Genomic DNA, 115,343 nt, shown 5'->3' on the forward strand with positions numbered 1-115,343 from the left:
GCGGCTCCATGCTGGCGGCCCGGTCGTCCTTGGCAAAACGCACGTCGATGCCGAGTTTCGGCAGCATGTGCGCAAACAGCGTGTATGTGCCGCCGTACAGCATCGGCACGCTGACGATGTTATTGCCGACTTCGGCAATGTTGATGATCGAATAATGAATCGCTGCCTGCCCGGAACTCAGGGCCAGCCCTGCTACCCCGCCTTCAAGCGCGGCCACCCGCTGTTCCAGCACATCGTTGGTCGGATTCATGATACGGGTATAAATATTGCCCGGCACCGCCAGATTGAATAAATCCGCGCCATGCTGAGCGTTATCGAATTCGTATGCGACGGTTTGGTAAATCGGAACGGCAACGGCTTTGGTCGTGGGGTCGGTCTGATAACCGGTGTGGATCGCGATGGTTTCGTCTTTCATTGATTCATCCTCTCAGAAAAAACAGTCGTGGTAATGACTTTGCGGCTAGCTCGCAGGTGTGCCATTCACCGGCCGTATTCCACCTGCTGGATTCGAACCTTTTACCGCGTTGCACCAGTCTCGTCAATCGGCAAGCAGGAAACAAAATATCCCGATAGTCCTACAAGCTGAGAACAAACCACCAAAATGATCAATGTATCGCACTATCACCGGTTCGGATTCCGGCTCAGCTTGTAACTGATTTGATACTCCGCACCTTCCGCTTCGATGATGAGCGACGATTCCCGGCTGTTTTCGCCTTTCTTCAATGCGGGAATCGTGGCGGTGAACGGGCCGTCGTCGTCATCGCCGCTGTCGAGTTCGAACACGGTGATGTTGAGCCGGTCGCTAAATGCAGTATTTTTCGGGTAATAAGCATTGAGCATGCGCCGTTCGTCGTCGTCGAAGTCTTCATCGGTGAAGTCGAGGAAGTTGGTGGCCATGTCGTCGGCGGTCATGGTGAGGTGAATCTCGTCCGCGCCGAGGCCGCTTTGGTCTTCAATGCTGTAGATTTCCAGGTGATTCAGGTAGGAAATGCTGTAGCGATAACCCGCCAGGAATTCATAGTCCGTTATCTGGCTGCGTTCCAGCAGCATGTAGATATCCTGGATGTCGGCGGCGCGGTCATAGCCGATCAGCGTGAGCGCGTCTTCGTTCGATACTTGCTCAAAAGGCGCTGGGGCGGCGATGCCTTCGAACAAACTGAGGCGGATTTTCCGGTTGAAATCGTTTTGGATGTAAAACTCCACCCAGTAAGGATTGCCGCTCAACAATTGCTCGGCCAGCGGCGCGCGGAACCAGCATTCGTCGTTGGCGCCGTTTTTCTGGCCCACGGGTAAGCGAGGGTCTTTGGGATCGTCGTTCGGCAATAAGCCGATGGCGAGGAAACGGTTCTCGCCAGTGTGCTTGATGAAGGAAAAAGCGATGTTGCCGGTGAATTGATCCTCTCTTTCAGTGGCTTTCAGGCGGATGAACATCGGTTTATGCACATCGACCTGATCGCCCGTTTCGGCAAGCTGGAATTCGTGTTGCAGACCGTTTAACCAATCGAGGTCGAGTCCTAATTCCGCCCATTTGACTTGATTGAACGGGTCCACTTTTGTGGACATAGCGTTTTCATAATAAAACGCGACTTCCAGATTGGGCGAGTATGTGAAGGTATAGGTGCCCGGCTCACGGATATAAACCCACTGGAACACGCCGGGGGAGGGGATCTTCAGGTCGTTGGCAATATTGACTTTGACCAATGAATCCGGCGCTTGAAAATGCGCAAAGTCGCTTTGCAGTTTGGCTTGATTCAGCGTGTTGTACGGAAACTGCCAATGCACTTGCGCCAGAATACCTTTGTGGTCGCTTTGGATTCGTTCGAATGCCATATCCAGCGCGGAGAAATTCGACGGCAAAATCCGCATGTGCTGCGCGACCAGATGGCGCGGCGTTTCGCCCATGGCATCGGTGCGTTGCTTCGGAAAGCAGATGTAATCCAGCCGCTCTTTCAATCCCGCCGGCAAATGTTCGCCTTCTTTCAGATTGGTATTGGTCAAGCCCGGATCGGCTTCCATGAAAGCGCCCGGCGGCGTCATGAACGTGCGCCAGCCGTCGATCAGTTGTTCGGTGAAAATCAGTTGGTTTTGCCTGAAGGGAATGCCTTGTGAGGAATTATTGTACGGACCGCCGTTGTTGATGAATACATTGGTCCATTCGCCGTAACCATCGGTGGAGTACGGAGGCGTATCGCCGCGGATGTTCAAATCGCCGAGCACGATGACCTTATCCCAATTGGCGTTGTCTTCCGGCGCGCCGATGAGTTCGATCAGCGCGCCTTCGATGACTTTCAATTGCCGCAAGCGGATGACGTGGTGTTCGCCGACTTCGTCGTAAAACGCCTGCAAGTGCGTCAAGGCGATGGTGACGACTTCAAAGTGTAAGCCGGTGCTGATTTGAACGATGGCCACGCCTTTTTCCGCCAAGCCGTCATCGCTCGCGCTCATTGGGTAAAAAAGACCGCTTTGATAAGGATAAAATCGGCTGCGGTTATTGGAAAAGTTATTATCCGACGGTGGCAATTCGCGAAATTCGAATCTGCTGAATATCGCCAGCCCGCCGTCGTTCAGATCGCCGCTGCCGCCGTTGAACGACACGATGTAATGCGGATACAGATGTTTTAACCCATTTTCCAGAATCTCTTTCGCGTCCTCATTATCCGCCTCATTGAACACCACCACGTCGGGATGCTCGTCAAACGCAAAATTACCGGGATCGAGCGCTTTGACTGCCGCTTTCGCGCGCCATTCGGCATCGCTGTGAGGGCCTGCGGGCCAAGCCTGAGCCTGGATATTCATGGTGAGGATTCTGAAATTTCTCATGATGGAAGTTCTCCCTGCGGTGGAGGTTAATGTTGCTGGTCGGCTGAATATGGTAAACCGTATTTATGGGTTAATTGCAGTGCGGTGCGATACCGCTTCCAGGAAATTGTGCAAATGCGGTAACAGCAGCGACGGTTTTTCTTCTTGCACGGCGTGACCGACATCGCTCATGATGACGAGTTTTGAGTTCGGCAGATTTTCATGTAGGCGTTTGCCGACGGCCAACGGCACGATTTCGTCCTCCCGGCTCCAGATGATCAGGGTGGGAATGGTCAGGCTCGCGTAGTTTTCCGAGAATTGCTGCAAATCAGTCGGCAGCATTTGTCGCACAGACGTCAGTAGCGCGTATTTGGCATTCGGTTTGCCGAGATTGCTGGCATAGTGATCAATGGCTTCTTGCGGAATCAGATCGTCATTGAAATACACTTTCTGCAGAAGATCCTTTACCTGGAAGGTATTGGGTACGACATAAGTGACCAACGGCCCCAATATCGGAGTTGCGAGTATTTTTACGAAACCGGGCAGTTCCTGCGGGTAGGCAACGCTGTCAATGAGCACCAGGCTTTTTTGCAGGCCCGGATTGGAATCCGCTAAATAGATCGATACTGCCAATGCCACGCCGCCGCCATAGGAATGGCCGATGATGTGAAGATTCTGCAAATCGTTATCGAGAATAAAGTTCCGGATCAATCTGGCCTGATCGTACACGGAATAGGCATCATCGCGCGGCTTGGGTGAATCGCCGAAGCCTTTCAAGTCGATGGTGATGACCCGGTTTTTTTGCGCCAGCGGTTCGACGATATGCCGCCAGCTATAACTGCTGGCGCCGAAGCCATGTATCAGCAGTACCGGCTCGCCGACGCCGACGCTTCGGAATGCCAGTTCCAGTCCGCTGGTTTTGTCGGGGACTTGGTATTGCGTCCAGACGGGAATGTTTTTATCCATGACCGCACAGCCGCTGAAGGTTAAAACCGCTAGCAGCAATGCGAGTTTTGGCAGGTGATGGTTTCTCATGTCAAAGCGCGGATCAGCATCGTCAGATCGAAGACAGCACCGCCAAAAAAAGCGATTGCGCCGAAAATGGGCAATACGGCAATGATATTGCACGCTTTTTTCAGCCGATTGGCTTCTTCGTCATTTTCTATCTTCATATGGCGCGGGATGGATACGATCACATAACTGATCAGACAGAGAAAGATGATGTTTCCGACCGCAAGCGGCAGCAGGTTGGTCAGATAGATTTCCACCGGACCGAGCGTTTGCTCCGGGCAACGTCCGCATTTATCGACCAATTCGAACAGCATGTCGCGCCTGGCGTTGATGATTTGAAAGAAGCTGAGCGTGGTATTGACTGCGCCCCATAAAGCCGCCAATAAAACAATGGGAAGTCCCAATTTATCCATAGCGATTGCTCTCCCTAATCATTCCTCCACAAAGGTTATCACGGGGAGGTTTAAAACGAAATGCGTTGTTATCGATATGTATGAGAATAGGATCGAGCTGTTAACGGGCTTGCCCGGTTTTTGCGGGATTCAATCCCATCGCGGCAATCACCATCCCAAGCAGCGCCAGCCCCGCGACCACCGGAAAGGCATGCAGATAGCTGCCGGTGATGTCCTTGATGCTGCCGGACAGCAAAGTCCCCAGAATGGCCCCGGCACCGTAGGCGGTAAACACTACGCCGTAATTCTGCGCGTAAAATTGCTTGCCGAAAAAAATGCCGGTCGCAGTAGGCGCCAACGCCAGCCATCCGCCCAGGCACATCCACAACACGCAGAATACCAACAGGTACAGCATGGCATTGTCTTGCCCGAAAAAGAACAGCAGCAGCGATGCCCCTAGAATCATCGCGAATGAAATCACTGCAGTACGCTTCGGACCGAGCTTATCGGTTAAAGCCCCGAACAGCGGCCGCCCCAATCCGTTAAATAACGCGAACAACGACACAGCCAACGCAGCGGTGGTTGCTTCCAGTTTTGCGATTTCGGTACCCACCGGCGAAGCGATGCCGATGGCCATTAAACCAGCCAGGCAACCGATGGTGTACGTCGCCCACAGCGCGTAGAAATTCGTGGTTTTTAACATGGCTTGCCGGTTTAAATTCAAAGTCGGCGCTACGGCTTCATCTACCCGATGATTTGTTGCCGCAGGGTTCCAACTATTCGGTGGGAAACGTAACAACTGCGCCAGCAACGTAATCACAATCGTAAATACGATGCCTAAGTATAGAAACGTATGCATGAGCCCGATGTCCGGCTGCAGAATCATGGCCTTCATCAGCGGCGCGATGACCAGTGCCGACACGCCGAAACCCATCACCGTCAAACCGATTGCCAAGCCGCTGTAACGAGGAAACCATTTCGCCACGACCGCAATCGGGCAGCCGTACATAATACCGACCCCGGCGCCGCCAATGACGCCGTATAAAATAGTCAAGGTAACAATATCCCCGGAAAAACTCGCTGCGATCCATCCGCTTCCTGCCAATAAGCCGCCGAGCGTCGCCGTATTTCTCGGTCCCCAGCGCGCGATCAGGTTGCCCGCCAGCGGCATCGCAACCGCGAACACCGCCAGAAACACCATGAACGGATACCCGCTCTGGCTCGAAGTGATTCCCCACAAACTCTCCAACGGCTTGCGGAAAATGCTGAAGGCATAAATCGATCCCAGGCAGACATTGATCAGCAACCCGGTTACCACAAACACCCAGCGGCCTTTCGCGGCTTCCATGCCGAATAATCTCAAATCGTGTTGGTTCATTTCAGTTTTTTTATTGTTTATCATGAATTTAAAACCGCCCGCTTTAGCCGGTGGTTGTTGATTACACCGGTTTTTCTGAGCGAAGTGCTGCGATCTCAAAAAAGTCAAGTTATCAAAACATAACGGTTTTTATAGAAAAATTATCTTATGTTAACATTGCCCCGGTTTGCAGCATGCCTTTTCAATTTCAATTCGATTGAGTGATTGAACAAAAGCGATGGAACAACAGAAAAAGAAAGATTTTTTTATTAGTTATACCGCTGTCGATAAAAATAAAGCGGAATGGATAGCATGGCAATTGGAGGCGGCAGGTTATACCACGATCATTCAAGCTTGGGATTTTGGTCCTGGCGATAATTTTGTCATTGAGATGCAAAATGCTGCAACTGAGGCTGTTCGAACCATTGCGGTATTATCGCCCGATTATTTGCAGTCAAAATTTACCGCGCCGGAGTGGGCAGCGGCTTTTGCACAAGACCCGACCGGTGAGAAAAGACTGTTAATCCCCGTTCGAGTGGCTAAGGTTGATTTGACCGGGTTGTTACGTCCAATTGTCTACATAGATCTGGTCAATTGCGGCGTAGAAGAAGCGCGCAAGCGGTTAATTAGGCATGTTGGCGCGAGCATCAACGGAGTCAGGGCAAAACCTGATAAAGAGCCGCCATTTTGGGATGATTCTGGCGATACAACTATTCAACCAAAAGAGAAAATCCCCCATAAACAATTGAATCCTAGCTATAAATTAGCTCAGATCGATCGAGAAGATCATTTTGAGCATTTGGCCAATTATATTCCGCTTGAGTATTGTTTACGAAAAGGTCAAACGATGGGGTTTGTCGTGCATGGGCCTGGACAAGAATGGCCTGAGAGTCTTCGCTACAAATTGGTGCATCTGATATGGGAGCGCACTCAAGCCGCAAAAAAAACTTATCCGGATGATTTTCTTAACCAGTCACAAGAAGTGAATCTCTCACAACCGGAGGCATTTCTTTGGCGGCTTTTGGGAAAAGAGTTGGATATCATGGAGACGGAACGAAAAAGAATCTTATCTAAACTACAAAGCGCCCAAGTCAATTATATCTTCGTACGAAAAATGACACCACGAGAAGTGAAGCAAACCAGCTTCCTCGTGGAATTACTCGTAGCGTGGCAAGCCATCAAACTAAAAACTTCAACACCCAGTCATTTTCTGATGCTGATTTGTGAAACCGACTATCTCGAAGAAAGTGAAGACAATTGGCGGCAACGAATCAGTACGCAACTGGAAGCCAGGTCGCTGGCAAATGCCTTGTTACCGCCGATTTCTGATTCGCCTAATTTGGACGATCACTTTTCAACTTGGATCGATTCACATTTCAAGGAAGACCAACATGAGAAATTAATCGCGAAGCTCAAAAAGAAAGCAGCGGAATTAAAAGGAGAAAACAAGCGGTTCAAGCTTCCATTGCAAGCCTTTCGTGAACATTTTCATCCCTTATTCAACGATTACACTCAGAAATAAGCGCAACCAACATGACAACGATTTTTGATCCTTACTATACCGGCAGCGGAACACAGACCCACGCAAAACTACCTGATTATCATACCGATCAGTTAACCGATCCCAGTGGCTATCTTGCACCGCCCGACTTAGTTTCGGCGGTAAATGTGGCATTAGCGCTGGGTCTGCCATTGTTGTTGACCGGCGAACCGGGTTGCGGCAAATCGCAACTGGCCTATAGCCTCGCTTGGGAATTGGGTCTGCCCGATCCCTTCACATTTACCGTCAAATCGGATACGCAAAGCCGGGACCTGTTCTACAGTTTCGATACTTTGGGGCGTTTTCGTGCGGCGCATATCCATAATGTTCAAGAGAACGACGATGCACACCGGTTCTTGCGCATGGAAGCATTGGGGCGGGCTATTTTTCATGCCTTGGGCAGAACCAAGGTCATCGAGATCGATCCGGGATTCACCGGATATCTGGCCGATATTCCTCCACAGCCGCAACGTTCCGTGGTGCTGATCGACGAAATCGACAAAGCGCCGCGCGAAGTACCGAATGACATTTTGAACGAAATTGACCGGATGGCCTTTGATATTCCGGAAGTGACGAAAGCTAATCAAAACAAATCATCTTTCTTGCTGCAAAATAATTCGTCCAAAACTTCAAATGACACCCAAAGTGCAGAGAACTCTAAAATTCGACCGATCGTGATCATTACCAGCAACCGTGAACGCGAATTGCCGGAGGCTTTTTTACGCCGCTGCGTGTATTTTCATGTTGAATTGCCGCCGTTTCGCAGCGAACTGAACAAAACTGACACAAACAAATCAGGCGACGGCAAGGAAGTCAGCGTCGAACGTATCGTCGAAAGCCGTTTAGACCTGGAAAGCATTGACGCGGAACATCACAAACCCAATATCCAGAAGAGTGTCCTTGCTGGCGGGATTTCCTTCTTTGAATATCTGCGCAGCGACGATGTGCATCTGATCAAAAAGCCCTCCACGGCGGAGTTACTCAACTGGATGTTATTGCTGTACTCCCGCTGTTCGGCAACCGGCACCATTGAACACAATCACCATCTGTTTTTAACCAGCGCGAAAGTCACGCTTTTTAAGCATCTGGACGACCAAAAAGAAGCGTCGGATCTCTTCAACGATTGGTTAGTGCTACAAACCGGGAAGAAATAGTCAAAGCACTGCGATTGTGGAACGTTACGATTCACTGAAAGATTTTTTTGCGCAGCTCGATGCGGTGCTGCGCGCCGAAGATATGATGTACGGGCCGGATGTCTGGTTGCGGGTGCATCAATTGGTTTTACGTTTGGATTACTATCATGCGCCGCCATCGGATTTTCGCCAGCTTCTGCCGATGCTACGCCCTTTGTTTTGCCGTAATCCGGGAGAGCAACAGCGGTTTACATTTTTGTTCGAGCAGTGCCTGACTGCGAATGAAAAACCGCAAACCCTGGCATCGGTTAATCGCATCGATACGCCGCAACAGCGGGCGATCGACGATAGTCTAGAGCAAGCGGCCAGGATCAAGCGTTATTGGCTGTGGAGCGGGGTTTTGTTGTTGATCGTTATGGTTACTGTGATGGCGCTTAACTGGCCTAGGCCGCAGAAAATCGAAGAGCCACCCAAACCGCCGGTAACGATCACGCAGCCCGATAAAAAAACCGGCACAACACCTTCACCCTCCGCATCCGAAACCGTTAACCCGGCGCCGGTTACCCGCATCATTGCTCCGCAACCGTTGCCCGAACCGGAAGCCGATCACGCCGAGAGCCTGCCGTGGTATTGGTATGCTTTGCCCTGGCTTATGGCCGCTTGGTGGCTTGCCGCAAGATTCCATCAAAAACTGAAGTTGTCGCGGGACAAAAATTCGGGCGATGACAAGATCAATAAAATTGCTTTCGATCAACAATTCACCCCGATTTGGGGCGGTGTCGATGCGGAAAAATCATTGCGCGAATTGCGTGCGGCGCGGTTGATTCCGACGCGGCGGTTGGATATCGACGCGACCATCGAGGCCACCGCGCGGAATGGCGATTATTTTCAGCCGGTGTATCGCACCCGCCGTATTGCGCCGGAGCATGTGCTGCTGGTGCGAAGCCTGAGCCGTCACGACCAGCAAGCGGAGCTGGCGGAAGAATTGGCCGATCGTTTCAAAAGTCTTGGCTTGCAAGTGAATATTTACCGCTTTCGCGACGATCCGCGCTGGCTGGCAAACTGGGATGACAATGGCGCTAATACTTACTTCGACTTGGTGCAAATTCAGGCAAAACACGGTAATGCGCGGCTTCTGATTATCAGCGAGAGCGATATTGTGTTTCATCCGTACAGCGGTGAACCGCGCGCCTGGTTGTCGGCATTGTCGCCGTGGCAGGATAAAGCATGGTTGCACCCGTACGATGCCCGCGAAGCGCATGCCGATCTGCTCGCCAAACGCGATTTTGTGGTGCTGCCGCTGTCGCGCGACAGTCTGCCGGAATTGGTCAACCGGTTGACGGCTGCTGAAGCCGCCAAGCCGGCAGCGGCCAAAACCGGTTACATCGAATTGCCCGACATCATCGCGCGCGAACCGGATGGCTGGTTGGGTGAGCAACCGCCTTACGGTACTGACCTCGCCGATCTGGAGTGGGAGTTGGAATATTTTCTCGGTACGCATGGCATGCGTTTGCTACGCGCCATTGCGGTGTACCCGAAACCGCAGTGGAAGCTCACGCTGGCGCTGGATTATTTGCTGTTCGGCAAACTTGGCGAAGCCGATCCGCCCGCACGGCGCGAGCAGCGGTTGTCGCGCCTGAGCCGCCTGCCGTGGCTGATGCACGGTTTTATGCCTAATTGGTTGCGCGAGCATTTGCTGGTCAATTGCGATGCGGACGAACGCCAGCACGTTGTCGCCGTGTGGCAATCGTTGTTCGGTCAATTGAACGAGCACGGCAGAAAATCACTGCAACTGGATTTCAGCACGCCATCGAAACGGCAAATCAAGCTACATTGGAACCAGCTCCGTCTGATGCCGCAATCGGATGCGATCAACGATCCGATTTTTGCGCACATCCTGATGGGCGGACAATTCGGCTGGCTCGACTTCCACCTGCCGCGCGCACTCGCTAAACGGTTGCCGTACGCGCAACGCGCGATGGATTTGCGTCCAATTCTGGGCGCGGTCTTTGGTGCCATACTTGGCATGGCGGCGATCTTCGGCATCGACCGGTATTCTGCCGAACCGCCTTTTGATCCGGCGCAATGGCAAGTCACTCTGCAATACCAAACAAATGCCCAACCGTTAGCCATCGCCTTGCAGCAGCATTTGCAACAGGATCAATTCCAGGTCGCGCAACCGGGCGAAATCGGCGAGGCAGCTATTAAACCTCAGATCCATACCATTCTCTATCCGCCCGGCGGGGACAAAGCTGCGGCTAGGATTAAACAGCGTCTAGCATGGCTGGCGTATGGAACGGACGTCGCTTCATACCAATCACAGGATGCCAAAACGATCCAGGTGCAGTTGGTCAATCTGTACGGCACAGCATTCAACGATGAATTGCGCTTGCCGGAAGAACCGCGCTTGCCTTTCGAACCCGAAATGGTGCGCATCCCACCCGGCAAATTCCTGATGGGTTCGCCGGAAAACGATACAGATGGTTATGATGATGAACGACCGCAACACGAAGTCACCATCAATTACGCCTTTGAAATCGCCAAATACGAAGTGACGTTCGACGAATACGACGCGTTTGCCAAGGATGACAAACGTGAATTGCCGGATGATCGTGGTTGGGGGCGCGGCAAGCGGCCGGTGATCAATGTAACCTGGAACGATGCGCAAGACTATGTGCAATGGCTATCAAAGCAGACCGGCAAGAAATACCGCTTGCCGACCGAAGCGGAATGGGAATACGCGGCGCGTGCCGGAATGCAAACCCGCTACTGGTGGGGCGATGACATCGGCAGGAATAATGCCAATTGCGATGGTTGCGGCAGCCAATGGGATAACAAACAATCTGCTCCAGCCGGTTCGTTTAAAGCCAATGCCTTCGGTTTGCACGATACGGCTGGGAATGTATGGGAATGGACGCAAGACTGCTGGCATGGTAATTACGACAAAGCGCCGAGTGACGGTTCCGCCTGGTTGGACAAAGGCGGCGGCGATTGCAGCCTCCGGGTGGTTCGCGGCGGTTCGTGGGACGACCTACCTCAGGGCGTTCGGTCGGCTGACCGTGGCGGGGGCAACGGCTCCGTTGGGGCCGACGGCGACCAGGGTTTTCGGATCGCCAGGGATTTTTGATCTTTGTTCTTTGTGCTTTTGTCCTTTGCGGGGTGCAGGGGCGTAGCCCCTGCGGTTTTAAGGTTTATAGGTTTATTGGAGGATTGCCATGAAACAACACAACCAAACCATGCCCAAAGCAGTGGAAGATTGTCATGAGTTGTTGGCCTGGATTATTCCGAAACTGGATCAATTTCCGCGCAACCGGCGTTATACCCTGGGAGAACGGATTGAAAACTGCTTGCTGCTGGTGTTGGAGAATCTGATTCAAGCGGCGTACCAGAAATCGCAGGAAAATTATTTGCAGAATGCCAATTTGCAATTGGATGTGGTGCGGCATTTATGGCGTCTGAGCCATACACTGCAATCGATTACGCACCAGCATTATGGTCAGGGCGCTGAAAAATTCACGGAACTCGGCCGCCAGATCGGCGGCTGGCGGAAACAAAAGGAAAGCAATGCAGCGGTGGGCACAACATGATGCCGCTCGAGAATATCTGGGCCTCGGTATTGGATTGGGAAAATTTGTTGCAGGCATACCGTAAGGCGCGGCGCGGCAAACGCGGCCAAGCGGAGATTCAGCAATTCGGATTTGATTTGGAATATGAGTTGAGCGGCATCCGTGAACAGTTGCGGCAAAAATCCTATCAACCCGGCGGATTCCGTCAATTTCAGGTGCATGACCGGAAAATTCGTTTGATTTCCGCCGCGCCGTTCCGCGACCGGGTGGTGCAGCATGCGTTGATGAATCAAATCGAACCGGCGATTGACCGGCAATTTATCGCCGACAGCTACGCCAGCCGGAAAAATAAGGGTGTGCACGAGGCGGTACGGCAATACCGTCTATGGGCGAACCGGTATCCGTACGCGCTGAAAATCGATATCAGCCGCTATTTTGACAGCATGGATCATCAACTGCTGAAGCAAAAAATGGCGCGCTTGATAGCCGATCCCGATGTGCTATGGTTGTTCGGCACGATCATTGATTCCAGTCCGTGGCCTGTGCAGCCCTTTGTAGTCAGATACCCGGACGACGATCTGGTGGATTTGGCGGAACGCGCGGTTGGCTTGCCGTTGGGCAATTTAACCAGTCAATTTTTAGGTAATGTGTACCTGAATGATTTGGATCATTTCATCAAAGAGACATTGCGGGTTCCCGCCTATTTGCGCTATGTCGACGACATGATTTTATTGGCGGATGATAAATCTACGTTGTGGGGATGGTGCGAACAAATCGAGGTTTTTCTGGCCAAGGAGCGGATTGGCATACATCCACGCAAGAAAATGCTGGTGCCGGTTGCAACCGGCCTGGATGTGCTCGGTTACCGGGTATTTCCGGACAAAACGCGGCTGAGCCGGGGCAGCGGCTACCGGTTCCGCCGTAAATTAAAACATTTGGCAGCCGCCTATCGTGAGAATCGTATGACATTATCCGATATCCGGCCGCATGTGGCCGGTTGGCTGGGGCACGCCCGGCAAGCAGACAGCCGTGGCTTATGCAGGGCCATTTTGTCGCAGGTATACTTCCGCAAGGGGGATACCGCCAAACGATCGCCGGGTGGTTCGCGGCGGTTCGTGGAACAACAAACCACAGAACGTACGGTCGGCTAACCGTAACAGGAACAACACCGATGAAGCCAACAACAACCAGGGTTTTCGGATCGCCAGTACGCCCGCAACAGGGCCTGAGCCGGATCGTTCACGGATTATCCGGGTGTGCCGCGGGCGCCCATGCGCGGTATCTCCCGGCTGCGCAGCGATGCCAGCCAAAGAGGGTGCTGTATTCGGCAGGCGGCGGCTTGTTTACAGGCTGCCGCTTTTTCTTGCTGTTGCTGGTGATGGCCGTTTGCCCAACGATTTTTGCGCAAAGCAAATCAGTGGAAGAGCCTGCCGCAACAGCAATCGAGGTCAAACCGCGCGGTAAGTTGACGCCCGAAGATAGAAAACAGAGTCAGGCATTGGCGCAAACCTGCCGCACCGGAGCTGGGCAAGCGCCGACGATGGTGGTGATTAAGCCGGGCCGGTTTCAAATGGAGTCAACCGATGGTGAGGCCGATGAGCAGCCGGTGCATGCGGTGACGATCCCGAAACCGTTTGCGATCAGCCGTTGCGAAATCACTGTGGGGCAATTCCGGCAGTTTGTCGAAGATGCCGGTTATCAGACGACCGCCGAGAAAAGCGGTGAGGGTTGTTATGTTTGGAATAATAAAGATTCCTGGCAGCAACAACCGGATCGGAATTGGAAAAATCCCGGTTTCGAGCAGGGCGGCGATCATCCGGTGGTGTGCGTGTCGTGGGACGACGCGCAAGCATATGTGAAATGGTTGTCACATCGCACCGGCGCGGTTTACCGCTTGCCAACGGAAGCCGAGTGGGAATACGCCGTGCGCGCGGGCACAACCACAGCACGCTATTATCAAGATGACAGGCAGTGCGATTACGCCAATGGTGCCGGGCAGGAAACGAAATCAACGATTGGAAGCGATTGGGTGTTGGCGGCGTGTGCGGATTCCCATGTTTATACCGCGCAGGTAGCAAGTTACGGCGAAAATCAATTCGGTTTATTCGATATGCTGGGTAATGTCTGGGAATGGACGCAGGACTGCTGGCATGGCAATTACAACAACGCGCCGGGTGACGGTTCGGCATGGCTGGAAAAAAGCAGCGGCGAGTGTAATCGCCGGGTGGTTCGCGGCGGTTCGTGGAACGGCAATCCGCGGAACGTACGGTCGGCTGACCGTAACTGGAGCGACACCGATGTTGCCTTCAGCAGCCTGGGTTTTCGGATCGCCAGGGATTTTTGACCTTTGTTCTTTGTGCTTTTGTCCTTTGCGGGGTGCAGGGGCGTAGCCCCTGCAGGTTTTTTGGGGGTGCAGGGTGGCTGATTTGGATTTGATGCCGCGGCAATACTTTGGTAAATGCAGCGCTGATAAACAGCGATGCTGCCCTTGCGTTGGCAGAGCTTAACAACCTGCCCGGTTTTGGGGCGCCACTTCAGTTTTAATCTCTATCGGGTTTAATTCCTCGCCCCTTGGGGCGTAAGCTGGTTGAAAACCAGCAGTTTGAAGAGCGCATTTAATACCTCGCCGCTTGCGGCGGGGTGCTTTATTTAAAGCCTGAATCCTCAGTTTATTTGCTGAATTCAACCAGCCTTGGTTAAATTAAAATTGTCTGATTAAAAATCACAAGGTAAACTTTCATTGATTTCTGCTGTTAAATCATTCTAAACAGAAATTAAATTCTAAAACTGTACAAAGGGGGTTTTTGATGAGAAGCATTGTTAAATTATCTTTGGCGCTTGCAGTATTTTTCCTTTTCTCGTCTCATGCATTTGCACAAGATAGTTATTTCAATAACTCGGGCGAAAGATTTGTAAGTGGAATTGCAAATGTTGCCACTGGTTGGATGGAGTTGCCTAAAAATGTTATGTTGACCGGCCAAAGAGACGGACCAGTCTATGGGATTACAGTTGGTCTGGCGACCGGTCTTATGCATACGGTTGGACGCACCCTGGTTGGCGGGTTGGATACTGCGACATTCTGGCTCCCGCTAAAGCCATCCGTGAATCCGCCTTATATTTGGGAAGATTTTTCCAGAGAAACTTCCTATTAGGCGAAGCTGTAGCAGCGGAAATTATTATTACCGCTGTTTCAGAAAAGGATTATCAAAAAGACCTTCTGATGTATTTCAGAAGGTCTTTTTTTTAGCATGGCGTTAATATTGAAATTGCCTGGATTAGCGCTGAGCTTGCAATGCGGCAATTCTTTCTTCCAGGGGCGGGTGCGACATGAATAATCTCATCAAGCCGTTACTGCCGCCGGAGATTCCAAATGCAGCCAACTGATCGGGTAATGCCGCTTGCTCATGGACCCGTTGCAGGCGCTGTAACGCTGCAATCATTTTTTCTCTACCCGCCAAGCTTGCGCCGCCTGCATCGGCGCGAAATTCGCGTTGGCGGCTGAACCACATGACGATGATGCTGGCCAAAATGCCAAGGACAATTTCAGCAACAATCGTGGTCACCCAAAAAGCCGGTCCATGGCCTTCCTCATTTTTAAATACTACACGGTCAATGGTGTGGCCGACGACGCGTGAGAGGAATATTACGAAGGTATTGACGACACCTTGGATAAGCGCCAATGTCACCATATCGCCATTCGCAATATGGCTGACCTCGTGCGCCAATACGGCTTCCGCTTCATCCTGACTCATGTTGTTCAAGAGACCGGCGCTGACCGCAACCAGGGCGTCATTTTTTGACATACCGGTGGCAAAAGCATTCACATCCGGCGCGGGGTAGATGGCTACTTCCGGCATGCCGATACCGGCCATTTTCGCCTGGCGCTGGACCGTGCTGAGCAGCCAGTGTTCCTGCGCATTTCTGGGTATCTCGATGACTTGCGCACCGGTAAAACGTTTGGCGGTCCACTTGGACATCGCCAGCGACATGAATGAGCCGCCAAATCCGAAAACTGCTGCAAATACGAGCAGTGAATTAATGTCCAGTCCGGTTCCTTGCTCATCCAATATTCTTTCGAAGCCCAATAAGCGGAGTGTAATGCTTAAAACAATAACAATCGCTAAGTTCGTTGCTAAAAAAAGAAGTATTCTTTTCATTGTTTTGCTCCTGAGTATCTAATAAAGCACAAAATGCAAATGGTGCTGATATGCGACCGATCAGCCATTTTTCAAGCATCATTATGAGATCTTTGCACGGTTACTACGCGGCACGATAATTGCGTTAAAGATTCGCGAAGAATGCTCATTTATCCCGACTCCGCTTTTTCGCAAATTTTTGCCTTATTCCCGTACCGCTCATGACACCGTGCAAAGGTCTCATGATATTTAAAATTGCCAGAGCCTGAGCTGCTTGCAAAATGGCCTCAATCATCAATCAACCCGCACGATTAGGTCGTCTAATTTTTGAAGAGTTCAGAGGAAAGCGGTTGTGTGGTGTCTGATTGCGGAGTTTTTGGGTTGTTTCTGACAATATGAAAAAGGATCTCGCCTTCCTTGATCATGCCGAGATCGCTGCGTGCACGTTCTTCAATAGCTTCCAATCCTTGTTTCAAATCATTGACTTCCGCTTCGAGCTTGTTGTTCCGGTCCTGCAGCGCTAAGTTATTTGCATGCGCTGCAGCAACTTCTTGCTCGACTTGCATGACTTTCAACCAACTTGCTTTACCGAACCATAGCGGATATTGCAGTGCAACAATCAATAACAATAAAATGAAACTCAGCAGCTTCATTTGAGTTGATAAAATGCGCTCCGGCCGGCGTATCTGACGCCATCACCCAGTTCCTCTTCGATTCGCAATAACTGATTGTATTTTGCGAGCCGGTCAGAGCGGGATAGTGAGCCGGTTTTGATTTGTAGCGCGTTGGTGGCGACAGCAATATCGGCAATCGTATGATCTTCGGTTTCTCCGGAGCGATGTGAGATGACCGCAGTATAGCCTGCACATTTCGCCATCTCGATGGCAGCCAGTGTTTCAGTCAACGTGCCTATCTGATTGACTTTAATCAGGATCGAATTGGCGATACCCCGTTTGATGCCTTCTTGCAGAATTTTTGCGTTGGTAACAAACACATCGTCGCCAACCAGCTGGATAGTTTTACCTAATTTCTCAGTGAGCAGTTCCCAGCCATTCCAGTCATGCTCGCTCATACCGTCTTCGATGGTGATGATCGGATATTTGTCGACCCAGGATGCGAGATAGTCGGCAAATTGCGCTGAAGTCAGCTGCAATCCATCCGACGCCAAATGGTATTTACCGTCATGATAAAACTCAGAGCTGGCGCAATCGATGCCGATGGCGACTTCTTTTCCGGGTTGATAGCCCGCTTGATCAATGGCTTGCACGATCAATTGCAATGCCGCTTCGTTGTTTTCCAGATTGGGTGCGAAACCGCCTTCATCGCCGACGGTCGTCGGCATATTTTTACTGTTAATCAGTTTCTTCAACGTGCTGAAAACTTCTGCACCGCAACGGACCGCATCGCGGAAATTGGTAATTCCCAGCGGCACCACCATGAATTCCTGCATGTTGATATTGTTATTGGCATGCGCGCCGCCATTGATCAGATTCATCAACGGCACCGGCATCGACATGGAGGCAGCTCCACCCAGGTAGCGATAAAGCGGTAAACCGCAATCATCCGCGGCGGCTTTTGCCACGGCTAACGATACCGCTAAAATCGCATTCGCACCCAGTCTTGATTTGTTTTCAGTGCCATCGAGCCGAATCAGTTCGTGATCGATAAAACTTTGATCGATCACGTCAAATCCCATCAGCGCTTCGGAAATCTCGGTATTGACATTATTGACAGCCTTGAGCACACCTTTACCCGTGTAGCGCTGCGGATCGTCATCGCGTAACTCAACGGCTTCCCGGGTTCCAACCGATGCGCCGGATGGAACGGATGCCCGTCCGATAACACCGGATTCCAGCACTACATCTGCTTCAATGGTTGGATTGCCGCGAGAATCCAAGATTTCACGGCCAATAACTTCTACGATTGCGCTCATGCTACTATTTTCCTGTTCTTTACTGTTATTAGTTGATTAATTGTTGATGATAATCGATCAACGGATTGATGGATCTATCGAATAAAACCTTTTTCCTGAATTATTTAGGGAAATGCTGATTAATTGACGATACGAGCGAATCACTTCGTTGCGCGGTACTCGCTCCCTTGCCTATCTTGGCGATATGTCTCGGTTGCTGTGTTCCGTGCGCCTCGTGCTTCATCTCGTTCGCCGAATTAATCCGCGTTTCCTTAGTTTTAGTTATTTCGTACTACATGAATTTTTTCATCTTCGGTATGCTGGTGTTGATTGGAATAATTAATCGCTGCTTGTACATAAGACTTGAAGAGTGGGTGGCCTAACCGTGGCGTGGAAGTGAATTCAGGGTGAAATTGGCAACCGAGAAACCAGGGGTGCACGGTTTCAGGCAATTCTATCATTTCACACAAGTGCTCTTCTTTGGATAAACCGCTGATAGATAGCCCTGCTTTTTCCAGTTTGGGAATATAAAAGCTATTGACTTCATAACGATGGCGATGACGTTCGATGATATGGTCTGCGCCATAGCTTTCCCAGGCGAGTGAATGTTTTTTCAACAAACATTCTTGACCGCCAAGCCGCATGCTGCCGCCGATATCGGAATTCTCGTCACGGGTTTCAATTTGACCGTCACGCGTACGCCATTCAGTGATCAAGCCGATGACCGGGAAAGGGGTTTCCGGGTTAAATTCGGTGCTATGCGCGCCTTTCATTCCGGTTTCATTGCGCGCGTATTCCACCACGGCCAGTTGCATTCCCAGACAAATACCTAAATAGGGGATGCGGTGGGTGCGGGCAAAATGAATCGCCATGATTTTTCCTTCGACCCCGCGTTTGCCAAAGCCGCCGGGTACCAGAATCGCATCCATATTTTTCAGACTGTCGGTGCCTTCTTTCTCGATCGTTTCGGAATCGATGTATACGATATTGATCCGGCTGTTGGTATGAATGCCCGCATGAATCAATGCTTCAGATAATGATTTGTACGATTCGGTGAGGTCGACATATTTGCCAACAATGGCAATAGTGACGGTGTATTTGGGGTGCTCCAATGCATACACCAGTTTCTTCCACACGCTCAGATCAGCCGGTTTGGCAAGAATATTCAATTTGTGGCAAATAATTTCATCGAGCATTTGCTCGTGCAGCAAAGCAGGGATTTTATAGATGCTGTCAACGTCGATTACGGAAATGACGGCTTCTTCTTGCACGTTGGTAAATAACGCAATTTTCCGCCGCTCTTCTTTGGGAACTTCGCGATCGGAACGGCAGAGCAATACATCCGGTTGAATGCCGATTTCCCGCAATTCCTTAACGGAATGTTGTGTCGGTTTTGTTTTTAATTCTCCGGCGGAACCGATGTAAGGCAGCAATGTGAGGTGAATGAAGCAGGTGTCGGTACGTGGATTTTGCACCGCCATTTGCCGGATCGCCTCCAGAAAAGGAAGCGATTCGATGTCTCCCACCGTGCCGCCGATCTCGATAATTGCGACTTGCGCATCACCAACACCCATTTGAATATAGCGCTTGATTTCGTCGGTAATATGCGGGATCACCTGTACGGTTCCACCGAGATAATCACCGCGGCGTTCTTTGCGGATAACGCTTTCGTAGATCTGTCCCGTCGTGAAGTTATTATGCCGGGTCATGCGCGTGCTGATAAAGCGTTCGTAGTGACCTAAATCAAGATCGGTTTCGGCGCCGTCTTCCGTAACGAATACCTCGCCATGCTGGAACGGACTCATGGTACCAGGATCAACGTTGATATAAGGATCCAGTTTGAGCATGGTGACTTTGAGCCCGCGTGATTCAAGCAATGCAGCCAGGGACGCGGCGGCGATCCCTTTACCAAGCGAAGAGACAACACCGCCGGTCACAAAGACATATTTGGTCATAAGTGATTATCGTACCTGGAAGAGTTCATAGGAACAGAAGCAAAGCAATGTATTTCGAATAAACCAGTAACGTGATCAATGTGTTTAGCGAATTTCTGCAAGTAATCGACTCATCATGTGTTCAGCCTGGTAAAGGTAACTACCGCCGAAAAGATTCAAATGATTGAGAATATGGTATAGGTTATACACATTTTTGCGGATATTATAACCGGAATCCAAAGGATAATTATAGCGGTACGCAGAATAAAAATCGGACGGGAATCCACCGAATAATTCGGTCATGGCAAGATCCGCTTCGCGGTCGCCGTAATAGACGGCTGGATCGAATATGACCGGATTGCCGTGGTCGTCGTAAGCGTAATTGCCACTCCAGAGATCACCGTGCAGTAATGACGGCACTGGTTGCGTCGAAGCAAAAAAAATGTGCAAATTCAATAGCAATTGTTCACCCAGTTGTTGCAGTTTTCCATTAAAGCCGTTTTGTTGAGCCAGCAGCAGTTGATAACCAAGACGGTGCTTTTGCCAAAATTCTATCCAGTCAGTGCAAAATCCATTTATTTGCGGCGTAGTCCCAAGGGTGTTGTCACGATACCAGCCAAACTGCGAAGAAGTGGTGCGGTGCAGGGCGGCAAGTTGTTCTCCTAAATCGGATCCTTTAGCGTTTGCACCGTTGTTGAGATTGAGATACTCCAGTACCAGCCACGCAATTTGCCCATCTTGTCCATGGCAGACAGGATGCGGTACACGAATCGTGCCGGACTGCAGTATTTCCTGAAGTCCCGAAAATTCCGCTTCAAACATGGGGAAGTTCAGGGATGAGTTAAGCTTGATAAAAAAGTGAAGCCTGCCGTCGCTGACTCGATAAGCCTGATTGATGCAACCGCCACCGATTGGATCAGATTCCTGGATGGTATAAGTTTTTCCTAAGACCGTGGAAATCTGTGTGCTGACGCCAAGCCAGTTAGGCATGCGAATCAAGATCCGGTGTCAACCATTCTTTGGCTCGCTGAATCGCGATTCGAACTTGTTCCGGCGCCGTGCCACCCGTGTGATTCCGGCTTTGCATCGATCCTTCGAGTGTTAACACAGCAAAAATATCGTCTTGAATCTGAGCAGAGAATGCTTGCAACTTCGGTAATTCAAGTTTGCTGAGGTCGCATCCCTTTCGTTCCGCATATTGCACCGCTTGGGCGACGATTTCATGCGCATCGCGGAACGGAATGCCTTTTTTCACCAGGTAATCGGCTAAATCCGTTGCAGTGGCGTAGCCGTGAAGTGCCGCCGCGCGCATAACCGTTCGATTGACTTCCACGCCACCGAGCATATCGGCATAAATCCGGAGGGTGTCGATCAGGGTGTCGACGGTGTCGAAGAGCGGCTCTTTGTCTTCCTGATTGTCCTTATTGTAAGCCAACGGTTGCGCTTTCATCAGCGTCAATAATGCGATCAAATGACCGTTGACGCGACCGGTTTTGCCGCGGACCAGCTCGGGTACATCAGGATTCTTTTTCTGCGGCATGATCGAGGAACCGGTGCAGAAGCGATCGGCCAATTGAATAAAACCGAACGATGGGTTCATCCATATAATGAATTCTTCCGACATGCGTGATAAATGCGTCATAACCAGGGCTGCACATGCGCTGAATTCAATAGCGAAATCACGATCGGAGACGGCGTCCAGCGAATTCTGGCAAACGCCATCAAAATTCAGCAATTGCGCTACCCGTTCCCGGTTGATCGGATAACTGGTTCCGGCTAGCGCGGCAGCTCCCAGCGGTAATTGATTGACGCGTTTGCGGCAATCGATCAAACGTTCGATGTCACGTTTCAGCATTTCAAAATACGCCATCAAATGATGACCGAATGAAACGGGCTGTGCGACTTGCAGATGAGTAAAACCAGGCATCACTGTGTGCAAATGCTGTTCCGCCAGATCGACGATAGCCGTCTGCATGATTTTGATGAGTGCTATGATTTCATCGATCGCTGCGCGTAAAAACAAGCGGATATCGGTAGCCACTTGGTCGTTGCGTGAACGGCCGGTGTGCAATCGTTTGCCGGCATCACCGACCAAAGCCGTCAATCGTTTCTCGATATTCAAATGAACATCTTCCAGCTCTAACAGCCATGTGAATTTCTGATTCCGTATGTCTGCAAGAATTTGTTGCAGACCTTGCTGGATGGCGTTGAAATCGTTGTTGCTGATGATTCCTTGTTCGGTGAGCATTCGCGCATGCGCCAGCGATCCCTGGATATCATATTCAGCCAGCCGCTGATCAAAGCTCACTGACGCGGTATAACGTTTTACCAACTCTGATACCGGTTCACTGAAACGTCCTGACCAGGTGTTGTTATGATCTTTCATGTCCGTTTTATCGTTACTCATTACGTTGCTCGATCTCCGTTTGACCGCGCCTTGTATTCATTGACGCTGAATTATAAATCATAAATGCTAGCGTAATTATTAAGCAGGTTTGCGATTTTTAAGAGTTTTATGCAATTTTGATGCATAAATAACAAAACCACCATCGGACCGCGCATCTATTTGGCATGCGCTACTTCTCCTGACTTAAGGATTCATGGATAATCAAGCTTTATTCCTGCTACCAATAACACAAGGAGTTGTCCATGACGGATTACAACAAACAAAACCCGAATCAACAATCTAAGGCTGAAACATTATTTTCGTTACTGAGCGCCAAATTTGAGTGGGTGGCTAAAATCCCGACGATGCAATTATCCGCCAAGCACGCCGCAATCCTGGTTGGCATTATTGTTGTATTGCTGGTGTGGAAAACCATTGCAGTCAGTAAAGTCGAGTCGGATATGGCGAAAAAACTTGAAAGCGAGCGTGTGCTGATTACCCAGCAAGCCCGGGAATATGCCGATCAACAATATGTCAAGGAAGAAGAGCGATTTGGCCAGGTACTGTCTTGGGCGGTGCGTGGCGAGTTGATTCGTAATAATGTCGATCAAATCGATCAATATCTCAGTGAAATCGTTAAAATGAAAGACACTGAACGGGTTGTATTGATTGGTGACGACGGGCAATTGCTGGTATCAACGGATAAGCGTTTAGAAGAGACTAAAGGTGTAGAGATTTATCCTAAAGAGATTCTGAATCTTCAAAAGATTACACTTCGTTCCGACGTCGAAGGCAAGAAGATTCTGGTGGTTCCTGTAATGGGGTTAAACAAAAAAATAGCCACGGTCGTGGTCAGTTATAAACAACCGAAATTTTAAGCGGCATGCGTTGCGTTTAATTTTCCAGTTGAAGTCATATGAAGGGCCTTTGTGTGAACAAAGGCCTTTTTTATTGAGCGCGCCGGATGTATGCGCCTAAAGTGGATAATTTCCCCTCGATATTTTCGTAGCCTCGGTCCAAGTGATAGATTCGATCTATGACTGTCTCACCTTGGGCAACCAAACCGGCAATGACAAGGCTTGCCGAAGCGCGTAAGTCAGTTGCCATGACATGAGCGCCATCCAGTTGCGGGATGCCGCAAATAATCGCAGCGTTACCTTCGACTTCGATATTGGCGTTCATGCGTTTTAATTCTTGCACGTGCATCAACCGGTTTTCAAAAATAGTTTCGGTAATAATGGCCGTGCCATCGGCAATGCAGTTCAATGACATGAATTGCGCTTGCATATCGGTAGGAAAAGCGGGGTAGGGCGCTGTGCGCACATTCACCGATTTCGGCTTGGTTTGCATGCTCAAATGAATCCAGTCTTCTGCGGAATCTATGCGAGCACCGGCTTCGGCTAACTTGTCCAGAACGGCATCCAGCATGTGCGCATCGGTGTTTCTCAATTGAATTTCACCGCCGGTTGCGGTGGCGGCGACCAGGAAAGTCCCGGTTTCAATCCGGTCCGGCATGACCGCATGCTCGGCGCCGTGTAATGAAGATACGCCTTCGATCGTAATAATGTCGGTACCTGCGCCATGAATTTTTGCACCCATCGCTTTCAGACAATTAGCCAGATCGACAATTTCCGGTTCCCGCGCGGCATTTTCCAGAATGGTCGTGCCTACTGCTAACGTGGCTGCCATCATCAGATTTTCGGTGCCCGTGACGGTGACAATATCGAAAACAATACGCGCGCCATGCAGTTTGTTCGCGACTGCATGAATGTAGCCGTGTTTAATCTGAATCTCCGCACCCATTGCCTGCAATCCCTTGATATGCTGATCAACCGGCCGCAAGCCGATAGCACACCCGCCCGGTAATGAAATATTAGCTTCGCCCGCGCGCGCCAGTAGAGGTCCGAGCACTAAAATTGCGGCACGCATGGTTTTAACCATTTCATAGGGTGCAACCAAATGTGTCAAAGTTGCTGCGGAAAGTGAAACTTCAGAGGAAGCCGAGGAAGTTACGGTTGTTCCCATTTGCTTGAGCAATGACAACATCGTGGTAATATCTTGAAGCGCCGGCACATTTTTGACTGTCAGTATTTCTTCGGTCAGAAGCGATGCGCATAGTACTGGAAGTGCAGCGTTTTTCGCGCCTGAGATGGATATTTCACCGTGCAATGGTGTTCCACCCTGAATAATCAGTTTTTGCATTGAAAGAAATTAAATAATGGTTAAATCAATATTCAAGTCCGGTTGAAATGCGCCAAAGTTCGCTGCATCATAATAGAAAGGCGGTATCAATAAGACTGAAATTTTGCTTGAGCCGCCACTATAACAAAAAAAAACGAATACATTCACCAGGAGAAAAAATGACGAAGCAAATCATCCATACGAACGATGCGCCGCAAGCAATCGGTACTTACTCACAAGCGGTCCGGGTCAGTGGCGGGGACACTGTTTATTTGTCTGGCCAGATCGGACTGAATCCGGTCAGCATGCAAATGGCGGAAGAGATTGAAGCACAGATCCAGCAAGTGTTCTCCAATCTGAAAGCAGTGGCGAAAGCAAGCGGTGGCAGCCTGAACGATGTCGTTAAACTGAATATATTTTTAACCGATCTGGATAATTTTGCATTAGTAAACGAAATCATGGCCAGTCATTTTTCACAACCATATCCGGCGCGCGCGGCGGTAGGCGTCAAAGCTTTGCCGCGTGGTGCTTTGGTGGAAATGGACGCGGTGATGGTGTTATCCGACTAAACGATTCGCTCAGTTGCGGTGGCAGTGTTAGTTGGTGACGCAATGCACGTAAGTCCCGGCGTACAGGAGAAATTATTACGTTTAGGCATCCGCACTGAATGGGATTTGATTTTGCATTTGCCGATCCGGTACGAAGACGAAACGCATTTATTTCCGATTGCAGATGCACCAACCGGACAAATCGTGCAAGTCGAAGGGGTGATCATTCATAACGAAGTGGTGATGCGCCCGCGGAGGCAATTGGTTTGTCAAATCGAAGATAGCAGCGGTATCTTGGTCATGCGCTATCTGAATTTCTATGGTAGTCAAATCAAGACTTACGCGGTAGGAAAGCGCGTGCGATTATTGGGTGAGATCCGCCACGGTTATCATGGAATGGAAATGATCCATCCCAAATGCCGCATCGTGTCTGCAGGTGAGCCGCTCGCTGATACCATGACACCGGTTTATCCCGTTACAGCGGGGCTGCCGCAGAAGACGCTGGTAAGGCTCATTGGACAAGCGCTGCAAGATGCCGAACAAACAAAAGTATTGACTGAAACCGTTCCGGATACGGTGATCAAACACTATCGACTGGCCGGTTTTAGCGCGAGTGTGGCCAGTCTGCATAAGCCGCCGCCGGATGTGTCCATTGGATCGTTACAAGCCCGGACGCATCCATCATGGCGGCGTATGAAGTTTGATGAATTACTGGCGCAACAATTATCGATGCGCTGGCATTACCGGCAACGGCGCCACTGCAACGCGCCGGTATTAGCGCCAAAAAATCAATCGGCTGCCAAACTACTTGACCTATTGGGATTTAGGCTGACATCTGCGCAAATCAAAGTGTTTGATGAAATCAGCCGTGACCTGGCGGCACCTTACCCGATGCAACGTTTATTGCAAGGTGATGTCGGCAGCGGCAAAACGATCGTGGCGGCGCTGGCCGCGCTGCAGGCGATTGAGAATGGATTTCAAGCTGTCATGATGGCGCCGACCGAAATTCTTGCCGAACAGCACTTTCATAAGCTGTCAGCATGGTTTGAGCCATTAGGAATAAGAGTTGTCTGGCTATCGGGAAGTCAGAAAAAGAAACAAAAGCAAATAGCGTTGGATGAAATTTCAACCGGCGCGGCGCAATTGGCCGTAGGAACCCATGCGTTGTTTCAGGATCAGGTGGCCTTTCAGCAATTAGGACTAGCCATTATTGACGAGCAGCATCGGTTTGGTGTGCAACAACGCTTGTCGTTGCGGCTGAAAGGTGCGCAAGCGGCGATTATGCCGCACCAGTTAATGATGAGCGCGACGCCGATTCCACGTACGCTGTCGATGAGCTATTTCGCCGATCTGGATGTTTCGATTATCGATGAATTGCCGCCGGGCAGGTCACCGGTGGTGACTAAATTGATTGCGGATAGCCGCCGTGACGAAGTCATCGCGCGGATAGAGCAAGCGTGTTCACAAGGCAAGCAAGTGTATTGGGTATGTCCGTTAATTGAGGAATCGGAAGTGTTGCAGTTGCAAACGGCGGAAACCACCTATGCCAATCTGACCGAAGAATTTCCGCATTTCACCGTCGGGCTGGTGCATGGGCGCTTGTCTCCGCAGGAAAAAACCGAAGTGATGGATTTGTTTAAACGCGGCGTTATTCAGTTGTTGGTCGCGACAACGGTCATCGAAGTGGGTGTCGATGTGCCTAACGCGTCGTTGATGGTGATTGAAAATGCCGAGCGCATGGGGTTGTCGCAATTGCACCAATTGCGCGGACGTGTAGGCCGCGGATCCGATGCCGGTATCTGCATCTTGTTATTCCAACAACCCTTATCGGAAGTGGCCCGTAAACGGTTACGCATCATTTTTGAGCATTCCGACGGCTTCGAGATTGCGCGACAGGATTTACAATTGCGCGGTCCCGGCGAGTTTCTTGGTGCCAAGCAGAGCGGTGTGCCGATGCTGCGCTTCGCCGATCTTGAGCAAGATGCCGATTTACTGGTAGCCGCACAAGTTACAGCGAACGAAATGCTGGATCATTTTCCGGAACTGGCGCAACAGCATATCGACCGCTGGTTGGGTGAAAGATACGAATTTTTGCGCGTGTGAATGATTGCAGTTGCATCATTAGAACGCGTTGATAGAATTACAGTATCCTGGAAACTATTGCGATTTCGCAGTGATTTTTATCACAATCCCATTAGCCAGAAAGCGACTAACATTCCTATTTCTGATAAGCAGGTTAACTGTATTCTTTGATTTAATGTTATTTGGAGGTATTTCAGAATGAATAAACCCATTATTCCAGTGGCTTTTTTTGCTGCAATGAGCTTTGTTGCTGAATCAGCGGTGGCAGCGGTTACTTTTTATGATTCAAAAGCAGCTTTTGATGCAGCCGCCAGTACGACACTGATAGAAGATTTCACTTCATTTACACCGAAAGATACGAATATTTTTTCTTCGATTACGCGAGGCATTGCCACCTATACGCCGTTTGCGCCGATCCATGCGCCCAATTTGGTAGTTACCGGCGTACCGTATAACAACTTTGGCACCAATCTCAATCCAGTGACCGAGCATGTTCTGACTACTTCGGGTGATGAAGATATTCTGGTGACTTTCGCAATCGAACAATCGGCCGTGGGTTTTAACGGCTATCTGAACGGACTTGGTCCCGGTACTGTAAGTGTTTTTAACGGAAGTACATTACTGGACACGCTTAATCTCGACAATCCGGTTGGCGGTGCATTGATTTATGTTGGAATCACCAGTAGCACACCCATTACAGCTTTTCGCTGGACCACAACAGATGGCGGCATTCTCAATACTGCGATCGATAATATATCGGTATCGGCTGTTCCGGAACCGGCAACCTATGCAACGCTTCTCACCGGGTTAGGACTCTTGGGTTTCACGCTGTGGCGCCGCCGCATGGACTGATACTGGCGATTAATTTCCATTAATGGGGGATATTCCGGGTATCCCCCTTTCACCGGATTGTCCGATTCAACGGGAATATTTCCTAAAAAATAGCATCGAAATATAAAATAACATCGAAATATAGCATCGAAGTTTTTATACTCCATCCGGCAAGACTCTTCGCTTGCCAATTTTCTGTTACGCTTCTAGTAATAATGAGCTGATATGCTCGCATATTGGATATTTATCGCCGGCGCTGATATTTAATCCAATCGCCCATCAATTATTAGAGGGAGTAGTTACTGAGTGATTGTTAAAGAGAAAGTGTCATGGTTGCGATTGCTGTTTCAAATTCGCGGCAGTAGTTTAACGGAAACCTGGCCGCGGATTTTGGGCGTGACCATGGTTGCGATGGTAGTGACGTATGTGGAAATGTATTACGGCATCCAGAAATATACCCTCACAACCACACCATTTGCGTTGATAGGCGTAGCGGTCGGTGTTTTCTTAGGGTTTCGCAATAACGCGTCCTACGATAAGTTCTGGGAAGGCCGTAAGCTTTGGGGAACCTTGGTCAATACGACCCGCAGTCTGACGCGACAGGCTTGTCATATGATCGATTCGCAGCGGGATCATGAGGAAGTTAAGCAATTCCGTACGATTTTTGTTAAACGTATCGTTGCTTTTACGCATGCTTTGCGCTGTCATTTGCGTAACGAGGATCCGGCGGAAGACCTGAAGAAATTTTTACCTACGGATGATCTCTCCAAAGCGATTGCGTCAGCGCATCGCCCGTTGGCGATTTTGCAACAACTCAGCAGGGATTTGGCTGCGGCGCGGCAGCGCCAGTGGCTGGGTGAGTTCAATCATCCTTTTATGGAAGCGCAACTCAACGAATTTTCAAATGTTTTGGGCGCCTGCGAACGTATCAAAAACACCCCGATTCCGTTCAGCTATTCGGTATTGATTCATCGCATTGTTGCGGCGTATTGTTTGTTTCTGCCATTCGGTCTGGTTGAAATGACCGGTGTGCTGACACCGGTGGTAGTACTGATGATTTCTTATGCGTTTTTTGAACTGGATGCGATTGGCGATGAAATTGAAAATCCTTTCGGATTGCAACCGAACGATCTGCCATTGACTGCAATTTCCCGGAATATCGAAATTAATCTGCTGGAATTGATCGACGACCCCGATCGGCCGGAGGTTCTGAAGCCGGTGAACGATTTGTTAGTTTGAAGGTGTGCCGGTCGCTGGAAGCTGGTGACTAAACGTCACATACAACGCGATTGCGCCCGAGTTCTTTAGCCTGATACAAGCGGGTATCCGCCACCGACATGAAGCTGTCGATCGTATCCGCCTTGCCGGGGATTTGCGTAATGCAACCGATTGATACGGTCAAATATTGCTGAGTGCTCATGTATTGATTGGGAATATTCAGATCCTCGATTTCTTTTCTAATGATCTCTGCAAATTCCGCAGTACCTTGATGGTCCAGGTTGGCTGCGAGAATGCAGAATTCTTCACCACCGAGGCGAAAAGGGAAATCGCCGGGTCGATGGCAAATTTCTTTTAGCTTCTGACCCACTTGGATCAACACCCGGTCGCCAGCGCTGTGGCCAAGTTGATCGTTGATTTTCTTGAAGTGATCGATGTCCAGCATGATCAAAGCCAGCGAAATTTTGTCGCGTTTGGCTCTTTTCAATTCGCGAGCAAATACATTGTTAAAATGCCGCCGGTTGTAGAGATCGGTGAGTTGATCCGTGATCGCCAGCGATTCCAATCTTAAGTTGGCTTTGAGTAACTGCTTGTTGGTTTTGTGGAGTTCTTTTTCAATCGCAAGCCGCTTGTGGCTTTCACGCATCAATTCCAGTGTTGTGGAAGACAGGCTATCGTACATGCGCATGACCGTTTCAATCACGAGCCGGATCGAACCGCTCATTCTTTTGTCCGATGCGATCTTCGCATCATCGAAAGATAAACCTTTGTCGCGGTACTGTATAAAAAATGCCATGCGCTTGTCGCTATCGAGAATATGAAATGCTAGCCAGCGGATCAGAAAAAGAATAATGCTTTCAATCACCTCGGCATGTGACTGAGTGGCCTCGCTTTCTTTAAGCTCAAGCACTTTAGGAAGAAACGAGGAATGACTAAGCTGATGAGAGGAGAGCCAGGAATCATCCCCTAAATGCTCGGCCCAGATCGCTTCTTCCGTTTCAAAATGAAATTCGGCGTATTCTGTCAGTTTGGTAAAAATATCATTGGTTTCCACCAGATTGCCGCGCGCCAGTGTACCGGCCAGTTGATTAAGCAGCGAAACAAGCTTTTTGTGTTGCGCATCAATAATCGCGATTCCGGTATCAAGATTTTCATTCCAGGGAAAGACTTCTAATTTTTCCAGGGGGTTATTCATTCAATGTGTTCGCAGGTTGCTGAAAGTGGAAAAAAACTGCATAAGTTTTCGGGTATTGGAGTTTAACTTAGTTGTCAGAAATAAATTTAACATGGTTCTAAGTCAGGAAAATTATATAAAGTCTAAATTGTAAAATTTCCTGCGGTATTCGAGCATTTTATGTGATAACGAAAATTTGTTCGAACGATTCTGTATGGCTGGGTTTGCTTTGTAATTCCTTTGCAAAGACTGTTGTATAATCATGTTTCAACTTTTTAGCGACTTTGTTTCCGCTTCCGGACCGTATTTTTATCATGCAACCTTTTGAAGAAATCGCTTTACCCAGATGAATAAAGCGTATCCGTTGGCATGGCATGCGGCATTGACCTCGGTTTCATATCCTCAGCGTATTTGGTTGCAAGATCGCGGTTCTTTGACACGTCGCATTCAGGAACGTTGCTCGCATTTTTTTGTGCAACCGGTGTTTCAGTCGTTACGCAGAGTGTATGGCGATGAACTGGGTATCTTGCAATTACGCCCTTGTGAGTGGGCCATGGTGCGGGAAGTTTACCTTTATTGCGACCAGAAACCGGTGGTGTTTGCGCATTCGGTGGTGGCGCGCAAAAATTTACGTGGTGCTTGGCGAGGTTTAAGCGGCTTGGGCAATAAATCGCTCGGTACCGTTTTGTTTACGAACCCGAAAATTAAACGCACTCCCTTGGTGTATAAAAAAGTCGGACGAGGACATTTTCTGTATGATCGCGCCTGCCGCCGGCTGTCAACCAAGCCACCCCATTTGTGGGCGCGACGTTCGTTGTTTACGTTGCATGGGCAATCGCTTTTAGTAACCGAAGTTTTTTTACCGGGTATTTTGGATTTACCGTTATGAGCATGGCAGAACGAATTCAAACCTATGCGCAATTGATGCGCCTGGATAAACCTATTGGCATCCTGCTGTTGTTATGGCCGATGCTTTGGGGGCTATGGTTTGCTGCTCAAGGATTGCCCGACGGGCATGTTTTCGTCATTTTTGTGCTCGGCACGGTGCTGATGAGATCCGCTGGTTGCGTCATCAATGATTATGCAGACCGTGATTTTGATCCGCATGTCGAACGAACCAAGCATCGGCCGATGGCGGCGGGCCGGATCAGCTCCAGGGAAGCTCTGTTGCTGGCGGGGGGATTGAGCCTGATTGCATTTCTGCTGATTCTGCCGTTGAATCAATTGACCATTATTTTATCCGTTCCGGCGCTTTTTTTAGCCGCTTCGTATCCGTTCACCAAGCGTTTCTTTGCGATGCCGCAGGCTTATTTAGGTATTGCTTTCAGTTTTGGCATACCGATGGCGTTCGCCGCGCAAACCGATAGCTTGCCGGCGATTGTCTGGGTTTTAATGCTGGCCAATTTGTTTTGGGTGATTGCCTACGACACCGCCTATGCGATGGTGGATAAACCCGATGATCTGAAAATCGGCATTAAAACCTCGGCGATTACTTTTGGTCAGTTTGACGTGCTGGGGGTGATGGCATGCCATAGCTGTTTTATCGCGATCATGGCGGTCATCGGACAATTGCAGTCAATGAATTGGGTTTATTACGCCGGGTTGGCAGTTGCGGTGGTTTTGATTGCCTATCAATACTCACTGATTCGCAACCGTGACCGGGCCTTGTGTTTCAAAGCTTTTTTACACAATAACTGGGTGGGTATGACGATATTTTCCGGTATCGCGCTTGATTTTCTGATGTTTCCACGTTAAGGATTTGCGATGCACTATAAAGACTTGCGTGATTTTTTAGCGCAATTGGAAGCGATGGGCGAACTAAAACGAGTCGTCGCGGCTGTTGATCCCGTGTTGGAAATGACGGAAATTTGCGATCGTGTTCTGAAATCGCAAGGACCGGCGCTATTATTTGAACATCCTAAAGGACATTCCATACCAGCACTGGGTAATTTATTCGGCACGCCCAAGCGGGTAGCGTTGGGAATGGGACAGGAATCAGTTGAAGCACTCCGCGACGTTGGAAAATTACTGGCGTATTTAAAAGAGCCTGATCCGCCAAAAGGACTCAAGGACGCCTGGGACAAGTTGCCGGTGTTGAAGCAAGTATTGAATATGGCGCCGAAGGAATTAGGAAGTGCGCCGTGTCAGGAAATTGTGTGGGAAGGCAGTGACGTTGATCTGAACAGGTTGCCGGTGCAAACTTGCTGGCCAGGTGATGTCGCGCCACTGATCACCTGGGGTTTGACGGTGACGCGAGGGCCGAATAAAACCCGGCAGAATTTAGGCATTTACCGGCAGCAAGTCATCGGTGCTAATAAAGTGATTATGCGCTGGCTGGCGCACCGGGGAGGTGCGCTGGATTTCCGTGAATTTTGCTTGCTCAATCCAGGCAAGCCCTACCCGGTGGCAGTCGCGCTGGGCGCCGATCCCGCGACCATTCTGGGCGCGGTGACACCAGTGCCGGATAGTTTGAGCGAATATCAATTTGCCGGTTTATTGCGTGGCGCGAAAACCGAAGTGGTGAAATGCATCGGTAATGATTTGCAAGTTCCTGCCAGCGCCGAAATTGTGCTCGAAGGCGCGATCCATCCCGGAGAGACTGCATTGGAAGGTCCTTATGGTGATCACACCGGTTATTACAACGAGCAGGAAACGTTTCCGGTATTTACCATTGATCGCATCACGATGCGGCGTAACCCGATTTATCATTCCACCTACACCGGTAAACCGCCGGATGAACCGGCCATTCTCGGGGTGGCGTTGAACGAAGTTTTCGTGCCGCTGCTGCAGAAACAATTCCCGGAAATCACCGATTTTTATCTGCCGCCGGAAGGTTGTTCGTACCGTATGGCGGTGGTCAGCATGAAAAAACAGTATGCTGGCCACAGCAAACGTGTGATGTTCGGTATCTGGAGTTTTTTGCGGCAATTCATGTACACCAAATTCATTATCGTCACTGACGACGATATCAATGTGCGCGATTGGAAAGAAGTCATCTGGGCGATTACCACCCGGGTCGATCCGGTACGCGATACCTTGCTGGTGGAAAACACTCCGATCGATTATCTCGATTTCGCCAGCCCGATTTCCGGATTGGGCGGAAAAATGGGGCTGGATGCGACTCATAAATTTCTGGGAGAAACCAATCGGGAATGGGGAACACCGATCGTGATGGAGGAAGCGGTTAAAAAGCGCGTCGATGCGATGTGGCAGGATTTGGGAATATAAAAGTTGCGTGAGATTTGGCAAACGATACTTCTGCTCACCATGAGCAACGTGTTCATGACGTTTGCCTGGTATGCGCATTTAAAGGAGCTCAATCACAAACCATGGGTGATTGCTGCTTTGATCAGTTGGGGCATTGCATTTTTCGAATATATGTTACAGGTTCCCGCCAACCGGATCGGCTTTACGGTTTTATCCGTTGCGCAACTTAAAATCTTGCAGGAAGTAATTACGTTATCGGTGTTTGTGCCCTTCACGCTGTTGTATTTAAAAGAACCGCTGAAATTGGATTATTTATGGGCTGCTTTGTGTATGGTTGGTGCGGTTTACTTTATGTTTCGTGCGAGATAAATCCTTCGAATGCATGATTTATCGCATGCAATGACTGATTTTTGATGGATAGGGTACTGAAATAAATAGTACAATAGCTTGCAAATTAATTAATCAGATCCGCTAAATGTTGATAAGATTCGGGTGAATACATTGGATAATAAGTGGAGCATGCAATTAAACCTATTCAATTGGGATTCCCAGTATTAGTTTCAGAATGAATATACGAATTATTAACAGTATACTCATCTTGGTATTTTTACTGATTTTGCCACTGACCAGTTGGGGTAAGCGACCCTCTCATCCAGTGGAAAATGAAAAAAAATCCATCGTCAAACCTCAAAAGAAGCCTGTATCAATCGAAGCCGATTACATTAAAGGCTATTACAAGCAAGAAATCGAAGCGACCGGTAATGCCGTGCTGCATCATGGTGATAATGTGCTCACTGCCGATCGCATGAAGTACTATGAACAGTCCGAGGACACCGAAGTAGAAGGGAATATCCGTCTGGAAAGACCTAAAGACGTGTTGCAAGGCAAGCACCTGGAATTGAATATGCAAACCGAGGTAGGGCATCTGACCGAGCCGCGCTATTCGATGAAAGAAGGCGAAGGCCGCGGTTCCGGTGATATTTTGCTGTTCGAAGGAAAAGATCATTACCGGGTGAAGAAAACCAGTTACACGACTTGCCCGGAAGGAAATCATGATTGGTATTTGCGTACCAAGGAACTGGAAGTCGACAATAAAAAAGAAGTCGGTACCGCTAAGCATGTGCAGGTGGTATTTAAAGATGTGCCGATTTTGTATTCACCCTGGTTAGATTTTTCCTATAGCGGACAGCGGAAATCGGGATTGCTTGCACCGGTTGCCGGTTATAATGCCAGAACCGGTTTTGATATGGGGCTGCCGGTGTATTTGAACATTGCACCGAACCTGGACGCGACCGTTACTCCCCGTATCATGACCGAACGTGGTTTCTTACTCAGTAATGAAATGCGGTATATCGGCAGCAATAATATGAATGGCCATTTGCTGTTTGATATTTTGCCGCATGATATACATACCAATCAAACCCGCTGGGGTGTTTTGTATACACATACACAAAGCCTTGCCAGTGGTTGGCGCGGTTTTTTGAACTATAATCAAGTATCCGATGATCGCTATTTCCGCGAACTGACTCCGAATCTGGCGCAAACCAGTTTGACCAACCTGTCGCAACAGGGCGGTTTTACATATAACGGGCGGCTGGGAAATGATGGGACAGTTCATTTCACCGGTTTTGCGCAGCGCTTCCAGACATTGCAGGATCCTTTTGCATTGTTTGTTTCTCCCTATGAGCGGCTACCGCATCTAGCCTTAAATGCAAAAAAATATAATATTGGTAAACTGGATTTTGAAATGCAGAGCAGTTGGACGAACTTTTATCATCCAACGCTGGTCGATGGCAACCGGACGATCCTGTATCCCACTGTCAGCGCGCCCTTGCGAAATGAATTTGGATATATAACGCCGAAATTCGGTTTGCATTATACGCACTATAATTTGGCCGCACCGGTTGACGACCGAGGGGAAAACATTAATCGCGCTGTTCCGATCGTAAGCTTGGACAGCGGTATTGCGTTTGACCGTCAAATGCAGATGGGCGGCAGGGATTTTGTGCAAACCTTGGAACCGCGCTTGTTTTATGTTTATGCACCTTACCGGAATCAAAGTTATTTGCCAAATTTTGATTCCGCAATCAATGACTTCAGTTTTGCCCAGATTCTTACCGAGAATCGTTTCAGCGGCGGAGACCGGATTAATGATGCGAACCGGACAGTGCTGGCTTTAACGTCGCGGTTTATTGAAAAAGAAACGGGTATCGAGCACTTGCGCATTGCCGTGGGCCAGCAAATCAATTTTACCGATCCGCGGGTTACCTTGCCTTTTCCACAGGTTACCAGCGGCAGGAATGATTTTGTTGCTGCGGTATCCGGCCGTTTGACACCGACGCTCAGCACCGATTCCAATATTCAGATGGATGAATCCAGAGGCTGGGTTGAAAAAATCCGTAGCGGTATCAGTTATCAGCCGGAGCCAGGGAAAGTACTCAACTTTGGCTATCGTTTTTCCCGCGAGGTATTGGAACAGGTCGATACGTCCTTTCAGTGGCCGCTGTACGGGAACTGGCATGGCGTGACGAGAGTCAATTACTCGCTGAAGGACGACAAGATTCTGGCTGGATTAGCCGGTCTCGAGTATAACACCTGCTGTTGGGCGCTTAGGCTTGTGATGCAACGCTTGACTACAGCTACACAAACAACCACGACGGCATTTTTCGTACAATTGGAACTGAAGGGTTTGATGGGAATCGGCAACAATCCATTGCAAGTATTGCAACAGAGTATTCCGGGTTATACCAGCGTTCATTGATTCGATTGATTGCAATCTTACTTCAAGTATCGCTATTTTATGCATAAGAGATTCAATTTCTGCATTTTATTTTTTATTATCAGCAGCTTTTCTATTCCTGTCAGTGCCCAAGAATTAGCCTTCCTACCTGCCCCCAAACCACTCAATCATATTGTTGCGGTGGTCAACGAAGACGTTGTCACCCGACAGGAGCTTGACGAAGCAATTAAAATGACGGTTGCTAGGTTACAACAGCAAGGGATGCGCATACCCGAACAGCAAGCACTGGAAAATCAAGTATTGGAATCGGTGATCACTAAGCACATTCAACTTCAACATGCTAAAGAAGTTGGACTATCTGTTGCCGAAAGCGAAGTGGATGAGACTATTCAGCGCATTGCTGAAGATAATAAGTTGTCGCTTCCCGAATTTTATGCCGCGCTGGAAAATGAAGGTGTCAGTTATAGCAAGTTTCGTGAGGAAATCCGAGACGAAATGATTATGACAAGGCTCAAGGATCGAGAAGTTAAGAATCAAGTGAACGTGACGGAAGGGGAAGTCGATAATTATCTGCAAACTCAAGAGGCGAGCAGTGACGGTCAAGAAGAATTCCGGTTGGCGCACATCATGGTCTTGGTCACAGAGAATATGAATAGCAGTCAAATAGAGCAAAGAGCTGATCGAGCGGAAACGGCGCTGAAGAAACTGAAAGAAGGCGCGGATTTTGCACAGGTAGCGGCGGAATATTCAGATGCTGCCGATGCCAGGAACGGGGGTATTATCGAATGGCGTCCGGTTGCTCAGCTAGGGCCGTCTTTTGCGCAACTGCTCGAATCCATGCAATTAGATGAAATTACCCCCGTGATTCAAAGTCCGAATGGTTTTCATATTTTCAAATTATTGGGCAGGCGCGCCCAGGAAGTGCCGACAGTCATTATCGATCAAACCCATGCGCGCCATGTACTGATAAAAATTAACGAACTGACTTCTGAAAACGAAGGTAAGCAAAAAATTCTTGCGATCAAAGCACGATTGGATAATGGCGAAAATTTTGAAGAAGTTGCCAAGCTTTATTCTGAGGATTCCAGTGCTTCTGCCGGCGGTGATCTTGGCTGGCTTTCGCCGGGGGATACCGTGGCTGACTTTGAACGCACCATGAATGAATTGTTGCCGGGGCAGATCAGCGAGCCTGTAAGAACACAATTTGGCTGGCACCTGATCCAGGTGCTGGAGCGCCGTTCGCAGGATATTAGTCTTGACCGGCGTCGGCAAACGGCGCGGCAAGCAATACGCACCCGGAAGGCCGACGTGGTTATTCAGGAATGGTTGAGGCAGTTACGCGATCAAGCTTACGTGGAATATCGTCTGGACGAAGAATTGTGAGCGAAGAATTTGTTCCTGCACTGGCACTGACCGCTGGCGAGCCTGCCGGAATCGGCCCCGATTTATGCGTTCAAATTGCGCAACGACCGTTATCATGCAAGCTGGTGGTGATAGCGGACGGTGATATGTTGCTGGAACGGGCGCGGAAACTGAAATTACCCTTAAAGCTTATTGACATTGCAACAGTTTCGCCGACTCAGCATCAACCCGGCAGCTTGCAATTTTTTCATATTCCGTTAGCGGAACCTGCAGTCGCGGGGAAGTTAAATTGTGCGAATGCCCGTTATGTATTGGCGACATTGCAACATGCTGTAACTGCATGTCAAACAGGAGCGATGCATGGCATGGTGACGGCGCCGGTTCATAAAGGCGTGATTAATGATGCAGGCATCCAATTCTCTGGGCACACTGAGTATTTGGCCGAATTGACGCAGAGCGCCGTGGTGATGATGTTGGTTGGCGGTAACATGCGAGTGGCATTGGCAACAACGCATTTGCCGCTTCGGGATGTTGCAGCCGCTATTACTGCAGAGGGTATCGAAAGCAAATTGCGCATCATCCAGCGCGATCTAGTAACGCGGTTTAACATAGCCAGCCCCCGTATTGCTGTCGCAGGACTCAATCCGCATGCAGGCGAGTCCGGTCATTTGGGCCGAGAGGAAATCGATGTGATTATTCCGGTACTGGATAAGCTGCGCTCAGAAGGTATGAAGTTAGCAGGTCCGCTGCCTGCCGATACATTGTTCAGCCCGGTGCAGCTAAAGCAATACGATTGCGTTTTTGCGATGTATCATGATCAAGGGCTACCCGTATTAAAACATGCCAGCTTTGGAGAAGGTGTCAATATTACCCTCGGATTGCCCATCATTCGGACATCGGTTGATCATGGCACGGCGTTGGAATTGGCCGGTACTGGTCGCGCCAATGCCGGGAGCTTACTGACAGCGATAGAAGCGGCTGTGCATGTGGCACGGAATCAGGCTGTGCTGTGAAATTTCAACATAATCCGCGCAAGCGCTTTGGTCAGAATTTTTTAATCGATCAATCGGTTATCGCGCAAATAATCTCAGAAATTCATCCCCAGAAGGTTGATCGGATTATTGAAATTGGCCCTGGCTTAGGTGCGTTAACCAGACCGTTACTCCGGATGGTCGATCATCTGGATGTGATTGAAATTGACCGTGATATTTCGGCTTGGCTTCATCACGAGCTTGCATCGGAGAAATTGACCATTTTTACGTCGGATGCGCTTAAATTCGATTTTTCGAGCTTAGGCAGGAAACTTAGAATTATTGGAAATTTGCCTTATAACATCTCAACTCCATTGCTATTTCATTTGAGCCAATTTTCAGAGCATATTCACGATATGCATTTTATGTTGCAGAAAGAAGTGGTTGAACGCATGGTCGGAGCACCCGATACTTCTGATTATGGCCGTCTCTCAGTAATGCTGCAGTACCGCTTCGATATGGAATGTGTGCTTGATGTACCTGCTGCATCTTTTAATCCGGTGCCTAAAGTTGAATCGGCTGTGGTTCGCATGATTCCAAAGATGAATCCTATCGTATTAGCCACTGACGAGGAGTTATTTTCAAAAATTGTTACGGCTGCATTTTCGTTGCGACGTAAGACTCTTCGTAATGCTTTGTATCACTATTTGAACTCGGAAGATTTTATAGCGTTGAAGATTGACCCCGGGATCCGAGCAGAAAATTTACCCTTGGAGAAATTTGTTGCGATTTCAAATTATCTAAGCCGTAAGGATTGATCTGCAATCATTTGTTTTTTCTGATTTGCTCTTGTTTTATGATATAACGCTGAATCAATGTCTGCATGTTTCCTTTTAGTTCAATAAATTGACATCCGGCACGAAAGCAGTTTTGACCACTGCGTAGTGTAATTTCATAGGTATTTTTTACCTGAATATTTACAGTGATAGTGCCAACTTCAGGGAGTGCAATCTGGCAATTGTTATAAACAGTGCCAGGTTCGAAGTTGATGACAGGGTGTTGATCAATAACAGCGATTCCACCGCAGCTGATGTCCAGTAGTGCTACCTCTGCGTTAGAAGAGCTTGTTCCAGGAATTGGGATAACGCATTTCAATGGTTTTGCAATCGGTGTGGTTATACGAAAATGACTCCGGCGCTGGATGCGTAAGAGGGATTCAGGTATGTTGATGGCAAAAGCATCCTGGCCGTCAAATTGCAATTTTCTGATTTGATTACAAACAAATTCTATTTTTACCCTATTTTGTGTGGTAACTATCGCCAGTTTTTCTGATTGCAGCGCTTTTTGGCAACATTTTTCATTGGCGCCATAATCAATAATCATTTGTTTTTTATCTGGATAAATTGCAAGAATGGAAGACAAGATGAAATCGCTATCATAATTTGGATAGACAGTAATCAGAGAATTTGCCTGCATGATTTCACGAAGAATGAAAAGAATGTCAATTTCCGAGTGTATCCGGAAATTTTCACTATTGTCTTCCTGTGTAAATTGTGTTGGTTCCAATACTGAGGAAGTTTCAGATCTTTGATTTGAGATTTGCATAGCTATATTTTCCCAAGATTTTTTTGCACTGTATCTTTAATATGAGTGGATAATGAGTTTGTTTTACCTTGCTCCAAACGATAAAGCCACGCAAGCAGCTCTGCAACCGCAACATAAAGTTGTGGGGGAATGCGATCGTCTAGGTCAACTTGCATTAACAGTGAAACCAAATCACTGGATTCATGCACATAGATGCCAGCTTCCTTTGCACGTTTAATAATTTCTTGAGCGATCAAGCCGCGGCCTTTCGCAACTACCTTGGGCGCAACTTGTCCCTCCCGGTATGCAAGAGCAACTGCGGTTAGGTGTGACTCATTCCGTTCCATGGTGCTGAACTTCAACAGATTGAATATTCAATCCAGCCGATTTTAAGTCAGTAGTAAATGGCGTCTGATTGATTTTCAGGAGATTGGCGGTTTCAGCTTCAGAAGTTTGCAAGCTAATTTTTATGCCTTTTGAATTGAATCCAATGGTGGCGATGATTTCACCAAGCTGCGGCATTGATAGTTTTATTTTCGTTCGCCATTGTTCAGCGGGATCATTATCGTTTCGATTGTCATCGTTTTGTGGATGCTCATCAATTTCCCATTCCATTAATTGACCTTGCCAAACTTCCCCTCGCCACAGCAGATGACCTGTTTCAAGTGTATTAAGTTGCTGCTGAACTAACGGAATTATCTGGTTATGCACGGGCATATCAGAGTTAAGAGTTGCAGTCACTCCCGTTTTAGTTGGCGATGAATCCATTGATAACACCATTAGTTTTCCTTGAGGTTCTTGCTGCAAATTTTCAAGCTTGTTTTCTCCATTGACCCACTGTGCTTGATGTGATTCATAGAATAATCCACTTTGCACAATTGCTTTTTGCAATAAACCGGGTAATTCAGTCTTATTTATAAGATTTTCACTCAGAATAGGTGCTGAGCTACTAAGGGCAGGAGAATGAATTGATTGTAATAGAGATGGCTTTGTTGCAGCTTGTTGCAAAACATCTTGTATAAGATTGCCAAGGAATCGGCCTGTGATGCTGATTGATATTTCTTTGTCGGCACCGGGTTGGGATTCATTCAGAAGGAGGAATTTTAAATTCGGTTCTTTTGAGCTAAATACGAGTTCCAGCTTGTGTCCTGGCTGTAAGTATTCAGGTAAGCGCATTTGTAGGTGCTGGCCTGCCACAAGAACCTGTGAATTTCCGTTTAATAAACGCGCTTCAATTACAGCTTGATATTTTTCTCCTGGTATAAATTCGTTTACTGCACTCGAGACAGGCGCAATCGCTGATACCGGTGTTACCGGTGTAATAGGCTTTATAGGGGGTGAAGTAACATGAGGTATTTCGATTTTTGGGATCGAGGGAATCACGGCAACTTATCTATCTTGAGTTCAGCTAGGTTTTGCAGCCTGCTTTGGTGGATTCAGCTATAAACTGAAGGTTTGATAAGCCTGTTGTATGCTATAGGAGCGATCAGTAGTATTTAACATGTCTTCAAGTTTTTTCAACCAAGGTTCCGTAATCGCTTTAATTTGTGCGTCATCAGCTAGGATTTGATGGATTATTTTTACTTTCTTCTGAAGAAGTTGTTCGTCTAGAATTGGTTCCGGGTCATTTATAATTAATAATTCAGTCAATTGCCTGCACTCTTTTTCAAGTTTGGTTAGCTGATCCCATTCACTATTTTGTGCGGCAATTAGCATTTTTCCGGTAATGGTGAGTATTGCATTATATGTCATGAGTGTTTGAGAGCTGTTCATTGTATTGAGTGCCTTTTTTAAAACCATTTATTTAGCGGTAATTATTTTTGAGTTTCTGCAAACTGTCCAATCTCTTTCCATGCGCTGTAGAGTTCTGATAGAAGTTTATTAACCTCGGTGATTTTTTCTACGTTGTTTTGGATATTGGCGATTAACAGCTGATGCGTCATGTAGTCATAAAGCGCTTGTAATTTAATTGCTAAATCTCCCCCAGCGTTCATATCAAGACTTGCTTTTAAGCCATGATCAATAATCATGATGGCTTTGGAGATCATTTGTCCTTTTTCTGCAATTTCGTTAAGCTGCATATGCATTTTTGCTCTATTTAAAGCCTCTTGCGCTCCTTCGAATAGCATCAAGATAAGTTTGTAAGGATTTGCAGACTCAACGCTTGTTTCAACGCCAATCCGTTGATAGGCAGAAATCGCAGAGTTCGTAGCGGTAAACATATTCATTCTCCTCGCATCGTGTCTAATTATTTGTTGTGCTTGGTAGTTTGGATAATTGTTGTTGTAAGAAATTACTGGTCTGGGTCATACTGGCAATTGTTGCATCGAGAGCGGTAAATTGTGCACGTATACGTTTTTCAGTATTTTCGAGTCGAAGCTGTAATTTTTCACGTTGAACTTCAATATCTTTAATGGATGCATTAATACCATCAATGCGGCTATCGATCAGTTTTCCCTTTAGCATGCCATCAACTATCTTGTTTAGTTTTTGAGCAAAACCATGTGCAAAATCAATATCTCCACGACTACCCGTGCTGCCTCCAGTGATTTTAAGGATCAGACCACTACTTTGTGCTGCACCTGTAAGTGTTTGACCGGAGCCTGTTGCAACAACCCCGTTAATCGTTCCTGCGACATCGACTCCATCGGTTTCAACAGGAGTGCCAAAAAGATCTGCCTTTCCATTTCCCCCAGTTATTTTTACAGAGGATTCCGAGCCATATTTTTCGGAAGTTACCGTCAATATCCCGGTGGATTGACTAACAGTAACTTTTAATCCTGCTGAAGATATTGCAGATACTCCATTGATTCGGGATTGAAGTTCCGCAGCTAGCGAGCTCGCAGTATAAGTACCTGCAGCAAGCGTGATACTGGCATTGACTCCATCAATCGTAAAATTTAATGAATCATTAATTCCTGTATTAACAGTCAATGCAGCAGCGGTGCTGCCAATAGCGGTACCGTGTGTTGCAAGTTGAGTGATATTAAGAGCATATTTACCATTTGCAGTATTTGAATCAGCGCTTACAAACGATACAAGGCTGTCACTTGTTCTCCCCACCGAAGCGAATAATGTTGAAATATCTTTTGTTGGATCATTTAAAACTTGTGTTAACTTGCTAGAGTCAAATTTTAGAGTTCCGTCTGTTTGGAAAGAAATACCCACTTCCGATAATAAGCTTAGTCCTCCTCCAGCAGTAGTTAATGGATCAGAAATGGCTTTGCGAATTTGGGTTTGCACTGAACGAACTGTTGAATCTCCAGTTAAAATGGATGCTTTCTTAGTCGCGGCATCATACTTTGAGACATCAACAATTGTTTTATTAAGATCGTTAAATGCTTTTACAAACGCACTAATGGCACTATTAATGCCAGCAGTATCTCGTGCCAGATTTAGTGTTGTGGTAGTGCCAGCATTTGTTTTTAACAGATCCAATGTGACACCTTCTATAGCATCTGTTATTTTGTTACTGGCTTTGCTAATTGAAATACCGTCAATAACTAGAGAAGCATTACTTGCGGCGGCGGTCTGAGTCAGATTGGTTGTACCACCCGTTGAAGCATCATATGCAAGCTGCGATAAACCGGAATTATCGGTGTTTGTTAAGTCATTATCGATAGTTGTTATTTTCAGCGCGTTGCTTTGGCCGGTTTCGTTCGAGGCGATTACTAAACGATAACCGGAGCCGTCATTGATAATACTGGCAGTTACCCCTGCTTTAGCTTGATTAATCGCGTCTCGAACACCTGCGAGTGACGAGTTTCCAGAAGAAATCGTTATTGATTTTGCTGATTTCTCAGGATTCAGTGTAAATGTGCCCGCACTGTAGGTTCCAAATTGTATGGTAATGGTGCCGCTTCCGACGTTTGCATCAGTTGTGGAAAAATTGGCGGATTTTAATTTTTGCGCTTGTGCGAGAGCCTGAATTTCGATCGAATGACTCCCCGTTACCGCAGCAGATGTTGCACTGACATTAGCTAATGTGTTATCGGTAATACTTGCCGATATTGCGTTAAATTTTGCCGGGCTCGAGAGTGCAGTAAGGCTATTTTGAAATGAAGATAACGCTCCCTTCAAGCTGCCGAATGCGGTTAATTGTGTTTGTTGCTTAGCTTCTTTGCTATCAAGTGCAGTAAGTGGGCGGCTTTCCGCTTGCATTAATTTGCTAACGATTCCGTTAATATCTAAACCTGATCCAATTCCTGGTGATGCTAGCATTTGAAAACTTCACCTATATTTAATTATGCCTTGCCGTTGAACAGCAGACCTTGAACTTTATCTAGTGTACGTGCGATCTTAACTGCTTCTTCTGTTGGAATCTGCCGGATAACTTCCTCGGTATGTACGTCCATTACTTTGATAATTGTTTTTCCAGTATCTTCATCAATCGAAAACCGCAAATTTTGTGCCAGATTATTGACAGTCCCTTGAATTTTTTGGACGGCTTGTTTTACTTGTTCTGCGGATTCCACAATATTGCCAATTTTTGATCCTACGATTGGGACAGCTGATGCGGCACTTTCCGTGCTTGATCCTGACACTTTTCTGGCGGCTGTTGTTAATGGTGGAACAGGCGAAGAATTGGTTCCATTTAATTGATTGATAGTCATGATCTGACTCCTTATTGCTGAAAGAGCATGGATTCTATTGGTTTCCGGGCTCTTCCAGCTGTTTTTAAAGCAATTTTAAGTTTGTTTTTAACGTAATAAAGAGAGTACGTTGTTAGGCAGTGAATTTGCTTGTGCCAGTATTGCAACACCAGCTTGTTGCAGAATTTGCCCGCGCGTAAGGTTTGCTGATTCTGCAGCAAAGTCGGCATCTTGAATCCGGCTGCGAGAAGCTGAGAGATTTTCAGATGCGGTTTGCAGGTTTGCAATCGTTGAACTAAAGCGATTTTGAATCGCACCCAAGTCACCACGTGAGCTGTTAATGGATTTTAATGCTTCGTCCAATGTTCTGATCGCTGTTTGTGCGTTGGTTGCAGAAGAAATATCTAAAGTGGCAACCGAGTTAAAAGAACTGGAGGTGGCGCCAAATTCAGTGGCGTTACTACCCGCAGCAGTTATCTGCCCGAAGGAACTCGTAAGTTCAACAGTACCCGTGACGGTTGATGAGTCATTACCACCACTGGTTAGTGTTCGTGTAGTTGAACCGGCGACGATATCAGCAGTTTCAGTGCCATTTGTGAAATCTGCTAATACGATGTCTCGACCATCAGCGGTTGACAGGGTAATTACCGATTTATCAGTCGCAGAAGCGAATGAGGCGGTGACGCCGGTAGTGGATTGCAATCCGTTAATAGCGGAAGCCAAACCACTTAGATCAGAGGTATCAGTTACTGAAGCAGAAACTGTGCTGCCATTGATTGTTAGCGCAGTAGTGCCAGTTCCTGATAAATTACCAAGAGTGGCACTGTTGGATGCGGTTGCTGTGATACCAATATCGGAAGCAGCTGTATTGATGGCGGCAGCAATGGCTTTTGCATCGGATCCAACCAAATAGCTGATGTTGCCGGTGACTCCTTTGTTATTGGCAAGTGTTAAACCTGCCTCAACCGCTACACCATTGGCAGCAGCAGCAGCGGCAGCAGCGGTTGCTGTCCCCATTGCGGTACCATTAGTGGTCAGTATGTGGCTGCCTAATGCAGTTGCTCTTGCATCGGAAATTGATGCAATATTGATCGTTTGATTGGCATTAGCACCGACTTGGAAGCTTTGATTCAAGAACGAGCCGTCCAATAAGTTTAGGCCGTTAAATTGAGTTTGGCTGGCTACACGAGTAACTTCAGCGCTCAGTTGCGCAGCTTCAGCTTGGAGCGAAGCTCGATCGCCAGCACTATTGGTAGCATTCGCAGATTGAACGGCCAGCTCGCGGATACGTTGCAAGTTTGCTCCGATTTCACCTAACGCGCCTTCCGCTGTTTGTGAGAGAGAAATACCATCATTAGCATTTCGAACAGCTTGATTTAAACCGCGTATTTGTGAAGTCATCCTTTCAGAAATTGCGAGACCCGCCGCATCATCCTTGGCGCTATTAATTCGCAAGCCTGAAGATAAACGAGTTAATGAAGTATTTAATGCATTTTGTGAAGTGTTTAGGTTACGCTGCGCATTCAATGAGGCGACATTAGAGTTAATAATTTGTGGCATTTGGGTTCTCCTTTTTTCAACTATCTAGTTTAGGCACTATTGCCTTTAATACGCTGGCATGCCCCGCAATCCAAGAGGGTATACAACCACCGTTGCTTGCAGTTATCGGAAAGCGTTTTGAAAAGTTTAGGAATTTACCTTCATGATTTATATCTAATATTTGAATTAATAATGGAAATTCATGGTATAAAGTATGTTATAAATTGTGATTGTTTTGTAAAATCGAAAAAATATTCAGGTAGTTAATTGTGAATATTATTAGTTGACATGATATCGGCTTTGATGGATGAAGAACTCAGATGATTCGTGACATGACATTAAAAGTATTGATGATTGAATCCTCGGATGAGGATGTGACTCGGATTTTAGAAATCCTTGCTGAAGGTGGTTTTCAAACTGAATATGTGTGTGTCGTTACGATAAAAGATCTGGAAGCTGCACTTAAAGCGCAGGCTTGGGATGTAATTCTTTCTGAAAATAATTTGCCGCAACTCACCGCAAAACAAGTGCTTGGGATTGTTAAAAGAATTAAACCCGACATTCCACTGATAGTTGTATCCAATCAAGTGAGCGATGAAGCAGTCGAGTATCTGATGGGATTAGGTGCTTATGATTTTTTGACAAAAGCAGATCTAGCCAGATTAGTTCCTGTGATAAGACGAAGCATCAATGAATTTGAAAATAATCAGCGGTTTATTTCAACACAATCTGCACTGCAAAAAAGCGAAGAACTGTTTCAGGCTATTACATCCAATCTTCCGGGCGTTGTTTTTCAATTTCAATTGAATGCTAATCACCAGGCAAGTTTTTTATATGTGAGCGATGCCAGCGAAACCCTGTTAGGACTGTCGCCATCAATGCTGATTAGCAATCCTGGTTTATTTCCAGAATTGATTCTGACGGATGATCGAGTTTACTACGATCAATTGATGATGATATCAGCCAAACAACTTTCAACGTGGAATTGGGAAGGGTGTATTCAAGTTAAAGGTGATAGCGATATTAAGTGGATTAGCTTACGGGCAACACCCAGAAGAATGCCTGATGGTGCGACGCTTTGGGACGGTATTATGATTAATATTACCCGCAATAAACTCGCCGAACGTGAAATTGCCCGCTCCCGTGAACAACTTGCAGAATTGTCTTCATACCTGCAAAAAGTAAAAGAGCAGGAACGCGCCCGGATCGCAAGAGAGATTCATGACGATATTGGAGGGACATTAACGGCTATTAAATGTGAGTTATTTCCGTTCTTGGATTCAGCAGCCAGACCCATCGAATTTTATCAACAGAAGGCAAAATCCATTGAATCTCTCGTTGATCGTGTGATCGATAGCACGCGAAGGATTTCATTGGATTTACGGCCTGGAATTCTGGATTGTGGGATAGTTGCGGCGGTGCAGTGGCAAGCCAAGGAGTTTAGTAACCGAACGGGTATGGTTTGCCGGGTGTCCTGCAGCAGTGATGAAATTTCGATAGATTCGGATCTCTCAATTGCAATTTTCAGAATTTTCCAGGAGACTCTGACAAATATTTCCAAACATGCAAGCGCAACGCATATACAGGTCAAACTGGTCGAATTAGATAAGGTCGTTTTGCTCGAAGTTATTGATAATGGACTAGGAATTACCGATCTCGATATGGGAAAACATGAATCTTTCGGGATTCGTGGAATGCGTGAGCGCTGCCAGCAGTTAAAAGGGAATTTTCACATTATGGGAGAACCGGGAAAAGGTACCAAAGTGACAATCCTCATTCCTACCGAAAATTTGGACTATCAATCTGAATATGCGATCGAACCAAAAAATGATCCAGAGTTCTTGCAACCTGGAGCATCCAAAGTAAGAAAAAGAGCTGTAAGGCATTGAGAATCCGGGAGTCTACATGATAAGCGTGATGATAGCCGATGATCATGCAATTGTTCGTCAAGGCTTGAAGCAGATATTGAGCGAAACTGATGATATCAAGGTTACCGGTGAGGCGGAAACAGGTTTTCAAGCAATTAAAATTGCTCGGCAACATGATTTTGATGTCATGTTACTCGATATTTCCCTACCGGACAGGAATGGCATAGAGATTCTTAAACAGATTAAAAAAGATAAACCAAGCTTGGCAGTACTGATGCTCAGCATGCATAACGAACACGAATTTGCGATACGTGCATTAAAAGCTGGGGCGTCGGGTTATCTCAATAAGCAAAGCGCACCGGCTCAATTGGTAGTGGCAATTCGTCAGGTATCGACGGGTGATAAATATGTCAGTCCTGCAGTAGCGCAAGAATTAGCCAATATTATCAATACGGATGTTGATAAACCGCTATATACCACGCTATCCGATCGTGAGTATCAAACATTATGCTTTATCGCTGCGGGTAAAACACTCTCTGAAATTTCCGCGGAAATGTTTTTAAGTCCGAAAACAGTCAGTGTGTATCGTGCGCGTTTACTTGAGAAACTCAAGTTATCGAATAATTCAGAATTAATCCGCTACGCGATAAAGAATAAACTGGTTGAATGACTTTAAACCATCCATGAAATCAAGATATCTGCGTTGCAATCAATATTTTTCGAATACTGTGTAATCTGAATATGTTCATTTTCTTCTCTCTTGCATTCTATGAATCAGCTTAAAGAATCTAATCCGACTATTATCGCGCGTGAAACGCTACGTCAGTTAGCAGCGCTCAAAATTCCTCCAACACCGGATAATTATCTCAAGCTTTATTATCAGATTTCAGGCAACTCCGGGAAAAATGGAGATCCTGCTGATAATACTGCAGCAAGTTCGTCAAATCCGGTGAATAACCCGATATCAGAGAGTCCCGCTTGGGGCGATACCTTGGAAGCATTGTTAAAGCAATTAGAGAATAAAAAGGGTAGTTTAACAATTGCCAAGAAAAGGGAAGGCGTTAAACGAGTGCTTGCGAAATTCTCGAAAGATTCCGAGCAACTACACAATAAACTGAAGGCATTGGTAGATTCTTGGGGAGAATTGAATGTAGCGCCTACCGAATTACCCGAAAGTGATTTCCCCGAAAATTCTTCCTCACAAACTTCCCGGTTGAGTGCTCTGGATTCACAGGACGAGCAGCCTGTATCTGAGCAACGAGAGATGGGGAATGAGTTCTCAGACCAGTTGCGGGAATTGGTAGCGGAAATGATCGAGCAGATTGTGGCGAAACGGACAGATGATGCAAATTTGGCTGATGAGGTGAGAGCGCTGGCGCAACGGCTCCGAGGCGCACGCGACGAAACGGAAATGGAGAATTTTATCGATCTTTTTCGTGATTTTAGTCGTAGATTTGCGGATTATGATCAAGGCGCAGGGAAATTGCAGCAAGGCTTGCTCAAGCTGCTGAATATGCTGATGGACAGTACCGGTGAAATATTGGCGGAAGACCAATGGATCGGTACCAGGATCGGACAGTTGCGAGAAACAATTGCTAAACCGATAGATACACAAGTGATAAAGCAGGCCGAGCGGTATTTAGAAGAAATCACGCAACGGCAGGAAATTATCAAAAGCAATTTAAGTGAAGCCAAGTTGACCTTGAAGAAAATGGTGACTTCACTGATTACCAATATTGAGGGACTCACTGATACAACCGATGGATATCAGGCAAAGCTCGAGCACTATGTTGATACAATCAGTAAGACAGATGATATTAAAGAGCTGAATCAGTTGCTTGCATTGATTATGAGTGAAACCAAGGAAATGCAGAAAAGCACATCTGATTACCGCAACGATTTCTTGGCCGCTCGTGCCGAAGTCAGTTTGGCGCAAAGTAAAATCAATCAGCTCGAAACCGAATTGCAGGTGATGGGCGAAAAGGTGCATGAAGATCATCTCACCGGGATATTGAACCGTAGGGGCTTGGATAGTGCTTTTGAGCGGGAAGCCGCTCGCTCCCTCCGACATCAAGTGCCGTTATGTTATGCGCTTTTGGATATTGATAATTTTAAGCAATTGAACGATACACATGGCCATAAGGTCGGTGATGATGCGTTGGTTTATCTGGTTGAGTCGGTCAAAGATACCACGCGTCCGGAAGATATTGTATCGCGCTATGGTGGTGAGGAATTTGTCATTTTATTACCCAATACGAATCTTGAAGAAGGCGTTCAAATTCTATCCAGAATCCGGCGGAATTTGACTAAAAAATTTTTCTTGCATGAAAATAAGCGATTGCTAATCACTTTTAGCGCGGGTGTGGCGCAACTTCGCTCGGGTGAATCGCAGGAAGCTATATTCAAACGCGCCGATGAAGCACTCTATCGGGCAAAGAAAGGCGGTAAAAATCAAATCCTGATATCGGAATAGGTGATGTAACGCATTGTTTTATAATGTGAATAAAGTGTATGATTGCAAATGACACAGATTTCCCTTGTTATTCATTCAATTCATCCTGGTTTAGGTCTGTTAACTTTATGACCATGGCAGTCTATACCGGAATGGGTTCTCCTTCGCAATCCAACGAATTATTCCCCGAACTGGCGTAGCCTGGCATTCAATGCGGTCATTTGAGGAGAATAGCTATGCAAGGAGCTACCAAACAAGGGCAAAAAAGGATATTGCGGCTGGTTAAATCAACGGATGCTATGACAAGTGAGCGGAAACCTATGATTGATTCGGAAGATTACTATAAGCAAGTTGAACGCTATGCTGACCAGATTCGGAAAACACGAAATGCCGATGAAATCATTCGTATTCTTGATATGGTATTGACTGATACCAGAGGGTTGAGAGCCAACGATGAAGTGTTTGCGGCGCAAGAGCAAATTAAGCGAGCCGAGCAAAAAATTGAATCATTGAAAGACGAGATCGAGCAATTACGTGGGCTCGTGCAAACTGACCAAATGACCGGGGCGTTTAATCGACGCGGATTGGATGAAACCTTCGTTCGTGAGGCAGCACGCGCTGACCGGAATGCACAGTCGTTAGGTGTGGTTGTTATTGATTTGGATAATTTTAAGCAAATTAACGATAGCCTTGGTCACCAATCGGGTGACAGCATTCTGATTAATTTTGTTGCTGTAGCCAAAGAAACTTTACGCCCTACCGATATTGTCGCCCGTTTTGGCGGCGAAGAATTTGTGATTCTATTGCCTGACGTGGTCATGGAAGATGCCTTGACCATTATCCAGCGGCTGCAAAACAATTTGGCTAAGAGTCTCTCAATTCAAATCGATAACCAGCCAATGCCAGTGACATTCAGTGCCGGCGTGGCGCTACGATCATTCGGCGAACATCAGAATTCCGTAATCAGCCGGGCTGATAAAGCGCTTTATCAAGCAAAGCGAACCGGAAAAAATCGCGCAATTCCTGCGCTCGCATAACTAGACAACGCTATTAAACAATTCGCTATTCATGCTGGTTCGTGGCAATCTTTTCCTATGCGGAAGAGATTTTCGAGCATCCAGAAATAATAAGCGGATTTACTCTGAATAAAACAACGGGTTCATTGTGAGGAAATAGATGGAAGGCTTTTTTCTTGGGCGGCAACCAATCTTAGATCGTAACCAAAACTTGGTGGCGTTCGAATTGCTTTTCAGGCAAGAAGAAACGGACGAAGCGGCTACAATAACGAATGACCTATCGGCATCAGCCAATGTCATCATCAACGCCTATTGCCAGTTAGGCATTCAGAATGTGTTAGGTAAACTGCGTGGCTTTGTCAACGCGAACCCCGAATTGGTGATGAGCGACATCATCAGCTTGCTGCCAGCCAAGCATGTTGTCCTTGAAATCAGGGAGACAGAATTGATCACAGCAGAATTTCTGGCTCGATGCAACGACCTCAAGCAGAAAGGCTATCAATTCGCGCTCGATAATATCGTTGAAATAAATAGCAAGATTGAACAATTGCTCCCGATCGTCAGTGTTGTTAAAGTCAATGTCCTGGAAATAGAAAAACCGCAATTGACAAAACTGGTTTCAGATCTAAACCGGTGGCCGGTATTGCTATTGGCGCTCAAAGTTGAGAATCGCGAACAAGAAGCGCTATGTCGGCAATTAGGATTTCAAATGTTCCAAGGATATTATTTTGCCAAACCGGAAGTCATGGCGGTTAAAAGAGCTGATCCTGGAAAACTTGCACTGCTGAAGTTGTTGACATTAGCGATGGGTGATAGCGATGTCGAGGAGCTGGAAAAAGAATTTAAACACCAGCCCGGTCTCAGTTATAACCTGATGCGCATGGTTAACTCGGTTGCGAACGGTTTGCCGCAAAAGATCAATTCAATCAAGCATGCGATCATGATTCTGGGGCGTCAACAACTGCAACGATGGATTCAACTGTTGCTGTATACGGCGGATCAAGCCGATGGCGGCGCATCCAATGCGCTGATGCAAACAGCGGCGGCACGGGGAAAGTTGATGGAATTAATTGCAATTTCGGAGCGCCCGCACGATAAGAACCATCATGAGAGAGCTTTCATGGTCGGAATATTATCGCTTCTGGATACTTTGCTGGGCATGGACATGCAACAGATCATCGACAAACTGGGCATTCCGGAAGACATGAGCCAGGCTTTATTGACCCGCGATGGGCGGCTAGGGCAAGAGCTAAAATTAGTTGAAGCCAATGAAAAAGGTGAAGTTACGGCCATTCAATCAATTTTGAATGGCTTAGGTTTTCTAAGTCTAAGTGAACTGGCGGATATCGAACTGCAAGCGATCGGCTGGGCCAACAGGCTTGGTGAGTCAGTCGATTGATGCGGGATATATTTCTAAAGTTGGCTTGGTCCCCTTGTCAGACGCTATTTCCTAGCTTTTAGCCGATACATTCCGCAGTTTATTCAATAAAGCTTGCTGCAGTTCTGTATTGACCCAAGCGTTGTAAGGTAATGCCCAAAGTTTATCATGTGCAAAATCCTGGCATTGCAGTGCGTTTTCTTCAGGCATCAGCACCATGCCGGCTTCTGGAAAATTGATGTCTTCGGGTATAAACCGGTGATTTTCCGCGCAGGTGTGAAACTCGGCATCAATGCCGGCTTTCATCAGAACCTCGTATAACCAGGGAAAATTATCGACATCCGCAACAGCATGCAACCGGTCATTCCTAAAATCCGCAATCGTTTTTTGTATTTCAGGATTCTCTACTTTATAAGCGATTTCATAAAACAATTTCATGTTGTAGGTTTTGCGCCGATTCATAAAATCATCCGGATAGTCAGAATTGTTGTTCGTTACAATAAAACTCGCGTGATCGAGATTATTAAAGCTTAGTTTGAGCGGACCGGCGGGCAATAGCAAACCATTACCCAAGCTTTGCTCGTTAAAATCAACTACAATCACCTCGATATCGCGCTCGAGCCGGAAATCCTGTAATCCGTCGCTGCAGAGTATGACATTACAAGACGGATTCGCATCAAGCATCGCTTTAGCAACGGCTACATTGTCACTTCCGGTCCAGACCGGACAGGATTTTCCACAATGATGAGCGAGTAATAAAGTCTTTGCACCATAATGGCGGCGATCATTGTTGAATGCGACTGGTCCGGGTAAACCGGAATAGGCGGAATTGTCTCGCGTGATGATGGCGGGTGAAAATCCCTGGCTCAGCAGGCAATCCACGAACCACAGCAACAAAGGCGTTTTGCCGCCATCGTTAACGCTGGCGCTATCGATAACGATGACAGGAACCGGAAGTTTGATCGTGTGACAAATGTCCAACCAGTAACAGGCTTTTTTGAGCACTATAAAAAACCTGTAAATAATACTAAGCGGCCATAACAGTATATGTAATGGCGTGATGCGATGCCAATAAAGCTCTGATAATTTCATCTTTTGTGTTTGTATGAACTAAAACTTGGGAATCGTGCCGGAATTAACCGGTACTGGAATTATAGGTATAAAAATTCTTGCGTGCCATCGAAGAGCCGCAAAATTGAGAACGGGATGAATATAATAACCTGCTGTGTTTTATCGTAGCACGTTACATAAGAAACACGGTGAATGTACACGATTAATAACGGAATAAATGTCATGGATATAACAATCAAGCGGTTATTAGTTCCGACACTTTCAGCCAGTGGCGAGCAGCGCAAACCGCATCAGATTGCTTATACTGACTGGGGCAATCCCAGTAATCCAAACGTAATCGTGTGTGTTCATGGCTTGACCCGGAATTGCCGGGATTTCGATTTTCTTGCGCAGACCCTGCAAGCGGAATTTAGAGTCATTAGCGTGGATGTCGTCGGGCGCGGCCAAAGCGATTGGCTGGAGCATGCGCAGGATTACGATTTTTACCCTTTATACTTGTCCGACGCGCTCGCGCTGGTGGCGCATATTCAATCGCAGTATGCGCAAAAAATCACCCTCAACTGGATTGGAACGTCGATGGGAGGATTGATTGGAATGATTCTGGCGATACAACCCAATCTTCCCGTGGCACTCAACAAATTGGTTATGAGCGATATCGGGCCGCTGATTCCTGCCGCGGCCTTGAAGCGAATTGCTGATTATGTCGGTAAAGATCCGCGCTTTGAAAATTTTGCAGCATTTAAAGCTTACATGAAAGCGATTTCGGTGACGTTTGGCCCATTAACGGAAGAACAATGGACGCATATGGCGGTTCATAGCGCCCGTGAGTATGCGGATGGGACGTATGGTTTTCGTTATGACCCGAAAATTGCTTACAGTTTTAAGGCGCATGAAATCACCGATATCGATCTGTGGCGGCAGTGGGACCAGTTGACAGTACCGGCATTGGTTTTACGGGGTGTTGAATCGGACGTGCTGTCGGTGCAAACGGCTGCCCAAATGCAGACCCGAGGACCCAAAGCGCAAATCGTGGAACTACCGGGTATCGGTCATTCGCCGATGCTGATGGACGATCATCAAATTAGAATAGTCCGGGATTTCATCAAGGCTTCCTAGTTTTTCCGAACAATCGGAAAATACAAAAGGATCCGGATATTGTTACCGCCACATTAAAAGATAGAGATTTATTATTGCCAATGGTAATGCGCCGAAAGTGCAACAAAATTTACTAACTGATTGGCGTCTTGCGTTAATTGCGTACCATCGCTATAAGTCCAGTGATTCCAGGTCCACTCGTTGGTTTTAAAGCGGTTAAGAATATAATCCAAATGCAGGAAAAAGTTTTTCTGTACCGCATATCGTGCGAATAACCGCATGTTGCTCAGTTCGGATGAGATATCCGGTACAGAATAAATGGACGGTGTGCTTGTTGCTTGCTTAAATTTATCAATGATGATGGCGTGGGATGCGCTTGCTCCGATTTCAATTGTGTCATTCAGCTTTCCATTGATATCGAGCCCGAATGAGGTGCCGATATTTTGAAGATCGACAGACCAGATTTCGCGTATAGGATTACCAGGGATTGAATTTCTCGAGGCTTGATCAATATAGGTTTCGTTGCGTGAAAACCATGCGATCGCTTGCAAATTCTCCGAGATGGTGTAGGCCGCATCGAGTGAATAGTTTCTGGCGGAGCCGTTCCGCAATCCCAGATTCGAGCCGCTGCGGTGGTCATAATCATCGAACGATTCGTGAACGATCGCTTGCAGCGATAGCAGTTCAAAGGGTTCCCAATGCAACATCAGACGAACCATATCGCGCTTCCGATCCGAGAGATTAAGCGGGGCAATCGTATTGAAGAATGGCTCTCCGGTTGCAGTTTTTGTTGAAATGAACGGCGAACCGGAACGATCGCTATGAATATATGAAATTGATCCGGTCAGGGAATCCGCCAGCGTGCGGCGTAGTTCCGCTCTGTAAGAGATTTCATCCGTTCTGGCACGGTGGCCGACAAAGGCTGGCTGCCAGCGGCGATGCCAAAGTTCATAGTCGATCCCGCCGATTAACCGGAAATTCATGGGTAATGCATAACTGGCTTCAAGTTTTCCTGTCAGCGTGCTAAATGAACGCGGTTGATTGAATCCGCTCCAGCGATTGCCGTTCAGATCCGGCTGTAAAGCCAGCGGATTGTAAAGCAGTGCCGGAGTATTATCGTCCCGGTCTTCGAACCGGATATTTCCCATTACTGACAATTTCGTCAGCGGGCGGCTGGTGATGCCGGCTTGCACCAACACGGTATCAATCCGGCCCCCTAGATTGTTTCCAATGCCTGGCGCCAAGTATTGGGTGGGAAAGAAGCTATCTGTTTGAGTTGCACGGGTATAGGCCGTTTTAAAATGACCATTAGTAGCCGGGGTAAAAATATAACTGCCCGATAGAAATACCTGGTGGGATTGGTTATCCGGCGGCAACGCAATCGGTGCTAATAAGCTGGGTGCATAGATGCCACCTTGAGTACTTCCGCCATGGGTATACAATGCATTGTTTCTATTAATGAAAATTGTTCCATAATAGCCGCCGGAAAGCTGTAATTGCTTACCGTTATAATTGAGGTTGCCGCCAAATTGCCGGGTGGTATAGTTGATCGGCTCCGGTAGAAACTCATAACTGCCGACTACGCCGGGTAATGGCGGCCCCAGGCGGTTACCGCGTCCGAAAATTCTCGAGCCGTCTTTCTCTTCATTACGGAAATGAAATTCCAATGCAAAATTGCCGGGCAGATACCGGCTCATTCCAAAGGAGAGGGCTTGCCGCTCGGTTTTCAGTTGTGTGGCTTCCCCGGTTGTGGGAGAAGCCGGAACCTGTAGTTGCGCGCTACCAATTCCGGTGATTGCGGTTACGATTGTGAACGGTTCATATCGGGGGGTTTGGCTGAAATCGATAAAATAAGCCCAATGCCGCTGTTTGATATGCTCGAAACGGATGTCGCGATTGCTGAGTCCCAGATTGCGCCCGGTTAAATTAAGCCAGGTGCCGGTATGTTCATCGCGTTTTTTTATCTCTACATTAAAAATGGCATAAGGTCCATCGTCTCTAAGGCCATTATATTGACCATAACGAGCATTATCATTCGCGAGAATGCCGGTTCCAAAATTGACCGCGCTGTGCGGTTGCGTCAATCGTTTAAGTTCATCATGCTTGGCTGCTGCAGGTGTAATCAAAAACAGCAAAAAAATTGCAGCGATCAACGGGAAAATGATTTTTCCGGTTTTCCGGGTGATTTTTGACTGGGGTATCATCGCTGGAATAAATCTTCGAGACGAATATTTTCAGGATTATTGCTGCCATGGATTTGGGTATGGCAATTCAAACACCCTCTGGCGAGAAGGTTCCTTCGATAGGCGCCGTCGATTGTGCCGGGGCTGCCATGATGGGTGTTCGGTTCATGACACTCCTGACAAAGAAAGGGGGAGCGTACTCGCAGCAAATTGGGTGCTGTGGTTCCATGCGCGTTATGGCAAAGCGCGCAATTCTCCTGAACCGGCGGATGATTGCGGACAAAAGGGCCGCGTTTTTCCATATGACAGGTGTAACAAGTGTCATTCACGCTGTCCCGAAGCATTTTGCTGGGGCCAGCGGAACCATGCGGATTATGACAATCCGAACAAATCACCTTACCTTCGCGAATGGGATGGCGGGAAGGCCGGTTGATTTGTGTCCGCTGTTCTTTATGACAGGAAAAACAGACTTCTGCCTGAAAATTTCTATCGCGCACTTTATCCCGGGCTGCGTGAATTTGATGGCAAGCGGTACAAGCAACATCGCGATTTGCATGCGTACTGCCGGCCCAATGCATTCGCTGTCCGCCTTGATGACAGTCGAGACAGGTACGGTTCCTGTCTTCTATGGTATTGCGCGAATTCCTGGCGAACGTACGTGCCGGCATTGGTGTCTTGTCAGGATTGTTGATGTGAGATCGGCTTCTGCCATGACAGCTGATACAAGTTGGCGCGAGTTGATCGGCATTCGTTCCATGCGTCGTTTGGCCAATCGCAAGCACGGATTCCTCGCCTTCGTCGTGACAACCGGTACAGGTTTGGTCGCCGCGTAGGAATAGAGCTTCCGCCGGTTCATCGTCTTCAGCGTCGAATGCCAACGCATGAGACGAACAGAATGCAATGCTTGCGGACAGAAAAATCACGGTGATGCGAAACAAAGGGAATGTTGCTCGAAGCTGATGATTTCTTGCGAAGAGTGACATGATGCCGGGTATTGTCTGAATAGGAGATTTCAATTGGGCGATGACTTGATCGGTTGCTTCAATCCTTCAAAACGCAGCGAATACATTGAATGTTAATTAATATCAGATAGTTGAATAATAAATGCGGCCACGGTAAGCGGCGGGGCCAGAAATTAAGTAGTTGAAAATATCTTGAGTCCGCTCTGCGTTAACGTGCCTTTTTAAATCGTACCTTGAAAGCTTTAAATTGTTGATGCGACAAATTGTCGCGCGACAATTTGTCACATTCCCAACAATGGTTATTTCCATTAAATTTCGCAAAAAACGCGCCAGGGTAATTTAGCTGCAGAACAATCAGGTGGAAATAAACGTAAGCATCGGCTTGTTTGCAGCGCGTTCAGTCAGTTAACTCAAGCGAGAAACGGCGCAAAGCAAATTTTTGAATGGAGAATCCCATGCAGCTACCACCCTTAGTGAATCCTGTCGAAGAACTCAGTAAACAAGAGGTTTCGCGCTACAGCCGCCATATTTTGATTCCTGAAGTAGGAGTGGAAGGACAGAGGCGGTTAAAGAGCAGCAAAGTTTTAGTGATAGGCGCCGGTGGATTAGGTTCTCCAGTGCTGATGTATCTTGCCGCTGCGGGTGTTGGAACGCTTGGGATCATTGATTTTGACGTTGTCGATGAATCGAATTTGCAACGGCAAATCATTCATGGTCAATCGGATATCGGGCGGTTGAAGTCCGAAAGCGCCCGGGATGCTATTAGAGAAATCAATCCCTATGTAGCGGTGCAGTTGCATCGCGAGCGGCTGGAAGCGGTGAATGCGATAGAGATTATCGCAGGATATGACTTGATTATTGATGGCACCGATAATTTTGCCACGCGTTACTTGGTGAACGATGCCTGCGTGTTGGCGGGAAAACCTTATGTGTGGGGATCCATTTTTCGTTTTGAGGGACAAGTTTCGGTATTCTGGGAAAACGCACCGGGCGGTGTTGGTTTGAATTACCGCGACCTTTACCCGGAACCGCCGCCAGCGGAAATGGCTCCCTCTTGTGCGGAAGGCGGCGTACTGGGAGTTTTGTGCGCGGCAGTCGGTTCGATGATGGCGACAGAAGCGATCAAATTGATCGCCGGTATCGGTGAAACCATGCTAGGGCGGTTAGCCGTATATGATGCACTGGATATGAGTTACCGGTTCATTCAACTCCGGCAAGCGCCTACAAGAACTGCAGTCACGCAATTGATCGATTACCAGAGATTTTGCGGTATGAGCCGCATAGCGCCGGATCATGACGCGTCGATTCCAGTAATCAGTGCAAGAGAGCTGAAGGCCATCAAAGATCAAGGAAGCAATGTGCAACTCATCGATGTTCGCGGTATCGAGGAGTGGAATATCGTACATATCGATGGCGCCAAACATATTCCCAAGAATCGGATGATGTCCGAAGAAGTGCTGTCCTCTTTGAATAAAGAAGACTTTATCGTGTTGCATTGCAAAATGGGGGTGCGTTCCCGCGATGTACTGATAGAAATGCAGAAATATGGATTTAACAACGTAAAAAGCCTGGATGGCGGCATTCCGGCATGGATCAAAGACGTCGATCAGTCGTTGCCGACGTACTGAAAGAATACAGCAGTCAATACATCCGGTAGTCACAGTACACAATTGTAGGAAAGGCCTGTTTTCACCAATTAATTGGTTTTTTTATATTAGGAGACTAGCAATTATGTTGACGATACATCACAAGCTGGTGGAAGCCATGATCTCGCAAGCGATGAATGACCATCCGATTGAAACCTGCGGTGTGATTGCAGGGCCAGCAGGATACAATCTGCCATTGCGCCTGATTCCAATGAAGAATATCGCACAATCGGAACACTTTTTCAGATTCGATCCGCAGCAGCAATTGCTGGTCTGGAAAGAGATGGAAGCTCGTGGCGAGGAGCCGGTCGTCATCTATCACTCGCATACCAGCAGCCAAGCTTATCCGAGCCGCGCCGATGTGGAGCTTGCAACCGAACCGCAGGCGCATTATGTGATTATTCCAACGGCGTCTCTCAATCAAGAAGATGTCCGCAGTTTTCGCATCATTGATCAAATGGTGATCGAGGAACGGATTCGGGTCGTCCATCAATATCAACCGGAACTGGAATTGCAAATGGTTGCGTGAATAAGTAATCGGTTTCAAAAGGTTCTGGCGAAATGTTTGGAGTGTCGCTGGAATAAATGATCCTAGTGTTTTATGTCCCTCCCTTCAGATTTCTTTGAATTCGATGCAAAAGCGCATCGCTGGCGCAAAGAATCAAGGAAATCTGGTTTTTTTATTGTGATGCCACTTGCGATTAAGTATTCGTCGATAACAACAGAAATTATATTATTTTACATATAGTTAAATTTAGTTACGTAAATTTCTTTAACAGGAGCAGAGATGTCGATCAAAGTCATCATCCCGACCATATTAAGACCGCTGACTAATCAGCAAAAGCATATTCATATCGATGGCATCAAGGTTTCAGAAGTGATCGACCGGATGGAGCAGCAATATCCGGGCGTTAAGGCGAAACTGGTGTCGGAGGGGAGTGCGCATCGCTTCATCAACATCTATGTCAATGATAACGATATCCGATTCCAGGAAGGACTTGCCACGCCTTTGCAAGAAGGCGATGTCGTAACCATTCTGCCTGCGGTGGCAGGTGGTTAATCGGGTAATGTTTTATTAATGAATACGCTTACATCCAAGCCGTGAATACTCCGCTTCAAAATTGCGTGATCACCGCGCCGTGGCAGAATTCTGCTTCAAACTTCTCGGCATCGATTTTTTCGCTGTTTTATCAGGCCAGCGCACTAGGCATGAGAATCGAACATGCACGAGACAGTATTGATGAAGCGGGTTTTTCATTCGTCTTGGAGACACCGGTTACGGCCCCCGTTACTTGCGAAGTGACAGCGTGGGATCAAATGCGCAAATCGAACAACGTGGCGAGTGAAAATATCTTGCAAGCTGCATGCGGACTGATGTCGGTTCATGGCCGGGCATCCGGAAAAATACAATCCCTAGGTCTTAATTATGTTTCAACCATGACGGCAGCATTAGCATTGCAAGGTGCGGTTGCCGCTGCAATTGGGCAATTGCGCGGTCTTTCGTTTACCGGCGCGCAGATTTCCATGGCATCAGCGGCGTTACTGAGCACTTCTCAATATTTAGCGGACGCGACGGTTGGGACAGCCGGTGAGAACTTACCGGGTGTTGATAGGAAGCAGGTTCCCGCGCCACCTTTTGTTTCTTCGGATGGTGTGATTTTTGAGCTGGAAACCTTGAATGCGGAACCGTGGCTGAAGTTCTGGACCCGGCTGGGTATCAATGCCACATTGGCCGGTAAAGGCTGGACTGCCTTTTTATTGCGTTACGCCAAAGCGATCGCACCGTTGCCCGATGAATTAACGCATGCGCTCACACAGGTGGTTTATGCGGACATTGCTGAATTATGTTCGCAAACGGGGCTTTCGATTTGCCCGGTTCAAACACTGGATGACAGAATCACCGATGAGCGGCTTAAATGCGAATGGCTGAATGGCCCTTGGGCATTTGATTTGACAACTGCTGCAACGGCGATGCGCCACACCAAGGCTCAACATGAATTACCTTTGAGCGGGATGACAGTGATCGAATCTTGCCGGCGTATTCAAGGTCCGTTGGCCGGACATTTGCTGGCGTTGCTTGGAGCCGAAGTGATTCGCATCGAACCGCCGGGCGGCGATCCATTACGCGGCATGCCGCCGCTCGCGGACGGATGCTCGGTGAGATTCGATGCGCTTAACCGGCTTAAATCCATCCGGGAAATTGATATCAAATCCGCTTCCGGACACGCTGAAATCATGGAATTGGCAAAGAATGCCGATGTTTTTTTGCATAACTGGGCGCCTCATAAAGCCGCGCAGCTGAAGCTGGATGCTGCCGATTTTGCGGATGTCAATCCGGCTCTGATTTATGCGTATGCGGCCGGCTGGTCAAGTAATGGCGGCTCATCTTTAAGACTCAATACAATGCCGGGTACCGATTTCATGGTACAAGCTCACTCCGGTGTCGCGCATAAAATTTCGCGAGCGAACGGCACTCGCGGCGGCACGTTGTTTACAGTTTTGGATCTGCTGGGAGGCGTCGTTGCAGCTCAAGGAATAACTATTGGCTTATTTAACCGCTTGGTGAATCATACCGGCGGTAAAGTCACATCCTCGTTATTGAGCGCAGCTACATTATTATGCAGTGAAGATTTCCAGCGGCAACATCATTTTTTCGAAGTCAATGCTCCCTTCGCAAGCCGGTTAAACAATGTATATGCAACCAAGCAAGGAATGCTGGCGATCGAGTGCTGTGACGATGCTGCATTGCAGCGGTTAATCCAGCTATTTAGCAAGTTGTTCGATGATAAACAGATTGATGTGCAGCAGTGTTTGCGCGAATTACTGCTAACCGGCAGCGCACAGGAATGGGCAGCGCGATTGCAGCAAGCGGGAGTGTCTGCAGCCGTCGTAATTGAAGATCTCGCCGATCTGCAGAATTGTTCTCAGTTGCAATCGTCGCTCAGTCGCGGGTCATATACGCAAGTAACCTCTCCATGGAGTTTTCAATGAACCAATCCGGAATATTGGATCTGGTTCCGGTTGATGTCCGGAACCAATGGATTATGAACGGTACTTATCCCAATAAATCTCTATACCAGCTTTTTTGTGAGAAAGTTCAGATACATCCTGATAAGTTAGCGGTCGTTTCTTTGGAACAAACGATTACTTATGAGCAATTGCAGTATCGGGTTGCGTGTCTGGCTGCCAGTTTTCACTCGTTGGGTGTCGTTGCCGGGGATGTGATTGCTTATCAGCTTTCCAACAGTTGGCATCATTGCACGATAGATTTAGCGGCTGCCGCATTGGGAGCCATTGTTGCGCCTTTTCCGCCTGGCCGTGGGCGTCTCGATACGCAATCATTGCTAAGCCGCTGTGATGCGCGGGTTATTATTGTTGATTCAAAATTTGTGCAAATGGATGTATGCGAGATGATCGAATCGCTGCGTCCCGGCTTATTATCCCTAAGAATTCTTGTTGTGAACGGTGAAGCACGGGATGGCTGGCATACGTTGGAATCGCTCTATCAATCAAAACCGATTGCTTCCAATCACTTGCCAGGCGTGGATCCCGGTTGGCCGGTTCGATTATTGATATCGTCAGGTACCGAATCGGATCCGAAGTGGATTGCTTATTCACATAATGCATTAGCCGGCGGGCGCGGCCGTTTTCTGCAACGCATTTGTCCCGATGGCGGCAGTTTCCGCGGTTTGTACTTAATGCCGCTGGGAACAGCTTTTGGTTCAACTGCGACGTTTGGAGTTTTGTCCTGGCTTGGGGGCGCGGTGCTGGTGTTGACGCAGTTCGATGCCGGTGCCGCTATTCGTGCGATTGGAGAATTGCATCCGACGCATATTTTTGGCGTACCCACAATGTTTCAGCGCATTGCAGCAGACCCCGAACTGGCGCGTGCAAATAAATCCAGCTTAATCGCTATCATTAGTGGCGGCGCAAAGATCGATGAAGCGTCGATTCGCCGGTGCACCGAAGCCTTTCGATGCGGTTTCATCAGCTTATACGGTTCGGCTGACGGGGTGAATTGCCACACGATGCCGGATGATAGCTTAGATACGATTCTGCACAAAACCGGCCGGCCCAATCCGGATGTGTGTTCGATCAAGATTGTCGATGATCATAAACGCGAAGTAGCACGCGGTCAGATTGGCGAGATTGCCGCGCGAGGACCGATAACGCCGATGCAGTATGTCAATAATCCGGAACTGGATGCCCGCTACCGCGATGAAGACGGTTGGGTATACACCGGAGATCTCGGTTTTATCGATGAGGATGGTTATCTAATACTGGCTGGAAGGAAGAAGGAAATCATCATTCGTGGCGGCGTTAATATCAGCCCTGCGCAAATTGAAAGTATTGCTGTGTCGCACCCGGCTGTGGTCAGTGCCGTGTGTGTTCCGGTTGCCGATCACGATCTCGGGCAGCGGATCTGTTTATGCCTGGTTATGCATGACAGTGCTGAACGGCCATCGCTGGCGCAATTTACACGCTTTTTACTCGATCAGGGGTTAGAGAAAAACAAGCTGCCGGAATATCTCAGGTACCTGCGGCAATTACCGCTGAGTCCGGCCGGAAAAGTTGATAAAAGGCGCTTGACTGCCGAATTGGAAAGCGCGCAGTTTATACTGGGTCCGAACGTGTTGAATCAGGCTGTTTCATCAATACAGAGGGCGCATTGATGGCTGAACACAGGCAGAATACAAAAACTGCGAAAGCACTGGCGAATGCGGTCAAAGTGTTCGTTGACGAGGTCATTATTCCCAACGAATCAAAATTGGCGTTGCGGGATCAAGGCTCGTTGGCGTTGCAAATGGAGTTGATGCAATCTGCAAGACAGTCGGGTTTATGCAATTTGTTTTATCCGCTGTCGCACAGCGGAAAAATTGCTTCTCTCGAAGATTACTTGATCGTTGCGGAGCAAGAAGGACGAACGGGATTTTCTCAAGATATTTTCGGCAGTCATACTGCGTTGGATGCGCATATGTTGTTGAAATTCGGAAATGAAACGATTGTTCGGCAATTTCTCGAACCGATGGTCAGCGGAAACGCAATCCCTTGCTATGGCATGACTGAACCTGGCCATAGCGGTTCGATTCCAAGTCTGATTTCGACAACTGCCAGTTTGTCGAAAGGCCAGTGGCGTATCAATGGTAAAAAATGGTTTATTTCGAATCCGGATCGCGCGACATTCATGACTGTGCTGGCGCGTACCGGCAGTGAGGATATACCGGTTCATCATGCGCTATCCATGGTTATCGTACCGACTAATGCCGCCGGTTTCAAAATTGAGCGTCTACTGACAATGATGGGGCATTCGTACGGACAAGGCGAGGTCTCATTAACGGATGTACAAGTACCGGAACATTATCTGCTGGGTCTTTGCGGTAACGGCATGGAGCTGATGAACATCCGATTGAGTCTCGGGCGGGTGTTACGCGCTATGAATTGGATCGGCTTGGCGCAGCGTTGTTTGGATTTGATGGGAGCTCGGATTCATTCGGTTCGCGGTAAATTCAGCAGACTGGCTGAAAAACAACTGGTGCGGCAGCACATGGTCAATGCCTACCATGCGATTGCCAGCGCACGCGAATTGATTCGTATCGCCGCACGCAGTGTCGATGCGCAAGTCCCGGATGAAATTGCTATCAATGTCGCAAAATTGGCATCATCCCGCGCTTTGTGCATTGCTTCGGATTCCGCGATCCAACTGTATGGCGCTGAGGGTCTCAGCGATTTGACCCCATTGTTTGGCATTAGCCGGATAGCGCGTTCGTCGCGCATTCTCGATGGCAATGACGAAGCATTAATCAGTTCGATAGGACGCCGGTTAATCAGTTTCTATCAACGTGAAAAGGTTTATTCCTTTGATTGAAATGCATCGCTGATCCGATATCTTCAGGTGCGCGATTATCTTTCTAAACAGTTATGCTGACTGCTGCTTATAAAACCACAACCGTTGCGATGACGGCGGTTGCATTGCAATTTCTGCTGGTGTTTGCGATGACCCTGCCGATGCTCATTTTGTACGCGACCAGTACCTTGGGGTTATTGTTGAGCGCTGACTTGAAGTTCGAAACCGCATCACTCGGATATTTGATCATGAGTTCATTCGGTTTGGCGGCGGTACTTTCACTCTACGCTGGCCGGGTTGTCGATTTTCTTGGCTCACGCCAAGCATTACTAATGCTCTTTATCGCGGTTGCGATGGCTTTCTTGTTGATTACCGTTGCCACGGATTTTGACAGTCTGATACTCGCCGCTGCTTGTTGCGGTATCGCGCAAGCATTGTCCAATCCGGTTACCAATTTGCTCATTGCGCAACAAATCCCGCCGCAAAAGAAAGCCTGGGTGGTTGGGCTGAAGCAATCCGGCGTGCAGCTTGCGGCGCTTGTTGCCGGGTTGTTATTACCCGCTATCGCATTTCAGTTCGGCTGGCGTACAGCGTTTGCCGTCATTGTGCCGGTTGCTCTTTTATTTGGGCTGGTAACGGTTTTTATTATTCCCCGGCGAAACGGTTTTACCAATAATAGCTGGTCACTAACGCCTCCCAATGGGTCATTGGGATGGCTGATGGCGATTCAATTTTGTGTGGCGATTTCGTTGTCCGCGTTTGTTACCTTTTTGCCGGCATTTGCAACGCAACAAGGAATGGCGCTGTTATGGGCGGATATGCTGATCGCTGTTTTCGGCGTCATGGGTATGTTGTCCAGAATCTTGCTGACGCCAATCGGCGCAAAGCTCAAAGACGAATCATCACTGCTGTTTATACTGATTGCTGTTGCGGCTTGCGCCATGTTTGTCACGTTGCAGACAGATAATCATAGTCACTGGCGCTTGTGGATCGGCGCAGCCGGCATGGGATTTACTGCAGTCGCTACCAATGCCATCGCGATGAGCATGCTGGTCAGAGATTCCGGATTTGGCGCGGTGACTGTGGCTTCAAGCTATTTATCCGTGGCATTTTTCTCGGGCTTTGCGCTGGGGCCGGCTTTATTTGCGTCGATCGGGAGATATTCCGCCGACCCTCAGGTGAGCTGGGGGGTATTGATCGGTGTTTTGAGCGTTGCCTGCGTATTGACTAAAGCACTTGCAAATAAGCGCCGGCAACGGAGCCAGGCGATGCAGTAAGCGGCCGCTGCTCCGTCGCTGAAATTTATGGTTGATTTAGGAATTCAATAATGGTTTGTGCAAATAAGCCGGGTGCGCTACGCATCGCACTGTGCTGCTGTCCCGCGAGTACGGCGCGCTGACTATGGCTCAAGTATTGTTGCAACAGCCCGGCTGTTTTGAAGCGCCGTTCATGGCTGTCGCCGCCAATCATCAGCAGAGTGGAATTTTTCAACGCTTGAAATTTTTGCGGCGCAAAAACGTAACGATCAATGCTTTGCAATTCGCGCAAAATGGTATGCGCGGCTGCGACCCGAGAAATCCAGCCGGAGCCGCTTTGTAAAGCGGAGATTTCCGCCTGCGGTGTTTTAAGCAAATCGCGAAAAAATAATAACAGCGATTCTTCCCATGCATTTTGCTGCCACAGTGCTTGCAAGCGATTTTCCAGTTCCGCTGACCAGTTGCTGCCGGTCAGCGTGATTGAAGGCTCATAGAGAATCAGTTTGCCGATGTTGGGGGTCAATAACGCTGCTTCGAGCGCGCACAGTCCGCCAAATGAATGGCCCAATACATGGACGCGGATTCCGATGGACTCGACGACCGCAGCGATATCTTCGCATTCGCGCGCTAAAGCATAGCAGTCGCCGTCGCCACTTTGCCCCCGTCCGCGCCGGTCCATGGTCCAGACAGTGAAATATTGCTGCAGTTGGGGAAGCGGAGAAATCCATGTGGTGTGATCTCCGGTCGTTCCATGTATCAGCAGGAGTGGATCACCCGAGCCGCCTTGCCAGCATGCAATGGCGGTACCGTCTTTGGATGTGATGAGTTTCATTAGAGTGTTTTATCCAGATTTGAAAGATAGATTGAAGAATAATCACTTAAATTAATTTATGGCAATTAAGCAAGCGATTCGCAGAAAGAATTTTAACTTTGATTCAGTGATAGCAAACATCCAACGAGGTTTTTTTTGCTTGATACTCCCGTTATTTTTCATGACTACTGCCGCTGCGGCAAGCAATGATCCCAAACCTTTGGGGTATATCAATCAATACTTGCGGATAAATGGCGAATGGATGAGCAGCTACGAAGTATGGAATTTCTTTCGTCCGGAAGCCGCTGTCGATCATTCCTATGACTTATGGGTATTGCGCGCCAGACTGGGTGCAATGTTTACATCATCCTATGTGGATGGTTTTGCGCAGGGTCAATATATCGGTTTATACGGTTTGCCGAATGATGCCGTCGTACCGGGCGGCGGATCGTTGGGGCTGGGAGCGGCCTATTTCCAAACAAATGAGACAACCGCTGCGAGTAATGTGTTTTTGAAACAAGGTTTTCTGAATTTCAAGCTTCATGCATGGGGTGTGCCGGGAACATCGGTCAAAGCCGGACGTTTCGAGCTGACGGATGGCATGGAGACCATCAGTGGCATGGAAAAATTCGATGCGCTGAAACGCCGGCGCATCGCCAAGCGATTATTGGGCGGTTTTAATGCAATTTATATCGGACGGACATTCGACGGTTTCTCCTTGGTTCACGATCAACCAACCGTCAATTTAACCGTTAGCGGCGTTCATCCGACGCAAGGTAATCTGACGGTGCAGGGGCAGCAGCAAATTAATGATATCAATATTGTTTTTGCTGCGCTGACCGGCAAAAAGGATAAGTTGCTTCCGGGTACCGAAGGCCGCTTGTTTTACATGAATTACGACGATCAGCGCGATACGCAAGTGATCGACAACCGTTCTCCCGAAGCAAGACCGTTTCTGCAGCAGCAAAAACTGGATATCCATACCATTGGAGCCAACGTGCTATCGCTGCACACCTTGGGTTCCGGCAGTGTCGATGCGTTGCTATGGGCGGCCTACCAGTTCGGTCATTGGACTTCGCAGCCGCATCATGCCTGGGCTATTGCCGCAGAAGCCGGTTATCAGTGGACGCAATGGCCGCTGAAACCCTGGTTGCGAGCAGTCTATTACCGTAGCTCCGGAGATAGCGATCCGCACGATGGTCAGCATCAGATCTATTTTTCCGGGGTGCCGAGCGGCCGTCTCTATGCCAAGTTTCCGTTCTATAACCTGATGAATATCCAGGATGCATTTGTTGAGATCATCACTTCGCTGACGCCCAAATTGCAGGCAAATATCAACGTGCATCAATTGTCATTGGGCAATGCCAGCGATTTGTTATACGGTGGTTTGGGAGCCGCATTGAACAGCGGCGCTTTCGGCTATTCCGGCAATTCCGCGGGCGGCGCCAGGGATATCGGCCAACTGGCGGATATTGCATTGACTTACACCTATAGCAAGCAATTGACTGCGCGCCTTTATTATGGCCATGCCTTCGGAGGTGATGTGATGAAAAACATCTATCCGGGGAAAAGCGATGCGAATAATTTTTTGGTTGATTTCAATTTGATTTTTTAGGAGAAGTTGTATGTCGGCAGTTTATGCAACCGGTGACCGGCCGGTCAGCACCCAAGAAATGATAGATGCCATTGAATCGCTGTTTCGCCGCATGGATGCGATCGATCAGCAGTGCGGCCGAGAATTTCCGCTATTTTCTCCCGGAAATAGCAATACCTGGAAGGTCTCACAAGGCGGCTCATGGGCTGGCGGATTCTGGAGCGCTTGCTGGTGGTTGCGTGCAAGAGTGACCGATTCGGTGCGCGATCAGCGTAAAGCATCGGTGATTTCCCAGCAATTGGCTGCAAGAACCATGATCGATTCCGGTTATCGCAGTTTGATTTTTTGGTACGGCGCAGCGTTGGGCGCATTATGGTTTAAGGATGCGCATGCGCAGCAACTGACGCAATTATCGGTGAATGCGATAACGCAAAGCTTCAATCCCAAGCTTAATTGTTTTCCGCTCGGTACCGCGATGGGCGGCGGAAACGGTGGCAGCAAAGCGGTTACGATTGATAGTTTTGCATCGATGATTCAGCTTCTCGGCAGTAGTGATCATAATCTTCACCGCTTTATGGCGCAAAGACATACCGAAACAATGCTGGCAGCGTGCTACCGCGATAACGGCGCAGTTCATGCGACCGCGCAGTTTGATGGCCGGGGTTTTGAGCCGCTCGGGCAGGCCGGTGAATGGTCACGCGGACAAGCATGGGCGATGCTGGGTTTGAGCCGGGCTGCGGCGTTATGGGGGGAGCCTTACATCACCTTGGCGAGAAATGCGTGCGAGTACTGGATTACTTCCAGGCCGGATCCCTTGGCGCCAAACCGGCTGGGTGAATCATCGCCAGACTATGATCCCTCGGCATCGGTGATAGCGGTATTGGCAATGCTATCACTGGCGAATCTTCTCCCGGATGGCGGATCTTTGCGGAACTATTCGCACCGGCAAATCAGCGCGGTACTACGCAGTCGGTATTTTACAGTTCTTCAATCAGACGTCGATTCCATGATGGAGCGGCGTAATGGAAATTCCGCTATTTTCTGGGGGTGTTGCTATAAAACTAGCCCCGAAGTGGAAGAACTGGTGGAGTCGGTCTGGGGCAGTTTTTTTCTGATGGCTGTTCTATGTGCATTGACCGGTTTTATCGAGCCGGGGCATTGTTAACCGGTATTTAAAATTCAATCAAACGATCGCAAATTCCACAGCTGGGTGAAATCCATGCAGCCATTCATCATGTGCAAAATTTTGAGCTTATTCGTGTGCTATTTATTGTTAATGTTTTTGGCGCTTTTTTCTGCCACTATCCAGGCGCAAAACCAGCCGGCTTCGAAGCTACTGCTGCATGCCGCGCGTGTTTTCGATGGCGACAATATCAGGACCGATATGTCGGTTGTCCTGAAAGATGGCAGGGTGGCAACGATTCAACCGCGCGCGCAGACGATCACCGACGATGATACGTTGGTCATGGATTTGGGCGATGCGACGATTTTTCCGGGTTTTATTGAATTACACGCGCATTTGACATATCAGAACATTCCGGCTGAGATCGTGTTACGTCATGGTATCACCACGATCCGCGATTTAGGCGGACCGGTTCATGCACCCTACGGTGGCGCAGGTAGTCTGAGGGTGTTGACTTCCGGTCCGATTATTACCGCATCCGGCGGATATCCCATCGTAACCATGGGCGCAGAAAATCTTGCCATTGCGGTGGCGGATGAGCAGGAAGCACGGGCGGCCGTGAAGCAGTTAGCCGGGAAGGGGGCTGTTATCATTAAAATTGCGCTTGAACCCGGCGGGGAAGCCGGAGCGCCGTGGACTTCTCACCATCTCCATCATCATGGATCTGCGCATCCCGAATCGCACCACCCGGGTCATGACAACGATCCTCATCACGCAACGCACCATTCACAGCATAAACAAGCTAAGTGGCCGGTGCTTTCCGAATCCGTTGTGAAGGCGATTGTCGATGAAGCTCATCATCACAAACGCAAGGTATCCGCGCATGTTGCCGAACTTACAGGAGTGCGGATTGCATTGAATGCGGGTGTCGATGAATGGGCGCACATGCCTTGCGAATCGATTCCGGAGGCGTTATTAAAGCAAGCGGTCATGCAGCAAGTGAAAATCATCAGCACCATCGACACCTTATCAAAATGTCCGGGTATTGCGCGCAATGCAGCGGTTTGGGCTGCGCTGGGCGGTGAGTTGTTGTACGGTTCCGAGATTGCGCATCCCGATGTTCCCTGGGGTATCAACGCGCAGGAGCTCATGGTCACGATGCAAACGGCCAAGCTGGATTCTCTGGATGCGGTGCGGGCTGCAACTTCCAAGGCCGGACGGCATTTGGGTATACCGTTGCTCGGCACCTTGCAGCCGGGCGCTCCTGCCGATCTTATCGCTTTCAAAGGAAATCCTTTACTCAATTTGAAACGTCTCGAATACCCTGACCTGGTAATTTCCGGGGGACACATGATTGTCAATCAGTTTGCTCCTGCCCGGTAATTCAATCTTTCAGTCATACCAATAAAACCATCCAGAATCAGCCTGATGAATAGGTGAAAAGTTTCTTCATTTGACTCCGTCCTCTTAAGTCAGGTGTGACAATTTGTCGCATGTTCAACGAAAATAGCTAACTTTATAATGCATATTCACTTCAGATACGCACATATACTGATTGAATAAAATTTTTATTGATTCGCTCAATGAAACAAGTTTTCTCTATATCAATAAGAACATCATCAACATTCAAAGGAAATACATTTCTAAAATGATTAAAAAAATTGTTTCTCACACTGTAATTAAAGCATTGATCCCGGCGATTCTTTCATCAATAGCCAACTTCAATGCTCATGGACACGGCAGTTCGGATCACTCCGGGTCTACAGTCGTACCGGGTCTTCCCGCTTGTCAGATACTTGCAGCTGCGCGGTTATTCGACGGTATTAATTTTCCCCAAGATAACAAGGCTGTTCTTATCGAAGGCAATAAGATTAAGCAAGTCGGTACCTTGGCGGAATTAAGCAGCCGATGTGCCAATCAATTGGATCTGGGCGATTCGACGATATTGCCGGGATTTATCGAACGTCACGGTCACATTACATTCCAGAGCGTCAATAAAAGTGTTGTGTTGAAAAATGGCATCACCACGGCACAGGATGTCGGCGGCCCTTTGAAAGCTATGGAAGGCGGCGAAGGAACGTTGCGGTTATTGAGCGCTGGACCGATTATCCAGGCTGCTAACGGTTATCCACTGAATATTTTTGGTGGCGACAGCGGCTTCGACAAAATTGGCATTACCGTCTCAACGGTGGCTGAAGCTGAATCAGTCGTACAGGAACTGGTGACGGGTGGCGCATCCGCAATCGTCATTTCGTTGGAGCCTGGTGGTGAACCGGGCAGGCATTGGATGACTCATGGCAATCCGATTCCACCAACGCCTTGGCCGATGCTATCCGCGGAGATCACACAAGCGATTGTGACCAAAGCACATGCGCTTGGAAAACGTGTAATGGCATTTGTGGGCGAGGAAACCGGCTTAACCCGGGCTCTGGACGCCAATGTCGATGAGTTGGTGCATATGCCGTGCGCTGCGATCAGCGATGAATTGCTGCAGCGGATCAAAGATGACGGCGTGACCGTTGTGACTACGCTCGATACCCATTCCACTTGCGAGCATATGTTTGCCAATGCAGTCGGATTGGGAATGAAAGGCGCCAAGGTGGTTTACGGTTCCGAAATTGCGCATGACGATGTGCCTTGGGGAATCAATGGGCAGGAATTGCATACCATGTTGCATGCGCTGAGCGGAGATACGATCGATTTCACGGATGTTGTCAATGTAATTAAAGCTGCAACGTCAAAAGCTGCAGAAGATCTGGGCATTCCAGGTTTGGGCACGATAGCTCCGGATGCGCCAGCAGACATTATTGCTGTTCGTGGTAATCCGTTCGAGAAATTCAAAATCCTGGAATACCCGGATTTGGTGTTGTCCGGTGGACGCGCGGTGGTCAATAATTACATCAACCTCTCTTCCGAGGAAAAGATCAACTGTTTCTTGAATTGGGCGGAAGGTAAATATTCCAGCGCATTGTCGCCCTCCGGTGCGGCAACACAAATTTCCGGTGTCTACAGTTATCGCTATTATCCGGGTACAAAAACCTATCTGGGTGTTTCCTCAGCAGACCATCATCTGTATTACATGAAGGAAGAGGATGGTCAATTGCAGGACCAAGGATTATTGGTTAATTGGCTGCCGGTTTCGGAATGTAATTAGTAAACAGGGGAATGCTGGGCGATTCTTTACGTGGTATACGCTTCTTCGCATCGATTGATGAATCCTGATCGCTGCGCTGTGTTCCGTGTAACTTGCATAGCGTTTTATCGCGTATCCAGATTTCTCAGTTTCCCGGAATATTAGCTAGAGGAGTAACATGATGTTAAAACAAATGCGTTGGATTGGTACTACCATATTGATATTCGGTTTTGTTGCCGTACCGGCTCAAGCGGCCAGTTCACTGGCCATCAATGGCACACTGAATAAACTCACGGGAGGTACTACTTTCGATGTCTGGAAATTCAAAATACTGGGCACTGGCACATTTACCGTCGACGTCGCTGCTTATGAGGCCTCGCAAAGCAATGTGTCCACACCAGGTTATTTTACTAACGATATCAATGGTGACGGGGAATTAACTTGGCTCGATGCCGACACGTATTTTTATCACGACACCGGTTCAATTAAAACCACCGACGCCATTTTCCGTTGCGATGACGTTGAGAATAATTGCGGCGGCGCAACCGGCGCCAGCAATTATTTCAATGGTTACACACCTGGAACCAGTCCTTTGACGCGCACCACCCATCTGTTGACTGAACCGTCAGCCGACGGCTCGGTACACTTTCGCCGCGACCCTTGGTACGATGTCGCTGTTAATACGCCAGGCGATTATCAATTTCTGATCGCCGATTTTCGCCTGGATCCCGCCGAAGCGGTAGCGGGTATGAATGCCGGTGACAATTTCTCGGCTCCTACCGGTTTCGTCAGTCCGATTCTGGATCATGCTGATTATCGTGTCACCTTCAGTTCGACCGATATGTACATCAGCATTTCCGGGGATACGATTATTCTGACGCCTGTTCCCGAACCGGAAACCTGGGCGATGTTGCTGGTGGGATTGGGTCTTGTCGGTTGGCGCATGAACAATGAAGTCCGTAAAAAAGCTAGAGCGATAGCTGCCGGATAGGTTATTCATTAGCAGAGACCAACAGTAATATCCAGCAACAGGACGCGATCATTCATTCTGTTGTATAAGCGCCGCGAATTTCAAGCGACCGGAATTCCTTCCAGACGAGGTGATTTTTGCTTGCTGAAAAAACAACGGCATCCGATTGGATGCCGTTTTCTTTTGTATAAAGACTCTTAGAAACGGATGTTGTACTGAATATAGAACAAATCCGGATCGGTGCCGGGGCGTTGCCGTTCCAGGAAAGTACCGCTCCAAAGTTTTGAATAGCCCAACAAGACGTCTTGATGCCGGCTGACGTGCAGGTTCAAACGGAAATCCAATTCATCGCCGACATGGCTGCCGGATTGACCGGTGACATCGCGCAGCGTTGCCAGGCCGGCTGCGTTATAGAGAAAGTCCCGATTGTTCGCCAAATAGAAGCGGTGGTACTGCGTGATAAACGTGATCCACGGCATCGGGTGCATGGTGAATTGCGCGTTGAAGTCATGAATGTTTTGACGTCCGACGCGATCCAGGAAGCCCATATAGTAGTGACCGAATGGAAACAACTGGTTGAATGTGTTGCTGCGGCCATCGGTATGACGGCTGTCGCCGGAAGCGAAGTCATAGCGGATCCAGCCCTGCGGATTCATCGGCAGTGGGAAGCGGTAACCGATACCGGTGGCGGCTGCAAACGCGGAAACATCCAATCCTGAACGGCGTCCAAATTGGTACATACCTTCAATTTCGTATAAGAAATTGTCAATATTGCCGACTAAGCGTCCACCGAGGGTATGGGTGTCGGCATTCGCCCCTAAAATATTTCCCGTCAGCAGGTTGGCTGCGGTAATGTTCCGATCGTTGATCAAGCTCAAGAAATATAGATCGATCGCATGTCCGGGTTTTGGCTTATTGGTTGCCCACAAACCAAAGAAGTTTTGTTGCGTATCCCAGTTGTCGACATTGCCTTTTTCAGTGATCATCGGACGGACCCAGAATGCATCCAAGTCCCATTGCGGATTACGCCAGAAGAATTTAACACCTTGGAAAGTGCGTCGGGTATTGACCCAATCCAGTGTTGAGATCAACCGCTGTGAACCATATAACAGTTCCTGCCGGCCAACCCGGACATACACGGGGCCATTATCGACGGTTGCCAGTTTGATATCCGTGAACATGTTCAGAATATCGGCATGGTTTCTATCAGTGCCGAGCGGCGGCAGTTCGGAGCTGAAAGCGCGCGCATCCAATAATTCTGCAAATAACCGTACCCGGTCGCGATACCATAAATCGGCATGGAATCTCGTGCGGAGCAGATGAAAATCGTTGTTGACATCGCCCGCGTTTAAGCGGCTGTCGGTTTCGTGGGTGTAGCGATACCAGAAACTGCCGCCAAACGATAATAACCAGTCTTCAGCAAAACGGATTCGTTTGATTGGATCAAAAAAATCTTTTTCGTGACCTGGGGTATCCAGGTAGCGGAAATCCACATCAAAAGCCGGGGTGGTCATCAAAGCAAATGGCAGATAAGGCGCGACCGGCGGTTTCTCGCGTTTGTTGCCGGTTACCATATCCCAGAACGAATAATATCCCGGGCTGGTTGGTGGCAGCATAAACAATCCGGGGCGCGATGGCGCAGTGACCGGTGGTACTTTCGACATGTCAAATTTGCCGTCAGCCGGTTTTGCAGCTGCATCCGGAGCTGCAGCAGGTGTCGCTGACGCAGCGGGTGCAGCGGGGTTTACGGTGGCAGGCGCCGGATTGGTTGCGTGAGCTGGGGCGCTCAAACTCAGTGCGACGGCGACCATTGAACCGGCGCTAAATAGCCAACGTGGCATGTTTTTCATCCAATGCATCTCGATTTCAACGGAAGACTGGGTTGAAATGGATGAAATGCGGTGACAAGAACTCATTACAAAACTCCTGTTATGAAGATTAAAGCGGTAGTGCGGCATACGTAACAATATTATTGGGTATCGTGTTGTTTTTCTAAATGATATGAGGCGCAATTATAAGTGATATCTGCTATTGGCATGACTCAGGTATCGCCCTTTATTGCCGCCTATTTTTCAACTCTTGAAGAATCCAAATTGATTTTGCATATATATCAATTGCATAAAATATCAGTCTTGATCGAGATCAAGAAAATATCAACTGTTGTAAATAAGTTACAAACATCTCAGCCGGTGATGAACTGCTAAATTGAAGCCATGCGGCTGATGTTATGGATTCGATTTAACGATCATACCCAGTGCGCGGATTCTTTCTTCAAAATCCTTAAACCAGGCTGGATCAACCGGAGAGAGCCTGGATGCTTCGGGTTGCAGCGACGGTCTGGCAAGACCATACAACAAAACACCTCGGAAAGGAATTTGACACTCGAGCAATTGCCGGATAAATGTCAGATAGCTCAATACTTCTTCATCTGCCGGTGGCCTGCCATCGAGCTGAAAAACGCAGGTTTGCAGCCAGGTGGGGCAAATTGATGCGGCGATGCTTAGATTTTCCTGAATTTTTTTTAAACTGATCGTAGCATTGTTAATTCGGCGCCGCTCCCCAGGTGAAGCTCGGTCGAATTTGAACCAGATCTCGCCATTCAATGCTGCCATTTTCTGCAATCCAGCTTGCACGTTGGCGCGGTGAATTAAACTGCCATTGGTAATGAGCACCGTTTTCAGATTCGCCGGTAATACAAAATCCTTTTTGATATGGCCGATGAGTTCGATGATCCGGTCAAATTCTTTGGTGCTCGTCGGCTCGCCATTTCCTGATAGCGCTATGTCTTTAATATTTCTGGCTTCCAGCGGTACGTAGCGTTCCATAAAGTCGCCATGAATCAATTCATTTAGAAAAAAACGCAATTCGGCTTCTAATTTATCCAAGTCGATTTTCGGCGCGGAACCTCGTTTGAGATCGGGGACCTGGCAATAGACGCAACGCCAGTTGCAAGCGTTATTCGGATTCAGGTTAATGCCGATTGAAACGCCACCCGCGCGCCGTGAAATGACCGGATAAACATAAGTCAGCCCGGCGCTGTCGCGGCTATGATCGGCGCTATTCAATAGTTTGGAAGTTGTTTGCAATGTTACAATTCCGCATATTTAATTTGCGAAGCATAGGTCCCAATGTTAATTACCCGGAAGTTGGAGTTTGATGCAGGTCATCGTATTTCCACTCACAATAGCCAATGCCGCCACTTGCACGGACACCGGTATTGCATCGAGATCACGCTCTCGGGGGATATTATCGCCGAGGAAGGTGTGGCGCAGCAAGGCATGGTCATGGATTTTTCCGAAGTAAAACAAATTGCAAAGTCGGCTTTAGTGGATCATTGGGATCATGCTTTTCTGGTTTATTCAGGCGATACCAAGGTGTTACAGTTCTTGCGATCAATCGAAGACCATAAAACAGTGGTGCTGGATGTTCAGCCAACGGCGGAGAATTTGGCGCAGATCGCTTTCGGCATTTTAGACGGAGCGTACCGCGACAAGTACAGCAACCATCTGCAACTCGAACAAGTTCGCTTGTTTGAAACCCCGAACTGCTGGGCTGATGCGGTGCGAGGCAGGCGCTGATTTTAATCACATTATCATTAACTGGAAATTATGTTTATCGATTCACATTGTCATCTTGATTTTCCGGATCTCGCCAAAGATCTGCAAACGTTATTGCTGAATATGCAGCACAATCAGGTTACCCATGCGCTATGCGTTAGCGTCAATTTGCCGGATTTTCCGCGCGTGCGCGCTTTGGCGGAAGCGCATGCCAATTTGTTCGCTTCGGTGGGGGTGCATCCGGATTATGAGGACCAAATCGAGCCGCAAGCCGACGAACTCGCTGATTTGGCCGCTCATCCGAAAGTGATCGCCATCGGCGAGACCGGATTGGATTATTTCCGTTTGCAAGGCGATCTGGAATGGCAGCGCGAACGGTTCCGCCAACATATCCGCGCAGCGCTTAAAATCAATAAGCCTTTGATCATTCACACGCGATCGGCGGCAACCGATACGTTGCGGATCATGCAGGAAGAAGGCGCAGACCGCGTGGGCGGCGTCATGCATTGCTTTACAGAGAGCTGGGAAGTCGCGCAACAAGCAATCGCCATGAATTTTTACATTTCGTTTTCCGGCATCGTGACGTTCAAAAATGCTGTGGCTCTGAAAGAAGTTGCCAAGAATATTCCATTGGATAGAATGTTGATTGAAACCGATTCGCCCTATTTGGCGCCGGTGCCTTTCCGCGGCAAGCAAAATCAGCCGGCCTTTGTGCGGCATGTGGCGGAAGAGATTGCGCGGATACGGGCAGTCAGCATCGACGAGATCGCGAATGCGACGACCGGTAATTTTTTTAACTTATTCAAACTCTCCGATTATGGCATACCGAATTAATTCACAAATAATTTTCCGTTTTGCCGCGGCGCTATTTCTGGGGTTATCGAGCACTGTATTCGCCGGAATTCAGGAAGATTTCATCTGGGCGGTCGAGCGGGGTAATGTCTCCGAAGTTTCGCGGTTATTGGAAAAAGGCGCCAATCCCAATCTTCCAAATAAGGAAGGCTACACACCATTAATGATCGCGGCACAGGAAAAGAATCTCAAGATGGCTGAATTATTGGTTGAAGTCGGTGCGAAACTGGATCTGCGCAATCGATTCGGCGAAACGGCGATCATGCTGGCCAGCTATCAGGGGTTCACGGAAATGGTTAAGTTGCTCTATATCAGGGGCGCAGAAATTAATCATGGCGGCTGGAATCCATTGATTTACGCTGCTTTCGCAGGCCACCTGGATACGCTGCGTGTACTGCTGGGCGGCGGCGCGGATATTAATTCCACCTCGGATAACGGTTCGACGGCATTGATGATGGCCGTGAGAGGCAATCATCTGCAGGCGGTTTCATTTTTGCTGAATCATGGGGCCGATCCCCGGATAATCAATGAGCAAGGCGATACCGCTTTGAGTTGGGCGGAAAAGCGCGAACATGGCGAAATTGCCGATTATCTCAAGCGTCATGCAAAATCCAAATAATCATTTGGCATCAGTCTGACGCATCAATCATGCAACCGTTACACGGAAAAGTTGCGATTGTAACCGGTTCTTCGCGGGGGATCGGCGCTGAAATTGCACGCACTTTGGCAACGGCGGGCGCAACGGTGGTAATCAATTATGCGGATAACAAACTGGCTGCAGACAAAATTTGTGCGACCATTGCAGCAGCCGGCGGCCAAGGTTTCGCTATTCAGGCCGATGTCAGCGATCCCGCCGCGGTGAAGCAGCTGTTTGATAAAACGATTCAACAGTTCCAGCGGATCGATATTCTGGTCAATAACGCCGGCATTCTATTGTTCAAGGAAATCGCGGAAATCCGGGACGACGAATTCGATCGTATCGTTGACGTCAATCTCAAGAGTGTTTTTTATGCGCTGCGCGAAGCAACCGAGAAACTTGCGGATCAAGGTCGGGTCGTTACCATTTCGAGTACCGTGACCCGGCTAATGTTGCCGAAGTATGGCGCATATGCCGCGACCAAGGCCGCGATTGAACAATTGACCCGCATTTTTGCGCGCGAAATGGGCAAACGTGGCATCACCGCCAATTCAATACTACCGGGCCCGGTCGATACCGAGTTGTTTCGAGCAGGGAAAACCGCCGCCGATATCGAACGCATGGCCGCCATGGCGGCCTTGGGGCGGATTGGCGATAGCGGCGATATTGCGAAAGCCGTGTTGTTCCTGGTCAGTGATGAAGCGCGCTGGGTAACGGGTCAAAGCATTGGTGTGAATGGTGGTATTATCTAAAGAAACGTAGATTGGATGCAGGGAGAGATGAATGCTTATCGGTGTTCCCAAAGAAATTAAAATACATGAATCACGGGTTGGTCTGACGCCGGCGGCTGTCCGCGAATTGGTCGCCAACGGTCATCAGGTCATAGTGCAAAAGCTGGCTGGCGCTCAGATTGATTTAAGCGATGACAAATACCGGCTGGCCGGGGCGGTGATGGTCGATACACCGCAAGAGATTTATGCTCAAGCCGAATTGATCGTGAAAGTCAAGGAACCGCAACCTTCTGAGATTTCTTTGCTGAGAGAGGAACAAATTCTGTTCACTTATTTGCACTTGGCGCCGGATCCCTTGCAAACCAAAGGATTGATGGAATCGGGCAGTATCGCCATTGCGTATGAAACGGTGACCGATCACTTTGGGGGGCTGCCGCTGTTGGCGCCGATGAGCGAAGTAGCCGGACGGATGGCGATCCAGGCGGGCGCGCATGCGCTGGAATTGGATCAAGGCGGCCGGGGAATGTTACTCGGCGGTGTATCCGGCGTGCCTGCGGCACGCGTCGTAATAATCGGCGGCGGCGTAGTCGGCACCAATGCCGCGCGGATTGCAATGGGCGTGGAAGCGCATGTCACGGTGCTGGACAAATCGATTCATCGCTTGCAGCAACTGGATTCTCAATACGGTTCGAAAATCAATACGGTTTTTTCCACGGTGGATGCTTTGGAAGAGCATGTATCCGCCGCCGATCTGGTGATCGGCGCCGTGCTGGTTCCGGGCGGCGCAGCGCCCAAGCTGGTGAGCCGTGAATTGGTCAGCCGCATGAATCGCGGCGCGGTATTGGTGGATGTCGCGATCGATCAAGGCGGATGCTTTGCTACCTCCAGACCGACTACACTAGCCAACCCCATTTTCATTCAAGACGGCGTCGTGCATTATTGCGTATCCAATATGCCAGGCGCGGTGGCGCGCACTTCGACATTTGCGCTCAACAATGCCACATTGCCATTTGTAATCGCGCTGGCTAATAAGGGATTCCGCAAAGCTTTGCTGGATGATCCGCATTTGCGCAACGGCCTAAATGTTTATCGTGGCCGGGTTACCTATGAAGCGGTTGCGCAAGCCTTGGGGTTGAACTATACCCCTGCGCTTGAAGCACTTGCGCCGGTATGAGTTTCATTGCTCTGGCAGCTTCGGCTTAGTATAGTTCGCGATTGCAAAATTGCGATCCTGCAATCCGATTTGGTGACGGGTAACGATCATCGGCTGACGGGTTTTTTGACCGGCTAGCCGATCCTTGGTACATTCAGGCTTCAAATCCTATCGCACAAACTGTTTCCATGTACTCAACGACTGACTCCGATTTTATCGATTTGCTCCCGGATGATGATCCACAGCGGGTATTGTTGCACAACGAAGTGCATGCCCGCCCCAGTCAGCGTATCCGCTTACCTGCGCTGGTTATCTATGTGGTCGTGATTAACGACGGCATTACCCGTGAGCAAGAATGTGAGCATCTGCGCCGCCTTCCCGGGCAACAGAGTTTGTTACTCGAACAATTGCAAAATAATTTTTTACGGTTGCGATTACAAGGCTATACGCTGCGCTGGGAACGCCATACCGAATTTACCCGCTATTCGCTCGTGCAGCATTTGCCCGAAGCAGCGCAATTAGGCGCAACCGATCCTGATTTGCTGGCATTCCTGGCGCTGCCCCGTGATTGGCTGATTGACATACCGGGACGGACAATCACCGCGGTAAAACTGGCGATGGTGCCGGGTAATTTGAGCGCAACCGATGAATTACTCAAACAAGCACGGCAGTGGTTTGGCGGCAATCCAATCGTCGCTTCGGTGATCGGCAGGGAAGGGCATTCCTTGGCAGTGACCGATTTCATGCTGCGTCCTAGCGGATTTGAGCGCATGTTGGTGATTATGTCGGCCGATGCATCCGAAACGCGGGCAGGGCGTGTTTCGCAACGTTTGCTTGAAATTGAAACCTACCGGCTGATGGCGTTACGCGGCCTACCAGTGGCCAAGCGTCTCATCCCGGAATTGACCAGCGCCGAGCAACAGCTCGCCGAAATCACCGCGCAACTGGAAAATAAGGCAGCATCGGATCAGGCATTATTGGACAGGCTGATTGCGCTGGCGGTGCGTATAGAGCGCGCGACGGTTGAACATGCTTACCGCTTTGCCGCGACACAGGCATACAATAAGCTGGTCATGCAGCGGATTGCAGAATTGCGCGAAACCGCTACTCACGGCACGCAAACGATTGGAGAATTCATGCAGCGGCGATTATCGCCGGCGATCAGCACGGTAGAAGCTACCTCACAGCGGTTAAGTTATTTATCAGCGCGCGTTTCCCGAACCAGCTCACTGCTGCGTACGCGCGTCGATATCTTGGCGGAAACGCAAAATCAGCAACTGTTGGAGAAATTGACACGCGGACAAGAACTGCAATTGCGGTTGCAAAGCACCGTGGAAGGCTTATCGATTGCGGCGATTTCGTACTATGTAATCAGCTTGCTGCTGTACATCACTAAAGCGGGGGCAGCGGCGGGGCTGCCGATTCACCCGGAACTGGCGACCGGGTTGATGATTCCGCCGGTGTTATGGGTCGTATGGCGGACGACGCGGCGCATCCACGATAAGTTTTTCAAATTGCACTGATTTTTCTTTACATAGCCGGTTTATTATAGAAACAACAAAGGCCTTTCAATCATAATCGAAAGGCCTTTGTTTTTTGAGAAACGTTGTTGAGGCAGCCGATACAAGGCAAAAACAGGCGAAAAAGCGCAGTTTATGCGGTATAAATGAGCATTTTGAGCTTGTTTTTAACACCGTAGCGGCAACGCCGATAGTTTTTCAACGGCCTGCTAACGCAGATAACGCTCAAACGGCGTGATAGGTTTTGTGCTTCCCGCGGCGCCGACAGCGGGAATGATTAACCATTCATCTGCAGCCAATGAACTGCTGATTGGATTGCGGACGGCTCCGGAGGCATGACCATGCGGAATTCTTAATTCCGGATGATCGAACGGAGCCCGTTCATAAATCACACGTTCGTCTGTCAGGCTTTTCAGGAAATTGATCAAATCCGTGCGGCGTTCCGCGGATAATCGCAGTTCAGGCTGTGAAAAAACCTTGCCGAACTCTTTCGGCGGCGTTGTGAAATTACCGCCTCGAATGTAGAACTCCAGTACTTCTTCCAACGTCGCCATGCCGCCATTGTGCATGTAAGGCCCTGTCAATTCGATATTCCTGAGCGATGGAATTTTGTAGGAGCCTTTGGCGGCGCTTAAGAGGCGTCTGCGATCGGGTTTCGCCAGTTCAGCTCGAGCCGTTGCTACCGTCGGGATAAAAGCCCCGCTCGCATTGAAGCAGCCTTCGGTGCCTTGAAATTGTTTCTGGATACCATCCGATCGTGTAAACAGCAGCGGATGCGGCTTGTCGCGATCAAGCGCAACCGCGGTATCCAGATCGCACGGGCGTACGTTGACGACGAATGGATCGACCGCTCCCGACAGGTTTCCGGCAAGTATCTGGATGTACTGATCGGAAAAGGACAACGGATTACCAAACGGATCGGTGGCGCCCAGCCCCGGATCGTTTTCCACCGGTGTTACGCCGGTACCGGCAAATCCGGTATCCTGAAACATCATACCGGCTGTCAAAGGCAAATGCGTGACCACGTTCATGGTGCTGATGCGGAACAATTCATTTCCGAAAGCGTGCGGATTGGTTTTCTGCAAAATGCTGTTGGTTATGACGGCGGAAGCCGTGAAGTTGGGTCCGATGTGGCAAAGCGCGCAATGCGCATCGCGAAAGAAATCCATGCCGCGTTGCGCCGATTCACTCAAACCGATCGGTTCGCCATGCTCGTCGACTTCACTGCGATCGAACGGGGAATCATCGGAAATCAACGTAGCCATATACATCTGCAGCGATAATCCAAAGAACATCGCAAAATTCGCTTCGGTTTGGCTATAGGGAGTCGAATGACTGGCTGACGATGCGGGCGGGAAACCGAATCGTTCATCCGGCGTATCGTTCCAGTATTTCGGATGAAAGGCTTTTTTGATCATTTGGTAATACCGGGTTTTCAGGCCCCTTCGCAATCTGTTCGGCGCGCTGTTAGCCAAACTGCCCAACACGCTGTCATTCCAGTGAACTTGCTGGTGTTCCAACGGATTGCGGTAAAACAGCTTGCGGCCAAGTTCAGGGAAGGTTCGTCCGTGACAGCTCATTTCAAAATCATCAAGCGGCGGAGCCACCGATACGGATGCAAGCGATGAGTTGAGCAAGCGTAGCCGCTTTTTAGTAAAGCTGCCATCGGGGAGTTTTATCCAGACGCCGGCATTCGGATCGCGGTCCCCCCATGGGCTGCTGCCATTGAAAATGTTATTGGCGCGGCCATCCCAGAAATTACGGAAATTGAAAACGGCATTGATGACCGTGGGGGTGTTGCGTGGTTCAACTTTGCGAGCGCCGACAGAGCCGATATGAAAAACCGGATCAACATCGCGATCACATTCATCGTTTCTTTCCAGAAATGCCTCGGCATCGCGGTAAGTACCGCCAAAAGTACCTGACGACGAAACCACGTCATTGTTGATGTAAACCGGAGCGCCCAGTGGGTTCATGGGGTCATCGGTTTGAAAAAAAGGAAAATCACCTTTCTTCAGTTCGGAATGAGGGCCCAACTGACTTCCATCCCGGGCCTGTGAGAATTCTTTAGGCAGGCTGCTGTTTCTGCCAGTGGGCGAAATAACATTCCTGGTGCGGCGATCGGCGCCGGCATGGTAGTGGCAACTGGCGCAAGCAATGCCGTCGCTTCCTACATTGATATCCCAGAATAGAGCCTTACCCAGTGCAATGGCGCTTGCTTTATCGATGATAATCGGATTGTTACCGTCTAATAAGCCGGGTACTTCAGGAACCGGTGCGCCTTTTAAGGACATGGGCATCGGTCCGAAGTCGGCGTGCAGAGTTGAGCAAGTCACAACCATCACACAGCTTGCCATGAATAACTGAATGCCATATTTTCTAATAGTTCTTAGCATGATTTGAGTTCCTCGCAGTTCAACACCCTGGCATTCCTGCTGCTCTAAAGTTGAAATCGCTTGCTGCAATTGATCAAACAAACGATTTGAATTCTTGCTGAAACAGAGCCGAGTGTGCTTTGTTAGGTAAAAACGGGGGCGATGCGGCTACCCCCGTTTCTCCCGTGGCTAAATGTTCCGCTGATTAAGCTGCAGCCTGAATCGAAGCTTGGTGTTGCTTACGCATACGCCATCCGACCAGACCCAAACCGGCCAACATCATGGCCCAGGTTTCGGCTTCCGGTACCGCGCTGACGGCCAGCTCATAAGCGCCGCCAGAGGACGCATGATCGGTGCCGCCAACATAGACCGTATACCAGCCCGGAGCCAGGTCGTTGAACGTCAGCGTTGCGGTATTTGCACCCACGCTGCCGCCGACACCGTTTTCAAAGGTGTTGGTCAGACTGACGTCATTGGCGCCGTTCAGTATGGTTTCGCCCCAACCGGTGCCAACCGTGTGTGAAGGGCCTGCAACTGCGTAGCCCAAGGTTTCAAGGACATTGCCGCCTTGTCCGTTGGCCATCCACAGTGTGCCGGCATCACCCATTTTGCCGGTTGCGTTGAATGAGTGCGGCGTGCCGAAACCTGCATCGCTGATTTCCGAACCGAAACCTTCGGTGCCGCCGTCAAACACGTTCGCACCGGTTGCCCAAACCGTGACGCCCGGTACGAATCCTGAACTGCCGTTAACCGTTACAGTGACATCCTGCAGGCCGGTGTTTTGAAAAACGAACCAATCACCGACATGCGCCCATGCGGAATAATTCAAGTTCGGATTGTCGGAATAGGCGCTTTTGGTTGCGCTTTCAGTGGCAGTAATGGAATTAAGTCCTAAATCCAGGACATTATCACCGCTAACCCACGGTTTGGGGCTTACTGCGGCTGCATAGGCATTGCTGCCTGCCATTGCTAAAGCGGAGATGATCGCCAACGAGACCAGCGAACTGGTTTTGTTATAATAAATTTTTTGCATAGTTAATTCTCCAAAAAAATGCATTTGTTTGATTTCAAGGCGCCGTTAATTGTTTGCTGCTTTGGGAAACGGCCAATTGACAGCGCCTCTTTTTTGAACGACGTTCTGGATAGGGCGCATAATTTCCTACGCCAAATTTCAGAAACTCCCCGTCATTCAGAGGAGGCAACCAGGCTGTCTTCGTTGCAAAGACCCTGTGGTTTTCCGGGCTTGCCTTGCGGCAAGGGTGGCTATTCTTATCTGTTCCAATTCTCTTACAAGCTGGAAAAAAATCAATGCGACAAATTGTCGCGCGACAATTTGCCGCACCCCTTCGAGTGACAAACCCTATTGGATAATTAAGGTGGGGTTTCTTTCATCAATGCGTTGTTTTGATGGATTTCTTTTTTATATGAATTGAGATAATCAGTAGGATCGGCATCACAAGGGTGCGACAATTTACCGCATTGACCCTCTAAAATCTTTGATCAATACTGCGGGCGCGTTGGCCAACGTTCGGTTGCGGGAATAAGAAAAATTTCCCGCATTTTTAGTATTCAAGTTAGTTTTTTAGGGTCTGTTATGAAAAATAAATTAATCAACAAAACATTGAAATACGCCTTATTAGTTGCCGGCCTGACTTCAGTGCCTGCGATGGCGCACATTGGCTACGGCGGACGTGATTTCGGGACGTTCACGGGTACCGCTGCTGCATCCAATACCATTTCCAATCAATCGGCTTCGGGCTGGCACGGCTGGATAGACGGCACCGATGCGGATTGGGGCGATTCCCATCGTACGAGAGCTTACCGCTTTACATTGGAAAATGATGCCGATGTCAAAATCTCTTTCAAGGAACAAGCTTATGTTACCTCGACAGGGTCTTCCGTGATCGCCGGCATTATGCCTGGCTTCAGCCTCTATAAAGGACTGGCGCACGTAGCGCCGTTTGCGGCCGATCATGACGGAGCACCTGGATCGATAGCCATTCGCGATGCGGTCGGCGGCGTTGGGTTGACCGAAGGCTCATTCCGTGCGTTGACCGATTGGAGCATTACCAACAATAACAACGATCCGGCCAGCGCCTTTACCTACGTAGGCCATGCCTATGACGGTCTTGGCATCGACTATGGCACTGGCGTGATTCCCGGCGCCGATGGCTTGGCCGATCACATGGTATCGAAAGTCTTCCATTTATCGGCGGGTGATTATTCGATTTTTGTCGGCGGCACGGATTATTTTAATTCCTCAGCACCGTTCACTGCGTTAGGGATCGAAGGCATGGTGGCAGTTGTTCCGGAACCTGAAACCTATGCGATGCTGCTGGCCGGTTTAGGGCTGCTCGGTTTTAGCGCCCGCCGCCGCCGGATGGTTTAAGAGCGGATGCATGTGAATTGGGAAGAAATCGCGGGAAACCCTGAATAATTCAGCTTCCAAGCTGTATTCGAGAGAGCTTTGGCAATATGATTTATTAGCGACCGGTGTAGCGGTGTAGTATTTTTCATACTGACAGATGCAATGCAGCATGAGTGTGACAATCTTTCAGTGTTCCCGCAGCAATTTTCATGTATGAGCAAGTAAGCCTTGTATCGTGCCCAAATTACCTCCTTGGCCCGATACAAGGCTTTTTGCATTGAATTTAAAGAAGAATTTTTTAGCAAAAGCAACTTTTTAAATAATCCTTGCAGAAGCTGAAGCGCTTAGGCACAATCAGCCCGGATTTTCTGATCTGGAAATCATACAACCCTATCGTTGCATTTTCTGAAGTGTGGGCGGATCAACAGAGACCGAGCCGCATCATTTCAGTCTTTTTATTATTGAGCTGTTCCGCCTCGCGTGGCGGAAACCGAGTCCGATCGAATTTTTGGAGAACTGCAGGATGAAGAAAAAACTGATGGCGTTAGCGATAACCGGTGTATTTGCCATACCGGCGGCTGCGTTAGCGCAAGGAACAAATTTAACCCTGTTTGGGAGTTTGCAAGCCGAGTATGCAACCGTTAATCGTGATGGCCAGAGTAGCCAAGCCCTGATCGGTGACGATACCGGCCGCTCAAAAATGGGGGCGCATGTGACCGAAAACCTGGGCAGCGGTTTTAAAGTCAAAGCGCGTGTCGAGTATGGTTTCAATACCGGCGCGGGTAATCTGGGCGGAGCGCGTGAGCGCTGGGTAGCGCTCGCCGGCGATCAGTGGGGTGAAGTCAAATTTGGCCGCGTGCAATCGCCGTTCAAAGATTTTGCCGGCGGCATGACCATCGATCCGTTTGCTTACACGACTTTGCAAGCGGCTGGTAGCGGCGGCACCATGACCGCTTCCGCAAATGGCTTGGGTGCTGGTGCAATGGGTTTTGTGAACAGCGCAATCCGCTACGATTCACCTAAAGTCGACGGTTTCAGCTTTGCCGGATTGTTAATGCCAGGTGACTCCAATCGTCTGGATCCGGCGAATTTCATTGCGCCAAGCGGCGGATTTCCAGGTAGTCAAACCAATTCCGGCGGTGAAGACGGTGAATGGGATTTTCAAGTTGCGGGTAAATACGATACCAGCTTGAGAGATCACCACTTCGCGGTATTCGGAGGCTATTCCCGGGATAATGTCAGCGCTCGCCAAAGAATCGCTCAAGGATTGACAAACAACGAACATGTCTGGCGTGGCGGCGCTTCTTGGAGCTGGCAAAACTTCAAACTAAACGGCCAGTATGAAAACGTCAGTAATGCGGTCGGTGCCGCAACTTGTACCAACCAGGCGGCATTGGGTGATCCGGCGACAGGTTCGTTGGATTCACGCGGTCAATGTAATTCCGCTATGAACATGGGCGGTGACGGCAATTTGTGGTTTGCCGGCGGACAGTATGACTGGGGCAATACCAGCTTTATCGCCCAAGGCGGGATGTCGCACGCACATGCAACGGCTTTGTCGGGAAAACGTGAAACGAGCCAATTCACGGTGGGTGTGATCCACAATTTGAGCAGCCGTTCGAGCTTGTTCGGTGGCTACCAACGTGTGATGGTCGGCAGCGGCGCATCGGATTTCTTCAGGGATATGAATATCTGGTCTGCCGGTATGCGGCATAATTTCTAAGCTGAGTTGGATAGGTAAAAAAGCGCCGCAGGGCGCTTTTTTATTTTTAATTTCCTTATTCAATATTTTTCAGAAATTTATATGGTTACTGGGATTTGTTGCTGGTAATCCAGTTTGCCTTGAACGGTATCGTTATGTAGTGCTGAACTACCAATATTTCTCGAGCTATACAGGCGTCACCACCGGCGCTAGAAAAATATCGCCCCGGGTGTCTAAATTTCACAACAATCGATGAGCGAAACTTCAGCTTTTGAGTAGGGGTTTGAGCTAATATCATGTAAATTTGAAGCTGCAAGTTTTTTAGCAGAAGCCGGATTCAATCAGGATCCGGGTTTGCGCAATCGAAAGGTCAAGTTTGTTGTTTGACTGGGCTTTTCTCACTACGGGGAAAATCATCATGCTCCAGTTTCTTTTCTATATCTTCTTGTTTCTTGTTGTAACTGCCGGTGTAATTTTGGGAATTCCTGCAATTCGCCGATTTTTGGTTACCGGTCAGCTACTGAAGGTTTTTCGCAAAATGTTGCCGCAGATTTCGCAGACCGAGCAGGAAGCTTTGGATGCCGGAACTGTTTGGTGGGAAGGCGATTTATTCAGCGGCAAACCGGATTGGAAGAAATTGCTGGCGTATCCAAAACCGCAATTGACTGCGGAAGAGCAAGCGTTTCTGGATGGTCCGGTGGAAGAACTGTGCGCGATGCTGGATGAATGGAAGATTACCCACGAGTTGAAAGATTTGCCACCGGAAGTCTGGCAGTTTATCAAGGATCAAGGCTTTTTCGGATTGATCATTCCAAAGCAGTACGGTGGTTATGGATTTTCGGCGTTGGCGCATTCCGAAGTAGTGATGAAAATCGGCTCCCGCAGCGGCTCGGCGGCGGTAACGGTGATGGTGCCGAACTCGTTAGGACCGGCTGAATTATTGCTGCATTATGGAACTGACGAACAAAAACAATATTATTTGCCGCGGCTTGCCAAAGGCTTGGAAGTGCCTTGCTTTGCATTGACTTCTCCGCATGCCGGATCGGATGCCGGCTCAATGCCGGATTTTGCGATTGTCTGCCGTAGCGAATTCGATGGTAGACCCGACGTGCTCGGCATGCGAGTGACTTGGGAAAAACGCTATATTACTTTAGGTCCGGTCGCAACCATTTTAGGGTTGGCTTTCAAATTGTATGACCCGGATCGGTTGCTTGGCGGCGAAGAGGATTTGGGGATTACGTTGGCATTGATTCCGACCCATACACCGGGAGTTCATATCGGACGCCGACACTATCCATTGAACGGCGCATTTCAGAACGGCCCGAACTGGGGTAAAGAAGTTTTCATCCCGATGGAATGGATTATCGGCGGACCCGAGGGCGTTGGCCAGGGCTGGAAGATGTTGATGAACTGTCTTGCTGCAGGCCGCTCGATTTCATTGCCAGCGACCAGCGTAGGCGCTGCAAAATTGGCAGCCCGAACCAGCGGCGCTTATAGCAGGGTGCGTACGCAGTTCAAAGTCCCTATCGGGTATTTTGAAGGTATCGAAGAAGCATTGGCGCGCATTGGCGGTAATACCTACATGATGGATGCGGCTCGTGTCATGACCGCTGGCGCGGTCGATTTGGGCGAAAAGCCATCGGTGATATCGGCGATCGTTAAGTATCATTTGACCGAACGCGGCCGTCAGGCAATTAACGATGCAATGGATATTCACGGCGGCAAGGGGATTTGTATCGGCCCGCGGAATTACCTTGGGCGCACCTATCAGCAGATTCCGGTGAGCATTACGGTCGAAGGCGCCAATATTTTGACGCGCAATATGATTATTTTCGGTCAAGGCGCGATTCGATGTCATCCCTATCTGTTAAAAGAAGTGAATGCCGCGCATGACAATAATCTCAATCGTGCCATACTGGCCTTCGACGAGGCATTGGTCGGCCATGCCCGGTTCACTCTCAGAAATATTGGCAATAGTGTGGTGTACGCGCTCGCCGGTAAATTTATCAAGACCAATGCGCCGGACAATTGCGCGCCGGAGACGGCTGATTATTATCGTCAGTTGGCGCGATTTTCCGCCAGTTTTGCCTGTATCGCCGATATCGGGTTGATGTGGCTTGGAGGGTCGCTGAAGCGCAGAGAGCGATTATCCGCCCGCCTGGGAGATATTCTGAGTATGTTGTATCTGTGCTCGGCAACTTTAAAACGGTTCGAAGATGATTATCGCCCGAGTGCGGATTTGCCATTGCTGCACTGGTCGATGCAGGATGCCCTTTATCGCTTGCAGCAAGCTCTGGATGAGTTTCTGACCAATTTCCCGGTACCGGTGGTTGTTGGCTGGTTGTTACGGGGATTGATTTTTCCGTTGGGTAGACGCTGTAAACCGCCAACCGATGCGTTAACGCATGAAGTAGCGAAACTCATGATGGAACCGGGTGCAGTGCGCGACCGGTTGACGTTCGGGATCTATCTGCCGGTAGCAGAACATGAACCATTGGCTGATTTAGAGCAAGCGTTGCAGTGTGTGATTGAATGCGAGGCTATCGAAACCAAGCTGCGTCAAGCGGTTAAGTCGCATAAAGTGACCGAATATGGTGGCCAGCAGATCGCGCAAGCGTTGCAAAATCATATAATCACTGCGGAAGAAGCGGCTCTGCTGAATAAAGTGAATGAATTGCGCAACCGGGTTGTGAAAGTGGATGATTTTTCTCCCGATCTGGGTGCAGAAGCAAAAACCGGTTCAGGCAATGAAAAAACGCTTCAAAGCATTAAAAATGATGCGGCGAAGGCAGGCGGCAGCAAACGTGCGGCATCGCAAAGCAGCACCGGGAATGCAGAAGTTACCGAGCAATCTGAAAGCATTGAGCCGGTAACTGAGCTTGCGGTTGCGGAAGAGCAAGGGAAACAGTGATGTGTTTCTGCGTGAAAAACTAACCCCGAGGTGCTGTAAACTTATGTTATCCGTTGTCCGAGGTTTTATGAAATGAACGCACCGCAACAGGAACATGACGGAATAATCGATATTATTCCAGTAGAAAAAGCCAGAACGCTGGATGGTCTTTTTCATGAACGCGTGCAGCGCACGCCGGATAAGCCGGCTTACCGGTATTTCAACCCGATCAGCGAGGAATGGGCCAGCTATACCTGGGCGCAAATGGATCAATTCGTAGCCCGCTGGCAAGCCGCTTTGGAGAAAGAATCACTGGCACCCGGCGACCGCGTGGCGATCATGATGAAGAATTCTCCGGAATGGGTGATGTTCGAACAAGCGGCCCTGGGTCTTGGTTTAGTGGTGATTCCTTTATATACCGATGACCGCGTCGAGAATGCTGCGTATGTGATCAACGATGCGGGTGTTAAGGTGTTGCTGTTGGAAAACGCGCATCAATGGCGGCAATTCTTAAATATTCAACATGAAATTGCGGGATTGCAGCGAGTGGTTGTTCTGCGGCCTCTGGAACCGGATTGCGTCGATCCATGCGATAGCGTTCGGGTGATTGCTGCTAAGGATTGGCTGGCAGTACACGCCGGCGCCGTAAAACATATCCCTGCTGATCCCCATGCACTTGCAACAATTATCTACACGTCCGGAACATCCGGCCGGCCAAAGGGTGTAATGCTCAGTCATCACAATATCTTGTCCAATGCCGCTAGTTGCCTGCAAGTGATACCGGTGCTGCCGGATGATTTGCTGCTTTCCTTTTTGCCGCTGTCGCATACGTTTGAACGCACATCCGGTTACTATGTGCCGATGATGGCAGCTGCGACGATCGCCTACGCCCGCTCGATACCTCAATTGCAGGAAGATTTATTGACGATTCGTCCAACTTTGCTGATTTCTGTGCCGCGAATCTACGAGCGAGTATTTTCCGGCATTAGGGCCAAACTTGCGGAAGGCTCCGGTTTCGCCAGATGGCTATTCAACTTTGCAGTCGATGTGGGTTACAGCCGGTTTGAATACCAGCAAGGGAGAGGAAGCTGGCAATTCTCACACTGTCTGTGGCCGCTGCTGAAGAAATTGGTAGCCGATAAAGTATTGAACAAATTGGGTGGACGTTTGCGGTTCGCTATGAGTGGCGGTGCCGCATTATCACCGCAAGTTTCCCGTGTTTTTATCGGGCTAGGATTGCCCATTCTGCAAGGGTATGGCATGACCGAAAGCAGCCCGGTCGTGTGCGCCAACAGAGTGGACAATAATGTGCCATCCAGTGTCGGGTTGCCAATTCCTGGAGTGCAAGTAAAACTGGGTGAGAATAATGCATTGCTGATTCATGGACCTAATGTGATGCTGGGTTATTGGAATAATCCGGACGCTACAAAAGCGATCATTTCTTCCGATGGCTGGCTGAATTCGGGGGATATTGCCTCGATTGACGAGCAAGGGCATGTCACTATTACCGGGCGCTTGAAAGAGATCATTGTGTTATCGACCGGCGAGAAAGTACCGCCGGCCGACATGGAAGCAGCAATTTTGCGGGATCCGCTGTTTGAGCAAGTCATGCTGATCGGTGAAGCGCGTTCTTACTTAAGTGTCTTGGCTGTTTTGAATAAAACCCGATGGCAGGATTTTATCGCGCAACACGGTTTGGATGGGAATTTGACCGGCGATCAGCAAAGACAGCAACTGGAAGAAATTCTGCTGGAACGGATAACGTTGCAAACCAGTGAATTTCCCGGATATGCCAAAATCCGCCGGGTAGCGGTCATTGATGAACCCTGGAGTGTGGAGAATGGGTTATTGACACCGACGCTCAAATTAAAACGCGGAAAAGTTTTTGAGCAACACAAAGCTGCGGTTGACCGGTTATATGCCGGACATTAGCAGATTATGCGGTGTTTTTCTCGTGTATTGATCATGATCATACCGGGTGCGGCAATCAATCGATTCGATGTTAAGTAATTTTCACTCGATAAATCTGCGAATGGGTTAGGTATTACGGGAGCGCAAAAAACACCGAGAATAGCGTGCACGGACACGTTTTTAATGGAAATAAGGAGTCTGTCATGGAGAAATTAACTGATGTAGCCGGTATTGGCCCAGCTTCTGCAAAATTGCTGGCGGATCACCAAGTCAAAACAGTGGCTGCGTTGGCAGCTATCAAGTTGGCAGAGTTACAAAAAATCCCGGGGTTTGGCGGTGAATTGAGAGCGCGCGCAGTGAAACAAGCAGCTGCGGATTATTTAAAAGGAAAGAAAACTCCTCCAAAGACTGCTAAAAGCGGCCAAACACAGACTACGGCCGTAACGGCTGCCGCAACAACTTCCCGCAAGGCGAGTGTCGCCGGAAAATCTTTGGCGCCGGTTGAACCGGAGCACGTTGCGATTAAAGAAAAGAAAGCGAAGGATAAGAAAAAAGACAACAAGAAAAACACAAAAGCAAAAAGTAAGGAAAAAAAAGCGAAGGACAAAAAAAAATCTAAAAAGAAAGGTAAAAACAAGAAAAAATCCTGATACCCTGCCGAAAGTCCTTAATTTTTCATCAGATTGTTAATTTTTGTTAAGACTTAATTCTTTGGGCCTGATGAGGTATCGTAACTTTGCTTGATGTAACGCGCCGGTAATGCGACTCTGATTGTATTCAAGAACTGCAATCGCCGCAGTGGTTAAAAGTTTACCGCAGTGATTGACGGCGGGTGGATCGATCGAAAGATGGCAGAGCAGTTGATCAAGTCCGGGATTGTGTCCAATCATGAAGAGCGTGTGAGCACTGAGACCGTGACGATCGAGAATGGAAATCAATGTATCCAATGAGGCTTCGTACATGGCAGATTCCCAAATGACTTGGGAATGCGAAATGCTTAATTTTTTCAAAACCAGTTCGCAAGTTTGCCGGGTTCGCAGCGCAGGAGAACAAATGATACGATCGAAGTTGTAAGATTGCTGTCGTAACCAATTTCCCATTTGGCGAGCGGCTTTTTGGCCACGCACGGTTAAAGGGCGATCAAAATCAGTGCAATGCTCAACAGTCCAGTCTGATTTGCCATGGCGCATCAAAATCAATCTATTTTTCATTTGTTTACAGATATTAGGTTTTAATCAGCTATTTTATCGATATTGAGAATACATTTGTCATGGATGAATCCTACGCAGCAATTGATTTAGGTTCCAACAGTTTTCATATGATCGTCGCTAATCTCGTTGACGGGCAGTTGCAAGTCATCGATCGAATCAAGGAGATGGTCAGATTGGCTGCAGGTTTGAACGATCAACAGGAATTGTCCAAGGAATCCATGCAGCAAGCGCTGGAATGTTTGCAGCGGTTCGGTCAACGCATTCGCCAAGTTCCGCATTTGAATGTTCGTGCCGTGGGAACCAATACACTGCGTCAAGCGCGGAATGGCGCTGAGTTTTTGGCCAAAGCCCATATTGCCTTGGGCCACCCGATTGAGATCATTGCGGGGCGTGAAGAAGCGCGATTGATTTACTCAGGGGTCGCGCACAGTCTGTACGATGAAACGCATAAACGATTAGTGATTGATATTGGCGGTGGCAGTACTGAATTAATCATCGGCCGCGGTTTTGACACATTCTATACTGAGAGTTTGTATATGGGATGCGTGAACGTGAGCCAGCGTTTTTTTGCGGATGGCAAGATCAAAGCCAAGCGGATGCGCAAGGCGATCTTGTTTGCGATGCAGGAACTGGAGTCATTGGAGTCCGCTTACAAAAAGATGGGCTGGGATTATGCGCTGGGTTCATCCGGCACGATCATTTCCATTGGCGAAGTATTGCGAGCGCAAGGCTGGTGTGACACTGGCATTACAGCAACGGCATTGACACATTTGATGGAGACTCTGATTGCGATTGGAGATAGCGCCGCGATTAATTTCGCCGGATTGTCAGAACGAAGAAAACCGGTATTTGCAAGTGGCGTAGCGATCTTAGTCGGTGTTTTTGAGGCATTGAAGCTGGATAAGATGGATATTTCGGAAGGCGCCTTACGCGAAGGGCTGCTATACGATTTGATTGGCCGTGTGCATGACGAAGATATTCGTGATAAAACCATTCTGGCAGTCGCACAGCGTTATGGTGTCGACATGGAGCAAGCGCTGCGAATAAGGGAAACTGCTGAAAATTTTTTTGTTCAAGTCCATGACGATTGGAAATTGGATAGAAAAGCAGATTTAAAATTATTATCGTGGGGCGCATTGATTCATGAAATCGGGCTCTCGGTTGCGCACAATCAATATCACCGGCATGGCGCTTACTTAACGGCCAATTCCGATTTGGCCGGTTTTTCCCGTCAAGAGCAAATGAAACTGGCGATGTTGGTTCGTTGCCATCGCCGCAAATTTCCGCTGGAAGAGTTTGAATCGATACCCGTTTTGATGCGTACGCCCTTGATAAGGCTCTGCATCCTGTTGCGTCTGGCGGTGGTATTGCACCGGAGCCGATCCAATATCAGTTTGCCGGATATACACATTGACGTGGATGGTAATATTGTCATCTTGCATTTTCCACCCGGGTGGCTTGATCAGCATCCGCTTACCTTGGTTGACTTGACAACTGAACAAGTTTTTTTGCAGGCTGCGGATTTCAAATTAGTATTTGATTAGGGGCCGGTCAGCACTGCAATCGATTGGTCATCCCACGATAACCGTTTATAATTCACTCCTGAATCCATTTGTCCAAGCCGATCATCGAAGCTTTTCCAAACTATTGCTCCTTCCAGTGGAATGAATCCTAAACTCAATTTATTACAACCTTATCCATTTCAGAAATTACGTCAACTGCTGGATGGAGTGTCCCGGCATCCCGGATTTACGCCAATTGAATTGCAAATAGGTGAACCCAAGCATCAAACTCCGGATTTTATAAGCCGTGCCTTAGTAAATAATTTGGATGGATTGTCCAACTATCCGACAACATTGGGGATATCCACCCTCCGGATTAACATAGCGGATTGGATAAAACGGCGATTCAATTTGCCGGAGATCAATCCGGATACTGAGATTATTCCGGTAAACGGCAGCCGTGAGGCGTTGTTTTCTTTTGCGCAAGCGGTCATCAATAACGATGGTGTGCGTCCGGTTGTGGTTTGCCCTAATCCGTTTTATCAAATCTATGAAGGCGCTGCATATCTTGCGGGTGCCACGCCGCATTTTCTTAATACCTTGGAAGAGAATCGCTATCAACTCGATTTTTCTCAGTTGAGTGATGACGTATGGTCGAGAACTCAGCTCATGTATGTGTGCTCACCCAATAATCCGACCGGTAGCGTTCTGACGTTGGATGAATGGCAAAAAGTGTTTGCGCTGTCAGATCGATATGGATTTGTGGTGGCTGCAGATGAATGTTATTCGGAAATATATTTTGATGAAGCGAATCCACCGCTCGGCGCATTGGATGCCGCCAACCGGCTGGGACGCAAAGGCTATTCGCGGCTGGTGGTATTTAATAGCTTATCGAAGCGCTCGAATGTACCCGGTCTGCGATCTGGGTTTGTTGCTGGAGACGCTGAGATTTTGGAGAAATTTTTGTTGTATCGAACTTACCACGGTTGCGCAATGAATCCGGCTGTGCAAGCCGCCAGTGCGGCAGCTTGGGTTGATGAAACTCACGTAGTAGAAAATCGCCGTTTATATGCACAGAAATTTTCTGATGCAATTTCATTATTATCAGCGGTGGTGAATGTGCAAAAGCCGGATGCCGGTTTTTATTTATGGCTTAAAACGCCGGTCAGTGATACCGAATTCACCAGAAAGCTTTATCAAGATTATAATGTGACAGTATTACCTGGCAGTTATCTTGCACGTGACGCACATGAAACGAATCCGGGTAGAAATTATGTGCGGATTGCACTGGTTGCATCGCCGCAGGAGTGCGTCGAAGCGATGCATAGGATTAAGGAATTATTGACACGTTTGGCTTAAATAGCCTGAATTTATATAACTAGGGAATGATATGACTGAATTGCAAACCATCATTGAAGAAGCTTTTGATCGCCGGGCTGAGATTACACCGCGCAATGTCGATGCCAGTTTAAAAGAGGCGATTGCTCAGGTTTTGTCGATGCTGGATAACGGAAAGCTTCGCGTCGCAGAAAAAATCGAAGGTAGCTGGGTTACGCACCAATGGATCAAGAAAGCAGTCTTACTGTCATTCCGGATTGAGGACAACAGTTTTATTAAAGGCGGCTTTTCCAACTATTACGATAAAGTACCTTCAAAATTTGCAGATTATAGTTCAAGAGATTTCCGCGATGGCGGTTTTCGCGTCGTTCCGCCCGCTGCTGTGAGAAAAGGGGCTTTCATTGCGAGCAATGTAGTGTTGATGCCATCGTACGTCAATATTGGCGCGTATGTCGATGAAGGCACCATGGTCGATACCTGGGCGACGGTCGGCTCCTGCGCGCAAATCGGTAAGAATGTGCACTTATCCGGCGGTGTCGGTATTGGCGGCGTATTGGAACCTGTTCAAGCCAATCCGACGATCATCGAAGATAACTGCTTTATCGGCGCTCGCTCGGAGATTGTGGAGGGTGTGATCGTCGGCGAAAACTCGGTGATTTCAATGGGTGTGTATATTGGTCAAAGCACTAAAATTTATAACCGCGAGACAGGAGAAGTATTATACGGACGTATTCCACCAGGATCTGTCGTTGTATCGGGTAATTTACCTGCAGAAAACGGCAAGTATAGTTTATATTGTGCGGTGATCGTCAAACAGGTTGACGCCAAAACCCGTTCAAAAACAGGAATTAATGAATTGTTGCGTGGAATATAATTGAATTTCACTGATGAAACTAAAAATCCCCGAAAGGGGATTTCTAGTAACAGTTATTGAATTACAATTTGATTATCGACTTTCTTAACACCATCCGCGATCCACGCGTGCATATTGATGCGCGTGACTTGATTCTCATTGGAAGCGGTTCCGGATAAAGTCACGTTACCGTCTTTAACTTTGATATCGATATTGATTCCACGTAAATCAGGGTCTGTTTGTACGGCTTGCGAAATACGTGCATAAATAGTCGAGTCATCAAACACAGCCCCAGCAGGCGGCGCTACCCATGATGGGTGCGTTTTTTCCGCATAATTTTCACAGCCGGCCAGTATTAAAGTACTGAAGAGTGCAAGTGTAAGTGCCAATAACAGGTGTTGGTTAGGCATAATCATTCTTCCCTTAAATATTATGATGTTTATAATTAGCAAGTTATATGTAATCTAAAAATTTTTATTGTTGATTAAACCGTGTGTGGTTTGTAGCAGATCATAACTCTTCCGCTTATTAGTCGACAAGCGGACTATTTTCTTTCCGAGACTATTTCTAGATAGTCGGTCCTGAAATATTCCTAAGCACTTGATATTAGTTATAAATACACTGTTTATTAGTGATCATAATGACCTAGAATGTTAAAATAGTGCTGTATTTCTGGTCGAAATGGTGATTAAAAATGCTAAGAAATAGCAGTACGATTCATCAACCGAATCTGTTTGGAACAGATTTACTGATGCAGCTTGATCCCGGTGATCCATTGCTGAAGCTTGCATCAGCGATACCGTGGCAAGGATTTGAGGAATCATTTTCGGTTCATTACACAGCAGCGATAGGAGCACCGAGTAAGCCGATCCGTTTGATGGTTGGGTTATTGATTCTAAAACAGTTAGAGAATTTGAGTGACGAATCGATAGTACTGCAGTGGAAGCGTAATCCTTATTACCAGGCTTTTTGCGGCATGAAAGAGTTCCAGCAGAAGTTGCCTTGTCATAGCACGGAGCTGGTACATTTTCGTAAGCGCATAGGCGCGGAAGGCGTAGAGCGGATTTTCCGGATGAGCGTTGGTTTGCATGGGGAATCGGCGCTGGAAGACGTCATTCATATTGACACGACCGTGCATGAGAAGAACATCACGTACCCAACGGATAGCAAACTGGCGATCAAGATTATCAATCGCCTCAACAAGATTGCCAAATCCCATGGTATTTTACAGCGGCGTACTTTTGTCAAAGAAGTGAAGTCACTGCGCCTGGATATCCGGCACTACCGGCATGTGAAGAAAAGAGCGAAAGCGAAACGAGCGTTGAAGCGACTCAGAACCATTGCAGGTATTCTGATGCGGGAGCTCAGGAGAGAACTGCCGCAATACTGTTTGTTTGAATGCTACCAAAAGGATTTTCTACGGTATGAGGGAGTATTACGGCAGCAACAAAACGATAAAAACAAGATCTACTCATTGCACGAACCGCAAGTGTACTGTGTCGCCAAGGGAAAAGACCACAAACAATATGAATACGGCAGCAAGGCATCGATAGCCAGTACCGCAAAAGGCAATCTGATTGTCGGGGTTGTCAGTCACGAACAGAATCTGCATGACAGCCATACATTACCGGAGATATTGCGACATGTTGAGATTTCGCGAGGGAAAGCTGCCAGGCAGGCCGTATGCGATCGCGGCTACCGCGGCAAACGTGAAGTCAATGGAACCCAGATCATTTTGCCCGGAAAGGCGCTCAAGAAGGATACCCGGTACCAGAAAGACAAGAAGCGAAAACAGTGCAGGAGGCGCGCCGCGATTGAACCCATTATCGGTCACCTGAAGTCGGATTATCGAATGGCAAGGAACTATCTGAAAGGCGCTGTCGGTGATCGCATCAACCTGCTGATGGCTGCTTGCGCCTGGAATCTGAAACAATGGTTGCTGGCCATTTTTTGGCTCTTTTTCCCGTGGCGAGAACGGATTCCTTGATGGAAATTTAAACTACAAGGGTATGCATTTTGATAGGTAGCCGTTTCCTCGGGCGGCTTTTCCAGAACAACAACTGTTGTCTGATACTTTTTCAGGGGCGACTAGATAAGATCCAGATACGTCGGAATAGTGCTGCCTAAGAAATTGTTAATTTGGGTGGTCAAGTCTTTTTCCAGACAATCGAATTCAAATAGCGTATCGGTAATTTTCATGTTTCTTAACCAGGTTAATTGACGTTTCGCTAACTGGCGAGTGGCAGCGATTCCCATATCGAATAATGCCTTGTCATCAATAATGTTATCCAAATAAAGACACGCCTGGCGATAACCGACGCAGCGCATTGAGGGGGATTCGAGATTCAGATCCGGATATCGTTGTCGAATCAATCGAACTTCGTCAATTAATCCACGATCCAGCATTGCTTCGAATCGCTTTGCGATTCGTTGATGTAATTCGACGCGATTACTTGGAATCAGCGCGATGTGGATGGTTCTGAACGGAAACTCTGCTTGCCGGGGTGATCGAAGAATTTTTGACATGGGTTGCTGGGTCAGATAGCAAACTTCAAGCGCGCGTTGGATCCGCTGGCTATCGGTTGGTTTGATTCGTGCGGCAGTTTCTTCATCCATTTCAAAAAGCTTTTGATGCATGGCAGGCCAGCCAATTTCTTTGGCCATCGCTTCCAAATCCTGACGAAGTTTTTTGTCAGCTGATGGAAGCACTGAGAGACCTTCTTGCAAAGCGCGAAAATAAAGCATGGTTCCACCAACCAGTAACGGGATCTTATTGCGCTGGCAGATTTCATCCATAATTTTTAAAGCATCTTGCCTAAATTGCGCCGCTGAATAACTTTCGTCCGGATTAATCAGGTTGATGAGATGATGCGGGGTTTGGGCTAACGTTTTCGGCCCGGGCTTTGCCGTGCCGATATCCATTGAGCGATATACCTGCGCGGAATCCACGCTAATAATTTCCACCGGGAAATTATTGGCAATATCCAATGCGATCTGACTTTTTCCGCTTGCAGTAGGGCCTGACAAAATAATCGCGGGCGGTAGGTTTTCTGAGAATCGCATCGTCGATATTAAAAAGGAATGGATTGGGAGTTATGTTGTCTAAATAGCAGTCGATGGATTGCTAGATATTGTATAAATTGTATAGTGAAATAGTCTTTGGACAATCAGTGAAACTCGGCTAAACTTCAAATTGAATTAACTTTTGTGGGAATTACCATTGAAAATCTTTGCCATTACTCTTTTTGTTTTCATAATTTATAATCTCGGCTCGGCACTGTATTACATGTTTAAGGATCAGGGGCAGTCTACCCGTATGGTGCGGTCGCTTAGTATCCGCATCGGTTTGTCGCTTTTTCTGTTTATCGTAATGATGATATCGACTCGGCTGGATATGTTGGAGGAGTGATAAGCACTGCTTTAAATAAATTCCAGTATATATATTACGCATCTGAATGGGGTTGCAGAAGTTAGATAAAGATGTAGTAATCATCGGAGCTGGCGCCGCCGGAATGATGTGTGCGATCGAAGCTGGCAAACGCGGGCGTCAAGTTTTATTGGTGGATCATGCGCACAAGGTCGGTGAAAAAATTCGTATTTCAGGCGGTGGGCATTGTAACTTCACTAATCGTTATGTTAAGCCGGAAAACTATCTTTCCAGCAATCCGGATTTTTGCCGCTCAGCGCTGGCTCGTTATTCGTCACAGGATTTTATTTCTCTGATTGAGAAGCATGGGATCCGCTATCATGAAAAAAAATTAGGGCAGTTGTTTTGTGATGGTAGTTCGAAACAAATTATCGATTTGTTACAGAGCGAATGCCATTCTGTTGGTATTGACTGGGAAATTCCATCGAAAGTACTTAAGATAGAATATTTTCCTGCGGCTAATCGATCGGATCGTGCCGATCGGAAATTCTATATAACAACCGAAAAAAACTGCATTGATTCTGATTCTCTTGTCGTAGCGACAGGCGGTTTATCCATACCCCAAATTGGCGCAAGTTCATTTGGTTACAAAATTGCTGAGCAATTTGGAATTCCAGTCAAGCCGTTGCGACCCGCTCTCGTGGGATTAACATTTGCAGATAAGGATTTTATAGAATTTAAAAACATGTCTGGCATGAGTATTGATGCCGAAGTTAGTTGTAATCGTGCGTCGTTTCGCGAAAATATCTTATTTACGCATCGTGGTTTGAGCGGTCCGGCAATTCTGCAGATATCTTCCTATTGGCAACCGGGTCAGATGCTCCACGTGAATTTGTTACCCGATCAGAACTTACGTCAATTAATCTTTGACAATCGCAAGCGTACTGTAATTTTATCCAATTTATTAGCGTGTTATCTACCTAAGCGGTTTTTGAAAATTTGGTGTTCAAAGTTATTCCCTGATATGCAAATTTTTTCTCGCCCACTCAACCAATTTTGTGATGGCGATTTACAGCATATCATCGAGAAGCTTCAGAAATGGTCGATTGCTCCAACAGGAACAGTTGGTTATAAAAAGGCGGAAGTCACTGCTGGTGGTGTTGACACCAATGAATTGTCATCAAAAACAATGGAATGCAAGCATGTTCCTGGATTGTACTTTATTGGGGAAGTTGTAGATGTAACGGGGCATTTGGGAGGATATAATTTCCAGTGGGCTTGGTCATCCGGATATGCGGCGGGTCAGTTTGTTTGATTTACCTTCCGGGCTGCAAGATTCAGTAAGTGCTGTTACCGATTGTTTCGCGATTTGTCGGATTTATGATTTTAAGTAATATATTGGCATCCGGGCATGATGTTATTATTTGCTTCACTTTTTAACAGATGGTTCGGTTAAAACTCAATCTTTAATTTCAGAAAAGGAAAATGACTGATAATAAAACTGCGATAGCTTCTAAAAACGAAAAACCAGCTGTTTCCGCTATTTTCAATTTGGTGATCATCGTGGCGACCTTAATATTCCCTATAATCGGGATAGCCATGGGTTTTACTTATTACAGAAAATCCGGTTCCGATGAGAAAAAAGCTGGAAAAATCTGGTTGATTTTAGGCATCATTATGATGATAGTTAACATTTTATTGATTAGCTTAATCACTCCAGCAAAGAATATTTGATGACTGTTTTGTTTCAGAGAAGCGCTGTTAATTCGCTGAGCAAAATGATACGCAATGGGGATAGAAGCGCAAGAAACTAGATATATCAATGTGATAGGAGAACTTCTGAGCACAGCCCAAAGTAGCAAATCAATTTCACAGGTGATTGCTACTCCCTAGGTTCTCTGGATCTCATTCATTTTTGAAACATTGTATGCAACGATCAGAATCTTTATAGAGTCAGTTTAGCATTGTGATCAAAGGGAAAAAGGGGGAAACGATGGAGGAATCCTTGCTGTTGAGGGGGTAATTTTATGACAAATGACTTGACTTTGGACCCCAAGGTCGACTAGCCTGAGAGGTGTAGTTAAATTAGAAGGGAAAAGGAGTTTAATTTAGCTGCCGAAATTTTAAGCAGTACTAATTAATTAGTATTAGAAGCAGTAGAAGAAAAGAGAAGTAGTTTTGATTAACAGATAGGAGGTAGAAAGATGGCAACAACGTATGGCACAACGAGTAGCGCGTCGAGCGCGAGCTATGACATGTCGCTGTGGTACGACTCGAAGTACTACAAACTGGGCATGGGCACCATGCTACTGGTAGCGATATTTTGGATCTGGTTTCAAAGGACATTTGCGTATTCCCACGGAATGGACTCGATGGAACCGGAATTTGACAAAGTGTGGATGGGACTGTGGCGCGTACACATGACCCTGATGCCATTGTTTGCATTGGTCACCTGGGGTTGGATTTTAAAAACCCGTGACACCAAAGAACAATTAGACAACCTGGATACCAAGTTAGAGATCAAACGCTATTTCTACTGGATGATGTGGCTGGGTGTATACCTGTTTGGTGTTTACTGGGGCGGCAGCTTCTTCACCGAACAAGATGCAAGCTGGCACCAAGTGATTATTCGTGACACGAGCTTTACGCCAAGTCACGTAGTGGTGTTTTATGGCTCATTCCCGATGTACATCGTATGTGGCGTAGCTTCATACCTGTACGCGATGACCCGTCTGCCACTGTACAGCCGCGGCACATCATTCCCGCTGGTAATGGCAATTGCTGGCCCATTGATGATTCTGCCGAACGTAGGATTGAACGAATGGGGTCATGCATTCTGGTTCATGGAAGAGCTGTTTAGCGCGCCATTGCACTGGGGCTTTGTGATTCTGGGTTGGGCAGGTTTATTCTCAGGTGGTATCGCAGCACAAATTATCACCCGTTACTCTAACCTGACAGACGTAACCTGGAACGGCGCCAGCCGCGAAATTCTGAACAACAGAATTGTTCCTTAATTTCTGAATGAAGACTGCCACACCTGTAGTAGAGGTGTGGCAGTGGAAATGGCTGTAAAGAGAATTGATGGAAACGAGCTAAGGCAGGCGATAAAAAGGGAAGTAAAAGGAATCGTCGAGTTTTCATATTTAATATCACACGAAATGAAGAAGGGAGGGTCTAGTGAGTAGAACAGACGAAATTTTAGCAGCGGCAAAGATGCCGCCGGAAGCGATCCGGATGTCCAGATATATCGACGCGGTATATTTTCCGATTCTGTGCATCTTGTTGGTAGGTACATTCCACATGCACTTTATGTTGTTGGCAGGTGACTGGGATTTCTGGCTTGACTGGAAAGACCGTCAATGGTGGCCGGTAGTAACACCGATCGTAGGTGTAATGTATTGTGCAGCACTGCAATATTACCTGTGGGTAAACTATCGTTTATCGTACGGAGCGACACTGTGTATCGTATGCCTGTTAGTAGGCGAATGGCTGACCCGTTACTGGGGATTCTACTGGTGGTCACACTACCCGTTGAATTTTGTACTGCCATCAACGATGATACCAGGCGCATTGATGCTGGACACCGTTCTGTTGTTGACGGGTAACTGGCTGATCACAGCTCTGTTAGGCGGTGGATTCTGGGGATTATTCTTCTATCCTGGCAACTGGCCGATTTTTGGACCAACCCACTTACCGCTGGTAGTAGAAGGCGTACTGTTATCAGTAGCTGACTACACAGGCTTCTTATATGTACGTACCGGTACACCGGAATATGTACGCCTGATTGAACAAGGCTCACTGCGTACCTTTGGTGGTCACACCACGGTAATCGCGGCATTCTTCGCAGCGTTTGTATCGATGTTGATGTACTGCGTATGGTGGTACTTTGGCAAGATCTACTGCACCGCATTCTTCTATGTTAAAGGAGAAAGAGGACGCATCTCTATGAAGAACGACGTAACCGCATTTGGTGAAAAAGGCTTTGCACAGGGGATTAGATAATGAATATAAGAAGCATATTTAAGCTGGGCGTATTAGGCCTGTATGGAGCGGCGATTGGAGCGGCCTCACTGGCACTGACGCTGACGGTAGATGTCAAGACAGCGGCAGCGCACGGTGAACGTTCACAAGAACCGTTTCTCCGTATGCGTACGATTCAATGGTACGACCTGAAATGGCAACCGAAAGTCACCAAAGTGAACGACATTGCGACGATCACTGGTAAATTTCACCTGGCGGAAGATTGGCCACGTGCGGTAGGTAAACCGGAACGCGCATTTTTCAACATTGGTAGCCCGAGCCCGGTGTTTGTACGTTTAAGCACCAAACTGAACGGCGAACCGACGTTCATTTCTGGACCGCTGCAAATTGGTCGTGACTATGAATTCGAAGTCAGACTGAAAGCAAGGATTCCAGGACGTCATCACATGCACGCAATGGTGAACGTCAAAGAAGCAGGCCCGATTGCTGGCCCTGCATCTTGGATGAACATTTCAGGCAACTGGGATGACTTCACCAATCCGGTGACCACCCTGACAGGTAAAACCATTGATCTGGAAACATTCAACTTCAGCAATGGCGTATTCTGGCACTTGGTATGGTTAGGTCTGGGCTGTTTCTGGATTGGCTACTATGTAGCACGTCCGATGTTCCTGCCACGTAGCCGTGTATTGTTAGCGTACGGTGACGAACTGCTGCTGGATCCAATGGACCGTAAAGTAGGCATGGCAGTAGCGATTCTGACCTGTGCACTGGTATGGGGTGGCTATCGTTATACCGAAAGCGTACATCCATACACAGTACCGATCCAAGCGGGTGAATCGAAAGTAGAACCGATGCCGATTGCACCGAATCCGGTTGCGATCAAGGTAACGCATGCTAACTACGACGTACCTGGACGTGCACTGCGTGTGACGATGGAAATCACCAACAACGGTGACTCGACAGTTAACATTGGCGAGTTCACGACAGCGGGTGTTCGTTTTGTAAACGACTTGGGACGTAAATACCTGGATCCTGACTATCCACGCGAACTGGTAGCAACAGGTTTGACGATGGAAGATGAAAGAGGTATTGAACCAGGAGAAACCCGTGAAGTTAAGATGGAAGCCAAAGACGCGTTGTGGGAAGTACAACGTTTGATGGCGCTGTTGGGTGACCCTGAAAGCCGTTTTGGCGGGTTGTTAATGACATGGGATGACGAAGGCAATCGTTATATTAACAGTATTGCTGGCGCGGTAATTCCAGTCTTTACCAAGCTATAAGCTAGGGCGAGTCAAAACACCGGTACACCACTGTCGCAAGACAGCCGGTGTACCGGTTTTATTTTGTATTGCAACCGTTATTGGGGCAAGTAATTGTCAGAAGGAAGCTAACTAACTTCCAATATTAGTAAATTTGTTAACAGATTTTGTATTCTTAATTTTTCTTTACTAATTCAACTGGATAAATAAAAAAATCGAGCAGTGAGTAGTTTTTTCGAGAATTAAAATCTGAATCCTCAATGTGTAACTGTTTATCATCAGTGTTAGATGAGGAATATTTTGTAATGCTGATCGAGTCTTAAATTATTGATTTTAATTGTTCAAATACAATTGATCTTTCAATTTACAAAAAATCACAATAATGCACGAAGATACAAAAATGCATGGCTTGAAAAATAAGGGCCTAAGGAAGGGGGCTGTTTCTACTTCGGCGGCTGTAACCATTGGTTTGGCTGCCACTGCGCCAGCCTATTCGCTAACAGGAGCGCTAGGGCATGGTGCATCTGAAACGGGTTATCAATTACCGATCGTTTTTATTTTGTCAGTAATTCCCATGTTCTTTGTCGCGTTATCTTATAAACATCTTACTTCATCAGCACCAGATTCAGGAACGGTGTTTACATGGGGTTCCAAGGCAATTGGGCCACGTTTTGGTTGGTTTGGCGGTTGGTCGCTACTACTTGCAAGTATTTTAGCAGGAGTCGCTGCAACTCAAATAATAGTCAATTCTACGGCAATTATTCTGGATCTGGCTGAGCCATCGCTATGGCTACATATTGGTATTGCGATGGTATTTATCTTAAGTACCACTTACTTGACCGCGCTTGGTGCAGAAGAATCCGCGCGTACAACAATGATATTGACTATCACGCAATACGGCGGACTTATTGCACTGGCAGCAGTTCTTTTTTTTCAGATTTTTCAAGGTAATTCAGCCACTACTGCAGAGCCGCTATCTTTAGATTGGTTTAATCCGTTTGCGATCACTTCATTTAATGCTTTTTTAAATGGATTTTTGGTCGCGTTGTTCATTTTTTGGGGGTTTGATGCTTCACTCGCAATGTCTGAGGAAACTAAAGGCAGCCCGGAGCAAGCCAGTCGAAGCGGTATTATTGCAATGGCGATTACTGTAGTAACGTATGTAATTTTTTCTATTGCTGCATTAGCTTATGCTGGAGTCGATAGTGACGATGCTGCCAGCCTCACTTTTAAAGATAATATTGATTCAATATTAACGGTACTAGCCATGCAGATAATCGGCTCTCAAGGCGCTTTTATTGCAGCAGTTATTATTGCGCTATCGGCTTTCTCTGCAACGATATCGACGATAATGCCCGCGGCACGCGCGGCACTGGCAATGGCAACCTATAAAGCGATACCACAGCGGTTTTCTTCGGTAAGCGCAACTTCGAGAACACCAAAGTTAGCAACATGGACAATCGGCTTGATGACGCTTGTAATTTATGTAATTTTAACGGCGATCAGTGAATCGGTTGTTAAAGACACGATCCATAGTGTCAGCATTGCTGTCTGTTCTTATTACATCATTGCGGCGCTTTCATGCGTTATGTATTTTCATCGCACTGCATTCAACCGCTGGCATACGGCTATATCACAAATAATTTTCCCCGCGATTGCTGTCATCATTCTACTTATTGTTGGTGCGCTTCAAGCATGGAATATGATGGACCCGACTTATGGTTCGAGTGGATCCATTGCCGGTGTTGGGGCTGTATTTCTGATAGGAGTCGCGACGCTGCTGTGCGGCGTTCCCTTAATGATTTTATGGAATCTATTTGAGCCCCGATTTTTCCGGGGAGAAACCTTGCCGCTGGAAAGAGCGCATATGGTAAATGGTGATGAAAGTAATAATATTCAGCAGTGATTCGAATCCATAGTATTGCAACGAATAAACCAATACCAAATTATTAGATTGTTTTATCTTTCTCAAGTGGAAAAGCGGCGTCACGCCATGCCTTGATCCCGCCTTTCATCGATACTACATTTTGATAACCCATTTGCTGTAGAGCATCAGCCGCTAACACAGAGCGATAACCACCACCACAATACAAAACAATCGATGCGGATTTGTCGGGCACAATGGATTCAATATCTCGCTCAAGCACCCCTTTTCCAAGATGGCGTGCGCCCGCTGCATGATCAATCCAAAATTCATGGTCTTCACGAACATCAATGAAATAAAATTTCTCACCCTGAACGATACGAGTTTGCACATCGTCCACTGTGCACTCTTTAATCCGTTCCTTGACTTGTTCTACTAATTTTAAGAATCCGGGATTGTGTTGCATATATTATCTTGAAAATACAGGGATACTTGGTTCTGTTGAGAGAATTGGAATCTTAGATTTATTGACTAAGAATTCTAGCATGTATTGTTTTACGTTATTTTGATATTTCTAAATTGTGTCCATATCATTGTTTTACATTGATTATTTATGAAATGTCTTTCAAAATCCGTTCCATTGATTTACGCCTGCTGTCTACATAAAAGGAGGTTGAAGCAAGGAACGGTATCTACAAGGACATGGTCAGCAAGCGCCATAACAAAATCGGATCGGAGAAAGGGGAGGCTATACCGATCCGGCTATGCGGTTTTTATATGCGCCCTGTTTAATTTTGCCATCGCAAAATTTGAGATTGGCAGCGGCGAATCAGGTTATTTGATAGAACCTCGCCACCCATTGCAAAAGGTGATTCAACCATCCGGTGTATCATTCACATTGCAGGATCTGCGCCAAACCTTCATCACGATAGCTGAGAGCCTCGACTTATCAGCTTATGCGCTCAAATGCTTAGTCAATCATAAAATGACCATCGGATTAATACAGGAGTCATTACAAATGCGATTTGATATTGTAAAGCAGGCAGTTTCACGAACTTTATGGTTTTATGAAGTAAAAACCGTTTCTCTGCTACAGAAACTACACGCAATATTCTTTCATCGGATGCGCCGCTTATCCCATCGAATCTCACTTGGCTTGCTGGTTTTGTGCGGATTTCTTCCTTCGTTGACGCAAGCTGAAATTTGGCACAGCACAAGAACCAGCGAAATGAAAGATGTCGCTGTCGCACCCAATGGACTGATTTGGCTGACTGGAAAAAACGGAGCCGTTTGGGTATCAGATAATATCTATGGCTCTTCTTTTACCCAGATCAAGGCCAGTGGTTTTAGCCGGCTTTCTGTTGGCCCGGATAGCACCGTGTGGGTGATTGAGTCTAACGGTTCGTTATGGAAGATTGTTGCTGGCAGTTGGATTGAAACAACCGCAAAAAGTGTGGAAGACGTCGCTATCGCTATAGACGGTAATGTCTGGCTGGTAGAAAAAAGTGGCGCCGTATCGTTCAGTCGCGACCAAGGGCAGAATTTCACGCAAATTGCGGGCACTGGCTATAGCCGGATCTCTACCGGGACAGATGGCACGATCTGGGCGGTTGGAACTGATGGTCGATTGTGGAAATTTGCTGCTGAACGCTGGATTCAAACAACAGCGAGTAAAATCGGAGACGTCGCGATCGCACCTGATGGCCTGATTTGGCTTGCCGGTAAAAATGGAACAGTTTGGAGTTCATCGGATGATGGCGTTACTTTCAGTCAAGACGAACATGCAAGCGGTATTGAGAATATCGCCGCCGGAAGATCGGGCGCTTGGTCGGTTGGTTTCAATGGCACACTCTGGCGTAAGCTTTTTTCTCCCCAATACTAGTGGCATATAAGCAACGCGCGTATCCAGTCTGGTTAGCGTGTGACCAGAAAAAACCGCTTCAGCATCGGCAAAATCCAGGTCGAGTTTTTTTCAGATTGGCGTTGCGTTTCGCTTTACGCATTGCCGAGCCGCAACATGACGGCACCCCGCACTGGCACTTATTGCTATTCATGCCGCTCGGGGAGCTATGATTATTTCTGGTGTATGACAAGGGAGAAGGAAGCGGTGTAACCTGTTGTAGAGGATCTCGGCAGATCAATCAACAAAACGAGGAAAACACCGCATGACAGATAGTAATGTTTTTAATCTGAATAAACCAGAACAAAATGATCCGTTACAGGAAGTGCTGCGAGAAGGCGCGCGTAAGATGCTGGCCACCGCTATTGAAGCGGAAGTGGCTGTTTTTCTCAAGCAACATGGCGGTTTAAAAACTGACGAAGGAAAATCGGTAGTAGTCAGAAATGGTTATCTACCGGAGCGCTCGATTCAAACCGGTCTTGGTGATATTGGGATCAAAGTGCCGAAAGTACGCGATCGCAGCGGTTCCGGCATCAAATTTAACAGCAATCTGATTCCTCCCTACTTGAAACGAACGCGCAGTATTGAGGAATTTTTGCCCTGGTTGTATCTGAGAGGTGTTTCAACAGGAGATTTCACAGAGACGTTAAAGCACCTGCTGGGAGCAGATGCGCCCGGATTGTCGTCTGCAACGATTGGCCGTTTAAAGCAGAACTGGGAACAGGATTATCAAAACTGGATTCGCCGTGATCTGACTGGCAAACGGTATGTTTACGTCTGGGCTGATGGTATCTACAGTACGGTGAGAATGGATGACCGGTTATGTTTTCTGGTGATTATCGGCTCTGATGAAACGGGACGTGAAGAATTGCTGGCGTTGTCTGACGGTTATCGTGAGTCTGAAGCAAGCTGGACTGAAGTATTGATGGACTTGAAACAACGTGGCCTCAAAGACGCTCCCAGATTGGCTGTCGGTGACGGCGCATTGGGATTCTGGAAAGCTGTAGCTCAATGCTGGCCGGATACCGGTCAACAGCGCTGCTGGGTGCATAAAACCGTAAATGTAATGGAAAAGCTGCCCAAAGCCATGCAACCCAAGGTCAAGGAAGCATTGCATAACATCTGGCAGGCGGAAACACGGGAAAAGGCTTATAAAGCGTTTGATCACTGTGTTGAACGGTTCAGTCCGAAATATCCAAAAGCGATGGAATGCCTGGCAAAGGATAAAGATTCCATGCTGGCCTTCTATGATTATCCTGCAGAAAACTGGCAGCACATTAGAACAACCAATCCAGTCGAATCAGTTTTTGCAACTGTCCGACTGAGAACAGCCAGAACCAAAAACTGTGGAAGTCGGACAACAACCTTGACGATGGCGTTTAAACTGATGGAAACGGCGCAGAAGAAATGGTTCCGGCTGAGAGGTTATAAATTGTTAGCGGACGTTGTGCAGGGCATCAAGTTCGTTAACGGCGTTAAACAAAAAGGAGATCAAAAACAGCAAGCCGCTTGATTCTCCATACACCAGATTTGACTATAGCTCCCGCTCGGGCAAACTGATGGTGGCAATTCATTCAATTAATGGGTGGCGTCACAACCAACCGCAAAGACAATCCGATCAAATTGATGAAAATCGATTTGAAAGAACGGGGAAAGCATAGTGATCCGATATGCAAGAAAATCTGCGGCGTTGAAACCGGCACAATCCAACTTCCTACATGATTGCATCAATGGCAAATTCAAAAAATTACAGTCGATAAGAATCAACTGAGCGGCGAAGCGCAAAGTGCCCGAGTAGGAGCGGTAGCGACCACGAGGCCGCATTTGCGGCGCAGCCGCCTTGGAGTTCCGTTAATAACTGTACGAAATGCATTAATTCTGATACAGAATATGTTACTAGCATTATGAAACAAGTTATGTGCTAGCGGGTTACTTAAATCATAGATCTATACATGATTCATTCTCGAAATAGGAATTTCCTGTTACTCTGGGTTTTTAAATTGTTTTTCTCGGTATTATGAAAAAGGAATTCATTAAATTAAGTGGTCGCATAATTGGTGCAATTGGTACGCTTATTTCTTGCGGATCTATTATAGATTTCGACAGCAGAAGTTTTATTATAAATTTTTTACTAATTTTGATCATACTAATTGTAGTTTCTTATTTGATATTTGACATTAAACATGAATATCTTGACCGAAAGCGCTATGAATCCAACGATCCTAAAATTGCTGTTTTTTTATGTGAGCAATTAAAGAGGGCTGGAAGGGTGGCTATATTCTCAAGAGATATTAGCTGGGTTACTCCCGGTAGCGAAGCTGAGAAACTTCTTTTACAAAAAGCTAAATCAAATGAGTTAGTTCTGTTTGTTCAGACAACAACATCTATTGCACAAAAATTAGCCAATGAAGGTGCCGAAGTTAGAACCTACCAGAAATTCTCAGGTTATAAACCAAAATCTCGCTTCACTGTATTGGATTATGAGAAAACTGGAAGCAGGGTTCTTATAGGCTATTCCTCGAATGGCGAACATTTGATTGATGAATTTAATGATTCTAATAAAGCCATTGTCGATCTGGTTGAAACATTTGTTCAGCTCGCTGAACACGCATCTCAGCCTGTAAAAACAAACTTTTCCCTGAGAAATTTATTGTCATGATTTTAAGTCTTTCTGCTGTATCAGTAAGAATTTTTCACAATGTTTCTTAAATGAAAATTTTTCCGAAGAAAGTATTTGTAATAAGTAATCGTGATCTATCTCATCAGTGGGATGCAATTGCTCAAGCTCGTAATGAACAGTTGCGTTCTGGGAAAGACCTGAGTTTTCAATTTGTTTTAATGCCTACAATATTACAACTGATAGAAATCGCTAATAAGGATCTTGTATTGGATGCGGGTTGTGGATCTGGCGTCTTAACAGAAAAAATCGCAAAATTATCCAAACAGGTAGTTGGAATAGATATGAGCCGCGTAAATATTAGAATCGCAAATACAAGTATACACAAACCAGATAATATTAAATATTCATACGGAACAATTGAAGCCTATGCTAAGAAAATAGCTCGGCCAACATTCTCTTTATTGGTTGCAAATATGCTTTTACAAGATGTAAAAAACCTTAAGCAATGTATAAATGCTTTCTCAAAAATTATTCTCCCCGGTGGACATTTAGTCTTCTCTATTGCTCACCCGTGGTTCTGGCCTACTTATTGGGGTTACGATGGATATGATTGGTTTAAGTATAACGAAGAGATTGCGGTAGAAGCACCTTTTCGAGTCTCATCTGATAAAGAGATAGTTGGAGTAACTACTCATTTTCATCGACCAATTAATCTCTATTTACAGGAGTTGCGTAGTTCTGGATTTGAAATTGATCATTTAACTGAACCTATGCCTCAGAAAGAGATTGAATTGAGATACCCCGCACTTTGGGAATTTCCTCGCTTCCTGGCCATAAGATGTATTCGCAAATAATACTATGCAGAATTTTCTATTCCATCAGACAGTTCTTCAAGTACAGAACTTACTAATAGTAATTCAATTTATTGTCTACATAGCGTCTACATTAGAATCTGGAAAATACCAGATTAGATATAACTTATTGTTTTTATGGTACCGATACCAAGAATCGAACTCGGGATCTTCTGATTGAAAATTTGATTTGCTTTACAGTCAGATTTTCTAAAACAAATTTTTATTTGCCTCTTATCCCTGTTTCACTGTCCACATGGATCAGATATTTTTTCGAAATTTACTTCAACTTATTGATTG

98 protein-coding genes, 1 pseudogene and 1 riboswitch (1 of these 100 cut by a window edge) are annotated in these 115,343 nt (G+C 47.8%); of the genes and pseudogenes, 66 read left to right on the forward strand and 33 right to left on the reverse strand.

Annotated elements, in window-relative coordinates; genetic code table 11:
* The 5 genes from ACV7NC_RS00505 to ACV7NC_RS00525 all read right to left on the reverse strand — a co-directional run.
* On the reverse strand, window positions 1-415 hold the beginning of the coding sequence (locus ACV7NC_RS00505; protein WP_458153460.1) for an O-acetylhomoserine aminocarboxypropyltransferase/cysteine synthase family protein. It extends 860 nt beyond the left edge of the window; the window shows 415 of its 1,275 coding nt (coding positions 1-415); its start codon is at window positions 413-415; its stop codon lies beyond the left edge, outside the window.
* Window positions 416-621: 206 nt separating this feature from the next.
* Window positions 622-2,820: an endonuclease/exonuclease/phosphatase family protein gene (locus ACV7NC_RS00510; protein ID WP_458153461.1), complete on the reverse strand. Its 2,199-nt coding sequence runs from the start codon at window positions 2,818-2,820 to the stop codon at window positions 622-624.
* A gap of 63 nt (window positions 2,821-2,883) precedes the next feature.
* Entirely contained in the window at window positions 2,884-3,834 is a 951-nt protein-coding gene (locus ACV7NC_RS00515) for an alpha/beta fold hydrolase (RefSeq protein WP_458153462.1), read from the reverse strand.
* Window positions 3,831-4,223: a hypothetical protein gene (locus tag ACV7NC_RS00520; RefSeq protein ID WP_458153463.1), complete on the reverse strand. Its 393-nt coding sequence runs from the start codon at window positions 4,221-4,223 to the stop codon at window positions 3,831-3,833. The genes ACV7NC_RS00515 and ACV7NC_RS00520 overlap by 4 nt, the downstream gene beginning before the upstream one ends.
* Before the next feature lie 100 nt (window positions 4,224-4,323).
* The gene (locus ACV7NC_RS00525; protein ID WP_458153465.1) at window positions 4,324-5,580 is read right to left on the reverse strand and encodes an L-lactate MFS transporter; all 1,257 of its coding nucleotides are present in this window, start codon (window positions 5,578-5,580) and stop codon (window positions 4,324-4,326) included.
* 217 nt (window positions 5,581-5,797) lie between these two features.
* Between ACV7NC_RS00525 and ACV7NC_RS00530 the strand changes: the two genes are divergently transcribed.
* From ACV7NC_RS00530 to ACV7NC_RS00565, 8 genes are all read left to right on the forward strand, one after another.
* Window positions 5,798-7,081 carry a toll/interleukin-1 receptor domain-containing protein gene (locus ACV7NC_RS00530; RefSeq protein ID WP_458153466.1) on the forward strand — a complete coding sequence of 428 codons (1,284 nt, stop codon included), beginning with the start codon at window positions 5,798-5,800 and terminating at the stop codon, window positions 7,079-7,081.
* Window positions 7,082-7,092: 11 nt separating this feature from the next.
* Window positions 7,093-8,253 (forward strand): AAA family ATPase, encoded by a 1,161-nt coding sequence (locus ACV7NC_RS00535; RefSeq protein WP_458153467.1) that lies wholly within the window; start codon window positions 7,093-7,095, stop codon window positions 8,251-8,253.
* A 16-nt stretch (window positions 8,254-8,269) separates the two neighbouring features.
* Entirely contained in the window at window positions 8,270-11,359 is a 3,090-nt protein-coding gene (locus ACV7NC_RS00540) for an SUMF1/EgtB/PvdO family nonheme iron enzyme (RefSeq protein ID WP_458153468.1), read from the forward strand.
* 88 nt (window positions 11,360-11,447) lie between these two features.
* Window positions 11,448-11,819 (forward strand): diversity-generating retroelement protein Avd, encoded by a 372-nt coding sequence (avd, locus tag ACV7NC_RS00545; protein ID WP_458153469.1) that lies wholly within the window; start codon window positions 11,448-11,450, stop codon window positions 11,817-11,819.
* Entirely contained in the window at window positions 11,816-12,949 is a 1,134-nt protein-coding gene (locus ACV7NC_RS00550) for a reverse transcriptase domain-containing protein (protein WP_458153470.1), read from the forward strand. Before avd ends, ACV7NC_RS00550 begins: the two co-directional genes overlap by 4 nt.
* Window positions 12,897-13,262 carry a hypothetical protein gene (locus ACV7NC_RS00555; protein ID WP_458153471.1) on the forward strand — a complete coding sequence of 122 codons (366 nt, stop codon included), beginning with the start codon at window positions 12,897-12,899 and terminating at the stop codon, window positions 13,260-13,262. The genes ACV7NC_RS00550 and ACV7NC_RS00555 overlap by 53 nt, the downstream gene beginning before the upstream one ends.
* 76 nt (window positions 13,263-13,338) lie before the next feature.
* Window positions 13,339-14,142, forward strand: coding sequence for a formylglycine-generating enzyme family protein (locus ACV7NC_RS00560; protein WP_458154957.1), 804 nt, complete (start codon window positions 13,339-13,341; stop codon window positions 14,140-14,142).
* 463 nt (window positions 14,143-14,605) lie between these two features.
* Entirely contained in the window at window positions 14,606-14,950 is a 345-nt protein-coding gene (locus ACV7NC_RS00565; protein ID WP_458153472.1) for an exosortase system-associated protein, TIGR04073 family, read from the forward strand.
* Between the two features lie 123 nt (window positions 14,951-15,073).
* Here ACV7NC_RS00565 and htpX read toward each other — a convergent pair whose 3' ends face one another.
* The 6 genes from htpX to argH all read right to left on the reverse strand — a co-directional run bounded on the left by htpX (window position 15,074) and on the right by argH (window position 22,187).
* Window positions 15,074-15,955, reverse strand: coding sequence for a protease HtpX (gene htpX / locus ACV7NC_RS00570; RefSeq protein WP_458153473.1), 882 nt, complete (start codon window positions 15,953-15,955; stop codon window positions 15,074-15,076).
* A gap of 299 nt (window positions 15,956-16,254) precedes the next feature.
* On the reverse strand, window positions 16,255-16,587 hold the full coding sequence (ftsB, locus tag ACV7NC_RS00575) for a cell division protein FtsB (RefSeq protein ID WP_458153474.1): 333 nt from the start codon (window positions 16,585-16,587) through the stop codon (window positions 16,255-16,257).
* Window positions 16,584-17,867 carry a phosphopyruvate hydratase gene (gene eno, locus ACV7NC_RS00580; protein ID WP_458153475.1) on the reverse strand — a complete coding sequence of 428 codons (1,284 nt, stop codon included), beginning with the start codon at window positions 17,865-17,867 and terminating at the stop codon, window positions 16,584-16,586. Before eno ends, ftsB begins: the two co-directional genes overlap by 4 nt.
* 257 nt (window positions 17,868-18,124) lie before the next feature.
* Window positions 18,125-19,801 carry a CTP synthase gene (locus tag ACV7NC_RS00585; RefSeq protein ID WP_458153476.1) on the reverse strand — a complete coding sequence of 559 codons (1,677 nt, stop codon included), beginning with the start codon at window positions 19,799-19,801 and terminating at the stop codon, window positions 18,125-18,127.
* 84 nt (window positions 19,802-19,885) lie between these two features.
* Window positions 19,886-20,770 (reverse strand): fructosamine kinase family protein, encoded by an 885-nt coding sequence (locus ACV7NC_RS00590; RefSeq protein ID WP_458153477.1) that lies wholly within the window; start codon window positions 20,768-20,770, stop codon window positions 19,886-19,888.
* Window positions 20,763-22,187: an argininosuccinate lyase gene (gene argH / locus ACV7NC_RS00595; RefSeq protein ID WP_458153478.1), complete on the reverse strand. Its 1,425-nt coding sequence runs from the start codon at window positions 22,185-22,187 to the stop codon at window positions 20,763-20,765. The genes ACV7NC_RS00590 and argH overlap by 8 nt, the downstream gene beginning before the upstream one ends.
* Before the next feature lie 242 nt (window positions 22,188-22,429).
* On the opposite strand from argH, the gene ACV7NC_RS00600 reads away from it, so the two are divergent.
* Entirely contained in the window at window positions 22,430-23,044 is a 615-nt protein-coding gene (locus ACV7NC_RS00600; protein WP_458153479.1) for a hypothetical protein, read from the forward strand.
* A gap of 70 nt (window positions 23,045-23,114) precedes the next feature.
* Here the strand turns inward: ACV7NC_RS00600 and murA are convergent, their stop codons facing one another.
* Window positions 23,115-24,368 (reverse strand): UDP-N-acetylglucosamine 1-carboxyvinyltransferase, encoded by a 1,254-nt coding sequence (gene murA, locus ACV7NC_RS00605; protein ID WP_458153480.1) that lies wholly within the window; start codon window positions 24,366-24,368, stop codon window positions 23,115-23,117.
* A gap of 158 nt (window positions 24,369-24,526) precedes the next feature.
* On the opposite strand from murA, the gene ACV7NC_RS00610 reads away from it, so the two are divergent.
* The 4 genes from ACV7NC_RS00610 to ACV7NC_RS00625 all read left to right on the forward strand — a co-directional run bounded on the left by ACV7NC_RS00610 (window position 24,527) and on the right by ACV7NC_RS00625 (window position 29,047).
* Entirely contained in the window at window positions 24,527-24,916 is a 390-nt protein-coding gene (locus tag ACV7NC_RS00610) for a RidA family protein (RefSeq protein WP_458153481.1), read from the forward strand.
* A gap of 42 nt (window positions 24,917-24,958) precedes the next feature.
* Window positions 24,959-26,998 (forward strand): ATP-dependent DNA helicase RecG, encoded by a 2,040-nt coding sequence (recG, locus tag ACV7NC_RS00615; RefSeq protein WP_458153482.1) that lies wholly within the window; start codon window positions 24,959-24,961, stop codon window positions 26,996-26,998.
* A 177-nt stretch (window positions 26,999-27,175) separates the two neighbouring features.
* Window positions 27,176-27,829 carry a PEP-CTERM sorting domain-containing protein gene (locus ACV7NC_RS00620; protein WP_458153483.1) on the forward strand — a complete coding sequence of 218 codons (654 nt, stop codon included), beginning with the start codon at window positions 27,176-27,178 and terminating at the stop codon, window positions 27,827-27,829.
* Window positions 27,830-28,114: 285 nt separating this feature from the next.
* Window positions 28,115-29,047, forward strand: coding sequence for a bestrophin family protein (locus ACV7NC_RS00625; protein WP_458153484.1), 933 nt, complete (start codon window positions 28,115-28,117; stop codon window positions 29,045-29,047).
* Window positions 29,048-29,075: 28 nt separating this feature from the next.
* Here ACV7NC_RS00625 and ACV7NC_RS00630 read toward each other — a convergent pair whose 3' ends face one another.
* Window positions 29,076-30,221 (reverse strand): diguanylate cyclase domain-containing protein, encoded by a 1,146-nt coding sequence (locus tag ACV7NC_RS00630; protein WP_458153485.1) that lies wholly within the window; start codon window positions 30,219-30,221, stop codon window positions 29,076-29,078.
* 325 nt (window positions 30,222-30,546) lie between these two features.
* Between ACV7NC_RS00630 and ACV7NC_RS00635 the strand changes: the two genes are divergently transcribed.
* The 8 genes from ACV7NC_RS00635 (at window position 30,547) to rsmA (ending at window position 39,298) form a co-directional block, all read left to right on the forward strand.
* A complete protein-coding gene (locus ACV7NC_RS00635; protein WP_458153486.1) occupies window positions 30,547-31,089 on the forward strand; it encodes a chorismate--pyruvate lyase family protein in 543 nt (180 codons plus the stop codon).
* On the forward strand, window positions 31,086-31,955 hold the full coding sequence (ubiA, locus tag ACV7NC_RS00640; RefSeq protein ID WP_458153488.1) for a 4-hydroxybenzoate octaprenyltransferase: 870 nt from the start codon (window positions 31,086-31,088) through the stop codon (window positions 31,953-31,955). The genes ACV7NC_RS00635 and ubiA overlap by 4 nt, the downstream gene beginning before the upstream one ends.
* Window positions 31,956-31,964: 9 nt before the next feature.
* Window positions 31,965-33,428, forward strand: a complete 1,464-nt coding sequence (gene ubiD, locus ACV7NC_RS00645) for a 4-hydroxy-3-polyprenylbenzoate decarboxylase (RefSeq protein WP_458153489.1) — start codon at window positions 31,965-31,967, stop codon at window positions 33,426-33,428.
* Window positions 33,429-33,467: 39 nt separating this feature from the next.
* The gene (locus tag ACV7NC_RS00650; RefSeq protein ID WP_458153490.1) at window positions 33,468-33,776 is read left to right on the forward strand and encodes a DMT family protein; all 309 of its coding nucleotides are present in this window, start codon (window positions 33,468-33,470) and stop codon (window positions 33,774-33,776) included.
* 196 nt (window positions 33,777-33,972) lie between these two features.
* A complete protein-coding gene (locus ACV7NC_RS00655) occupies window positions 33,973-36,168 on the forward strand; it encodes an LPS-assembly protein LptD (protein WP_458153491.1) in 2,196 nt (731 codons plus the stop codon).
* Window positions 36,169-36,207: 39 nt separating this feature from the next.
* Window positions 36,208-37,530 carry a peptidylprolyl isomerase gene (locus tag ACV7NC_RS00660; protein WP_458153492.1) on the forward strand — a complete coding sequence of 441 codons (1,323 nt, stop codon included), beginning with the start codon at window positions 36,208-36,210 and terminating at the stop codon, window positions 37,528-37,530.
* Window positions 37,527-38,522: a 4-hydroxythreonine-4-phosphate dehydrogenase PdxA gene (pdxA, locus tag ACV7NC_RS00665; RefSeq protein ID WP_458153493.1), complete on the forward strand. Its 996-nt coding sequence runs from the start codon at window positions 37,527-37,529 to the stop codon at window positions 38,520-38,522. Before ACV7NC_RS00660 ends, pdxA begins: the two co-directional genes overlap by 4 nt.
* Window positions 38,519-39,298, forward strand: coding sequence for a 16S rRNA (adenine(1518)-N(6)/adenine(1519)-N(6))-dimethyltransferase RsmA (gene rsmA, locus ACV7NC_RS00670; protein ID WP_458153494.1), 780 nt, complete (start codon window positions 38,519-38,521; stop codon window positions 39,296-39,298). The genes pdxA and rsmA overlap by 4 nt, the downstream gene beginning before the upstream one ends.
* A gap of 7 nt (window positions 39,299-39,305) precedes the next feature.
* On the opposite strand, the gene ACV7NC_RS00675 is transcribed toward rsmA, so the two are convergent.
* The 8 genes from ACV7NC_RS00675 to ACV7NC_RS00710 form a co-directional block, all read right to left on the reverse strand.
* Window positions 39,306-40,085: a flagellar brake protein gene (locus ACV7NC_RS00675; RefSeq protein ID WP_458153495.1), complete on the reverse strand. Its 780-nt coding sequence runs from the start codon at window positions 40,083-40,085 to the stop codon at window positions 39,306-39,308.
* Between the two features lie 2 nt (window positions 40,086-40,087).
* Window positions 40,088-40,411, reverse strand: coding sequence for an EscU/YscU/HrcU family type III secretion system export apparatus switch protein (locus ACV7NC_RS00680; protein ID WP_458153496.1), 324 nt, complete (start codon window positions 40,409-40,411; stop codon window positions 40,088-40,090).
* Window positions 40,398-41,447, reverse strand: a complete 1,050-nt coding sequence (fliK, locus tag ACV7NC_RS00685) for a flagellar hook-length control protein FliK (RefSeq protein WP_458153497.1) — start codon at window positions 41,445-41,447, stop codon at window positions 40,398-40,400. Before fliK ends, ACV7NC_RS00680 begins: the two co-directional genes overlap by 14 nt.
* 57 nt (window positions 41,448-41,504) lie before the next feature.
* Window positions 41,505-41,864, reverse strand: coding sequence for a flagellar protein FliT (locus ACV7NC_RS00690; protein WP_458153498.1), 360 nt, complete (start codon window positions 41,862-41,864; stop codon window positions 41,505-41,507).
* 14 nt (window positions 41,865-41,878) lie between these two features.
* On the reverse strand, window positions 41,879-42,286 hold the full coding sequence (gene fliS, locus ACV7NC_RS00695) for a flagellar export chaperone FliS (RefSeq protein ID WP_458153499.1): 408 nt from the start codon (window positions 42,284-42,286) through the stop codon (window positions 41,879-41,881).
* Window positions 42,287-42,308: 22 nt separating this feature from the next.
* A complete protein-coding gene (gene fliD, locus ACV7NC_RS00700; RefSeq protein WP_458153500.1) occupies window positions 42,309-44,285 on the reverse strand; it encodes a flagellar filament capping protein FliD in 1,977 nt (658 codons plus the stop codon).
* 23 nt (window positions 44,286-44,308) lie between these two features.
* On the reverse strand, window positions 44,309-44,677 hold the full coding sequence (locus tag ACV7NC_RS00705) for a flagellar protein FlaG (protein ID WP_458153501.1): 369 nt from the start codon (window positions 44,675-44,677) through the stop codon (window positions 44,309-44,311).
* Window positions 44,678-44,764: 87 nt separating this feature from the next.
* Window positions 44,765-46,216, reverse strand: coding sequence for a flagellin N-terminal helical domain-containing protein (locus tag ACV7NC_RS00710; protein WP_458153503.1), 1,452 nt, complete (start codon window positions 46,214-46,216; stop codon window positions 44,765-44,767).
* 311 nt (window positions 46,217-46,527) lie between these two features.
* On the opposite strand from ACV7NC_RS00710, the gene ACV7NC_RS00715 reads away from it, so the two are divergent.
* From ACV7NC_RS00715 to ACV7NC_RS00735, 5 genes are all read left to right on the forward strand, one after another.
* Window positions 46,528-48,084 carry a histidine kinase gene (locus ACV7NC_RS00715; RefSeq protein ID WP_458153504.1) on the forward strand — a complete coding sequence of 519 codons (1,557 nt, stop codon included), beginning with the start codon at window positions 46,528-46,530 and terminating at the stop codon, window positions 48,082-48,084.
* A 16-nt stretch (window positions 48,085-48,100) separates the two neighbouring features.
* Window positions 48,101-48,733 carry a response regulator gene (locus ACV7NC_RS00720; RefSeq protein ID WP_458153505.1) on the forward strand — a complete coding sequence of 211 codons (633 nt, stop codon included), beginning with the start codon at window positions 48,101-48,103 and terminating at the stop codon, window positions 48,731-48,733.
* 99 nt (window positions 48,734-48,832) lie between these two features.
* Window positions 48,833-50,536, forward strand: coding sequence for a diguanylate cyclase (locus ACV7NC_RS00725; protein WP_458153506.1), 1,704 nt, complete (start codon window positions 48,833-48,835; stop codon window positions 50,534-50,536).
* Between the two features lie 215 nt (window positions 50,537-50,751).
* The gene (locus ACV7NC_RS00730; protein WP_458153507.1) at window positions 50,752-51,552 is read left to right on the forward strand and encodes a GGDEF domain-containing protein; all 801 of its coding nucleotides are present in this window, start codon (window positions 50,752-50,754) and stop codon (window positions 51,550-51,552) included.
* A 139-nt stretch (window positions 51,553-51,691) separates the two neighbouring features.
* On the forward strand, window positions 51,692-52,930 hold the full coding sequence (locus tag ACV7NC_RS00735) for an EAL and HDOD domain-containing protein (protein WP_458153508.1): 1,239 nt from the start codon (window positions 51,692-51,694) through the stop codon (window positions 52,928-52,930).
* Window positions 52,931-52,981: 51 nt separating this feature from the next.
* Here the strand turns inward: ACV7NC_RS00735 and lpxK are convergent, their stop codons facing one another.
* Entirely contained in the window at window positions 52,982-54,001 is a 1,020-nt protein-coding gene (gene lpxK / locus ACV7NC_RS00740; RefSeq protein WP_458153509.1) for a tetraacyldisaccharide 4'-kinase, read from the reverse strand.
* Between the two features lie 201 nt (window positions 54,002-54,202).
* Between lpxK and ACV7NC_RS00745 the strand changes: the two genes are divergently transcribed.
* The gene (locus ACV7NC_RS00745) at window positions 54,203-55,096 is read left to right on the forward strand and encodes an alpha/beta fold hydrolase (RefSeq protein ID WP_458153510.1); all 894 of its coding nucleotides are present in this window, start codon (window positions 54,203-54,205) and stop codon (window positions 55,094-55,096) included.
* Window positions 55,097-55,167: 71 nt separating this feature from the next.
* Here ACV7NC_RS00745 and ACV7NC_RS00750 read toward each other — a convergent pair whose 3' ends face one another.
* Together ACV7NC_RS00750 and ACV7NC_RS00755 are read right to left on the reverse strand one after the other, a co-directional pair.
* Entirely contained in the window at window positions 55,168-57,279 is a 2,112-nt protein-coding gene (locus tag ACV7NC_RS00750; protein WP_458153511.1) for an MtrB/PioB family decaheme-associated outer membrane protein, read from the reverse strand.
* Window positions 57,276-58,241 (reverse strand): DmsE family decaheme c-type cytochrome, encoded by a 966-nt coding sequence (locus ACV7NC_RS00755; protein ID WP_458153512.1) that lies wholly within the window; start codon window positions 58,239-58,241, stop codon window positions 57,276-57,278. The genes ACV7NC_RS00750 and ACV7NC_RS00755 overlap by 4 nt, the downstream gene beginning before the upstream one ends.
* Before the next feature lie 434 nt (window positions 58,242-58,675).
* On the opposite strand from ACV7NC_RS00755, the gene moeB reads away from it, so the two are divergent.
* The 7 genes from moeB (at window position 58,676) to ACV7NC_RS00790 (ending at window position 66,988) form a co-directional block, all read left to right on the forward strand.
* Window positions 58,676-59,848 (forward strand): molybdopterin-synthase adenylyltransferase MoeB, encoded by a 1,173-nt coding sequence (gene moeB, locus ACV7NC_RS00760; protein ID WP_458153513.1) that lies wholly within the window; start codon window positions 58,676-58,678, stop codon window positions 59,846-59,848.
* Window positions 59,849-59,951: 103 nt separating this feature from the next.
* Complete coding sequence (locus tag ACV7NC_RS00765) at window positions 59,952-60,395, forward strand: Mov34/MPN/PAD-1 family protein (RefSeq protein ID WP_458153514.1); 444 nt, start codon at window positions 59,952-59,954, stop codon at window positions 60,393-60,395.
* A 258-nt stretch (window positions 60,396-60,653) separates the two neighbouring features.
* Entirely contained in the window at window positions 60,654-60,926 is a 273-nt protein-coding gene (locus tag ACV7NC_RS00770) for a MoaD family protein (RefSeq protein WP_458153515.1), read from the forward strand.
* Window positions 60,927-60,967: 41 nt separating this feature from the next.
* The gene (locus ACV7NC_RS00775) at window positions 60,968-62,857 is read left to right on the forward strand and encodes a CoA transferase (RefSeq protein WP_458153516.1); all 1,890 of its coding nucleotides are present in this window, start codon (window positions 60,968-60,970) and stop codon (window positions 62,855-62,857) included.
* A complete protein-coding gene (locus tag ACV7NC_RS00780; RefSeq protein ID WP_458153517.1) occupies window positions 62,854-64,539 on the forward strand; it encodes a class I adenylate-forming enzyme family protein in 1,686 nt (561 codons plus the stop codon). The genes ACV7NC_RS00775 and ACV7NC_RS00780 overlap by 4 nt, the downstream gene beginning before the upstream one ends.
* Window positions 64,539-65,732, forward strand: coding sequence for an acyl-CoA dehydrogenase family protein (locus tag ACV7NC_RS00785; RefSeq protein ID WP_458153518.1), 1,194 nt, complete (start codon window positions 64,539-64,541; stop codon window positions 65,730-65,732). The genes ACV7NC_RS00780 and ACV7NC_RS00785 overlap by 1 nt, the downstream gene beginning before the upstream one ends.
* A 53-nt stretch (window positions 65,733-65,785) precedes the next feature.
* A complete protein-coding gene (locus tag ACV7NC_RS00790) occupies window positions 65,786-66,988 on the forward strand; it encodes an MFS transporter (RefSeq protein WP_458153519.1) in 1,203 nt (400 codons plus the stop codon).
* Between the two features lie 25 nt (window positions 66,989-67,013).
* On the opposite strand, the gene ACV7NC_RS00795 is transcribed toward ACV7NC_RS00790, so the two are convergent.
* A complete protein-coding gene (locus ACV7NC_RS00795) occupies window positions 67,014-67,799 on the reverse strand; it encodes an alpha/beta fold hydrolase (protein ID WP_458153520.1) in 786 nt (261 codons plus the stop codon).
* 160 nt (window positions 67,800-67,959) lie between these two features.
* On the opposite strand from ACV7NC_RS00795, the gene ACV7NC_RS00800 reads away from it, so the two are divergent.
* The 5 genes from ACV7NC_RS00800 (at window position 67,960) to ACV7NC_RS00820 (ending at window position 74,619) form a co-directional block, all read left to right on the forward strand.
* On the forward strand, window positions 67,960-69,393 hold the full coding sequence (locus ACV7NC_RS00800; protein WP_458153521.1) for an alginate export family protein: 1,434 nt from the start codon (window positions 67,960-67,962) through the stop codon (window positions 69,391-69,393).
* A gap of 10 nt (window positions 69,394-69,403) precedes the next feature.
* The gene (locus ACV7NC_RS00805) at window positions 69,404-70,537 is read left to right on the forward strand and encodes a glucuronyl hydrolase (protein WP_458153522.1); all 1,134 of its coding nucleotides are present in this window, start codon (window positions 69,404-69,406) and stop codon (window positions 70,535-70,537) included.
* Between the two features lie 54 nt (window positions 70,538-70,591).
* On the forward strand, window positions 70,592-71,878 hold the full coding sequence (locus tag ACV7NC_RS00810; RefSeq protein ID WP_458153524.1) for an amidohydrolase family protein: 1,287 nt from the start codon (window positions 70,592-70,594) through the stop codon (window positions 71,876-71,878).
* Between the two features lie 265 nt (window positions 71,879-72,143).
* Window positions 72,144-73,649, forward strand: coding sequence for an amidohydrolase family protein (locus ACV7NC_RS00815; RefSeq protein ID WP_458153526.1), 1,506 nt, complete (start codon window positions 72,144-72,146; stop codon window positions 73,647-73,649).
* 157 nt (window positions 73,650-73,806) lie between these two features.
* On the forward strand, window positions 73,807-74,619 hold the full coding sequence (locus ACV7NC_RS00820) for a PEP-CTERM sorting domain-containing protein (RefSeq protein WP_458153527.1): 813 nt from the start codon (window positions 73,807-73,809) through the stop codon (window positions 74,617-74,619).
* Between the two features lie 176 nt (window positions 74,620-74,795).
* Here the strand turns inward: ACV7NC_RS00820 and ACV7NC_RS00825 are convergent, their stop codons facing one another.
* Complete coding sequence (locus ACV7NC_RS00825; RefSeq protein ID WP_458153528.1) at window positions 74,796-76,514, reverse strand: alginate export family protein; 1,719 nt, start codon at window positions 76,512-76,514, stop codon at window positions 74,796-74,798.
* 309 nt (window positions 76,515-76,823) lie between these two features.
* Window positions 76,824-77,684, reverse strand: a complete 861-nt coding sequence (locus ACV7NC_RS00830) for a radical SAM protein (RefSeq protein WP_458153529.1) — start codon at window positions 77,682-77,684, stop codon at window positions 76,824-76,826.
* A gap of 42 nt (window positions 77,685-77,726) precedes the next feature.
* Between ACV7NC_RS00830 and queD the strand changes: the two genes are divergently transcribed.
* From queD to ACV7NC_RS00860, 6 genes are all read left to right on the forward strand, one after another.
* Window positions 77,727-78,176: a 6-carboxytetrahydropterin synthase QueD gene (gene queD, locus ACV7NC_RS00835; protein WP_458153530.1), complete on the forward strand. Its 450-nt coding sequence runs from the start codon at window positions 77,727-77,729 to the stop codon at window positions 78,174-78,176.
* A 30-nt stretch (window positions 78,177-78,206) separates the two neighbouring features.
* Window positions 78,207-78,989, forward strand: coding sequence for a TatD family hydrolase (locus tag ACV7NC_RS00840; RefSeq protein ID WP_458153531.1), 783 nt, complete (start codon window positions 78,207-78,209; stop codon window positions 78,987-78,989).
* Complete coding sequence (locus ACV7NC_RS00845; protein ID WP_458153532.1) at window positions 78,973-79,626, forward strand: ankyrin repeat domain-containing protein; 654 nt, start codon at window positions 78,973-78,975, stop codon at window positions 79,624-79,626. Before ACV7NC_RS00840 ends, ACV7NC_RS00845 begins: the two co-directional genes overlap by 17 nt.
* 29 nt (window positions 79,627-79,655) lie before the next feature.
* Window positions 79,656-80,396 carry an SDR family oxidoreductase gene (locus ACV7NC_RS00850; RefSeq protein ID WP_458153533.1) on the forward strand — a complete coding sequence of 247 codons (741 nt, stop codon included), beginning with the start codon at window positions 79,656-79,658 and terminating at the stop codon, window positions 80,394-80,396.
* Between the two features lie 31 nt (window positions 80,397-80,427).
* Window positions 80,428-81,549 (forward strand): alanine dehydrogenase, encoded by a 1,122-nt coding sequence (gene ald / locus ACV7NC_RS00855; protein WP_458153534.1) that lies wholly within the window; start codon window positions 80,428-80,430, stop codon window positions 81,547-81,549.
* Between the two features lie 167 nt (window positions 81,550-81,716).
* Window positions 81,717-83,051, forward strand: coding sequence for a DUF3422 family protein (locus tag ACV7NC_RS00860; RefSeq protein ID WP_458153536.1), 1,335 nt, complete (start codon window positions 81,717-81,719; stop codon window positions 83,049-83,051).
* Window positions 83,052-83,257: 206 nt separating this feature from the next.
* Here the strand turns inward: ACV7NC_RS00860 and ACV7NC_RS00865 are convergent, their stop codons facing one another.
* Both ACV7NC_RS00865 and ACV7NC_RS00870 read right to left on the reverse strand, forming a co-directional pair.
* Window positions 83,258-85,444 carry a cytochrome-c peroxidase gene (locus ACV7NC_RS00865; protein WP_458153537.1) on the reverse strand — a complete coding sequence of 729 codons (2,187 nt, stop codon included), beginning with the start codon at window positions 85,442-85,444 and terminating at the stop codon, window positions 83,258-83,260.
* Between the two features lie 184 nt (window positions 85,445-85,628).
* Window positions 85,629-86,456, reverse strand: coding sequence for an FxDxF family PEP-CTERM protein (locus ACV7NC_RS00870; RefSeq protein ID WP_458153538.1), 828 nt, complete (start codon window positions 86,454-86,456; stop codon window positions 85,629-85,631).
* 161 nt (window positions 86,457-86,617) lie between these two features.
* Window positions 86,618-86,697, reverse strand: a riboswitch (cyclic di-GMP riboswitch).
* 320 nt (window positions 86,698-87,017) lie between these two features.
* Between ACV7NC_RS00870 and ACV7NC_RS00875 the strand changes: the two genes are divergently transcribed.
* The 5 genes from ACV7NC_RS00875 (at window position 87,018) to ACV7NC_RS00895 (ending at window position 94,944) form a co-directional block, all read left to right on the forward strand.
* Window positions 87,018-87,812: an FxDxF family PEP-CTERM protein gene (locus ACV7NC_RS00875; protein ID WP_458153539.1), complete on the forward strand. Its 795-nt coding sequence runs from the start codon at window positions 87,018-87,020 to the stop codon at window positions 87,810-87,812.
* Between the two features lie 502 nt (window positions 87,813-88,314).
* The gene (locus ACV7NC_RS00880) at window positions 88,315-89,514 is read left to right on the forward strand and encodes a porin (RefSeq protein ID WP_458153540.1); all 1,200 of its coding nucleotides are present in this window, start codon (window positions 88,315-88,317) and stop codon (window positions 89,512-89,514) included.
* A 397-nt stretch (window positions 89,515-89,911) separates the two neighbouring features.
* A complete protein-coding gene (locus ACV7NC_RS00885) occupies window positions 89,912-92,404 on the forward strand; it encodes an acyl-CoA dehydrogenase (RefSeq protein WP_458153541.1) in 2,493 nt (830 codons plus the stop codon).
* 72 nt (window positions 92,405-92,476) lie between these two features.
* On the forward strand, window positions 92,477-94,315 hold the full coding sequence (locus tag ACV7NC_RS00890) for an AMP-dependent synthetase/ligase (protein ID WP_458153542.1): 1,839 nt from the start codon (window positions 92,477-92,479) through the stop codon (window positions 94,313-94,315).
* 182 nt (window positions 94,316-94,497) lie between these two features.
* A complete protein-coding gene (locus tag ACV7NC_RS00895; protein WP_458153543.1) occupies window positions 94,498-94,944 on the forward strand; it encodes a helix-hairpin-helix domain-containing protein in 447 nt (148 codons plus the stop codon).
* A gap of 36 nt (window positions 94,945-94,980) precedes the next feature.
* Here ACV7NC_RS00895 and ACV7NC_RS00900 read toward each other — a convergent pair whose 3' ends face one another.
* On the reverse strand, window positions 94,981-95,505 hold the full coding sequence (locus ACV7NC_RS00900; protein ID WP_458153545.1) for a SixA phosphatase family protein: 525 nt from the start codon (window positions 95,503-95,505) through the stop codon (window positions 94,981-94,983).
* A gap of 59 nt (window positions 95,506-95,564) precedes the next feature.
* On the opposite strand from ACV7NC_RS00900, the gene ppx reads away from it, so the two are divergent.
* The 3 genes from ppx to dapD all read left to right on the forward strand — a co-directional run bounded on the left by ppx (window position 95,565) and on the right by dapD (window position 99,219).
* Window positions 95,565-97,049, forward strand: coding sequence for an exopolyphosphatase (gene ppx, locus ACV7NC_RS00905; RefSeq protein WP_458153546.1), 1,485 nt, complete (start codon window positions 95,565-95,567; stop codon window positions 97,047-97,049).
* 120 nt (window positions 97,050-97,169) lie between these two features.
* Entirely contained in the window at window positions 97,170-98,366 is a 1,197-nt protein-coding gene (dapC, locus tag ACV7NC_RS00910; RefSeq protein ID WP_458153548.1) for a succinyldiaminopimelate transaminase, read from the forward strand.
* 31 nt (window positions 98,367-98,397) lie between these two features.
* A complete protein-coding gene (gene dapD, locus ACV7NC_RS00915; RefSeq protein ID WP_458153549.1) occupies window positions 98,398-99,219 on the forward strand; it encodes a 2,3,4,5-tetrahydropyridine-2,6-dicarboxylate N-succinyltransferase in 822 nt (273 codons plus the stop codon).
* 53 nt (window positions 99,220-99,272) lie between these two features.
* Here the strand turns inward: dapD and ACV7NC_RS00920 are convergent, their stop codons facing one another.
* Window positions 99,273-99,608 carry a BON domain-containing protein gene (locus tag ACV7NC_RS00920; RefSeq protein ID WP_458153550.1) on the reverse strand — a complete coding sequence of 112 codons (336 nt, stop codon included), beginning with the start codon at window positions 99,606-99,608 and terminating at the stop codon, window positions 99,273-99,275.
* Window positions 99,609-99,892: 284 nt separating this feature from the next.
* Between ACV7NC_RS00920 and ACV7NC_RS00925 the strand changes: the two are divergent.
* A pseudogene (locus tag ACV7NC_RS00925) lies at window positions 99,893-101,294 on the forward strand (IS5 family transposase).
* Here the strand turns inward: ACV7NC_RS00925 and miaA are convergent.
* Complete coding sequence (gene miaA / locus ACV7NC_RS00930; protein ID WP_458153552.1) at window positions 101,287-102,261, reverse strand: tRNA (adenosine(37)-N6)-dimethylallyltransferase MiaA; 975 nt, start codon at window positions 102,259-102,261, stop codon at window positions 101,287-101,289. The pseudogene ACV7NC_RS00925 and the gene miaA sit on opposite strands and share 8 nt — an antisense overlap.
* A 157-nt stretch (window positions 102,262-102,418) precedes the next feature.
* Here miaA and ACV7NC_RS00935 point away from each other — a divergent pair, with 157 nt between their 5' ends.
* From ACV7NC_RS00935 to ACV7NC_RS00965, 7 genes are all read left to right on the forward strand, one after another.
* Window positions 102,419-102,607, forward strand: a complete 189-nt coding sequence (locus ACV7NC_RS00935; RefSeq protein WP_458153553.1) for a twin transmembrane helix small protein — start codon at window positions 102,419-102,421, stop codon at window positions 102,605-102,607.
* A 46-nt stretch (window positions 102,608-102,653) separates the two neighbouring features.
* Complete coding sequence (locus ACV7NC_RS00940; protein ID WP_458153554.1) at window positions 102,654-103,880, forward strand: NAD(P)/FAD-dependent oxidoreductase; 1,227 nt, start codon at window positions 102,654-102,656, stop codon at window positions 103,878-103,880.
* Window positions 103,881-104,050: 170 nt separating this feature from the next.
* On the forward strand, window positions 104,051-104,299 hold the full coding sequence (locus ACV7NC_RS00945) for a hypothetical protein (protein ID WP_458153555.1): 249 nt from the start codon (window positions 104,051-104,053) through the stop codon (window positions 104,297-104,299).
* Between the two features lie 470 nt (window positions 104,300-104,769).
* Window positions 104,770-105,579: a methane monooxygenase/ammonia monooxygenase subunit C gene (locus tag ACV7NC_RS00950; RefSeq protein WP_458152066.1), complete on the forward strand. Its 810-nt coding sequence runs from the start codon at window positions 104,770-104,772 to the stop codon at window positions 105,577-105,579.
* A 163-nt stretch (window positions 105,580-105,742) separates the two neighbouring features.
* Window positions 105,743-106,567, forward strand: a complete 825-nt coding sequence (locus ACV7NC_RS00955) for a methane monooxygenase/ammonia monooxygenase subunit A (RefSeq protein ID WP_458152065.1) — start codon at window positions 105,743-105,745, stop codon at window positions 106,565-106,567.
* Entirely contained in the window at window positions 106,567-107,829 is a 1,263-nt protein-coding gene (locus tag ACV7NC_RS00960) for a methane monooxygenase/ammonia monooxygenase subunit B (RefSeq protein WP_458152064.1), read from the forward strand. Before ACV7NC_RS00955 ends, ACV7NC_RS00960 begins: the two co-directional genes overlap by 1 nt.
* A gap of 361 nt (window positions 107,830-108,190) precedes the next feature.
* Window positions 108,191-109,714, forward strand: coding sequence for an APC family permease (locus ACV7NC_RS00965; protein WP_458153556.1), 1,524 nt, complete (start codon window positions 108,191-108,193; stop codon window positions 109,712-109,714).
* Window positions 109,715-109,757: 43 nt separating this feature from the next.
* Here ACV7NC_RS00965 and ACV7NC_RS00970 read toward each other — a convergent pair whose 3' ends face one another.
* Window positions 109,758-110,138, reverse strand: coding sequence for a rhodanese-like domain-containing protein (locus ACV7NC_RS00970; RefSeq protein WP_458153557.1), 381 nt, complete (start codon window positions 110,136-110,138; stop codon window positions 109,758-109,760).
* Window positions 110,139-110,690: 552 nt separating this feature from the next.
* On the opposite strand from ACV7NC_RS00970, the gene ACV7NC_RS00975 reads away from it, so the two are divergent.
* The 5 genes from ACV7NC_RS00975 to ACV7NC_RS00995 all read left to right on the forward strand — a co-directional run bounded on the left by ACV7NC_RS00975 (window position 110,691) and on the right by ACV7NC_RS00995 (window position 115,046).
* Window positions 110,691-111,554, forward strand: a complete 864-nt coding sequence (locus tag ACV7NC_RS00975; protein WP_458153558.1) for a WD40/YVTN/BNR-like repeat-containing protein — start codon at window positions 110,691-110,693, stop codon at window positions 111,552-111,554.
* On the forward strand, window positions 111,554-111,745 hold the full coding sequence (locus ACV7NC_RS00980) for a replication endonuclease (protein ID WP_458153559.1): 192 nt from the start codon (window positions 111,554-111,556) through the stop codon (window positions 111,743-111,745). The genes ACV7NC_RS00975 and ACV7NC_RS00980 overlap by 1 nt, the downstream gene beginning before the upstream one ends.
* Before the next feature lie 92 nt (window positions 111,746-111,837).
* Window positions 111,838-113,085 (forward strand): IS256 family transposase, encoded by a 1,248-nt coding sequence (locus tag ACV7NC_RS00985; RefSeq protein WP_458151994.1) that lies wholly within the window; start codon window positions 111,838-111,840, stop codon window positions 113,083-113,085.
* A gap of 504 nt (window positions 113,086-113,589) precedes the next feature.
* Window positions 113,590-114,231, forward strand: a complete 642-nt coding sequence (locus tag ACV7NC_RS00990) for a hypothetical protein (protein ID WP_458153560.1) — start codon at window positions 113,590-113,592, stop codon at window positions 114,229-114,231.
* Between the two features lie 50 nt (window positions 114,232-114,281).
* Window positions 114,282-115,046 carry a class I SAM-dependent methyltransferase gene (locus tag ACV7NC_RS00995; RefSeq protein WP_458153562.1) on the forward strand — a complete coding sequence of 255 codons (765 nt, stop codon included), beginning with the start codon at window positions 114,282-114,284 and terminating at the stop codon, window positions 115,044-115,046.
* Window positions 115,047-115,343: the final 297 nt, after the last annotated feature.

This window comes from Nitrosomonas limosa (assembly GCF_054188085.1).

What these genes read in the sequence shown, in the direction of transcription:
- eno (WP_458153475.1), bottom strand. Translation starts at nt 17,867, where the DNA reads ATGAGCGCAATCGTAGAAGTTATTGGCCGTGAAATCTTGGATTCTCGC.
- ACV7NC_RS00530 (WP_458153466.1), top strand. Translation starts at nt 5,798, where the DNA reads ATGGAACAACAGAAAAAGAAAGATTTTTTTATTAGTTATACCGCTGTC.
- ACV7NC_RS00885 (WP_458153541.1), top strand. Translation starts at nt 89,912, where the DNA reads ATGCTCCAGTTTCTTTTCTATATCTTCTTGTTTCTTGTTGTAACTGCC.
- ACV7NC_RS00630 (WP_458153485.1), bottom strand. Translation starts at nt 30,221, where the DNA reads ATGAATAACCCCCTGGAAAAATTAGAAGTCTTTCCCTGGAATGAAAAT.
- ACV7NC_RS00790 (WP_458153519.1), top strand. Translation starts at nt 65,786, where the DNA reads ATGCTGACTGCTGCTTATAAAACCACAACCGTTGCGATGACGGCGGTT.
- ACV7NC_RS00510 (WP_458153461.1), bottom strand. Translation starts at nt 2,820, where the DNA reads ATGAGAAATTTCAGAATCCTCACCATGAATATCCAGGCTCAGGCTTGG.
- ACV7NC_RS00590 (WP_458153477.1), bottom strand. Translation starts at nt 20,770, where the DNA reads ATGCCTAACTGGCTTGGCGTCAGCACACAGATTTCCACGGTCTTAGGA.
- ACV7NC_RS00655 (WP_458153491.1), top strand. Translation starts at nt 33,973, where the DNA reads ATGAATATACGAATTATTAACAGTATACTCATCTTGGTATTTTTACTG.
- ACV7NC_RS00520 (WP_458153463.1), bottom strand. Translation starts at nt 4,223, where the DNA reads ATGGATAAATTGGGACTTCCCATTGTTTTATTGGCGGCTTTATGGGGC.
- ACV7NC_RS00820 (WP_458153527.1), top strand. Translation starts at nt 73,807, where the DNA reads ATGATGTTAAAACAAATGCGTTGGATTGGTACTACCATATTGATATTC.
- ACV7NC_RS00960 (WP_458152064.1), top strand. Translation starts at nt 106,567, where the DNA reads ATGAATATAAGAAGCATATTTAAGCTGGGCGTATTAGGCCTGTATGGA.
- ACV7NC_RS00795 (WP_458153520.1), bottom strand. Translation starts at nt 67,799, where the DNA reads ATGAAACTCATCACATCCAAAGACGGTACCGCCATTGCATGCTGGCAA.
- ACV7NC_RS00985 (WP_458151994.1), top strand. Translation starts at nt 111,838, where the DNA reads ATGACAGATAGTAATGTTTTTAATCTGAATAAACCAGAACAAAATGAT.
- ACV7NC_RS00515 (WP_458153462.1), bottom strand. Translation starts at nt 3,834, where the DNA reads ATGAGAAACCATCACCTGCCAAAACTCGCATTGCTGCTAGCGGTTTTA.
- ACV7NC_RS00620 (WP_458153483.1), top strand. Translation starts at nt 27,176, where the DNA reads ATGAATAAACCCATTATTCCAGTGGCTTTTTTTGCTGCAATGAGCTTT.
- ACV7NC_RS00900 (WP_458153545.1), bottom strand. Translation starts at nt 95,505, where the DNA reads ATGAAAAATAGATTGATTTTGATGCGCCATGGCAAATCAGACTGGACT.
- ACV7NC_RS00880 (WP_458153540.1), top strand. Translation starts at nt 88,315, where the DNA reads ATGAAGAAAAAACTGATGGCGTTAGCGATAACCGGTGTATTTGCCATA.
- ACV7NC_RS00785 (WP_458153518.1), top strand. Translation starts at nt 64,539, where the DNA reads ATGGCTGAACACAGGCAGAATACAAAAACTGCGAAAGCACTGGCGAAT.
- ACV7NC_RS00875 (WP_458153539.1), top strand. Translation starts at nt 87,018, where the DNA reads ATGAAAAATAAATTAATCAACAAAACATTGAAATACGCCTTATTAGTT.
- ACV7NC_RS00525 (WP_458153465.1), bottom strand. Translation starts at nt 5,580, where the DNA reads ATGAACCAACACGATTTGAGATTATTCGGCATGGAAGCCGCGAAAGGC.
- ACV7NC_RS00800 (WP_458153521.1), top strand. Translation starts at nt 67,960, where the DNA reads ATGACTACTGCCGCTGCGGCAAGCAATGATCCCAAACCTTTGGGGTAT.
- ACV7NC_RS00550 (WP_458153470.1), top strand. Translation starts at nt 11,816, where the DNA reads ATGATGCCGCTCGAGAATATCTGGGCCTCGGTATTGGATTGGGAAAAT.
- ACV7NC_RS00610 (WP_458153481.1), top strand. Translation starts at nt 24,527, where the DNA reads ATGACGAAGCAAATCATCCATACGAACGATGCGCCGCAAGCAATCGGT.
- ubiA (WP_458153488.1), top strand. Translation starts at nt 31,086, where the DNA reads ATGAGCATGGCAGAACGAATTCAAACCTATGCGCAATTGATGCGCCTG.
- ACV7NC_RS00865 (WP_458153537.1), bottom strand. Translation starts at nt 85,444, where the DNA reads ATGCTAAGAACTATTAGAAAATATGGCATTCAGTTATTCATGGCAAGC.
- ACV7NC_RS00745 (WP_458153510.1), top strand. Translation starts at nt 54,203, where the DNA reads ATGGATATAACAATCAAGCGGTTATTAGTTCCGACACTTTCAGCCAGT.
- ACV7NC_RS00870 (WP_458153538.1), bottom strand. Translation starts at nt 86,456, where the DNA reads ATGCAAAAAATTTATTATAACAAAACCAGTTCGCTGGTCTCGTTGGCG.
- ACV7NC_RS00680 (WP_458153496.1), bottom strand. Translation starts at nt 40,411, where the DNA reads ATGGAACGGAATGAGTCACACCTAACCGCAGTTGCTCTTGCATACCGG.
- ACV7NC_RS00635 (WP_458153486.1), top strand. Translation starts at nt 30,547, where the DNA reads ATGAATAAAGCGTATCCGTTGGCATGGCATGCGGCATTGACCTCGGTT.
- ACV7NC_RS00690 (WP_458153498.1), bottom strand. Translation starts at nt 41,864, where the DNA reads ATGGTTTTAAAAAAGGCACTCAATACAATGAACAGCTCTCAAACACTC.
- ACV7NC_RS00805 (WP_458153522.1), top strand. Translation starts at nt 69,404, where the DNA reads ATGTCGGCAGTTTATGCAACCGGTGACCGGCCGGTCAGCACCCAAGAA.
- ACV7NC_RS00720 (WP_458153505.1), top strand. Translation starts at nt 48,101, where the DNA reads ATGATAAGCGTGATGATAGCCGATGATCATGCAATTGTTCGTCAAGGC.
- ACV7NC_RS00735 (WP_458153508.1), top strand. Translation starts at nt 51,692, where the DNA reads ATGGAAGGCTTTTTTCTTGGGCGGCAACCAATCTTAGATCGTAACCAA.
- ACV7NC_RS00990 (WP_458153560.1), top strand. Translation starts at nt 113,590, where the DNA reads ATGAAAAAGGAATTCATTAAATTAAGTGGTCGCATAATTGGTGCAATT.
- ACV7NC_RS00715 (WP_458153504.1), top strand. Translation starts at nt 46,528, where the DNA reads ATGACATTAAAAGTATTGATGATTGAATCCTCGGATGAGGATGTGACT.
- fliD (WP_458153500.1), bottom strand. Translation starts at nt 44,285, where the DNA reads ATGCTAGCATCACCAGGAATTGGATCAGGTTTAGATATTAACGGAATC.
- ACV7NC_RS00535 (WP_458153467.1), top strand. Translation starts at nt 7,093, where the DNA reads ATGACAACGATTTTTGATCCTTACTATACCGGCAGCGGAACACAGACC.
- avd (WP_458153469.1), top strand. Translation starts at nt 11,448, where the DNA reads ATGAAACAACACAACCAAACCATGCCCAAAGCAGTGGAAGATTGTCAT.
- ACV7NC_RS00585 (WP_458153476.1), bottom strand. Translation starts at nt 19,801, where the DNA reads ATGACCAAATATGTCTTTGTGACCGGCGGTGTTGTCTCTTCGCTTGGT.
- htpX (WP_458153473.1), bottom strand. Translation starts at nt 15,955, where the DNA reads ATGAAAAGAATACTTCTTTTTTTAGCAACGAACTTAGCGATTGTTATT.
- ACV7NC_RS00850 (WP_458153533.1), top strand. Translation starts at nt 79,656, where the DNA reads ATGCAACCGTTACACGGAAAAGTTGCGATTGTAACCGGTTCTTCGCGG.
- moeB (WP_458153513.1), top strand. Translation starts at nt 58,676, where the DNA reads ATGCAGCTACCACCCTTAGTGAATCCTGTCGAAGAACTCAGTAAACAA.
- ACV7NC_RS00560 (WP_458154957.1), top strand. Translation starts at nt 13,339, where the DNA reads ATGGTGGTGATTAAGCCGGGCCGGTTTCAAATGGAGTCAACCGATGGT.
- ACV7NC_RS00780 (WP_458153517.1), top strand. Translation starts at nt 62,854, where the DNA reads ATGAACCAATCCGGAATATTGGATCTGGTTCCGGTTGATGTCCGGAAC.
- ACV7NC_RS00755 (WP_458153512.1), bottom strand. Translation starts at nt 58,241, where the DNA reads ATGTCACTCTTCGCAAGAAATCATCAGCTTCGAGCAACATTCCCTTTG.
- dapD (WP_458153549.1), top strand. Translation starts at nt 98,398, where the DNA reads ATGACTGAATTGCAAACCATCATTGAAGAAGCTTTTGATCGCCGGGCT.
- ACV7NC_RS00725 (WP_458153506.1), top strand. Translation starts at nt 48,833, where the DNA reads ATGAATCAGCTTAAAGAATCTAATCCGACTATTATCGCGCGTGAAACG.
- ACV7NC_RS00710 (WP_458153503.1), bottom strand. Translation starts at nt 46,216, where the DNA reads ATGCCACAAATTATTAACTCTAATGTCGCCTCATTGAATGCGCAGCGT.
- ald (WP_458153534.1), top strand. Translation starts at nt 80,428, where the DNA reads ATGCTTATCGGTGTTCCCAAAGAAATTAAAATACATGAATCACGGGTT.
- ACV7NC_RS00810 (WP_458153524.1), top strand. Translation starts at nt 70,592, where the DNA reads ATGCAGCCATTCATCATGTGCAAAATTTTGAGCTTATTCGTGTGCTAT.
- lpxK (WP_458153509.1), bottom strand. Translation starts at nt 54,001, where the DNA reads ATGAAATTATCAGAGCTTTATTGGCATCGCATCACGCCATTACATATA.
- ACV7NC_RS00660 (WP_458153492.1), top strand. Translation starts at nt 36,208, where the DNA reads ATGCATAAGAGATTCAATTTCTGCATTTTATTTTTTATTATCAGCAGC.
- ftsB (WP_458153474.1), bottom strand. Translation starts at nt 16,587, where the DNA reads ATGAAGCTGCTGAGTTTCATTTTATTGTTATTGATTGTTGCACTGCAA.
- ACV7NC_RS00600 (WP_458153479.1), top strand. Translation starts at nt 22,430, where the DNA reads ATGACGGATTACAACAAACAAAACCCGAATCAACAATCTAAGGCTGAA.
- ACV7NC_RS00975 (WP_458153558.1), top strand. Translation starts at nt 110,691, where the DNA reads ATGCGATTTGATATTGTAAAGCAGGCAGTTTCACGAACTTTATGGTTT.
- dapC (WP_458153548.1), top strand. Translation starts at nt 97,170, where the DNA reads ATGAATCCTAAACTCAATTTATTACAACCTTATCCATTTCAGAAATTA.
- ACV7NC_RS00705 (WP_458153501.1), bottom strand. Translation starts at nt 44,677, where the DNA reads ATGACTATCAATCAATTAAATGGAACCAATTCTTCGCCTGTTCCACCA.
- ACV7NC_RS00770 (WP_458153515.1), top strand. Translation starts at nt 60,654, where the DNA reads ATGTCGATCAAAGTCATCATCCCGACCATATTAAGACCGCTGACTAAT.
- ACV7NC_RS00650 (WP_458153490.1), top strand. Translation starts at nt 33,468, where the DNA reads ATGAGCAACGTGTTCATGACGTTTGCCTGGTATGCGCATTTAAAGGAG.
- queD (WP_458153530.1), top strand. Translation starts at nt 77,727, where the DNA reads ATGTTAATTACCCGGAAGTTGGAGTTTGATGCAGGTCATCGTATTTCC.
- ACV7NC_RS00840 (WP_458153531.1), top strand. Translation starts at nt 78,207, where the DNA reads ATGTTTATCGATTCACATTGTCATCTTGATTTTCCGGATCTCGCCAAA.
- miaA (WP_458153552.1), bottom strand. Translation starts at nt 102,261, where the DNA reads ATGCGATTCTCAGAAAACCTACCGCCCGCGATTATTTTGTCAGGCCCT.
- argH (WP_458153478.1), bottom strand. Translation starts at nt 22,187, where the DNA reads ATGAGTAACGATAAAACGGACATGAAAGATCATAACAACACCTGGTCA.
- ACV7NC_RS00765 (WP_458153514.1), top strand. Translation starts at nt 59,952, where the DNA reads ATGTTGACGATACATCACAAGCTGGTGGAAGCCATGATCTCGCAAGCG.
- ACV7NC_RS00895 (WP_458153543.1), top strand. Translation starts at nt 94,498, where the DNA reads ATGGAGAAATTAACTGATGTAGCCGGTATTGGCCCAGCTTCTGCAAAA.
- murA (WP_458153480.1), bottom strand. Translation starts at nt 24,368, where the DNA reads ATGCAAAAACTGATTATTCAGGGTGGAACACCATTGCACGGTGAAATA.
- ACV7NC_RS00815 (WP_458153526.1), top strand. Translation starts at nt 72,144, where the DNA reads ATGATTAAAAAAATTGTTTCTCACACTGTAATTAAAGCATTGATCCCG.
- ACV7NC_RS00950 (WP_458152066.1), top strand. Translation starts at nt 104,770, where the DNA reads ATGGCAACAACGTATGGCACAACGAGTAGCGCGTCGAGCGCGAGCTAT.
- ACV7NC_RS00920 (WP_458153550.1), bottom strand. Translation starts at nt 99,608, where the DNA reads ATGCCTAACCAACACCTGTTATTGGCACTTACACTTGCACTCTTCAGT.
- ACV7NC_RS00970 (WP_458153557.1), bottom strand. Translation starts at nt 110,138, where the DNA reads ATGCAACACAATCCCGGATTCTTAAAATTAGTAGAACAAGTCAAGGAA.
- ACV7NC_RS00940 (WP_458153554.1), top strand. Translation starts at nt 102,654, where the DNA reads ATGGGGTTGCAGAAGTTAGATAAAGATGTAGTAATCATCGGAGCTGGC.
- ubiD (WP_458153489.1), top strand. Translation starts at nt 31,965, where the DNA reads ATGCACTATAAAGACTTGCGTGATTTTTTAGCGCAATTGGAAGCGATG.
- ACV7NC_RS00965 (WP_458153556.1), top strand. Translation starts at nt 108,191, where the DNA reads ATGCACGAAGATACAAAAATGCATGGCTTGAAAAATAAGGGCCTAAGG.
- ACV7NC_RS00845 (WP_458153532.1), top strand. Translation starts at nt 78,973, where the DNA reads ATGGCATACCGAATTAATTCACAAATAATTTTCCGTTTTGCCGCGGCG.
- ACV7NC_RS00730 (WP_458153507.1), top strand. Translation starts at nt 50,752, where the DNA reads ATGCAAGGAGCTACCAAACAAGGGCAAAAAAGGATATTGCGGCTGGTT.
- ACV7NC_RS00890 (WP_458153542.1), top strand. Translation starts at nt 92,477, where the DNA reads ATGAACGCACCGCAACAGGAACATGACGGAATAATCGATATTATTCCA.
- ppx (WP_458153546.1), top strand. Translation starts at nt 95,565, where the DNA reads ATGGATGAATCCTACGCAGCAATTGATTTAGGTTCCAACAGTTTTCAT.
- ACV7NC_RS00860 (WP_458153536.1), top strand. Translation starts at nt 81,717, where the DNA reads ATGTACTCAACGACTGACTCCGATTTTATCGATTTGCTCCCGGATGAT.
- ACV7NC_RS00995 (WP_458153562.1), top strand. Translation starts at nt 114,282, where the DNA reads ATGAAAATTTTTCCGAAGAAAGTATTTGTAATAAGTAATCGTGATCTA.
- ACV7NC_RS00675 (WP_458153495.1), bottom strand. Translation starts at nt 40,085, where the DNA reads ATGCAAATCTCAAATCAAAGATCTGAAACTTCCTCAGTATTGGAACCA.
- ACV7NC_RS00565 (WP_458153472.1), top strand. Translation starts at nt 14,606, where the DNA reads ATGAGAAGCATTGTTAAATTATCTTTGGCGCTTGCAGTATTTTTCCTT.
- recG (WP_458153482.1), top strand. Translation starts at nt 24,959, where the DNA reads ATGCACGTAAGTCCCGGCGTACAGGAGAAATTATTACGTTTAGGCATC.
- ACV7NC_RS00750 (WP_458153511.1), bottom strand. Translation starts at nt 57,279, where the DNA reads ATGATACCCCAGTCAAAAATCACCCGGAAAACCGGAAAAATCATTTTC.
- ACV7NC_RS00825 (WP_458153528.1), bottom strand. Translation starts at nt 76,514, where the DNA reads ATGAGTTCTTGTCACCGCATTTCATCCATTTCAACCCAGTCTTCCGTT.
- fliS (WP_458153499.1), bottom strand. Translation starts at nt 42,286, where the DNA reads ATGTTTACCGCTACGAACTCTGCGATTTCTGCCTATCAACGGATTGGC.
- ACV7NC_RS00945 (WP_458153555.1), top strand. Translation starts at nt 104,051, where the DNA reads ATGACTGATAATAAAACTGCGATAGCTTCTAAAAACGAAAAACCAGCT.